Consider the following 85,935-nt stretch of genomic DNA (forward strand, 5'->3'; position numbering starts at 1 on the left):
TCAGGGAGAGGGAGTGCTTGCCCACGCGCAGGGAGAGCGTCGTGGAGAGCTTGCGGGTGCCGGGGAGCGTGACCACGTACGAGCCCGGTTCGGGGGACTCCCAGTCGAGTTCGGCGTCGGCCAGGAACCGCTCGATCACCGTGTCAGGGGTCTCACCAGCAACAACGTCACCCATGGTGCGAGGGTACGCGACGGCGGTGGTCGTGCATCGCCGCGGTGTACACATCAGCGGTGGCGGATGCCGCCGTGCCCCAGCCGAAGGACTCCGCGTGCCGGGCGGCCGCCGCGCCCATGCGGTCGACCAGGTGGGGGTTGTCGGCGAAGTCGCCCAGCACGCGCGCGTAGTGGGCCGGTTCGTGGTCGGGGACCAGGAAGCCGGTGACGCCGTCGCGCACGGCGACCGGCAGGCCGCCCACCGCCGCGGCGAGGACCGGTGTGCCCGCCGCCTGCGCCTCGATGGCGACGAGCCCGAACGACTCGCTGTAGGAGGGCATGACGAGCAGCGAGGCCGCGCGGAACCAGTCCGCGAGCTGGTCCTGGCCGACGGGGGGCTGGAAGCGCACCACGTCCGCGATGCCCAGGCGGGCCGCCAGCTTCTGCAGCCCCTCGGGTTTGGCGAGGCCGCTGCCGCTCGGGCCGCCGACGACCGGGACGACGACGCGGCGGCGCAGCTCGGGGCGTTCGTCGAGGAGGACGGCCACCGCGCGAAGCAGTACGTCCGGGGCCTTCAGGGGCTGGATGCGGCCCGCGAAGAGCGGCACGAGGGCGTCCTGCGGCAGGCCCAGGCGGTGGCGGGCGGCGGCGCGGCCGTCGGCGGGGCGGAAGCGGTCGAGGTTGACGCCGGGGTGGACGACGGCGACCTTCCCGGGGTCGGCGTCGTAGTGCCGTACGAGTTCGTCGGCCTCTTCGGAGGTGTTGGCGATGAGCCGGTCGGCGGCGCGCACGATCTGAGTCTCGCCGATGACGCGGGCGGCGGGCTCGGGGGTGTCCCCGGCGGCGAGCGCCGCGTTCTTGACCTTGGCCATGGTGTGCATGGCGTGCACGAGGGGGGTGCCCCAGCGCTCGGCGGCGAGCCAGCCCACGTGGCCGCTGAGCCAGTAGTGCGAGTGCACGAGGTCGTAGTGGCCGGGGCGGTGGCCCGCCCAGGCGAGCATGACGCCGTGCGTGAAGGCGCACAGCTGGGCGGGGAGCTCCTCCTTGGCCAGGCCCTCGTAGGGGCCCGCGTCCACGTGGCGCACGAGGACGCCGGGGGCGAGCTCGACGACGGGCGGCAGCGCTCCCGTGGTGGCGCGGGTGAAGATCTCGACCTCGATGTTGATCTCGGCGAGACGCTTGGCGAGCTCCACGATGTAGACGTTCATGCCGCCCGCGTCGCCGGTGCCGGGCTGGTGCAGCGGCGACGTGTGCACGCTGAGCATGGCGATGCGGCGGGGGCGGCGGGGCGTGCCGGGAAGGCGCAGTCGGGCGGGCGCCGACGGGGCCGCTGGGAAGCGACGCCCGAGCCTGGTCACGTAGTGGCTCACGTGGCGGTCCTCCTTGGCCTTGGCAGCGGCGTCCTGGACCTCGTACGGCGGGCACGGCGAAACGGAGGGCGTACGAGGTCCTCTGAGGACGGCAACACCGGAACTTCCGCCTCCATTTCCTCTTTGCCAAAGCATTACCTTGGGGGTTTCCACCGTAGCCCTTGCATACGCTTGCCCCATGTCCCCCCGCGCACCCCGTTCCCCCAGCTCCGCGGCTCGCCCCGTCGGAACCGTGACGCGCGGGACGACCAACCCCAACCGCCTGCGCCGCATGGACCGCTGGATCGCCGCCGCCCACGGCGCCGCGCTCCGCCGCGCCGCCGACCCGCTCGCCGTCGACCTCGGCTACGGCGCCGCCCCCTGGACCGCCGTCGAGCTGCTCCTGCGGCTGCGCACCGCCGCCCCGCACGCGCGCGTGGTCGGCATCGAGATCGACCCCGCACGGGTCGCGGCGGCACGCCCGTACGAACGGGAGGGGCTCTCCTTCCGACACGGCGGCTTCGAGGTGCCGCTGCCCGCGCGCCCGGCCCTCATCCGCGCCGCGAACGTGCTGCGCCAGTACGACGAGGGCGAGGTCGCCGCCGTCTGGGAGCGGCTGTGCGCGCGGCTCGCCCCCGGCGGGCTGCTCGTCGAGGGGACCTGCGACGAGATCGGGCGGCGGCACGTCTGGGTCGCGCTCGGCCCCGAAGGCCCGCGCACGGTGACCTTCGCGGCCCGGCTCGCCTCCCTGGAGCGCCCCTCCGACCTGGCCGAGCGGCTGCCCAAGGCGCTGATCCACCGGAACGTGCCGGGCGAGCCGGTGCACGCCTTCCTGCGCGACTTCGACCGGGCGTGGGCGGCGGCCGCCCCGTACGCCTCGTACGGGGTGCGGCAGCGGTGGATCCGGTCGGTGCGCGACCTGCGGGCGGACTGGCCGGTCGTGGACCGCGCCGCGCGGTGGCGGCAGGGCGAAGTGACGGTGCGCTGGGAGGCGCTCGCGCCCCGCGGGACGTGAGGCGCGTCCGGGGCGTACGACTCGCGCGGCGTGCGGCGCCCAGGGCGCATGGCCCGCGCTCCGGAGCGACCGCGCGCCCGGGCGGCGCGCGGCCCGCGCCCCGGGGTGGCCCAACGCATCGGGTGGCGCCGCCCGTTCACCGCGAGTGAACGTTCGACACAAGGGAACGATCACCGCGTGCCGATCGTCACACGAGGCAGGAGGGGAACGGGAGTTGCCGCACACCCCTGTCGCAATGGGCGCGGACATGGCACCATCCCGAGGACCCTGCGGGGTTACTGACGGTAAATCAGCTTTGACCGGTCGGTCGGCCGCTGGATCGACCGGCGCCTTGACCGATGCGTTGACCGATGGATCTGCTGTGGGGGTGGAGCGTGTCCGGCACGCGGTATTCGACGGCGACAGCCGTGGCTCTGGTCTGCGCGGCGGTGGTGCTCGGCGCCCCCGGCGCGGCGTTCGCGAGCCCCGCCGACCCCACCCCGCCCGGCCCGCCGACACCCGCCGGGGACACGCCCCTTGAGCAGGTCCGCAAGAAGATCGACCGGCTCTACCGCGAAGCGGGCACGGCCACGGACGCGTACAACGCGGCGGAGGAGAAGGCCGACCGGCAGTCCAAGGAGATCGTCCGGCTCGCCCGCGACATCGACAAGGGCCAGAAGAAGCTGGACAGACTCAAGGCCCAGGCGGGCGCCGCCGCCCGCGCGCAGTACCGCGGCGGCGGCATCCCCGACCAGGCCCGGCTGCTCCTGAGCGACAGCCCCGAGCGGTTCCTGGACGGCGCGGGCCGCCTGCGCCAGGGCCAGCACGGCACGAAGTCGCTGCTCACGGAGATGGGCCGGACCCAGGCCGATCTGAAGACGTACGCCAAGGACGCCTCCGCCCAGTGGCGCAAGCTGGAGGCGGGCCGCAAGGCCAAGGCCGCGGCGAAGCGGAAGATCAAGGAGAGGATCGCCGCCGCCGAGAAGCTGGAGTCGCGCCTGGCGAAGAAGGAGCGCGAGCGGCTGCGCGAGCTGGAGGAGGCGGCCGCGCTCAAGCAGCAGTCGGCGTGGGTCGACACCGGGATACTGAAGGACCTCAAGGGCGACGCGACCGCGCGCGGCAGGAAGGCCGTCGCCTTCGCCACGGCCCAGATCGGCAAGCCGTACGTCTGGGGTGCCGAGGGCCCGAAGTCGTACGACTGCTCGGGGCTCACGTCCCAGGCCTGGGCGGCCGCGGGCCGCGGCATCCCGCGCACCTCGCAGGAGCAGTGGAAGCGCCTGCCCCACGTCGACGTGAAGAACATGCGCCCCGGCGACCTGATCATCTACCACAAGGACGCCAGCCACGTCGGGATGTACGTGGGCGACGGAGCCATCGTGCACGCGCCCCGGCCGGGGCGGACCGTGACGATCGCGGGAGCGGGCTCGATGGAGATCCTCGGGGTCGTCCGCCCGGACAGCTGACCGGGCCGGAGGCCCGCCCCGCAGCCGCCCTGCCGGAGGCACCCCGGCAGCAGGCCCGGCCGGGACGCCCGGCCGACAGCCCTCGCCAGGGGCGCCCCGGCCACAGGCGCCCGGCCGGAGGGAGCCCTCCGGCAGCGGAGTCTGAGCCATTCAGCGGTGCCCGGCCGGGCCATTCGGCGGCAACCGGGAGGGGTCCCGCCGCACACCGCGTACGGTGTGCCGCGCACGCCTGTGACCCAGCGCACGAGGTACCGCCCCGCTCAACCCCGCGGGCGTGATGTTCGTCATCCCAGTCGAACCGGGTTCGTGCCCCATTGCGGTCCAGGGCGCGGCATATGCCGTGTGCCGGGTGCCGCGCCGCATTCCCCCGTGCCCTCGGCTACCGCTATGGTCCCCGTCTGGTGTGGGGCGTGCGACCGTCGCCCCACCGTGCCCTCGGGGGGAGGGAAGGAACTCAACGCATGCCCGTACCCATACCGCGGCAGAGAGCGATCCCGGCCGGGGCAGGCGCTCAGGCACCGGCGGTGCCGACGCCCGACGCGTCCCCGGACGGCTCCGGCCGCGCCGGCGGCACGGGCGGCTCCGGCACCTCCGCGGGCCCCGGGCTCACCCTGCTGCTCGTCGAGGACGACCCGGGCGGCTCACTGAGCCTGCCCGAGCTGGTGGACTCCACGGGCAGGCCCATCCGCATCCGCACCGCCCGCAACCTCACCGAGGTCGCGCGGCTGCTCACGGACGACGTGCACTGCATCCTGCTCGACCTCGCCCTGCCCGGCGGCCCCGCGCCGAACGGCGGCACGGGCGGCACCCCGGCGTCCGGCACCCAGGGCCCCGGCGGGCCGGGCGCCGCGCACGACACCGCGCACGGGGCGGGCCGGGCGCCCGCCGACGCCGACGAGCTGACCACGCTGCGGCACGTGCTCCGCCTCGCTCCCGGGCACGCCGTCCTCGCCCTGACCACGTCGGGCGACGCCGAGCGCGGCGCGCGGGCGGTGCGGGTCGGCGCCCAGGACTATCTGTTCCGCGACGAGCTGGACGGCCGGCTCCTGAGCCGCGCGATCCAGTACGCGGTGGAGCGCAAGCGCGCGGACGCCGCGCAGCGGCAGCTCACCGAGTCCCGGCTGCGCGCCCAGGAGAACGCCCGCCTGGAGCGGGGCCTGCTGCCGACGCCGCTGCTCGAAGGGTCACCGCTGCGGTTCGCTTCGCGCTACCGTCCGGGCCGGTCCCGCGCCCTGCTCGGCGGCGACTTCTACGACACGGTGCGCACCCCCGACGGCTCGGTGCACGTGATGATCGGCGACGTCTGCGGCCACGGCCCGGACGAGGCGGCGCTCGGCGTGGAGCTGCGCATAGCCTGGCGGGCGCTGACGTTCGCGGGCCTGGTCGGCGACGAGCTGCTGTCCACGTTGCAGAAGGTCCTGGAGCACGAGCGGGCGAACGAGGAGATCTTCGCGACGCTGTGCACGGTCGACATCGCGCCGGACGGCCGCCGGGCGGGCCTGTGCCTGGCCGGTCACCCGGCGCCGCTGGTCGCCCGCCCCGGCCTGCCGGCCGAGCTGCTGCCGTACGACAACGGCGGCCCGGCGCTCGGGCTGCTGCCGCGTGCCCGCTGGCCGCGCCAGCAGGTGCAGCTCGGCGGGACCTGGAGCCTGATGCTCTACACGGACGGCCTGATCGAGGGCCGGGTCGGCCGGGGCAACCAGCGGCTCGGCCAGGACGGGATGGTGGAGATGGTGCGCCGCAAGCTCGCGGCGGGCCTGCGCGGCGACGCGCTCCTGGAGGCGGCCGTGACCGAGGTGCGGGAGCTCAACGGCGGCGAGCTGACGGACGACGTGGCGGTACTGCTCCTGGACCGCGAACCGGCCCACGAGCGCTAGGCGCCACGGTCCGCGGGACGCGAGCGCTGAGCACCACGGTCCGCGGGACCATCGCTGGGCGCCACCGCGGGGCGGGGCGTCACCGTCCGCCGTTGTACGGGCCGTACGGACCGTCGCTGCTGGAGCCGCGGCGGCCGCCGCCCCCGCCCATGACCTGACGGAGCGCGGGGCGTACGTCGACCATGTACACGATCGTGGCGACGAGGCCGATGATCGGCAGGAACGACAGGACGTTGAAGATCAGGTTCACCACGAAGGCGAGCCCGAGGATGATCAGCCAGAACGGCTTGGTCTTCTTGTCGGCCGCCCGATAGGCGTCCTCCCGCCGGACGGCGGCGTCGATGAGCGCGAATCCGCTGAACACGATCAGGGCCAGCGACAGCAGCCACATGAAGTTCGCGAACCCTTGCATCAGCACAACGTCCACCACCAGTCTCGGCGAATTCGACACGACTCCCGTGCCGTCCGTACGACGTCACGGTACCGCTACCCGCACAACGGACCGGGCACTCCGGGAGTGCCCGGCCGTGTGGGCGGGCGCCGGGCCGAGCGGTCCTACTCGGCGGGCGGCGCGGTCTTCTTCGCGGCCGTCTTCTTGGTGGCCGTCTTCTTCGCTGCGGGCTTGCGGGCCGCGGTGCCCTCGCCCTTCTCCGCGGCGGAGGCGTCCGTGCCGGAGTCCTCCGTGGCGGAGGCGGCGACGCCCTCGCCCGTCTTCGCCTCGGCCCCCTCCGAACCCTCCGAACCCTCCGACGCCGCAGGCGCGTCGGGCTCGACGGTGTCGGCGAGCTCCACGAGCTCGTCGGCGGCCTCGCCGCGCAGGTTCCGCACGGTCTGCTCGCCGTGCTCGGCGACCTTCTCGTACGTCTCGCGCGCCTGGACCGCGTACTCGACGGCGACGCCGACGCCGCGCAGGGCGAAGTCCTGGGCGTTCTCACCGATGCGCTTCAGGTCCGTGTCCAGGACGCCGAAGAGCTCGCCGACCTTGGTCTGGATGGCCTCGCGGGCCTCCTTGGCGCGGGCGGCCGCCCGGTCCTGGACGTCCTTGGGGTTGGTGTTGCGCACCGCCTCCAGGCGGGCGGGGGCCTCGGCGGCGAGCTGCTCGATGGCGCCAGGCACCTTCTTCGCCTGCTGGAGCGCGAGTTCGGCGCCGCCGACGACGAAGTAGAGGGGGGTCGGGTTGGTGACGGCCTTGCGCACCTCGTCGGTGATGGGCATGACGATGGTCCTCCCGGATCGGCTTCAGCTGGGGGGCTGTTCACCCGCGGGCCGACGGCCCTCGGGGTTGGCATCGCTACCGCCGGCCGTGCGGGGTCCGTCAGCGGTGGGGGCCGGTGCGCCGTCCCGGGCGCCGTCCTGGGCGCTCCCGGGATCCGCACCGTTCGAGTACGAGGACGCGTACGCGTCCGTGGCCGAGGGCTCCGACGTCTCCGAGGGCGCGGTCACGAAGCCGTTCTCCTTGCGGAACGACTCGTAGATCTGCAGGAGCACCTGCTTCTGCCGCTCGTTGATGGACGGGTCGGCGAGGATGACGGCGCGCGTCTCCAGCTCGTCCCGCTCCTTCTCGTCGAGGATCCCGGCCCGGACGTAGAGCGTCTCGGCGGAGATCCGCAGCGCCTTCGCGACCTGCTGGAGCACCTCGGCACTCGGCTTGCGCAGCCCGCGCTCGATCTGGCTCAGATACGGATTGGACACCCCGGCGGCATCGGCGAGCTGACGCAACGACAGCTGCGCGTTGCGCCGCTGCTCGCGCAGGTACTCACCGAGATTGCCGACGTTGAGCGATGCCATGTTCCCGATGGTGCCCCGCCTTGCTAACTATTGCAAGCGCCTGCTTGCAAAAGTGCGCCACGCCACGTGGAGCGCGGGCGCGGAGCCGGGCACGTTAATGGCTGGCCGCGCGGGCCGGGCGCGGCCTAGGGTGCCGATCATGGCCTGTCGCATCTCTGAACTGATCGTTCCCGCCCTGGAGCCGCGGCGTCTCGCGGCGTTCTGGTGCGAGGTGCTGGACTTCGTCGAGCTCGACACCGACGACGGCGCGGTGGAGATCGGACCGCGCGAAGGGTTCGGCGGACTCCAGCCGACCCTGGTCTTCGTGCCCACCGACGAGCCCAAGACGGATCAGCTGCGGCTGCACTTCGACGTCAACGCCACCGACCGCGACCAGGACGCCGAGCTCGAACGCCTCCTGAAGCTCGGGGCGCGTCCGGCCGACATCGGCCAGAGCGGCGGAGAGCAGTGGCACGTCCTGCTCGACCCAGAGGGCAACGAGTTCTGCCTCCTGCGGGCCCGGCTGAGCTGAGCGCCCCCGCGCCCGTCACGCGGCCGTGCGCCGGGGCGCGTACGCCCACCTCGGTACGGAGAACTGGGCCACCGGCCCCACCGCGACGGCGTACAGGACCGTGCCGACGCCCACCGTGCCGCCGAGGAGCCAGCCGGCGGCGAGGACGGCGAGTTCGATGCCGGTGCGGACGGTGCGCAGGGAGCGGCCGGTCGCGGCGGTCAGGCCGGTCATCAGGCCGTCGCGGGGGCCGGGGCCGAAGCGGGCGCCCACGTAGACGGCGATCGAGAAGCCGTTCAGGAGGATGCCCGCCGTCAGCAGGGCGATCCGCGCCGGGAGCCCCGCGGGCTCCGGGACGAGCCAGAGGCCCGCGTCCGCCACGGCGCCCACCAGGGCGATGTTGGCGAAGGTGCCGAAGGCCGGCCGCTGCCGCAGCGGGATCCACAGGGCGAGGACGGCCGCGCCCACCAGCGTGGTCAGCGCCCCGAAGCTGAGCGGGGTGTGGCGCTCCAGGCCCTGGTTGAGGACGGCCCACGGGTTGACGCCCAGGGCGGCCCGGACCGTGAGGGCGATGCTGAAGCCGTACAGGGCGAGCCCGGTGAGGAGTTGGGGGATCCGGCGCAGGGGGCGCTCGGCGAACGGCAGATAGGTGAGGGGTGGTGTCCGTCGGGCCGGGCTCCGCTGCCGCCCGTCTTCGCGCGCCGCCCCCGGCCCCGCGCCCCGCCCCTTCCGTTGCTGCCCCGCCCCCGGCCCCGCGCCCCGTCCCTTCCGTTGATGCCCCGCCTTGAGTCCCACGCCCCGCTCCTCCCTTTCGTCTGCCGCCCGGTGGGTGGTTCCGCCGCCGCGGCCGGGTTTCCCACCCGCCCAGGGCCCCGAGCGCGGCGCCCCACAGGCCCTTGCCAATGGCCAGAGTCTGTACAGTCATTGGCCCTGAAAGCATGGCCAATCTCCAGGGAGTGGTATGGCCGAGCGGAACCTGGGCGGGCAGCAGCTCGCCGCGCTGCTGCCCGGCGCGGCGGACGCCCGGCCCGCCTACCGGCACCTCGCCCAGGCCATCGGCGACCTGGTGCTCGACGGGCGGGTCGCGCTGCGGGTGCGGCTGCCCGCGGAACGGGAGCTGGCCCTGGCGCTCGGCGTCAGCAGGCCCACCGTCACCGCCGCCTACGACCTGCTGCGCGAGAGCGGCTACGCGCACAGCCGCCGGGGCTCCGGCACCTGGACCGCGCTGCCCGAGGGCCGCACGCCCAGCGGGGTCACCCGCGTCCTCGCACCGCCGGACGCCGCCATCGACCTGGCCAGGGCCGCGCCGGGACTGCCCGAGCACGCCGTGGCCGACGCGCTCGCCGCGGCCGCGGCCCGGATCGCCGCGCACACGCGGACCCCGGGCTACCACCCGTACGGGCTGCCGGAGTTGCGCGCCGCCGTCGCCGAGCGGTTCACCCGGCGCGGCCTGGCCACCGTGCCGGAGCAGATCCTGGTGACCTCCGGCGCCCAGCACGCGCTCACGCTGGTCCTCGGGCTCCTGTCGAGCCCGGGCGACCGGGTCCTCGTCGAGAGCCCCTCGTACCCGAACGCCCTGGAGGCGCTGCGCCGCGCCCGGCTGCGGCCGGTGTCCGTCCCCATGGCCGACGACGGCTGGGACGCGGAGCTCGTCGAGTCGACGCTGCGCCAGGCCGTGCCCCAACTCGCCTACCTCATCCCCGACTTCCACAACCCGACCGGGCTGCTCATGCCCGACGGCACCCGGGCCCGGGTGCTGCGCGCCGCGCACCGCTGCGGCACCTGGCTCGTCGTCGACGAGACCCTCGCGGACCTCGCCCTGGACGTCCCGGCCCCGCACCCCACCGCCACGCACGCCGCACCCGGGGCGGCCGCGCAGGTCATCACCGTCGGCTCGATGAGCAAGAGCCACTGGGGCGGCCTGCGCGTCGGCTGGCTGCGCGCGCCCGCGCGGCTCGTGACCGAGCTGGCCGCCCAGCGCGTCGCGGGCGACCTGGGCGGCCCGGTCGTGGACCAGTTCCTCGCCCTGCACTTCCTGGAGCGGGCGGACACCTCGGTGCCGGAACGGATCGCGCGCCTGCGCGAGCAGCGGGACGCGCTCACCGGGGCGCTCGCCGCGCGCCTGCCCGGCTGGACCTGGCGGCAGCCGCCCGGCGGGCTCTCGCTCTGGGCGGACCTGGGCGCGCCCGTCGCCGCCGCGCTCGCCGAACGGGCCCTGGACTACGGCGTGCGCATCGAGGGCGGTGCCTGCTTCGCCGCCGACCCGGGCGTGTTCGAGCAGCGGCTGCGCATCCCGTTCACCACCGGCCCGGACACGCTGCGCGAGGCCGTGCGCCGACTGGCCGCCGCGCTCGCCGACGACCGGCCGCTGCCGTCGGCCGCGCACCGGCCGCGCTGGGTCGTCTGAGGCGGGACCCCGACGCCCACGCCGGGCCCCCGACGTCCACCCCGGGGCCACGGCGTCCGCCTCGGTCCCACAGCGTCCACGCCGGGCCCACGTCGCCCGCGTATCATCCGGACACCTATTCGATCTTCCGGTGGCCGGGGGGCCGCCGTGAACCAATGGGGGGAACCATGCGCCACCGAGCGCTCACCGCGGCGGGCCTGTGCGCCGCCGTCGTCCTGGGAGCCGTCGGCCTGGCGCCGACCGCGAGCGCGGCCGGGCCGCGGCAGGCGCCCGGCGCCGCCCGGCCCGCCGTCGACGGACCGGACTTCAACGGGGACGGCTACCCGGACCTGGCCGTCGGCGCGCACACCGCGACCGTCGACGGGGTGCGGCGGGCGGGCGCCGTCACCGTCGCCTACGGCTCCGCGCACGGGCTGACGTACGAGACCGCGCACGTCATCGGCCAGGGCACGCCGGGCGTCCCGGGCGATCCCGTGCCGGACGCGCGCTGGCGCGAGGCCAGCTCCTACGGCGACCTCGACGGCGACGGGTACGACGACCTGGTCGTGCACTGGCTCCAGCGGAACACCGTGCTGTGGGGCGGCAAGGACGGCATCACCGGCGCGGGCACCGCCCTGCCGCCCGGCGACTACCGGGCCGATTCGCCCAAGCTGCTCGGCGGCGGCGCGGGCGTGGGCGACGTCAACGGCGACGGCGTCGACGACTTCGTCAGCCGCGGCCACGACGGCCTCTCGTACGGCGTGTCCGTGCTGCTCGGCCCGCTGAACCGGGACACGGGCAAGCCCGCGGGCGTCTGGCACCGCGACTCCGCGAAGGCCGACAAGCTCGTCATCGGCACCGTCTACGTGGGCGACCTGACCGGCGACGGCATCGACGACGTCGTGGCCGGCGGCGGAGTCGTCCTCGGCAGCGGCAAGCCGGGCGGCGTCGTCCTCAAGGGCTCCAAGGACGGCCTGGTCAAGGGCAGCGCGTTCAAGGCCCCGTACCGGCACGGCACCGTCCTGCCGTCCGCCTTCGGGGATCTGAACAAGGACGGCTACCAGGACCTGGTCACCGGCCACCCGGACCAGAACGAGGTGTACGTGACGTACGGCGGCCCCGACGGTACGGGGATGAAGTCCCGCTCGTACTCCCAGGCGAGCGCGGGGGTGCCGGGCGTGGACGAGGCGGGCGACCGGTTCGGCTCCGCGGTGGCGATCGGCGACACCGACGCGGACGGGTACGCGGACCTCGTCGTCGGGGCCTCGTACGAGACGGGCTCCGACCCGGTGGCGACGGCGGGGGCGGGCGCGGTGACCGTGCTGCGCGGCGGCCCGTCCGGCATCACCACCGAGGGCGCGCGGACGCTCACGCAGAACTCCAAGGGCGTGCCCGGCACGTCGGAGGCCGACGACCACTTCGGCGCGGCGGTGGCCGTGACCGGAGCGGGCGGCCGCCCCGAGGTCTTCGTGGGCGGCAACGGCGAGGACGGCTTCAAGGGCCGCGTCTGGCGGCTGCCGACGGGGCCCGGCGGCGTCACCGGCACCGGCGCCACCGGCTTCGGGCTCGACGCCCTGGGCGGTCCGGCGGGCGGGGGCAACTTCGGGTACCGGATGGTCGGTTGATCCGGCACCCGGGGGCTCAGCGGTTGGCGACCCGGTTGAAGGAGGCCTTGGCCCACACGTAGCCGAGCACGGTCAGGGCGGTCAGCCAGGCCAGGGAGATCCAGCCGTCGTTGCCGATCCCGGTGCCCAGGAGCAGACCGCGGACCGTCTCGGTGATCGGTGTGAAGGGCTGGTACTCCGCGAACCAGCGGATCCCGGCGGGCATCGAGTCCGGCGGGACCACCGCCGAGCCCAGGAAGGGCAGGAACGCCAGCGGCAGCGGCGCGTTGGAGGCCGTCTCCACGCTCTCGGAGCCGAGGCCGATCGCCGCCGAGAGCCAGGCGAGCGCGAACGCCAGGAACAGCAGCAGGCCGAGGACCGCCGCCCACTCCAGGACGTGGGCGTTGGAGCGGAAGCCGACCGCGAGGGCGACGCACACGATGAGCAGGAGGCTGACCGCGGTCTGCACCACGTTGCCGAGGACGTGTCCGACGAGGACCGAGGCCCGGGAGATCGACATCGTCCGGAAGCGGTTGATGATGCCCTCGGTCATGTCGGTGCACACCGAGACGGCCGTGGCGATCGAGCTGGTGGCGATGGCCATCAGCAGGATGCCGGGGGTGATGTAGTTGGTGTACGCGTCCCGGCCGCCCCCGCCGCCGACTCCGGGTACGTCGATGCCGTCGCCCAGCGGGGCGCCGAAGACGTAGACGAACATCAGCAGCATCAGGACCGGCAGGACCACGACCGACAGGGTCAGCGAGGGATACCGCCGGGCGTGCTTGAGGTTGCGGCGCAGCATCGTCATCGAGTCGCGCAGCGCGTAGGTGGTGGTGCTCATCGCTGAGCCTCCTTCACGGCGGTGCCCGCGGCGACGGTCCTGCGGTCCTGGCCGGTCAGGGACAGGAAGACGTCGTCCAGGTCGGGGGTGTGCACGGTGAGCGCCTCCGCCTGGATGCCGGAGCCCTCCAGGACGTCGAGGACGGCGCGCAGGACGGGGATGCTGCCGTCGCTGGGGACCTGGAGCGTGAGCTCGTCGTCGTCGCGCGTGACGGTGGACAGGGCGAGGCGGTCGGTGGCGGCGTTCAGATGGTGGATGTCGTTGAAGCGCAGGCGGATGTGGCCGCCGGGGATGCGGCGCTTGAGCTCTTCGGCGGTGCCCTCGGCGACGATCTTCCCGCCGTCGAGCACCGCGATGCGGTCGGCCAGTTGGTCGGCCTCTTCCAGGTACTGCGTCGTCAGGAAGATGGTGGTGCCGCCCGCGACCAGGTCGCGGATCAGGTCCCACATGGTGCGGCGGCTGCGCGGGTCGAGGCCGGTCGTGGGCTCGTCGAGGAAGATCACGCTCGGGCGGCCGACCAGGGTCATCGCCAGGTCCAGTTTGCGGCGCATGCCGCCGGAGAAGGTCGAGGCGGGCTTGCGCGCCACGTCGGCGATCTCGAAGCGCTCCAGGAGTTCGGCGGTACGGCGGCTGCCCTCGGCCCGGTCGAGGTGCAGCAGGTCCGCGATGAGGAGCATGTTCTCCTCGGCGGTCAGCAGGCCGTCCACCGCGGCGAACTGCCCCGTCACGCCGATGGACCTGCGGACCGCGTCCGCGTGGCGGACCAGGTCGTGGCCCGCGATCTGGGCCGTGCCCCCGTCGTGGGCGATCAGGGTGGAGAGGATCTGCACGGTGGTCGTCTTGCCCGCACCGTTCGGACCGAGCAGCGCGAAGGTCGTGCCGGGCGCGACGCTCAGGTCGATCCCGTCGAGCACGACCTTCTCGCCGTACGCCTTGCGCAGCCCTTGTGCGGCGATCGCTTTCGGCGGAGCGGTCAAACCGGTGGTGGCAGTCATCGTGCCGCCTCCTTGCTTCGTTCTTGCTTCGTTTCTTCCGTGGCTGGTGCGAGCCGGTGCCTCGGGCACCCCGGGGCCGGGGCGCGTCAGGCGGAGGCGGAGCGGACCACGATGTCGCCGTAGCCGGTGCGGGCGGAGATCTCGACGGTCTCGGCGCCCGGGGCGGGGCCCGCGGCGGAGCCGAGCGCGTTGCGCACCGCGCCGAACTGGGAGTTGGCCTCCAGCCAGGCGACGCTGGAGTCGCGGATGCCGACCTCCAGGTCGCCGATGGCGGCCTCCATGGTGACGCGGCCGCGGGCGACGTCGGCGAGCTTGATGCTGCCGTTGTCGGCCTTCGCGTCGACGGCGGCGTGCGCGACGCCCACGTAGATGTTGCCGTTGGCGGTGGTGGCGCGCAGGTCGCCGGTGATCTCGCCGATGCTGGTGTCGTTCTTGTGGTTCCTGACGGTGGCGGTGCCGGTGATGTCGCCGAGGTCGACCTGGCCCGCCGCCTCGACCTCGACGTCGCCGGTGGCCCGCGAGAGGCGGACCGCGCCGAAGCCGGTCTTGAGGAAGGCGGCGCCGGTCTCCGCGACGGAGATGTCACCGGCGGACGACTCGAAGCGGCAGTCCCCGAGGCGGCCCTCGGTCCAGAAGGAGCCGGCGGCGGTCACGCCCCGGACGTCCGAGCCGGACGGCAGCTCCACGGTGACCTCCACCGAGCCGCTCTTGCCGAACACGGACCGCTGCTTGGGGCCCTTGACGACCAGGCGGCCGTCGACGCACGAGACCTCGACCTGCTGGGCGGCCTTCACGTCGGCGCTCTCGCTGTCGTCGGTGGGCGCCACCGTGACGACGGTGTCGAGGCGCTTGGTGGCGGTGAAGCGGGCGGTGCCCATGTCGAACTCGACGAGGGCGGAGAGCGGTTCGGGGGTGTCGAAGGTAGGCATGGCCGTCCTGTTCCGATCGTGGGGTCCGGCGCCGCCGGGAGGCGGGCGGAGGTCTTGAGGTGTCCCTGCGGTGCGTCACTCCTGCGGGCCGTCGGGGCGAGGCCCCGGAGCCCTGAACTTCATGACGCCAGCATGGCATCATGATGGCGCCAATGCAAGCCTTCTTGGCGCAATGGTGGTGCCACGGGGCGTGAAGCGGGGCGCACGGCGCGTTGCCCCACCCTGCCGCATGCCATCTGAGCTGGGGTTATTCGTACGGGGGCATGTCGGAGCGGTGTGCGCCACGGGCGCCAGCCAGGCGGGGAACACTGCCCTTAGGGGCATCGCGGGAGGGACGATAGGGGCGCTTGGTGCCGCCCGTGCGCCACGGAGGCGCCGGTCACGGCACCTCGGGTGCCGCTCGGGGGTACGGCGGGTGCCGCTCAGGGGCGCGGCGGGTGCCGCTCGGGGGTACGGCCAGGCGCAGCTCGGCGGTGCGGCAGGCGGCCAGGGGCCGCGGGCCGTCAGTCGGCCCGGGCCGCCGGGGCCCGCAGCCCCGCCAGCGTCGTCGCCACCGTGCGCCGCAGCGCCTCCGTACCGGCACCGGCGCGCGAGCGCAGGTTCACGCCGTACGCGAGCAGGACCAGCGTCTCGGCGGTGGCATCGAGGTCGACGCCCGGCGCCAGACCGCCCTCGGCGCGGGCCGCTGCCAGGGCGGCCGCCATCGCGTCCCGCAGCCGCCGGTGGTGCTCGTCCAGGACGGCGCGGACGTCGGGGTCCTCGGCCTCGCCGCCCGCGTAGGCGTTGACGAGCATGCAGCCCCAGCCCGCGTACTCGCCGCGGCAGCGCTGCTCGATCAGGCCGTCGAAGGCCTCCTGGATCGCGGGCAGGCCGCGCCCGTCGCCCGCGAGGCGCTCGCACGCCGGGCGCGCGCGCTCGCGCACGTAGCGGCGCAGCGCGGCCAGGTAGAGCTGGCGCTTGCCGCCGAAGGTGGCGTACAGGCTGGAGCGGTTGAGCCCCGTCTCGGCGGTGACGGTCTGGATGGAGACGGTGGCGGCGCCGAGCCGCCAGAAGAGGCGCTCGACGCGCTCCAGGGCCGCGTCGGGGTCGAAGTGCTTGACGTCGGGCACCGCGCCCCTCCCCTGTCGATTCCTGAACTGGCCGTTCCAAGTTAGCCCTTGACGCCCGTACGGGGCCACCACCATCCTGAAACGGTCGTTCCAAGATAAGCGCGGCGGCCCCCCGCCCCCGCGCCGGGACGGCGAGCACGCGGCATCGACGACCACGCGGCACCCAAGAGAAGGACGGCCCCGCATGAGCCTGCGCGACGAACTCCGCTTCCTCCACGACAACCGCCACCTCAAGCTGTCCGCCGACACCATGGCGACCATGGACCGCAACGCCGAGGCGCTCGCCGGGTCCGGCATCACGGACCGGGCGGTCGGCGTCGGGGCACGGGCCCCGCTCTTCACCCTCAAGTCGGCGACGGGCACGGAGGTTTCGCTGGCCGCCCTGCTCGCCGAGGGGCCGGTCGTGCTCACCTTCTACCGGGGCGCCTGGTGCCCGTTCTGCAACCTGGCGCTGCGCGCGCTCCAGGAGCACCACGCCGCGGTCACCGCCCGCGGGGCCCGGCTCGTCGCCGTCTCGCCGCAGGTCCCCGACGAGTCGCTGACCCTGACGGAGAAGCAGGGCCTCGCCTTCGACGTGCTCAGCGACCTCGGCTCGGACGTCGCGAAGAGCTACGGCATCGCCTTCGACCTGGGCGAGGAGCTGGGCGCGCTCTACGACGGCCTCGGCTTCGAGCTCCAGCGCGTCAACGGCGGGCACGGCCGCACCCTGCCCCTGCCCGCGACGTACGTCATCGACTCCGCGGGCGTCGTCCGCTGGGCGTTCGTGGCGACCGACTACGCGCTGCGGGCCGAGCCCGCCGACGTGCTCGCGGCACTCGACGCCCTCGGCTCCGACGCCCCCGGCTCCGACACCCCCGGCCCCGACGCCTGAGCCGCCGCGCGCAGCGCCCGCCGGGCGGCCGTCACCGCCGGACGGCCGCCACCTCCGCGGCGTACGACGGTGAAGATCCGGCGCGCGCCCAGGCCGGGCGGCAGGTCCATCAGCGCGACCGTCGGCGTGGCGGGCACCGCCGAGAAGGGCCCCGCGCCCCACACCAGGTCCGGCAGGAACGCGGCGGCATGGCCCCGCTCGGCGAGGCGCAGATGGACCAGCAGGTCGGCGGACTCGTACCGCACGTCGGGCTCGAACCCGGCCTCGCGGCACACCGTCGTCGCCCACCGCCGCGCGGCCGTGCCCTCGGGCTCCATGACCCAGGGGTGGCCGGACAGGGACCGCGGGTCCAGGTCACCGGACGCCCCCGGCACCGCGAGCCGCAGCGGGTCCCGGCACAGCTCCCGCCGCTCCAGCACGTCGGAGCGCGGGCCCGCGCCGCCCGGGTACTCCTCCGCGACGACCAGGTCGAAGTCCCGGGCGAGGAGCGCCGGAAGGGCCGCCTCCGGCTCCAGCTGCGTGACGTGCACGCGCAGCCGGGGGTGGGCCGCGCGCAGCGAGGTGAGGGCGGCGGGGACGAGCGCCAGGGCCGCGGTCTGGAAGGCGGCGACGCGCAGCGTGCCGGTGAGTTCGGCGAGCGAGGCGGCGATGTCCGCCTCGGCGCGCTCCATGCGCTCCAGGAGCGCCTCGGTGTGGGCGACGAGGATCTCGGCCTGCGCGGTGAGCCGCACCCGCCGCCCGACGGGTTCGAGGAGCGGGACGCCCGCCTCCGCCTCCAGCTGGGCGAGTTGCTGCGAGACGGTGGAGGGGCTGTACGAGAGCGCGGCGGCGACGGCGGCGAGCGTGCCGCGGTGCTTCAGCTCGCGCAGCAGCCGCAGCCGGCGGAGGTCGTACACGCGGCCCCCTTCGACCGGTCCCTGGCGAACGTTCGGCCTTCCTGATGAATATAGGTCGGAAAGATCCGCTGGACCGAAAGATCGGCCGGACCGCAAGGTGGGGCACATGACCGAGACCTCCGCTTCCGCCCGTACGACGCCGTGGTTCGCGCACCCCGCCGCCCGCGCCTGGGCCTGCGCACCCGCCCCGGCCGGCGTCCGGGACTTCCACGCGTCGCTGCCCGGGTACGCGCCCACGCCCCTGACGGAACTCCCCTCCCTGGCAGCCGAGCTGGGCGTCGGGCGGGTCTTCGTCAAGGACGAGTCGGCGCGGCTCGGGCTGCCCGCGTTCAAGGTGCTCGGCACGTCGTGGGCCGTGCACCGGCTGCTCGCGGGCCGTCCGGCCGGGGAGCGCGTGGAGTTCGTGACGGCGACCGACGGCAACCACGGCCGCGCGGTGGCCCGCGAGGCACGGCGGCTCGGCCACGGCGCCCACGTCTTCGTGTCGCAGGGGGTGCACCCCGGGGCGGCCGCCGCGATCGAGCGGGAGGGGGCGCGGGTCACACGGGTCGCCGGGGACTACGACCGGGCGGTCCGCGAGGCCGCGGCGGCGGCGCGCACCACCGCGCACGCGGTGCTCGTCCAGGACACCGCCTGGCCCGGCTACGAGGAGGTGCCCGCGCTGATCGTCGAGGGGTACGCCACGCTGTTCGCGGAGGTCGACGAGCAGCTCGCGGCGGCCGGGGCCGGGGCGCCCGGCCTGGTCGTGGTGCCCGTCGGCGTGGGCTCCCTGGCGCAGGCCGCCGTCACGCACTACCGCGGCCGCCCCGCCCCCGGAACCGGTCCCGGAACCGCCCCCGCGCTGCTCGCCGTCGAGCCGACCGCGGCGGCACCCGCCCTCGCGAGCCTCACGCACGGCGAGCCCGTCACCGTGCCCACCCGCACGACGGCCATGGCGGGCCTGAACTGCGGCACCCTCTCCAGCCTCGCCTGGCCGTACCTGCGCGACGGCCTCGACGCGGCCACCGCCGTACCGGACACGGCGGCCGCGACGGCCCTGCGCGACCTGTCCGCGCTCGGCGTCCCCTCCGGCCCGTGCGGCGCCGCCCCCCTCGCGGCCGCCCGGGCAGCCCTGACGGACGCCGACCGCAGGGCGGCCCTGGCGGCGACACCGACGACGACGGTGGTGCTCCTCAGCACGGAGGGCCGGGAGGCCAACCCGCACGGCTGAATTCCAGCAGGCGGCCCGCCAGCCTCTCCACTCGTGCGTGCCACGCCGCACGTGCTGCCGTCGGGTCCCCGGATCCGCGGTGCGTCAGGAGGAGCCGGGCTCCGTATCCCGTGCCCGGGGCGAGGCGGATGCGCACCTCGCCGCCCCCGGCCACCTCGTACGCCACCAGCTCCGGCACCCGTACCTCCGTGACCACCCCGGCCAGGACGCCGTCGGCGACGAGCCCCTCCGGTGCCTCGGAGCCCTTGAGGACCTCGTCGCCCTCGGTGAACGCGGCCCAGACGGCGTCGGCGGGCCGTACCAGCTGGCGTTCGAAGCGGACGGTGCCGTCGGCGGTGATCTCGCCGCCGCCGAGGTCGAACTGTTCCAGGTACGCCTCGTGCAGCTCGCCCGTGTCGCGGGGCCTGGCCGGTTCGGCGACGCCGTCCAGGAGTTCGCCGAGCGCGCTGACGCACAGGTGCCACCCGGCGCCGAAGCTCGGGGCGCCGAACCGGTCGTCGAAGGTGTGCACGAGCGTGAGCAGCGAGCCTCCGGTCTCCGGGTCCGGCGCGACCTCCCAGCGCAGCTGGTCGTCGCCCCAGGTGCACGCGTACAGGCGGGGCGCCTCGACGTCGGTCGGCTCGCGCCCGCCCGCCTCGGACGGGAACCAGTGCTTCAGGAGCTCGGGCCGGGTGAGGGCGGCCCAGACCCGCTCGGGCGGGTGGCCGATGCGCCGCTCCATGCGCAGCGCGTGCCGCCCGCCGGGGGCCGTGGTCAAGGTGTCGGCACGGGGGTTCATGACGGTACGTCCTCCATCGCGGGGCCGAAGGCGGGCAGGGCGACTCCTTGTCCCGTAGTGAATAGAACCATCTATCCAGTGCCGGAACAGGAAGGGACACCCCGGCCTCCTAGGCCGCCCGCCACGGCAACTCCCTGCTGTGCACCACCTCAAGGCTCGACACCGCCCGGGTCAGGACCACGTACAGCCGGTGCCGTCCGCGCTCCTCCGCCTCCGCGATCGCGGCCGGTTCGACCGCCACCACGTGGTCGTACTCCAGGCCCTTGGCCACCGACGCGGGCACGACCGTGACGCGGGCGCCCAGCTCGTCCGGGCCCGCCGTGCCGATGCCCGCCCCGGCGAGCGCGGCGCGCAGCGCGTCCGTGGCGGCGTCGGCCGCGATGACGCCGATGGAGCCCTCGCGGACGAGCGCGCCGCGGACCGCCGCGACGGCACCGGTCAGCACGTCCGGGACCCGCCGGACCGCGAGGTCGCCGTCGCGGCGCAGGGAACGCGCGGGCGGCACGTCGACGTCGAGCCCGGCGAGCAGGTCGTTGGCGAGCGTGACGATGGCCCGCGGGACGCGGAAGCCGGTGGTGAGCGGCGTGACCGGGGTGTCCGGCTTGCCGAGGTGGGCGAGGAGTTCGGGCCAGGCGCGGGCGGCCCACGGCGTGGTGCCCTGCGCGAGGTCGCCGAGGACGGTGACGGAGCCGAAGCCGACGCGGCGCGCGATGGCGCGGCACTCCATCGGCGAGAGGTCCTGCGCCTCGTCGACGACGATGTGGCCGTAGCCCTCGGGCCGTTCCACGAGGCCCGCGAGTTCGTCGAGGAGGACGAGGTCGGCGGCCGACCACCGCGCGGACCTGTACGAGCGCGGGGGCCCGGCCCAGGCGATCGCCCGCTGCTCCGCGTCCGTGAGGAGGCCGTCGGCGGCCCGTGCCAAGGCGTCCGCGTCCCCGAGGAGTTCGTACAGGACCTCCTCGGGGCGGGCCTTCGGCCAGGCCGCGTCGACGAAGGCGGAGACGGGCCGCGCCCGGGAGACCTTCTGCACCCAGGTGTTGTTCATCGGGCCCGCGCGGCGCTCGGCCTGGTCCTGGATGTGGCGGACGGCGCGGCTGCGGACGCGCTCGCGGCCGGTGTCGTAGGGCGGCTCCTCCGCGCGGACGTCCGCGACGATCCGCTCCAGGTCGGCGGCGGGGATCCGCCAGCGGTACGAGCCGTCCGGCAGCGCGAGGTCGGCGGCGACGGGGCGCACGCGCGCGTAGAGGGCGCGGCGCAGGACCTCCGCCATCCGGGCGTCGTGCTTGACGGCCGCGGCCCGCTCGTCGTCGTACGCCGTGACGGGCTGCCGGGCGATCTCGTCCTGGACGGTGGACTGGCGCACCCCGGTCTCGCCGAGGGAGGGCAGGACCTCGGCGATGTAGCGCAGGAAGGTGCGGTTGGGGCCGAGGATCAGCAGGCCGGAGCGGCGGACGCGCTGCGGGTGGGTGTAGAGGAGGTAGGCCGCGCGGTGCAGGCCGACGGCGGTCTTGCCGGTGCCGGGGGCGCCCTGGACGCACACGGAGGCGGTGAGCGCGGCCCGGACGAGGTCGTCCTGCTCGGGCTGGATGGTGGCGGCGATGTCGCGCATGGGGCCGACCCGGGGCCGCTCGATCTCCCCGGCGACGATGCGGCTCGGCGCGGCCGCCTCGCCGGACGTCAGGTGCTCGTCCTCCAGGCCGGTGAGGTCGGCGGAGTCGCCCTTGCTGCCGGGTGCCCAGCCGAAGCGGCGGCGGACGGCCACGCCCTGCGGGTCGCGGGCGCCCGCCTGGTAGAAGGCGCGCGACACGGGCGCCCGCCAGTCGACGACCAGCGGCGGCGCGGCCGGGTCCTCGGTGACGCGCAGCCGTCCGATGTGGTAGCGCTGGCCGCGGTGGCCGCCCGCGTCCGCCGTCTCGGTGTCGAAGTCGAGCCGCCCGAAGTACAGGGGTCCCTGCGGGAGTTCGCGCATCTCCTTGGCCTTGCTGCGCAGCTGGTAGCCGAGCACTTCGGCGTCGGCGCCGGAGGCGGAGGCGTTCTCGCCGCTGATCACCTGTTCCTGGGCCCCGTCCACCATCGCGGCGAGGGCGGCGCGGCAGGTGTCGTGGTAGCGGCGCTCCCGTGCGAGCTCTTCGTCGAGTGGTGTCATGCCGACGAGCGTAGCAAGAAAACGTTACTGAGTTACATTTTTTACTGAGGCTCACTTGGCGCTACGCTGGAGCCATGACCGGTACGACGGACACGCCCCCGCACACCGCCCCGGCCCCCGTCGGCCTGCGGCAGCTCAAGAAGCGGCGCACGCAGCAGACGATCTCCGACACGGCGGTCGCGCTCTTCCTGGAGCGCGGCTTCGACAAGGTGTCGGTCGCGGAGGTGGCGGCCGCCGCGGAGGTCTCCAAACCCACGCTGTTCCGGTACTTCCCGGCCAAGGAGGACCTGGTCCTGCACCGGTTCGCCGACCACGAGGACGAGGCGGCCCGCGTGGTCACGGCCCGCGGCGACCGCTCCCCGCTGACGGCCCTGCGCGACCACTTCCACGCGGGGCTCGACCGCCACGACCCGGTCACCGGCCTCTGCGACCACCCCGACGTGCTCGCCTTCCACCGGCTGCTCTACGGCACCCCGTCCCTGATGGGCCGCCTGTACGCCTACCAGGACCGGGCCGAACGCGCCCTCGCCCGCGCCCTCGCCGCCCCCGCCGCCGAAGCCTCCCTCGACGCCCGCCTGGCCGCGGCGCAGATCCTGGCCGTGCAGCGGGTGCTCGCGCTGGAGAACTGGCGGGGGATCGCGGCGGGGGAGCGCGCGGCCGTCCTCCTGCCGCGGGCGCGCACGGCCGCGGGGCAGGCCTTCGCCCACCTCGCCACGGGACTGCCGCACTACGCCTGAGCGCCGGGGCGGACAGGCCCTAGGGCAGCGGACCCGCCACGCGCCACAGGGCGTCGAAGAGCAGCCCCCGGTGCCGGATCCGCTCGCGGGCGGCGGTGCCCTCGTCGGCGTGCCAGCAGGTGAGGCAGCCGCTCCCGTCGAAGAGCTGCTCCCGCCCGATCAGGCAGAAGCCGGGGAACGGCGTGAGGTGCAGGGCGCGGAACTCCTCGTCGAGGCGGGCCCGTTCGCCCCGCGCGAGCGACCGCCGCAGCGCCGCGACGTCCTGGGCGTGCCCGCGCACCCGCCGCAGCAGCTCCCGCCGCACGGCCGCCCCGTCCCCGGCCGCGCCCGGCACGGCAACCGGCCGGGTGAAGTCCGGCACGATGACCCGCAGCGTGACGTGCGCCCGCGCCGCCGGGCCGGGCCCGCCCAGACAGCCCGTCAGCGCCCGCACCACGTCCTCGCCGGTGAACGCGACGGCGTCGATACGGGGATCCCGGTCGAGGGCCGCAGCGATGCGGTGCTCCAGCACGGACGCGGCCGCCGTCGACGCGCACTGCCGCGCCGGTGGCCGCAGTGATTCCTTCACGTCACGTCCCTCGCCGCACAGCGCGTCTCCCACCACACCCAGGAGGGTCGCCGCCCGGACCGGCGGCCAGCGACATGATGCCCGCCCCGGGGGACGCCCAGGAAGACGCCGCGCCCCCCGGATCTACCGCGGCCCGCGCTCCTCCTCGGCCCAGGACCAGCGCGCGAGGGCGTCCATCGTGTCGGCGTACGACGGCACGGACTTGAGGTCCAGGGCGTGCCGGGCGGCGCCGAGCGCGGAGTGCGCCCGCCCGGCCGCACGCTCCAGGGCACCCTCCGCCCGCTCCTCCGCCTCCAGCATCAGGGCCGCCCGGATGACGTCGGTGAAGACGGACTGGGCCCGCTTGAAGTCGAGCAGCCGCGGCAGGTCCCGCCACCACCCGGACCGGCTCCCGGCCCTGGCCGCCGACACCGCCTCGCACCAGCGCCGCACGACCTGCCGCTCCTGGTGCGGGGCGTACCGCATGAGGTGCAGATGCGTGGCCAGGTCGTACAGGGGGTCGCCGACCATCGCGAGCTCCCAGTCGATCGTCCAGAGCTGGCCGCAGCGGTCCAGGACGAAGTTCTCCCCGTGCAGATCGCCGTGGAGCAGACAGAAAGGGCGGCGCGTCAGCCCCGACACCCGCTCGCGCAGCACGGCGAAGGAGTCCCTGCCGATCCCGAACTCCTTGAAGAGCGGGCCGAACCGGTCCTCGTTCTTCAGGTAGACGTACTCCTCGGCGAAGAAGACGAGACGCTCGACGAAGCCGTTGGTGTCCCCGTCCCGCGGCCGGTCCGCGGCGGCGCAGCGCCGCCCGGCCGCCACGTCGTCGGGCCCCACGCCCGCCAGCTCGCCGAACAGGGCGACGATCTGGTCGATCACCCCGGCCGGGATGTCGGCACCGCGGCCCGTGCCGGGGCCGGGCTCGTACTCCGCGCCGGACTCGGCCTCCGAGCGCGCGCAGGAGCCCAGCGTGCGCCCCTCGATAAAGCGCTGGAGCCGGAACCCGTCCTTCTGGATCACCTCCGGAACGCGCGTGACGCGCCCGGCGAGCGCGACGAGCAGTTCCTCCTCCGACCAGAAGCAGCGGCGGTCGAACCACAGCAGGCCCGGACGCGGCTCCCGGCACTTCCAGCGCCAGGTCACCCCGGACTCGTCCGGCAGCGGGAAGACGTACGTCTCGTGGTGATAGCCCCTGAGCGGCCCTTCGAGCGCGGCCATGCCGCCGCTCGCCAGGGCGGCGCGGGCCCGGGCCGCGGAGGTCGACGCAGAGGGCATGGCACGTTTCTCCCAGCCTGGGAAACCGGTTCTTCCCGACGGGAAAACCGGTCCGTTGGAGACGAATGAGAGGAGCGGAGCAAAAGTACCCCCTGAGCCTCGGCCTCCGACGCCTCAACTCCACAGAGTTGAAACGTTTTAGCGCTGAGCCGGGGTGAACGGCCGCGCGTCAGGTCGACGGGACGGGAATACCGGGGCGAAAAGGGCGAACAAACCTGCGGAGGGCCGTGTGTGCGGGACACCAACTGCCGCACCCGTACCGCACAGTTGGTCACCCCGCGGCCCCGATCGACCGCACCACCGAGAGCACCGGCTCCAGCGAGGTGACGATGCGGTCGGCGCCGACCCCGCGCAGGAGGCCCTCCTTGCGGGCGTCGCGCGCGTACCCGAGGAAGTGCACCCCCGCGGCCCTGGCGGCGAGGAAGTCCGACGGGGTGTCGCCGATCATGAGCGTGCCCGCCGGGTCGGCGCCCATCGCGCTCAGGGCCCGCCGCACGCAGTGCGGGTCCGGTTTGAGCAGCCGCAGGTCCTGGGTGCGGCCGTATATGTGCGGCGCGAAGCAGTCGAGCAGACCGCGCCCGTCGAGGTAACGGATGGCGGCCCGGGGCGAGTTGTTCGTGGTGATGGCGAGCCGGACGCCGACGGCCGACCAGGTGCGGATCAGCGCGTCGGCGTACGGCGTCGGCCAGGCCGAGCCGACCGCCGTCAGCTCCTCGTGCGTGAGCCGCTCCTCCAGCTCGACGACGAGGTCGCTGCCGGGCCTGCGGCGGTCGACGGCACGCAGCACGACCTGCGGATCGGGGTCGTCGCGCACCCCGTTGGTGAGCAGGCCGTGCAGCCCCCGCCCCTCCAGCCAGCGGACCTGCTCACGGGCCACCCCGACCGCCGAGTGCCGGGCGAACAGGCGGCAGATGGGGCCGTCGAAGTCGAAGAGCACGAAACGGGCGAGCTCGATCAGCTTCCGCAGGCCCTCGGTCGGATCAGTCGCTTCAGAAGTCACCTAAGAGAGTGTTAGGTCCGACGTGATCGTTTCCCAGAGTGCGTCGAACCACTTCTGAGATTCCCCCACGAAGCCGGAGTCGCGCGGGTTGGCGCCGTCGGTGAAGGAGAACAGCGGCGTCTTGAGGCCGCCCGCGTCCCACATCTCCACCGTCTCGCCGCCGTCCACGTCCAGCTCCACCCGCTCGCGCTCCAGCGTGTAGTACGCGAGGAGCGCCTCGTGCCCGTTGAGTACGTAGAGCTTCACCGGCGAGGTGAACGGCAGGGCCCGGAAGGCGACGCGGACGTCGATGCCGTGCGGCTCGTTGCGCAGCGTGAGGAGGTTGTGGCGCAGGACCTGCCCCTGCGCGTTGCGCTGCGCGAGCCAGCGCTGGTGCAGCCGCTCCCGGCTCTCGCGCTCCGCCTGCACCGGCACCGGGAAGGCCAGCTCGATGTCGCTGCTCGGCAGCAGGATGCGCACGTCGATGGAGCTCGGGCGCAGCAGGCCCGCGTGGATCTGCCGGATCGGCTCGGTGAGGGCGTTCATCAGGGTCTCCGCCGTGAACGAGACCGCGTCCACGCGCACGTGCGGCTGTTTGAACGCCTCCACCAGGCGCGGGGCCAGCCCGACCATGGACGGCTGCGGCTCCGGCGTCGCGGAGACGGCCGGCTCGGCCGGGGCCGCGACCCGGGGCGGGCTGCCCTTGGTGACGTGATTGATCAGACCGTCGCGGTGCAGGCCGTGCAGGGCCTGGCGTACGGTGCCGCGTTCCACGCCGAACTCCTCGGCGAGCCGGGCCTGGGTGGGCAGGCGGTCGCCGGGTTTGAGGGTGCCGGTGCGGATGCGGTCACGCAGGGCGTCGGCGATGTCCTGGGGCGAGGGCTTGCTCCTGCCGGTCAAAGCACCGTTCTCCTTGGTCACGACCAGACGATACAACTACCCACCATCTTTGGGGAGTTGGGCGCAAAGTTGTTTATGAATGCCTACCAAGTGGGGACAACTTCAATGAGTTGGTTGCCAACTCTTTCGAGATGGCAGAAGGGGGAACCACCATGCCCGCCATAGCTCTCCTCGCAGCCGTGTTCGCCGTCGTCGTCGAGCAGCTCGTGCAGTGGAAGTACGGAACCCTCGGCATCGTCGGGCTGCTCCTGCTGACCGTGGGCGTCAAGGCGCGGAACACCACGTGCAGCTCCCTGGGCGCGCTCGTCCTCGCCCTGCTGGTGACCGGGCCCGCCCTGTAGGCGGGGCTAGGGACCTGGGTTCAGCCTCAGGTCCCTGCTGATCGTGTTCCACAGGGCGTCGAACCACAGGTGGGACTGTTCCACGAAGGTGGTGTCCCGCAGCCCGTCCCCCTGCTGGAAGGGGAAGAGCATCGACTGCGTGCCCTGCGCGTCCCACATCTCCAGATACTCCTGGCCGATCTCCTCACCGCGCTTGGTGAGGGTGTAGTACGCGAACAGCGCCTCGGAGCCGTTGAGCAGATAGAGCTTCACCGGCGGGGTGAACGGCAGGGCCCGGAACTCCACTTGTACGTCGATGCCGTGCGTGCCGCGCAGGGTGAGCAGGTTGTGGCGCAGGACCTGCCCCTGCGCGTTGCGCTGGTCGAGCCAGCGGCGGTGCACGGGGCCGTCCGAGTCCCCGCCCCCCACCGGCGCCGGGAAGGCGAGGTCGATGTCGCGGCTCGGCAGCAGCACGCGGACGCGGATCTTGGCCGGTTTCAGCCGTCCGGCGTGGATCTGCCGGAGCGGTTCGCCGATCGCCATCGTCAGCGAGATGGACGTCAGACACAGCGCGTCGATCTCCACGTGCGGCGCCTGGAACGCGGCGGCTATGCGCGGCGCGAGCCCGACCATCGTGGGCTGCGGGCGCACCGCGTCGCGGCTCGGCGCGGCCGGGGTCGCGACCGTGGCGGGGCTGCCCTTGGACACATTGGCCAGCAGCTGTTCGCCCTGCAGGATGCGGAGGGCCTGGCGCACCGCGCCGCGCTCCACGCCGAACTCGGACGCGAGCTCCGCCTGGGTGGGCATCCGCTGGCCCGGCCGCAGCAGGCCCGACCTGATCCGGGACCGCAGCTCGTCCGCCACGTCCCGGTGCGAGCGGTGCGGCGGCATGCCCGGCCTTTTCCGATCGTTGACGGAGGCTTGGTCCGTGCTCACAACCAAACCGTACAACTTCCCGCCATCTTTGGGGAGTTGTACGGTAGGTGGTTATAGGACGCGCCAGGGCGGAGATAAGTCCAGTGGAGTTGGTAGCCAACTCGGGCGAACATGGTCGGAACCGTGGAAGGGTTGGCTGCCAGCTCCGCTCCCAGGTCGGGCTGACCGGGCTCTCATCCGGAGGGGAGCCGGGAGTTCGGTCAGCCGTTGAGCGGGGCGGGGGTGCCCCAGGCCGTGGGGGCGGCGGCACATGGGGCCCGCCGCCCCCACGGCAACCCGGCCCCCACGGGGCCTGACGCCCCTTCGCCCCTGCCCACCCGCCGCTCCCCGGCCTTGCCGGGGCCCCGCCGCTGCCGCGGCGGTCTCTCCCCCACCCGCCCACCCGGCGCTCCCCGGCCTTGCGGGGCAGAACCCCGACGCGTGGCGCTGCGGCTCCGTTTCCTCCCACCCGCCCACCCGTCACACCGCGGCTTCGTCAGCCCGGCCCCGACGCGTGGCGCTGCGGCCCGGCGGTCGCCGCCACCGCTACCGCGGCGGTTTCCTCCCACCCGCCCACCCATTGCTCCAGCGCTTCGCCGGGCGGGCCCCTACCCGGGGGCGGTACAGCCAGGTGGGGGCGGGTGGGTGGGACCACCCCGGCGCGGGACGCCACGCGGGCATGGGCGCCCCCGCCCCCCGCTGTGGGCAATCGTCCCGCAGGGCGAGTGGGGCATCCCCTGCTCGAGCGAAGCCGAGAGCTTGGGGACGGGTGGGCACAGCGCCAAGGTGCCGCGCGACGGTTGAACCAGGCCCCCGCCCCGGGCAAGGCACCGCGCAGCCGTCACACCAGGCCCCAGCCCGGGCAAGGCACCGCCCAGGCAGGCACCGTCACACCAGGCCCCGCCCCGGCCAAGGCACCGCCCACGCACGCCCCGGCACGGGCAGGCCAGGGCCAGGCACCGGCAGGGCGAGACACCGGCAGGGCCAGGGCCAGGCAAGGCTGCGGCCCCTAGAAGGCCGCCCTGATCTCGCCCACCGGCACCCCGCCGCCGTGCAGAGGGGCCTCCGCAAGGCGGGCCAGGACGGGGGCCTCGACGCCCGCCAGGGCGAGGGCACGGGCGAGGACCGGCCCCAGCACCCTCGTACCGCCGTCGTCGATCTTGAAGGCCAGCGCCCGCCCGTCCGCGAGGGCCACGGCCTGCACCGCCTCGGCGCCCATCTTGGACAGCGTCCCGGGCACCTCCCGCATGAGCCACGTGTCCGGCCGCCGCGTCCCGGCCACGTACTCCGGGTGCGCCCGCATCGCGTCGGCCACGCGCCGCTCGGCCGTACCGGGCGCGGCCAGGACGAAGTGCCGGTAGGCGCGGGCGAGCCCCGTCAGGGAGATCGCCATCAGCGGCGCCCCGCACCCGTCCGTGCCGACGGCCGCGACCCGCTCCCCCGCCGCCTCCTCGATCACGTCGTGCGTGAGGCGCTGGAGCGGATGCGCGGGGTCCAGATAGGTCTCCCTGTCCCAGCCGTTCAGGTCGCACACCGCGAGCATCGCCGTGTGCTTGCCGGAACAGTTCATGGTGACCCGGTCCCGCACGGCCCCCGCCGCCAGGTACGTCTCGGCCTCGACGGGGTCGAGCGGCAGGTCGGGCGGGCACTGGAGCGCGGCGGCGGTCAGCCCGTGCTCGGCGAGCATCTTCCGCACCAGATCCCGGTGGAACGTTTCGCCGGAGTGGCTGGCGGCCGCGAGCGCGAGCCGCTCCCCCGCCAGGTCGAGCCCGGCCCGCAGCACCGCCGCGGCCTGCATCGGCTTGTTCGTGGAGCGCGGGAACACGGGCGCCGCGACGTCCCCGAGCGCCAGCTCGACCTCGCCGTCCGCCCCGAGCAGCACGAGGCTGCCCCGATGGCGGCCCTCGACGAAGCCGGAACGTACGACTTCGGCGAGGACCGGCGGTATGACGGGGGTGGCGGCGGACGTCGGGGTCATCTTCGGCTCCGTGGTGCGGGTGGTGCGACGGACCAGCCGCGCCCGGCGGGGCCCGGGGCCGCGGACACGGCCGGGATCAGGGGGATCGCCGGTCGCTCCGGGCCGCCGGAGCCGAAGGGGTCAGGCGAGCAGGTCGTCTACTTGTGCTTCGCCTTCACGGTACCTGCGGGCGATCTCCGCACTGCAATCGTCGGTGGTCCGCTGCATCTCCTGGCGCCGCCGCGACACCTGCTGCTCGTACCGCACGAGCCGGCCCATGGCCGTGTGCAGCTCGTCGTCCGTGCGGGCGGCGAGGTCGGAGAGCGCGACCTCGGCGAGCATGTCGGCGGCGAGCCGCCGGTACTCCTCGCTGTGCGGCGTCCCGAGCGTCACGTGCCGGGCCGAGGCGCGGCGGCGGGCCGGGCCGTCCGTGAGGATCTCCGGGAGCCGGTCCACGACGAGGCCCGCCGTCCCGTCGCCGCCCGGAACTCCGGGGACACCGTCCTGGGTCGCTCCCGCGCGCGTCCGCGCACGGCGCGCGGTCTCGGCGCGCAGGATGTCGATGCGCCCCTGGAGCAGCCGTCGTACGTAGCTCAGATCGGCCTCGTCCTGCTGTGCGGCCCGGCGCAGCTCGCGCAGCTCCGGCAGGCGCAGCGCGGCCAGGTCGTGGGCGGGCGCCTCGGGCAGGACGGGGCTGTCGGTGCGCTGCACGGGCGGGCGCGGCACGGGTGCCCCGCCGAAGCCCCCGCCCGTGGCGCTGGCCTGCCTCGCCCTGGGTGCGCTGGGCGTACTGGGTGTGCTCATGTGGCTCTACCGTCCCCTCAGCCGGCGCGGTACACCGCGTGTGAGCATGGTGCCACCCCGCGTGGCCACTCTGTGACCGAGTGCCCCCAATCGGCCCCGGATGGGGGGTTCCGGACCGGCGCACGGACGGCGCGCACGGGCAGGGCATGATGGCCGCATGCGTGCGGTGGTGCAGAGGGTGGACGGCGCGAGCGTCGTCGTGGACGGCGAGACGGTCGGCGAGATCACGGGCGAGGGCCTGTGCGTGCTCGTCGGGGTCACGCATGACGACACCGAGGAGAAGGCCGCGCAGCTGGCCCGCAAACTGTGGTCGCTGCGCATGCTCCACGGCGAGAAGTCCTGCTCGGACGTCGACGCGCCGCTCCTGGTGATCAGCCAGTTCACCCTGTACGGCGACGCCCGCAAGGGCCGCAGGCCCACGTGGAACGCGGCCGCGCCCGGGGACGTGGCGGAGCCCCTGGTCGACGAGGTCGTCGCCCGGCTGCGGGCCCTGGGCGCGACCGTCGCCACGGGCCGCTTCGGCGCCTCCATGCGCGTGGGTCTGACGAACGACGGGCCGTTCACGGTGCTGCTGGAGATGTGAGCCGCCGCTCCCCCGCGGTGCGCCCCGGCCCCGGGCCGGAGGGCTACGGCTCGACCACGGTCTCCTGGGCCGCGGCGGTGGTGCCCGCCATCAGCTCCGCGTCCACGGGCACGTTCCGCTTCACCAGGGCCAGGGCGATCGGGCCCAGCTCGTGGTGGCGTACGGACGTGGTGATGAACCCGAGCTTGCGGCCGTCGGGGCCGTCCGCGGCGAGGTGGAGGGGCGTGCCGTGCGTCGGCAGGTGCACCTCGCTGCCGTCCAGGTGCAGGAAGACCAGGCGGCGCGGCGGCTTGCCCAGGTTCTGCACGCGGGCGACGGTCTCCTGCCCCCGGTAGCAGCCCTTCTGGAGGTGCACGGCGGTGCCGATCCAGCCCAGCTCGTGCGGGATGGTGCGGTGGTCGGTCTCGAAGGCGAGCCGGGGCAGGTGGTGCTCGACCCGCAGCGCCTCGTGGGCGAGGAGCCCGGCGGCGGGGCCGTGGGTCTCGGCGAAGGCGGGCAGGTCGGCGCGCGGCAGGAAGACGTCGCGGCCGTGGGCGGTCTCGCGTACGGCGACGCCGTCGGGCAGGGCGGCGATCGACCCGGCGGGCAGGTGCACGACGGCGAAGTCCTCGGTGCGGTCGGCGACTTCGACGCGGTAGAAGAACTTCATGCTCTCCAGGTACGCGATGAGCGCGTCCTGGGTGCCGGGCTCGACGTGCGCCCACATCGTCTCGCCGTCGTCGACGAGGTAGAGGGCGTGCTCGATGTGCCCGTTGGCGGAGAGGATCAGCGCCTCGGTGGCCCGGCCCGCCGGGAGGTCGCTGACGTGCTGGGTGAGGAGCAGGTGCAGCCAGCTCAGCCGGTCGGTGCCGGTCACGGTGACCACGCCGCGGTGCGAGAGGTCGACGAATCCGGTGCCGTCGGCGAGGGCGCGCTGCTCACGGAACAGGTCGCCGTAGTGGGCGGCGACGCCTTCGTCCACGCCCTCGGCGGGGACGGCGCCGGGCAGGGACAGCAGGGGGCTCTTCATGTTCACAAAGACTACGACTCGCGGAGCCCCGTGTTTATTTCTCCCCCGGGCCCTTGCCACCGGTCTTCGCCGTGGCCGCGCCCGTGGCCGCGACGGGGTCCTCGGGGTCCTCGGCGGGGCCGGCCGTCGCGCACGTACCGCACCGGCCGAAGATCGCGAAGTGCTTCAGGTCCGTTTCGAAGCCGAACGTCGCGCGCAGCTTCTCGGTGAAGTCCGCGGCGACGTCGAGGTCGGCCTCGATGACCGTCGTGCAGTCCCGGCACACCAGGTGGATGTGGTCGTGGCGGTCCGCGAGGTGGTAGGTGGGCGCGCCGTGCCCGAGGTGGGCGTGGGAGACGAGCCCCAGCTCCTCCAGGAGCTCCAGGGTGCGGTAGACGGTGGAGATGTTGATCCCCGACGCCGTCCTGCGGACCTCGCAGAGGATGTCGTCGGGGGTCGCGTGCTCAAGGGCGTCGACGGCCTCCAGGACGAGCTGGCGCTGCGGCGTCAGGCGGTATCCGCGCTGCCGCAGGTCGCTCTTCCAGTCCGTCGCCGTGCCGTCCGGGTCGGTGGTCACCACACCCCTGAGTGTAGGGACTACTTGAAGAAGGCGATGCCGTCGTCGGGCAGGTCGCCCAGGTTGCGGGCCATCTCGGCGACCTCTTCGGGGGAGACGACCTTCTTGAGCTGGGCCGACATATAGGGGCGCAGCGGCACCTCGGGGGTCTGCTTCTCGCCGACCCACATCAGGTCGCTCTTCACATAGCCGTACAGGCGCTTGCCGCCGCTGTACGGGCCGGAGGCCGCGGTGCGGGCGACGGCGTCGGTGGCCAGGTCGATCTGCGGCTTCTGGTCGGCGAGCTCGCCGTACCAGACCTCGACGACGCCGTCCTGGCGGACCATGACGACCTCGACCTTGCGGGGGCCTTTGCCGCCTTCGGCGGAGACGCGCCAGAAGCCGGACTCGGACTCCAGGGGCTCGGTCTTCTTGCCCTCGGCGTCGAGCACCCACGTGTGCGAGTGGTACTCGAGGAAGTCCCGCCCGTCGTGCGTGAAGGTGACCTCCTGGCCGAAGTTCGCCTTGGCGGAGCCGGGGAAGTCGGTGACGCCCGCGCCTTCCCAGGTGCCGAGGAGCCAGACGAGGGGGACGAGGTCGGGGTGCAGGTCGGACGGAATCTGGATCATGGGTTGCTCAGGAGTCTCTCGTGGGGGTCCCGGACGGGGGTCAGCGCTGGCCCTGGTACAGCTTCTTCACTGCCAGACCGGTGAAGGCGAGAACGCCGACGCAGACCAGGACAAGGAGTGCGGAGAAGAAGGCCTCAAGCACGGGGTGCTCCTCGGTGAGCTGTGGTGAGCGGTAACAGAGCCAGGCTCCACTGTAGTGGGGACGCGCGGCCGCTTCTCGGCGAGGTCCGCCGTACGCTGGACGTATGTACGCGCGTCGGCGTCATGTGTACTTCGCCATGATGGGCACGTGCCTCGCCCTGTTCGTCCTGGCCTGGGGCGTCGTGCGGCTCTGGTCGGTCCCGGTCGCGGTCGGGATGTGCGTGGTGGCGATGGTGATCCCCCCGCTCGCGGCCATGGTCGCGAACCGCCGGGGCCCCGACGACCGCTGGTGGGACGACCCGTCCGGGGACCCCAAGTCGGACGAGTGGTGGGACGAGCTCGACGGCAGACGTAGACCCTGACGGGCGCACACGACGCGGACGGGCCGGAAGCCGCCGCAAGCGGCACATTCCAGCCCGTCGAGGGGGTACCCCCTGCTCCTTAAGAGCTTGGGGGAGTTTGAGGACGAGGCGCGAAGCGCCGATGAACCCCCGCACGGCTGAGGGCCGCACCCCCTGGCGTCCAACCCCTGGGTGCGGCCCCCGGCCGGGAACGGGCTCAGACGGCGATGGCCACCTCGGCGAGCCCGCCCTTCTGGGCGACGACCGTGCGGTCGGCACTGCCGCCGGGCACCAGGGCCCGTACCGTCCACGTGCCCTCGGCGGCGTAGAAGCGGAACTGACCGGTCGCCGAGGTCGGCACCTCGGCGGTGAACTCGCCGGTCGAGTCCAGCAGCCGGACGTAGCCGGTCACCGGCTCGCCGTCGCGGGTCACCTGGCCCTGGATGGTGGTCTCACCGGACTTCGCCGTCGAGGCGTCGGGGCCGCCGGCCTTGGCTCCACACATGACGTACTCCTAGGAATGAAGGGGGAAGGGGCGGCGGACTACTTGTTGGCGCCGAGCTCGATCGGCACGCCGACGAGGGAGCCGTACTCGGTCCAGGAGCCGTCGTAGTTCTTGACGTTCTCGACGCCGAGCAGCTCGTGCAGCACGAACCAGGTCAGGGCCGAGCGCTCACCGATGCGGCAGTAGGCGATGGTGTCCGTGGCCAGGTCGACCTGCTCGTCGGCGTAGAGGGCGCGCAGCTCGTCGTCCGACTTGAAGGTGCCGTCGTCGTTGGCGTTCTTCGACCACGGGATGTTGCGGGCGCTGGGCACGTGGCCGGGGCGCTGCGACTGCTCCTGGGGCAGGTGGGCCGGGGCGAGCAGCTTGCCGGAGAACTCGTCGGGCGAGCGCACGTCGACCAGGTTCTGCGAGCCGATCGCGGCGACGACGTCGTCGCGGAAGGCGCGGATCGAGGAGTCCTGGGGCTTGGCCTTGTACGACGTCTCGGCGCGCTGCGGCACCTGGGAGCCGTCGACCAGGTCGCGGGAGTCCAGCTCCCACTTCTTGCGGCCGCCGTCGAGGAGGCGCACGTCCTGGTGGCCGTAGAGCTTGAAGTACCAGAAGGCGTAGGACGCGAACCAGTTGTTGTTGCCGCCGTAGAGCACGACGGTGGAGTCGTTCGCGATGCCCTTGGCGGAGAGGAGCTTCTCGAAGCCCTCCTGGTCGATGAAGTCGCGGCGGACCGGGTCCTGGAGGTCCTTGGTCCAGTCGATCCGGATCGCGTTCTTGATGTGGTTCTTGTCGTACGCCGAGGTGTCCTCGTCCACCTCGACGAGGACGACCTTCGGGTCGTCGATGTGGGCCTCGACCCAGTCGGCGTCTACCAGGACGTCGCTGCGGCTCATGCGTTTCTCCTCCGGAGCAGGTGCGGCGAAGCTGAACGGTGAGGTGCGGGTACGCGAATGCGGGGAGGCACGGGCGCACCGCACGGGATGGCCCTGACGGCGGTCAACGGGCCGGGGGAATACGGGAGTCGGGCATCCCGCTCAGAGAGCGCGACAGAGCATGGCGGCGACGCGGCACAGGTCCACTGCCCGCCGCTTCGTGAGATCCGCCTGTCGGTGCATGGGTCCGATCGTAGGGACGCCGACACGGCCGTGTCACCGCAATGTCGGATGGTGAGACGATTTCGTCCAGCATGTGACCGGAGTGCTGCTTTCCGGCCGTCGGCGGGGGCGCGCCGCCCCGTTCCCGCGGGAGGGGTGCGGGTCCGCCATCTGAAGGGCGGACACCTTCGTCTCGTACTACGGACAGCGCCCGTGGCGAAACCGGCGCGCCGGAGGAATCCGGAGGACGCGGTTCAGGACACCAGGTTCACGTTCTCGCCCTTGACCGCCACGTCCACCCCGTCCGGTGCGGCCTGCACCGTGTCGAGCTGGATGCCGCCCGGCAGGTCCGAGACCTTCTCCTGGAAGTCGGTGACGTCGCGGACCAGGCCCTCGGGCAGCGGCACGCTGACGCCGAGCACGTTCAGCTTGTCCGGGATCTTGTCGGCGTGCACGCGGATGGTGTCGCCCTCGACGCTGACCGTGCTGAGCACGTCCACGGGCTCGGGCAGCTTCGTGCCGCCCTTGCTGACCTCGACCGAGACCTTGATCTTGCCGTCGCCGCCGTCGGAGAGGCCCACGACCTCGCCCTTCGCGCCGAGCGGCAGCTCGACCGGCTCGGCCTTCGCGGCCTTGAGGAGCTCGTCGTAGGAGATCCGGGCGACCCCCGCGGCCCGGTCGGCGGTGGCGGAGCTGTAGTCGCTGGAGAAGTCGACGCCGTGCATGGTGGCGCTGAGGTCGGCGACGCGGATGGTGTCGCCGTCGGACTTGGCGTCGTAGTCCTTCATCGTGATCTCGACGTCGTCGAGCTTGCCGCCGATGACCTGGGTCAGGAACGGGAAGCCCTTGATCGACACGTCCGGCGTGCTGCTGAGCCCCTCCTGCGCCTTGATCTTGTCGGCCGCCTCGCTCTCCGCGTACGAGACCGCGAAGCGGTCGGCCGCGACGAAGAGGCCGCCGAGGACCACGACGACGATCAGGAGTATGCGTATCGCGCGCTTGCTCATGCCTGGATTCCCGTTCCCCCGCCTCAGAGTCAGTTGCCGCGAGCCTAAAGGACAGGTCCCCGGCCCGAGTGGCGGGGCGGGGACCTGTCGAACAGCTGTGACGATCGCCTCGTATCCGTTCGAGACGGCCGGGCGAGGGCCGCGGATCAGCCGATGGCACGCCCCAGGAGGTACACCGCGGGCGCCGCGGCGGCCAGCGGCAGCGCGACCCCCGCGGTGAAGTGGACGAACCGCGACGGGTAGTCGTAGCTGGCCACCCGGTGCCCCACGAGCGCGCAGACACCGGCGGCGAGGCCGAGCAGCGCGCCCTTCGAACCGAAGTCCGTGGGCCCGCCCACCGCGATGCCCGCACCGGCCGCCGCGAGCAGCGCCACGACCACGGACGCCGGGGTGGGCAGCGGCAGCGCGCGGGCGAGCACGGCCGCAGCGACCGCGATGCCGCCGACGGTCGCCGCCTCGTGCACGGCGGCCAGGTGCCCGGCCGCGATGATCGTGAGCGCGCTGGAGGCGACGGTCGCCATCAGGCCGTACATCCGCTCGTCGGCACCGGCGTGGCTGCGCAGCTGGAGCACGAGGACGAGCAGCACCCAGACGCCGAGGGTGCCGAGGATCGCGGCCGGGGCGTTGCCCTCGCCGGTGGCGAGCAGCGCGGCGTCGGCGACGAGCCCGCCGAGGAACGCCAGCGCGATGCCCTGCCGGGCGGGCCACATGCCGTTCAGCCGGAACCATCCGGCGGCGGTCACGGCCTGGAGGAGCACCAGCGGTACGAGCAGCGCGTACTGCCCCATCGCCGCGCCCCCGGCAAGGAGCAGCCCGAGCACCGCCGTGAGCGCGGCGGGCTGCATCCCCGGCTCGATGATCGGCGACCGCCCCTCGGCCCGCGCCCGCTGGGCATCGGTGACCCGAGCGTTCCCGGTAACGGTGGCGGGCCCGTAGGAGGGCCCGGCCTCGGGCCCGGCCTCGGGCTCCGCCGCTTCCTCTGTGAGCGGTTGGTACCCGCCCACCCCTTCTGTGGGCGGCTGGTCCGCCCAGGGGGCGAGTGGGGTCTCCCCTGCTCGAGCGGAGCCGAGAGCTTGGGGATGGGCGGGCACAGCGTGGGCGCCCTGATCCGGGTACGAGGGCTGGGCGTAGGCGGCCTCGGGAGCCGGGGCCCACTGGTCGGCGGACTGCTGCGGCAGGTACGCGGTCTCGGTCACGTCGGCGACAGGCATCGGCACGGGCTGGACCTGCGTCTCCCAGGTCTGCCCCTGCCACTGCTGGGTGTAGTCCTGGTGGTGGTCCTGCTGCCCCGCGTAAGGGTCCTGGTACCCCCACTGCTGCTGGTACTGGCCATCGCCGTGCGGCGACTGCGGCTGCGGCTGCGCCACCTGCTGCTGGTACGGGTCATAGGGGTCGTACCCCTGCTGCCCCGGCTGCGCCTGGTACGGGTCGTACCCCTGGTGCGGCTGGTCGCTCAACGTCATCCTCCTGCGAACGGCGGGAGCACCTCGACCGTGCCGCCCTCGGCCAGACGTACCGTCTCATGGGCGCGCGTGCCCACGGGGTCGCCGTCGATGAGGAACGAGCAGCGGAGCAGGACGCGCTCCAGTTCCCCGGGGTGTCGCGCGCGGGCCGCGCTCAGCGCGTCGGCCAGCGTGGCCTCCGCGTACGGCTCCTCGGCAAGGCCCGCGGCCGCCTTCGCCGCGGCCCAGTACCGGATCGTTCCAGCTGCCATGGTGCCCCTCCTGCCACTCGTCACTCGGCGGTTGCCGACGTCCATGATGCCGTGGCCCAGTCGGCCACCCGCCCCAGGAGCGCGTCGTCCGCCGCGTGCTCCGCGTGGCCCATGCCCGCTTCCAGCCACAGCTCGGCCGCGCCGGCAGCGGCGGCGGCCAGCATCCGCGGATGGTCGACGGGGAAGTACGGGTCCCGGTCGCCGTGGACGATCAGGAGCGGGGTCGGCGCGAGCAGCGGCACGGCCTCCGTCGGCGACAGGGGCACCGGGTCCCATTCGCGCGGATGGATGCGGGTGCGCAGGCCGACGCGGCTCACGGCCCGGCCCGCGGGCCGGGTGACCAGCCAGTGCAGCCGCCGCATGGGCGCCGTGCCCCGGTAGAACCAACGGGCCGGAGCACTGACCGCCACGACGGCGTCAACCCGCGCTTCCGTGCGCCCCCCGTGCAACGCCGCGTGGCGCAGGACCACGGAGCCGCCCATGGAGAAACCGACGGTCACCACGCGCGTGTGCCCGAGCGAGCGCGCCCAGGCGACGGCCGCCGCCACGTCGAGCACCTCGCGGTCGCCGACCGTGGACCGTCCCGCGGAGGCCCCGTGCCCCCGGAAGGAGAACGTGACCACGGCCGCACGCTGCGCGAACACCCGCGCCGCCCGCCGCACGTGCGGCCGCTCCCGGTCCCCCGTGAAGCCATGCGCGACCACGATCGCGGGCCCGCCGACCGGGCCGGGACCCGGGTCGTACGCGGCATCGAGACGTACCCCGTCCGCCGTACGGAGCGTGGTACGCAGCGTTGCGCTCCGCTGAACGCGAGTGATCGGGGGCACAGAAGATCGCGCCGTCTGACCTGCCGGACCGGAACTCATGTGGGCTATTCTGCTGCGCAGAGGATCCGGGCAACGCAGCCCCCGGGTCCTTTCGTGCTTTCCGGGCCGGTCGCACGGGCCGCGCGGAACGCCGTCGGTAAACGTAGCCTCAAGACCGGCGAGCACGGACGCCTCCCCGGGCGCGGGAGGTGTAGCAACGTACGAAGCAGTGCCCCCACGTCCTCGCACGGGACCCGAGGAGGAACCGACGTAATGGGCGAGCGAAACGTGCACGGCGACCGGCAGGTCCGGCCGGCCCCCCAGGCAGGAGAGGGGTCCCCCCTGTTCGAGCGCAGCCGAGAACTCGGGGGCGGGTCGCGATGAGTTCTCTGCTGCTCCTGACCAACGCCCTCCAGCCGTCGACGGAGGTGCTCCCCGCCCTCGGTCTGCTCCTGCACAACGTGCGGGTGGCCCCCGCCGAGGGCCCGGCCCTCGTGGACACCCCCGGCGCCGACGTCATCCTCGTCGACGGGCGCCGCGACCTGCCACAGGTCCGCAGTCTGTGTCAGCTCCTGCGCTCCACCGGACCCGGCTGTCCGCTGCTCCTCGTCGTGACGGAGGGCGGCCTCGCCGCCGTCACCGCGGACTGGGGCATCGACGACGTCCTCCTGGACACCGCGGGCCCGGCCGAGGTCGAGGCGCGCCTGCGCCTGGCCATGGGCCGCAAGGAGATCACCGCCGACGACTCCCCCATGGAGATCCGCAACGGCGACCTGTCCGTGGACGAGGCGACGTACAGCGCGAAGCTGAAGGGCCGGGTCCTCGACCTGACCTTCAAGGAGTTCGAGCTGATCAAGTACCTCGCGCAGCACCCCGGCCGGGTCTTCACCCGCGCCCAGCTGCTCCAGGAGGTCTGGGGCTACGACTACTTCGGCGGCACCCGCACGGTCGACGTGCACGTACGCCGGCTGCGGGCGAAGCTCGGCGTCGAGCACGAGTCGCTCATCGGCACCGTGCGCAACGTGGGCTACCGATTCGTCGTCCCGGAGAAGCCGGAGCGGGCGGAGAAGGCCGAGAAGACCGAGAGCAAGCGGACGCCCCCTTCGTCCGCTTCGTCACGGCAGCCGTCCGCGGCCGTGTCCCGGACGCCCGAGGAAGCGGCCGCACGCCCTGCTCAGGGCTGACTCCATCCGCGTAGACTGCGCGCGTGGCCAAGGTGACGCGGGACGATGTGGCGCGACTGGCGGGTACTTCGACCGCGGTCGTGAGCTACGTCATCAACAACGGACCCCGGCCGGTCGCCCCGGCCACGCGCGAGCGTGTCCTCGCCGCGATCAAGGAGCTGGGCTACCGCCCGGACCGGGTCGCCCAGGCCATGGCGTCCCGCCGCACGGACCTCATAGGCATGATCGTGCCGGACGCGCGCCAGCCGTTCTTCGCGGAGATGACGCACGCGGTGGAGCAGGCGGCGTCCGAGCGCGGAAAGATGGTCCTGGTCGGCAACTCCGACTACGTGGAAGAGCGCGAGACCCACTATCTGCGGGCCTTCCTCGGCATGCGGGTCTCCGGTCTGATCCTGGTCAGCCACGGTCTGACGGACCAGGCGGCGGCCGAGATCGACGCGTGGGACGCGCGCGTGGTCCTGCTGCACGAGCGGCCCGAGGCCATCGACGACGTGGCCGTGGTCACGGATGACGTGGGCGGTGCCCAGCTCGCCACCCGGCACCTCCTGGAGCACGGACACGAGTACGTGGCCTGCGTGGGCGGCACGGCGGCGACGCCCACGGTCGGCGACCCGGTCTCCGACCACGTCGAGGGCTGGCGACGGGCGATGCGCGAGGCGGGCCGGCCGACCGAGGGCCGCCTCTTCGAAGCGCCGTACAACCGCTACGACGCGTACCAGCTGGCGCTTGGCTTCCTGGGCGGTCCCGACCGCCCCACCGCGATCTTCTGCTCCACCGACGACCAGGCCATCGGCGTCCTGCGGGCCGCGCGCGAGCTGCGGATCGACGTACCCGGAGAGCTGGCCGTCGCCGGATTCGACGACGTGAAGGAGGCGGCGCTCACCGATCCGCCCCTCACGACGGTCGCCTCCGACCGTCCCGCGATGGCCCGCGCGGCCGTCGATCTGGTCCTCGACGACGGGCTGCGGGTCGCGGGATCGCGGCGGGAGCGGCTGAAGGTCTTCCCGTCGCGCCTGGTGGTGCGCCGCTCCTGCGGCTGCGACGGCTGACCGGAGCCCGGCCGCGGCCACGGGTGGGTGGCCGGTCAGGGGAGCGGGCGCCGGGATCGCGGGTCAGACCAGCCAGAGCTGGCGGACCGACTTGCCGTCACGGGACTTGAGCAGGACCTCATTGCCGCCTGCCGACTCCCGCTCCACGAGATCAAGGAGCGCCACGGCTCGGCGGATGGTCTCGGTGATCGAGATGCCCTTCTGCTCCTTGTACCAGCGGAGCTTGGCCGCTGTCTCCGCGTTGATGTTCACGCTGAGGCGGGTGATTTGAGTGTCTGCCCCCGTGGTGGGCGTCTCGGTCGTGTTTTCAGCAGGCATGCCAGTTCCCCTCAGAACCTCAGTAGGCAGATGTCACGGAGCTCCGGACACGCGGACGCCGGGCAGCTCCGTCCAGGGCCTTCCCTGAATGCTCCCCGAGCGATCGCAAGCATCCGGCGCAACCCCGGTGCCGCAGATGTGGGCGCTCCCTCTCACGGGTCTGCGCCGGCGCATCCCCCTGCGCCAGAAACCCAGGTCAGCGCGCGCCGACACCGGCGGATCCGCCGGTGCACGAGCCGGGTCTCATGAGGTCGGTAACCGACCGGTCAAACGACCCATGGCTTGCTCCTCCCAGCCGTGCTCGTCGGAACGTGTGCAATCCATGGTGCCCTCCCGCACACCTCGTGTCAAGCAAATCCGTACCCGATGCGCGTTGAGTACACTCCTAGCGTGTATCAAATCCACATCAGATGTGCTTCGAATGTTGAAAAAGATCACATGCAGTGTGGTAACCTCGCTCAGGTGAAGCTTGGGGGTCCTGAGCTGTGGCACGGCCCCCTCGCCCACAGGGCGATCACCGGAGGGGGCACCACGGGATGAATGAGCCGACACCTGCGCACGGGGCGCGCAGGCAGGCCCGGCAAGCGACCGTGCAGTTCTGCTGCGCGACGAAGGTGGGCCACCTTACGCCCTACCGCGAATGGCACAACGAGCAGCAGCTCACCGAGGTGCCCGAACTCCCCATGCCCTTCGGGGAGTTCATCGAGGCCGACGACGAAGACCCCGGCCTCGCGGGCGAAGTGCTCCTACGCGAGGATGAACCGCCCCTGCCGGACGGCGAGATCTGCCGCATCGGCCCTCCCCTCCCGGTGGAACCCTGCTGTGCCGGGGAGCAGGGGTGCCCCGTACACGAGTAACGAGACGGCGGGCGGTGCCGGCGGTGGACCCCGCCGCCGGCGCCGCTGCCGACCTGGAGGACGAGCAACCGTTGACGGACGCACCGACGTGGCGGCCGGGACCGCCGCTCCCCCGCACCCCGGAGTCACCGCCGGAGCCGCCTTCCCGCGCCCCCGAGTTACCGCCGGAGCCGCTCCCCCGCACACCGGAGGCGGGAGGGTGCCGTGACGACCGGACCCGGTGACGACCTGACCGAGACCGAGCCGCCCTCCCCGGACGGGCTCGACCTCGGCTTCCTGCGCGACCACGTCCAGCCCGGCGGCACCGGCACCGCCCCCGCCCCCGAAGCCGCGCCGCCCGCCCTCGTCGAGGACCTGCCGCCCTCCCCGGCCGGCCTCGACACCGAGCACTGGCTCAAGATCAGCAAACAGCGGCACATGAACGAGACCCGGCGCGTGCTCGCCCTGGGGCTCTTCTGGCTCGTCTGCGTCCTGGCGGTGGTCCCCAGCCTCGCCCTGGTCTTCGGCCACTGGACGCACTTCAAGGCCGACAACTACCGCGAGATGAGCCTCGTCTTCACCCCCGTGGTGGCCCTGGCCAGCGCGGCCTTCGGCTTCTTCTTCGCGAGCGACGAGCGCAACCGCGACCTGTGACGCCCGGCCCGCGCCCCCATCGGGCGCGCGGCCTTTATGTCGGGCAAACGGGGTTCTGCCGGGCTTCTCAGGACGTGCTCAGAGGGCTCTCATCTACGGCCGTGATGCTCAGGTGCATGACCGAGAGCTTCCGCCACAGCGGCGAGTACCACCAGGAGCAGGCCTCCCCTGGGCACCACGGCGGTACGCAGGGCGCGTACCCGCCCCCGCCCGCCTACGAGCCGGAGCCCGCCGGGCCGCCCGCGGCCGCGCACCGGCGCCGCGCCAAGGGGCCCGCCGCCCTGCTCGCCGCGGTCGCCCTCGCCGCCGCGGCCGTCGGCGGCGGCACCGCCTACGCCGTCCAGACCCTCACCGGCGACAACGGCGGCACCGGCGCGAAGAACATCAACGGCACCAGCGTCTCCGCGGGCAGCAAGGGCAGCGTCTCCGGCGTCGCCGCCGCCGTGACGCCGAGCACCGTCGAGATCAACGCCAGCGGCAACGCGGGCAAGTCCACCGGCTCCGGCGTGATCATCACCTCCGACGGCGAGATCATCACCAACAACCACGTCGTCTCCGGCGCCACCTCGATCACCGTGCGGACCAGCGACGGCAAGACGTACCGGGCCAAGACGGTGGGCACCGACAGCAAGAAGGACCTCGCGCTCATCAAGCTGGAGGGCGCCTCGGGCCTGAAGGCCGCGAGCCTCGGCGACTCCGACAAGGTGCAGGTCGGCGACGAGGTCGTCGCGATCGGCTCGCCCGAGGGGCTGACCGGGACCGTCACCAGCGGCATCGTCTCCGCGCTCGACCGGGACGTGACCGTGTCCGCGGACCCCGGCAAGGGCGGCGGCCAGGAGCAGCAGGGGCCCGGCGAGGGCTGGCCCTTCGAGTTCGGCGGCCAGGAGTTCAACGGCGACACGGGGTCGTCGAAGACGACGTACAAGGCGCTGCAGACCGACGCCTCGCTCAACCCCGGGAACTCGGGGGGTGCCCTCATCGACATGAACGGGAACATCATCGGGATCAACTCCGCGATGTACGCGCCCAGTTCGGGCAGCGGTGGGGCCGGTGGTTCCGGTGGCTCCGGCAGCGTCGGGCTCGGCTTCGCCATTCCCGTCAACACGGTGAAGGCGGACCTGGCGAAGCTGCGGTCCGGGGCGGACGGCTGAGCCCTCGCGGGCAGCGCCCCTGACCCGCCCCTTCCCGAACAAGGGGGCTCCGCCCCCTTGGACCCCCGACAACGGCGCTGTATTCCAGCCCCTCCGGCGTTTGAGGAGCGGGGGTCTGGGGGCGGAGCCCCCAGGAAGCGGGAAGGGGCGGGTCCGGGGCGCTGCCCGCGCGGGCCGTGCGACGCTGATACCGGCCCCGACCGCCCCGTACACCCCGAGGAAGACGAACACCCATGAGCCCCGCCGAAGGCGACCCGCAGCGGATCCTGATCGTGGACGACGAGCCCGCCGTACGCGAGGCGCTCCAGCGCAGCCTCGCCTTCGAGGGCTACGGCACCGAGGTCGCCGTGGACGGAGCCGACGCCCTGGAGAAGGCGGCCGCGTACCGCCCCGACCTCGTCGTGCTCGACATCCAGATGCCCCGCATGGACGGCCTGACGGCCGCCCGCAGGCTCCGCGCCACCGGCTCCACCACGCCGATCCTGATGCTCACCGCCCGCGACACGGTCGGCGACCGCGTCTCCGGCCTGGACGCCGGGGCGGACGACTACCTGGTCAAGCCCTTCGAGCTGGACGAGCTCTTCGCCCGCATCCGCGCCCTGCTGCGGCGCAGCTCGTACGCGGCCGCGGCCGGGCAGGCGACGGAGAGCGACGTCCTCTCCTTCGCCGATCTGCGGATGGACCTCGCCACGCGCGAGGTGACGCGCGGCGCGCGCACCGTGGAGCTGACCCGCACGGAGTTCACGCTCCTGGAGATGTTCCTCGCGCACCCCCGCCAGGTGCTCACCCGGGAGCAGATCCTGAAGGCGGTGTGGGGCTTCGACTTCGAGCCGTCGTCCAACTCCCTCGACGTGTACGTCATGTACCTGCGCCGCAAGACCGAGGGCGGCGGCGAGCCGCGCCTGGTGCACACGGTGCGGGGCGTGGGGTACGTACTGCGCGCGGACGGCGCGGGGACCGGCGGCCGCGAGTGAGGGGCCTGGCGAGGCGGCTGAAGGCGCTGCCGCTGCGCTCGCGGCTCGCGCTGCTCGTGACGGCGGCGGTGGCGCTCGCGGTCGCCGCGGCGGCGGTGGCGTGCTGGTTCGTCGTGCGCAACGTGCTGGTCAGCTCGCTGGACGACGCGTTGAGCGAGCGCCGCAGCACCTCGCTCGACGACTCGGTGCGCTCCCTGATCGACAACAACACCGGACGGTGCGGGCGGGCGACCATCGGACGGCCCAACTCTCCGGACCTGTACCAGCAGATCATCCAGGTCGTCGACCAGGACGGCAACGGCTGCATCGTCCTGGGCCGGCCGAGCATCACGCTGGAGCTCAAGAAGTCGGACACCCAGGTCGCGCTGCGCGAGCGTGACGAGTCCTTCCACGACGCCACCACCTCGGACGGCAAGAAGTACCGCGTCTACACCTACCCGATGCCCGGACAGCCCCTGGCGGTCTCCATCGCCCGCCCCCTCAACGAGGTCCAGGACACCCTGAGCAACCTCGTGCTCGTGCTGTCCCTGGTGGCGGGCGTGGGCGTCGTCGGTGCGGGTGCCGCGGGGCTGTGGGTCGCGCGTACCGGCCTGCGTCCGGTGGACGAGCTGACGGCCGCCGTGGAGCACGTGGCCCGTACCGAGGACCTGGGTCTGCGCATCCCGACGGACGGGGCCAGCGACGACGAGATCGCCCGGCTCTCCCGGTCGTTCAACGCGATGACGTCGGCCCTCGCGTCCTCCCGCGACCTCCAGCAGCAGCTGATCGCCGACGCGGGGCACGAGCTGCGCACGCCGCTCACGTCGCTGCGTACGAACATCGAGCTCCTGGCCCGCAGCGAGGAGACCGGCCGCGCCATCCCGCCCGACGACCGCAAGGCGCTGCTCGCGTCGGTGACGGCGCAGATGACGGAGCTCGCCTCGCTCATCGGCGACCTCCAGGAGCTGTCGCGCCCGGACGCGGCGGGCGAGAGCAAGGTGCAGGTCGTCGCCCTGCACGAGGTCGTGGACACGGCGTTGCGGCGGGCCCGGCTGCGCGGCCCGGAGCTGGCCTTCGAGGCGGACCTCACGCCGTGGTACGTCCGCGCGGAGCCGCCCGCCCTGGAGCGGGCCATCGTGAACGTCCTGGACAACGCGGTGAAGTTCGGCCCCGCGGGCACGGCCATCGAGGTCGCCCTGAAGCAGGGCGTCCTGACCGTGCGGGACCACGGCCCCGGCATTCCGCCGGACGAACTGCCCTACGTCTTCGACCGCTTCTGGCGCTCCCCCACCGCCCGCAGCCTGCCCGGCTCCGGCCTCGGCCTGTCCATCGTGGCCCGCACGGTCCGCCAGGCGGGCGGCGAGGTGACCCTGGGCCCGGCGCCCACCACGGGCACGGTGGCGACCATCACGCTCCCCGGCGCGCCCACGCCCCCGCCTGCCGCGCCCTGACGCCCGCACGGACATTCTGACGAGACGCTACGTCTTGCCCTAGCGCCGCGCGGGCGTTAGGGTGGGATCGTTGTCGAGACGGGACGTATCGTCTTAGTTCTTGCTCGGCCCTCGATCTGTCGTCCACGAAAGAAGCCTCATTTGTTCCGTGCACCCGCAGGACCCGCCGCCCGCACCGCCGCCTCGCAGCTCACGCTCACCGACGTCACCAAGCGCCATGCGGACCACGTGGTGCTCGACCGCGTCTCCTTCAGCGTCCGGCCGGGCGAGAAGGCCGGGGTCATCGGGGACAACGGCTCCGGCAAGTCCACCCTCCTCCGGCTGCTCGCCGGAGTCGAACGGCCGGACAACGGCACGGTGACCGTTCTCGCGCCGGGCGGCGTCGGTCACCTCGCGCAGACCCTCGACCTGCCGGGCTCGGCCCGCGTCGGCGACGCCGTCGACCTCGCCCTGGCCGAACTGCGCTCCCTGGAGCGGCGCATCGAGGCCGCCGGGGCCCGGCTCGACGAGCGCGCACCGTCCTCGTACGAGGAGTACGCAGCGCTCGTCGAGGAGTTCGAGGCCCGCGGCGGCCACGGCGCGGACCGGCGCGTCGACGTCACCCTGCGGCACCTGGGCGAGCACACCGCCCTGGACCGCGCGCGGCGGCTCGGCACGCTCTCCGGCGGGCAGCGCTCCCGTCTCGCCCTGGCCGCCACGCTCGCCGCGGCACCCGAGCTGCTGCTGCTCGACGAGCCCACCAACGACCTCGACGACGAGGCCGTCGCCTGGCTGGAGGAGCGGCTGCGCGCCCACCGGGGCACGCTCGTCGCCGTCACCCACGACCGGACGTTCCTCGACCGCGTCACCGACACCATCCTGGAGGTCGACCATGAGACACGTTCCGTACGCCGCTACGGCAACGGCTACGCGGGCCATCTGACCGCCAAGGCCGCCGAACGGGCCCGGCAGGAGCGGGAGTACGAGGAGTGGCGCGCGGAGGTGGCCCGCCAGTCGCGCCTCGCCGACTCCCACATCGGGCGGCTCGACGCGATCCCGCGCAAGGCACCGGCGGCGTTCAGCGGCGCGGGGGCCTTCCGCGCCCGGTCGCGGGCGCACGGCGCGATGAGCCGCATCCGCGACGCGCGCGAACGCCTCGCGCGGCTCGCCGCGCACCCCGCGCCCCGCCCGGCCGAGCCCCTGCGGTTCACGGCGGCCATCGCCGGGGCCGCGGACCGCGCCGTCGAGCTCGCCGACGTACGCGTGCCGGGGCGGCTCGCGCTCGGCTCCCTGCACGTCCCCGCGGGCGGGCGCCTGCTGGTCACCGGGCCCAACGGCGCGGGCAAGTCCACGCTCCTGCGCGTGCTCGCGGGCGACCTCGAGCCCGAGCCGGGCGCCACGGTGCGCAGGCCCGCGCGGGCCGGGCTGCTGCGACAGGTCGAGGAGCCGCTGGCCCGGCTCGGCGAGACCCGCTCGGTGCTCGACGCGTTCGGCGCCGGCCGCGCCGACGAACTGCTCGCGCTCGGCCTCTTCCGGGAGCGGGACCTGGCCCAGCCCGTGCGCGACCTGTCCACCGGGCAGCGGCGGCGGCTCGAACTGGCCCGCCTGGTCAGCGAGCCGTACGACCTGCTGCTGCTCGACGAGCCGACGAACCACCTGGCCCCGGCCCTGGTGGAGGAGCTGGAGGCGGCGCTCGCGGCGTACCCGGGCACGGTGGTCGTGGTCAGCCACGACCGCAAGCTCCGGGCGGCCTTCCCGGGGCCCGCGCTCACCCTGGGCCGAGCCACCGCCCAGCCCTCGCACCAGGGCTAACCGAAGCCGATGCCGTAGCCCTCCACCTCCGCCCTGATCCCGTCCCGGCGCACCGTCACGTCGCGCAGCCCCACCGCCCCCTGCCCCGGCAGCTCCGGCAGCTGGAAGGCGAGCGACAGACGGTCGACGAGGACGGGCCGGGTGAGGCCGTCGAGGCCCTTGAGGAGGGCGGGGTCGAGGCCGAGGCGCCGGAGCAGCTCGGGGTGCTCCATGGCCACGTCCAGGAGGTTCAGGCGCATCACGTCGTCGACGAACCGCGGCGACCCGGTCAGGTCGTTCAGCTTGGCGTCGCTGCGCAGCGCCTCGCGCACCACCGCGTCGGGAAGCCCGAGGCGGTGGGCGATCGTGGGCACCGCGAGGAGCGCCTTGGCCCGGCCCGACTCGTCGGCCACCCGGGCCGCGGACTTCCGGCTCAGATGCAGCCCCTCGGAGGGCCGCGCCCCGGGCCGGTACGTCGCCAGGTCGCCGATGTCGAGCCGCATCCGGTCGATGTCCGTGGCCACGCCGCGCACCCCGACGCGCTCGATGTGGGCGTCGGCGCGCACCTTCACGTCGTGCCCGGCGACGGGCAGGGTGCCGCGCGCGAGGACCTGGTCGCGGCCGTGCCCGGTGAACGTGACCTGCGAGGCGCCGAGTTCACGGTTCATGTCGTCGAAGGAGAGCAGCACCTCGCCGTGCATCTTGTCGATGACGGCACCGGTGAGGGAGGTGGGCCCGTCGCCCTTGAGGGTCACGTCCGTCGCGGTCGCGGAGACCTTCGCGAGCGAGACGCGGTCGGCGGCGACGTCGGGGACGGTGACCTCGACCTGGTCGAGGCGCTGGTCGAGGACCTGGGTGAGGAAGGGGAAGCCCTCGATGTCGACCTCGGGCGCCGCGCTGAGGTTGAGCTGGTCCTTCAGCTTGTCCGCGGCCTCGTGTTCGGCGTACAGCAGCGCCCAGCGGTCGGCGAGGACGAGGAAGGCGGCGCCGACGGCGAGCGCGACGAGGGTCTTGGCGAGGAACGGAAGCCCGGCGAACCGGTTGCGACGGCGACGGCTGCCGCGCCGGTGGTTGGGGGGCGACCAGGGCTCGTCCTCGGCGGGTCCGCCGTCCTCCGCGAGGAAGTCGTCCAGCGGATGCGGCGCGAGCTCGGCCAGCTCGTCGTACGGATTCGGCCGGGACGCGGCCTCGGATATGGGGGGTTGGGGGGAATTGCTATCGGTTGTTGTGACCATGCGGTGGGGGGAACGCATCGCTCGATCTCACCATACGTTCACACCCCACCCCAAGCTTTGCTCCGGAGAGCTACTTCACAGCCGCTATCGCGCGGGCGCTACTTCACGACCGTGATCCGGTCCGCCTTCGGCGGCGCGATCGGCTTGGCCGCCGAGGAGTTCGCGGCGAAGTAGTCGTTGAGCGCCTTCAGGTCGTCCGCGCCGACCAGCGGCTTCGTGCCCTTGCCCAGCTCGGCGAAGCCGTCGCCGCCGCCCGCGAGGAAGGAGTTCAGGGCGACGCGGTAGGTGGCGCTCGCGTCCAGCGGCGCGCCGTTCAGTTTCACCGAGCCGGTGACGATCCGGTCCGCGCCCGTCTTCGTCATGTCCAGCGTGTACGTGAGCCCCTCGGAGATCTGGAGGATCTTCGGGGAGGCCTCGTTCGGGCCGCTGACCTGCTGGCGCAGGGCGGTCAGGAGCTGCGCGCCGGTGAGGTCGACGAGGTTCACGGTGTTGGCGAAGGGCTGCACGGTGAACGCCTCGCCGTACGTCACGACGCCGTCGCCCTCACTGCCGCTCGCCTTGTGGACGAGGTCGGAGCGGATGCCGCCCGGGTTCATCAGGGCCACGGCGGCCTTCGGGTCCAGGGACCTGGCGTGCGCGAGCTGCGCGTCGGCGATGAGGTCGCCGAGCGGCGACTCGGGCGTACCGGCGCCGCGGCCGGGGATGTCGCCGGAGATGTAGCCCACGGGCCTGTTGGCGATGGGCGCGGCCAGCTCGTTCCAGCGGTCGATCAGGCGCGTCATGTCGGCGGCCTTGGGCTGCGTGCGGCTGACCACGTGGTTGGCGGACTTCACGCCGGTGCGCACGATGTCCTTGGTCTTGCGGTCGTACGTCAGCGTGGTGTCGGTGTAGAGCTTGCCGTACGAGGACGCCGACGTGACCATGCGCGGCTTGCCCGCCGGGTCGGGGATGGTGCAGACGTACGCCTGGTGCGTGTGGCCGGTGACGAACGCGTCGACCTTGGGCGAGGCGTTCTTGGCGATCGCGGCGATCGGGCCTGAGATGCCGTCGCCCGGGCCCGGCGAGTCGCAGTCGTAGTTGTAGGCCTGGCTGGCCGGGGAGCCGCCCTCGTGGATGAGCGTGACGATCGACTTCACGCCCTGCTTGTCGAGGACCTTCGCGTACTTGTTGATCGTCTCGACCTCGTCGTGGAACTTCAGGCCCTTGATGCCGTCGGCCGAGACGATGTCGGGGGTGCCCTCCAGGGTCAGACCGATGAAGCCGATCTTCACGCCCTTGTGCTTCCACACGAAGTAGGGCTTGAGGAGGGACTTGCCGGTCTTCTCCTTCGTCACGTTCGCCGTGAGGTAGGGGAAGTCGGCGCCCTTGAACTTCTTGGCCCTGCCGCGCTCGTCCTTCTCGTAGCAGCCGTCCTTGGGGTGACAGCCGCCGTTCTGGATGCGGGCCAGTTCCTCGGCGCCCTCGTCGAACTCGTGGTTGCCGACGCTGGAGACGTCGAGGTCCATCTTGTTCAGGGCCTCGACGCTGGGCTCGTCGTGGAAGAGCCCGGAGAGCAGCGGGCTCGCGCCTATGAGGTCACCGGCCGCCGCGGTGATCGAGTACGGGTGGCCCTCGCGGGCCGTGCGCAGGGAGGTCGCCAGATACTCGGCGCCGCCCGCGTCGATCTTCTTCTCCGTGCCGTCCGGCTGCTTCTCGGTGACCTGGCCCGAGGAGCCGGCGGGCGCCTGGAGGTTGCCGTGGAAGTCGTTGAAGGAGAGCAGCTGCACATCGACCGTGCGCTTCGGGCCGTGGTGACCCGCGGCCGCCATCCGGTCCTGACCCTGCTCCTGGCCCGCGGCGGCGGGCAGCGCGGCGGCGAGCGCGCCGACGGTGGCGAGGCCCGCCGTGAGGGCGAGCACCCGGGCGGTTCTGCGCCGTTGCCTGCGTGGCTGGGATGTGGCTGACACGTGTTCCCCTGGGGTGGTGTGGACGACTGGGGCCGTGCGGAAGCCTATGGTCAACGCGCGTAGCGCAACAGAGTCCCGGTGGTTACAGCCTGATAGCCATTCACCGTCGCCCAGGCGCTGTCGTGCCGCCGCTGCCCTTCGACTTACCCTCGGACCCATGACAGACGAGACGCCCGCCAGGACCCCCGCCACCCTCCGCCAGATCGACGCGTACGACGTGCTCACGGACGATCAGGCCGCCGCCGTGCTCGCGCTCCTCGCGGACGCCGCGCGCACCGACGGGCAGCAGGCCGTGTCCGAGCAGGGGCGGCTGCAGCTGCGCGGGGGTGCCCGGGAGGGCGTGCGGCACCTGCTCCTGACGGTCGACGGCGAACTCGTGGGCTACGCACAGCTGGAGGACACCGACCCGGTGGAGGCCCCGGCCGCCGAGCTCGTGGTGCACCCGGCGCGGCGCGGCCACGGGCACGGGCGGGCGCTGGGCACCGCGCTGCTCGCGGAGTCCGGCAGGCGGCTGCGGGTGTGGGCGCACGGCGGGCACTCCGCGGCCCGGCACCTCGCGCAGGTGCTCGGCCTGACCCTGTTCCGCGAGCTGCGCCAGATGCGGCGCTCCCTCGACGGCCTGGACCTCGCCGAGCCGACGCTGCCCGAGGGCGTGCGCGTGCGGACCTTCGTCCCCGGTACGGACGACGCGGCGTGGCTCGCGGTGAACGCGGAGGCCTTCGCGCACCACCCGGAGCAGGGCTCCCTGACGCAGCGGGACCTCGACGACCGCAAGGCGGAGCCGTGGTTCGACCCGGCCGGGTTCTTCCTCGCCGAGCGCGTCACGGACGCCGGTGCCGGTGCGGACGCCGGGGCCCATGCCGGTGCGGACGCCGGTGCCGGTGCCGAACTGATCGGCTTCCACTGGACGAAGACCCACGCGGCGGAGCGGCTCGGCGAGGTCTACGTCCTCGGGGTGCGGCCGGGCGCCCAGGGCGGCGGCCTCGGCAAGGCCCTCACCACCATCGGCCTGCGCCACCTGGCCGTCGCGGGCCTGCCCACGGCGATGCTCTACGTGGACGCCGACAACAAGGCGGCGGTGAACGTCTACGAGCGCCTCGGCTTCAGCACCCACGAGACGGACCTGATGTACCGCACGGAGTCGTAGCCCCGGCCGCGCGCAACACCGCGGCGGTCGGCGTCACTTGGCGGCCCCTGCGGCGGCGGACGCCCTGACCGCGGGCGCCGTGTGGACGCCTGGGAGTCCCCATGCGCACTCCCAGGCGTCATGTCGGCGTAACCAATGATTCAGACAGGCTTGCGACGCTCAGGCAATGCAGCCCCCCACCGCGCCCGAACCGGCGCAGGACCGCGCGCGCCACAACGGCCGGGTCCGTCCCGCGCCCGCGCTCTCCGGCGCGCCCACCGGGGGTGTCGCGCGGAAGAATAAGACCATGAGCGAGCCCACCGCGCAGACCGAAGTCACGAGCCCCGACGCCGACGGCGTCCGGCACGCCCAGCCCTCCGTCGGCGCCCTCGCCGCGCACCGGCCGCACACGGTCGCGGCCGCCGTCTCCGACCTCGATCCGGACCTCGACGCCGACCTGGACGCGTACGACGAGGACGCCCAGGCGGGCCACGGCGGCGCCGCCCTGCCGCAGGGCCGCTTCCTGGACCGGGAGCGCAGCTGGCTCGCCTTCAACGAACGCGTCCTGGAGCTCGCCGAGGACCCCACCACGCCGCTCCTGGAGCGGGCGAACTTCCTGGCGATCTTCGCCTCGAACCTGGACGAGTTCTTCATGGTGCGGGTCGCGGGCCTCAAGCGCCGCATCGCGACCGGCGTCGCCACCCGTTCGGCCTCCGGCCTCCAGCCCCGCGAGGTCCTGGAGCTGATCTGGAACCGCTCCCGCGAGCTCATGGCCCGGCACGCCGCCTGCTACCAGGAAGAGGTCGCCCCCGCCCTCGCCGACGAGGGCATCCACGTGGTGCGCTGGCACGAGCTCACCGACAAGGAGCAGTCCCGGCTCTACACGCTGTTCATGCAGCGCATCTTCCCGGTGCTCACCCCCCTGGCCGTGGACCCCGCGCACCCCTTCCCGTACATCTCGGGCCTGTCCCTGAACCTCGCCGTGGTCATCGAGAACCCGGTCAGCGGCCACGAGCACTTCGCCCGCGTCAAGGTCCCGCCGCTCCTGTCCCGCTTCCTGGAGGCCTCCCCGCAGCGGTACGTCCCCATCGAGGACGTCATCGCCGCGCCCAAGCACCTCCAGGAGCTGTTCCCGGGGATGAACATCCGGGAGCACCACATGTTCCGGCTCACCCGGAACGAGGACCTGGAGGTGGAGGAGGACGACGCGGAGAACCTGCTCCAGGCCCTGGAGAAGGAGCTCATGCGGCGCCGCTTCGGGCCGCCGGTGCGCCTGGAGGTGGAGGAGTCCATCGACAAGGACGTCCTCGACCTGCTCGTGCGCGAGCTGAAGATCAGCGAGGCCGAGGTGTATCCGCTGCCGGGCCCGCTCGACCTCACCGGCCTGTTCGCCATCGCGGGCCTGGACCGGCCCGAGCTGAAGTACCCCAAGTTCGTCGCGGGCACCCACCGGGACCTCGCCGAGGTCGAGTCGGCGTCCGCGCCCGACATCTTCGCCGCGCTGCGCGGCGGCCACGACGTGCTCCTGCACCACCCCTACGACTCGTTCTCCACGTCCGTGCAGGCCTTCCTGGAACAGGCCGCCGCCGACGAGAACGTGCTCGCCATCAAGCAGACCCTGTACCGCACCTCCGGCGACTCGCCGATAGTGGACGCGCTCATCGACGCCGCCGAGTCCGGCAAGCAGGTCCTCGTCCTGGTCGAGATCAAGGCCCGCTTCGACGAGCAGGCCAACATCAAGTGGGCCCGCAAGCTGGAGGAGGCGGGCTGCCACGTCGTCTACGGCCTGGTCGGCCTGAAGACCCACTGCAAGCTGTCGCTCGTCGTCCGCCAGGAGGGCGACCAGCTGGTGCGCTACTCGCACGTGGGCACCGGCAACTACCACCCCAAGACCGCCCGTCTGTACGAGGACCTGGGCCTGCTCACGGCCAACCAGGAAGTCGGCGCGGACCTCTCGGACCTGTTCAACCGGCTCTCGGGCTACTCGCGCCGCGAGACCTACCGCCGCCTTCTCGTGGCCCCGCGCTCGCTGCGCGACGGCCTGATCACCCGCATCAACCGCGAGGTCCAGCACCACCGCGCGGGCCGCCCCGCCTACGTCCGCATCAAGGTCAACTCGATCGTCGACGAGGCCGTCATCGACGCGCTGTACCGCGCCTCGCAGGCGGGCGTCACCGTCGACGTGTGGGTGCGCGGCATCTGTGCGGTGCGGCCGGGCGTCGCGGGGCTTTCCGAGAACATACGCGTGCGCTCCGTGCTCGGCCGCTTCCTGGAGCACTCCCGGGTCTTCGCCTTCGGCAACGGCGGCGAACCGGAGGTGTGGTTCGGCAGCGCCGACATGATGCACCGCAATCTCGACCGCCGCATCGAGGCGATGGTGAGGGTCATGGCCCCGGCCCACCGGGCCACCCTCAACCGGCTGCTCGAAACCGGCATGTCGGACACCACGGCCTCGTGGCACCTGGGGGCGGACGGCAACTGGACGCGGCACGCCACGGATCCGGAAGGCCAGCCCCTGCGGAACGTACAGGAGATGCTCATAGACGCCCGGAGGCGCCGGCGTGGCACAGCAACACCATGAGATGACGGCGGGCGAGGCCCTGTCGGTCTACCTGCAGGACCAGGCGACCGAGTTCCTCCGCTCGCTGCGGCTGCACCGCGAGTCCTCCACGGACGCACAGGGGGCCGAGGAGTCGCTCGCCGCGGCCCGCTCGCTCCGGGGCGCCGCGCGCCGCGTCGGCGCCACGCTGCACACGTTCCGGCCCCTCCTGGACCAGGAGTGGACGGAAGCGCTCCGGCCGGAGCTGGCCTGGCTCTCGGGCACGCTGGCGCGCGAGCACGCCTACGCGGCCCGCCTGGACCGGCTCCTGGGCGCGCTCCACCGCCTGTCGACCCCGGCCCCGGCCGTGCCCGCCGCCCCGGCCGCGGGCACCCGCCCGGCCGGACGAGCGGGGGATCCCCCGTTCCAGCGGAGCCGAGAGCTCGGGGACGGGTGGGCCCAGCCCCCGGCGCCCCGCACCGGCGAGGCGCGGGCCAGACAGGGCACCAGGAAGCCCGCGGGCCAGCTGGCCGTGGGCGCCGCCAAGGCCGCCGCCCTCCTGGAGCGGCAGCTGACCCTGGCCCGCACCCGGGCCCACTCCGCCGCGCTCCAGGCCTTCGGCTCGTCCCGCTTCCACGCCGTCGCCGACAGCGTCGCCGTCATGGCCAGCGACGTGCCCCTGCGCCCGGCCCCGGACACGGATCTGAAGCCCCTGGCCGCCCTGGCCGAGGGCCACCTCATGGAGGCGGTGGCCGCGCTGCCGCTGCTGCGCGCGGGCCACCCGTACAACGCCGAGGCCCTCGTCCACGGCCTGGCCGCGGACACGGCCCCGGAGGCCCAGGACGCCCCCTGGCTGAAGGTCCGCTCCCTGCTGCGACTGCACCGCTACGCCCAGGAGGTCCTCCTCGGCGACGCCCCGCCGGACGCCCGGCTCACCGCGGCGGGCGCGGCCCTGAACCGCCACCGCGAGGCGGCCGAGGCCGCCGCCGCGGCGGCCTCGGCGGCGCGCACCCCCCGCATCGCCCCGGCCACGGCGTACGCGCTCGGCGTCCTGCACGCCGACCAGCGCCACGAGGTGGAGGCGGCGAGGTTCGCGTTCCAGCAGGCGTGGCTGCGGGAGGCGGTCACGGCACCGTGACGACCTGAGGGAGGGCGCCCCGTGACAGCACTGCCGACGCCGGAGCCGATCAGGGCGGCGGGCTGCGTCCTGTGGCGCCGCCGCACCGTCCCGGAGGGCCTGGAGATCTGCCTGGTCCACCGGCCCAAGTACGACGACTGGTCCCATCCGAAGGGCAAGCTCAAGCCCGGCGAGACCCCGCTCGCCTGCGCCCTGCGCGAGGTCGAGGAGGAGACGGGCCACCGCTGCGTGCCCGGCCCGCCGCTGCCCTCGGCCCACTACACCGTGGGCGGCCGCCCCAAGTGCGTCGACTACTGGTCCGCCGAGGCCGCTGACGGCCATTTCCGGCCCGGCCGCGAGGTCGACCGCATCCGCTGGCTGGTGCCGCACGAGGCCCGCGCCCGCCTCACCCAGCTCCGCGACCGCGAGCTCCTCGACGCCTTCCTGGCGGCCCCGTACACCCCCGGGGCGCCCTGACCCCGCAGCCACCTGCGGCTCCGTCCTCAGCAGGGGCACGCACTACCCCGCGTGCGCCGACACATGCGCGCCTGGCAAATCTTTCACGCGCCTGTCGATGTAATCAGCCCGTGACCTCACCACAAAGTCCGCGTAGGTTCACCGCTCGTTCACTTACGCCCATCGGCGGCTTCACCTGTTCTGCCTAATTTCGGCCTTACGCGAAGCGCGGCGAGATCGCCAGACCGCCTCCGCTCCGCGCGCTCGAACCACCGGCCACCATGGCCACCCGAACCACTTCGCACGCCGCCACGACAGGCCAGCCACACGGCCGGCGGCTCCCGGAAGGAACTCCCGAAAGTGAAGCTTCAGCGCATGAACCGGCGGGCCCTCACCCTCGGTGCTCTCGCCGTCTCCGGCGCCCTGGCCCTCACGGCGTGCGGCTCGGACGACGACGGCAGCAGCAACGGCGGCAAGAAGACCACCGCCAACAGCAACATCGACTGCGAGGGCGCCAAGGGCCAGCTCATGGCCTCCGGCTCGTCCGCGCAGAAGGGCGCGATCGACGCCTGGGTCAAGCAGTACCGCGCGGCCTGCAAGGACGTGCAGCTGCAGTACAAGCCCGACGGCTCCGGCGCCGGCATCACCTCCTTCCTCCAGGGCCAGACCGCCTTCGCGGGCTCCGACTCGGCCCTGAAGCCCGAGGAGATCGCCAAGTCGAAGAAGGTCTGCAAGGACAGCCAGGCCATCGACCTGCCGCTGGTCGGCGGCCCGATCGCGATCGGCTACAACGTCCCGGGCGTCGACAGCCTGACCCTGGACGCCAAGACCGTCGCCGACATCTTCAACGACAAGATCAAGACCTGGGACGACGCGGCGATCAAGAAGCTCAACCCGGACGCCAAGCTCCCCGGCACCAAGATCCAGGCCTTCCACCGCTCCGACGAGTCCGGCACCACGGACAACTTCACCAAGTACCTGAAGGGCGCCGCGCCCTCCGCCTGGCCGCACGAGCCCGCGAAGATCTGGGCGGCCAAGGGCGGCCAGTCCGCGAGCGGCTCCTCCGGCGTCGCCCAGCAGGTGAAGCAGACCGAGGGCGCCATCTCCTACATGGAGCTGTCGTACGCCAAGGAAGGCATCAAGACCGTCGACATCAAGACGGACGCCAAGGAGCCGGTCAAGGCCACCGTCGACAACGCCTCCAAGGCCATCTCCGAGGCCAAGGTCGTCGGCAAGGGCAAGGACCTGGCCATGGAGCTGAACTACAAGCCCACGGCCGAGGGCGCGTACCCGATCATCCTGGTCACGTACGAGATCGTCTGCGAGAAGAACAACAACAAGGACACCCTCGCCACCACGAAGTCCTTCCTGAACTACATCGCCAGCGAGGACGGCCAGTCCGTGCTCAAGGACGAGTCCTACGCGCCGATGCCGACCGAGATCATCACCAAGGTCCGCGAGACCGTCAAGGGCCTGAGCTGAACCTGCGCGCGGCCCGCCTGACCGGCGGGCCGCGCCGTCCGGTGCACCGCCGCCTGGAGCCGACCGCGCCCGCCGCACGGCCGGCTCCGCAGACCGGAGAACCCCATGGACATACCCACCGACACGCCTCCCCCGCCCTCGCACGTCGAGGACACCAAGCCGACGACCACCGAGCAGAAGCGCGCCGCACGCGGCGCCACCCGCCCCGGTGACCGGATCTTCCTCGCCCTCTCGCGGGGCTCCGGCATCGCGCTGCTGCTGATCATGGCCGCCGTCGCGGCCTTCCTCGCCTACCGCGCGTCCATCGCGCTCGCGGACAACGAGGGCAACTTCCTCACCACCTTCGAGTGGGACCCCGCGGGCTCCCTGCACGACGGCAAGCCCTACTTCGGCATCGCCGTCCTGGTCTTCGGCACCATCGTGAGCTCGATCATCGCGCTCGTCATCGCCGTGCCCGTGGCCATCGGCATCGCGCTGTTCATCTCGCACTACGCGCCGCGCAGGCTGGCCGCCCCCATCGCCTTCGTGATCGACCTGCTGGCCGCCGTGCCCTCGATCGTGTACGGCCTGTGGGGCGCCCTCGTGGTCGCCCCGAACCTCACCGGCCTCTACAGCTGGCTCGACGACTACTTCGGCTGGACCGGCATCTTCGAGTACGAGGGCGGCGCCCCGCGCTCCCTCATGACCGTCGGCATCCTGCTCGCGATCATGATCCTGCCGATCATCACCAACGTGAGCCGCGAGGTCTTCCTCCAGGTCCCGAAGATGCACGAGGAGGCCGCCCTGGCCCTCGGCGCCACGCGCTGGGAGGTCATCCGCATGTCGGTGCTCCCCTTCGGCCGCTCCGGCATCATCTCCGCCTCGATGCTGGGCCTCGGCCGCGCGCTCGGCGAGACGATCGCCGTGGCCACCGTGCTCTCCCCGACCTTCGTGATCCAGGCGTCCGTACTCGACTACGGCGGCGGCACGTTCGCGCAGAACATCGCCAGCAAGTTCAGCGAGGCCAGCGAGTACGGCCGCGACGCCCTCATCGCCTCCGGTCTCGTCCTCTTCGTCATCACTCTCCTTGTCAACGGCGCGGCCCGGCTGATCATCGCCCGCCGCAAGGAGTACTCGGGGGCCAACGCATGAGCACCACGACCGTCACGCCCGCCCCCGCCGGCCTGAAGTCCGCGCGCCTGCCCCGCTGGACGCCCTACGTCGTCGCGGCCGGCTCGCTCGCCGTGGCGAGCGCCGTCGGCCTCGCGGCGGACCTGAGCTCCCGCGTCCAGTGGGGCCTGATCGCGGCGCTGCTGTTCGTCGGCGTCTCCTACGCCCTCGCGGCCCGTGTGGAAGGCGCCCGCCAGGCCAAGGACCGCCTCGCCACCTCGGTGGTGTGGGTCATGTTCCTGCTGGCCGTCGTGCCGCTGGCCTCGCTCATCTACGAGACCGTCCAGCGCGGCACCGAGGTCTTCAACGGCTACTTCCTGACCCACTCGATGGGCGTCGTCGCCGACGACGAGCCCGGCGGCGGCATCTACCACGCCCTCATCGGCACCCTGGAGCAGGTCGGGCTCGCCTGCCTGATCGCCGTGCCGATCGGTCTGCTCACCGCGATCTACCTCGTCGAGTACGGGCGGGGCAAGCTCGCCAAGGCCGTCACCTTCTTCGTCGACGTGATGACGGGCATCCCGTCCATCGTCGCGGGTCTGTTCGTCCTCAGCTTCTGGATCCTGATCCTGGGCTTCGACTTCTCCGGCTGGGCCGGCGCCATGGCGCTGTCGATCCTGATGATGCCGGTGGTCGTGCGCTCCACCGAGGAGATGCTGAAGCTCGTCCCGAACGAGCTGCGCGAGGCGTCGCTCGCCCTCGGCGTACCGAAGTGGCGCACCATCCTGAAGGTGGTCCTGCCGACCGCGATCGGCGGCATCACGACCGGCGTCATGCTGGCGGTGGCCCGCATCGCGGGCGAGACCGCCCCCGTGCTGCTGCTCGTGTGGACGAACCCCTTCATCAACACGAACCCGTTCGACGGCCCCCAGGGCTCGCTGCCGCTGTACATCTACCAGCAGTACGCGTCCGGCACCAACGCCGGTTACGACCGTGCCTGGGCGGCGGCCCTCGCCCTGATCGCCTTCATCATGATCCTCAATCTCGTGGCCCGCGGCATCGCCCGCTGGAAGGCCCCGAAGACCGGTCGCTGACGCGGCCACAAGCGACCACCCGCAGTGCCCCTCTCGAAAGCAGTGATCCCCATGGCCAAGCGAATCGACGTCTCGGGCCTCAACGCCTTCTACGGCTCGCACAAGGCGATCGAAGACATCTCCATGACCGTCGAGCCCCGCTCGGTGACGGCCTTCATCGGCCCCTCCGGCTGCGGCAAGTCCACGTTCCTGCGCACCCTGAACCGCATGCACGAGGTCACGCCCGGCGGCCGCGTGGAGGGCAAGGTCCTCCTGGACGGCGACGACCTGTACGGCTCGGGCGTCGACCCCGTGAACGTCCGCCGCACCATCGGCATGGTCTTCCAGCGCCCGAACCCGTTCCCCACGATGTCGATCTACGACAACGTGGCGGCGGGCCTGAAGCTCAACGGCTCGTACAAGAAGTCCGAGCTGAACGACGTCGTCGAGAAGTCCCTCAAGGGCGCCAACCTCTGGAACGAGGTCAAGGACCGCCTGAACAAGCCCGGCTCCGGCCTCTCCGGCGGCCAGCAGCAGCGCCTGTGCATCGCCCGCGCGATCGCGGTGGAGCCGCAGGTCCTGCTCATGGACGAGCCCTGCTCGGCCCTCGACCCGATCTCCACCCTCGCCATCGAGGACCTGATCGGCGAGCTGAAGGAACGCTTCACGATCGTCATCGTGACGCACAACATGCAGCAGGCGGCCCGCGTCTCGGACCGCACGGCGTTCTTCAACCTCGCGGCGGTCGGCCAGCCCGGCAAGCTCGTCGAGATCGACGACACCGAGCGGATCTTCTCCAACCCGTCCGTCCAGGCCACCGAGGACTACATCTCCGGCCGCTTCGGCTAGGCCGCCCCGACTCCCCGCGGTGCTGCATGGCGGTGCCACCGCGGGGAACGCAAAAGGGCCCGCCCCTGGCTCCCGGGGGCGGGCCCGCGTGCATACGGCTGCTGGAGTTACAGGAACGCCAGATTCACGATCCAGAAGCTGACCGCGGCGACGATCGCGGCGGCGGGCATCGTGATGAACCAGCCGAGGATGATGTTCTTGGCGACGCCCCAGCGCACGGCGTTGACACGCTTCGTGGCACCCACACCCATGATCGCCGAGGTGATCACATGCGTCGTGGAGATCGGCGCGTGGAACATGAACGCGGTGGTGAACATGATCCCCGCGCCCGTGGTCTCCGCGGCGAACCCCTGCGGCGGGTCCAGCTCGATGATCTTCCGCCCGAGCGTCCGCATGATCCGCCAGCCACCGGCGTACGTGCCGAGCGACAGCATCACCGCGCAGGAGATCTTCACCCAGACCGGAATCGGGTCGCCCGGGTTCTCGACGTCGGCGATGACGAGCGCCATCACCACGATGCCCATGGTCTTCTGCGCGTCCTGCAGGCCGTGCCCGAGCGCCATGCCGGCGGCCGACACGGTCTGGGCGATCCGGAAGCCCCGCTTGGCCTTGTGCGGATTGGCCTTGCGGAACATCCACATGATCGCGCACATGACGAGGTAGCCCGCCACGAGACCGACGATCGGCGACAGGAACATCGGGATGACGATCTTCTCGACGACGCCGGACCAGATGACCCCGATGCCCCCGGCGAGCGCGGCACCCACGAGACCGCCGAAGAGCGCGTGCGAGGAGGACGAGGGGAGACCGAAGTACCAGGTGACGAGGTTCCACACGATCGCGCCGACCAGACCGGCGAAGAGGATCCACATCCCCTTGGTGCCGTGCGGCGTCTCGATCAGCCCCTCGCTGACCGTCTTGGCGATCCCGCTGCCCAGGAAGGCTCCGGCCAGGTTCATCACCGCGGCCATGGCGAGCGCCGCGCGAGGTGTCAGGGCACGGGTGGAGACGGAGGTGGCGATGGCGTTCGCGGAGTCGTGAAAGCCGTTCGTATACGTGAAGCCGAGCGCGACACCGATGGTCACGATCAGAGCGAAGGTGTCCATGAAGGTACTCAGGACTCCTTGACCGCGATGGTCTCCACGGTGTTCGCCACGTGCTCGAACGCGTCGGCGGCCTCTTCGAGGACGTCCACGATCTGCTTGAGCTTCAGCACCTCGATGGCGTCGTACTTGCCGTTGAAGAGGTGGGCGAGCAGCTTGCGGTGGATCTGGTCGGCCTGGTTCTCCAGGCGGTTGACCTCGATCCAGTATTCGGTGAGGTTGTCCATGGTGCGCAGGTGCGGCATGGCCTCGGCCGTCAGCTCGGCGGCCCGGGCGAGGACCTCGATCTGCTGCTCGACGCCCTTGGGGAGCTCCTCGACCTGGTACAGGACGACCAGGTCGACGGCCTCCTCCATGAAGTCCATGATGTCGTCGAGCGAGGACGCGAGGGAGTAGATGTCCTCGCGGTCGAACGGCGTGATGAACGAGGAGTTCAGCTGGTGGAAGATCGCATGCGTCGCGTCGTCCCCCGCGTGTTCCGCGGCCCGCATACGCTCTGCGATCTCGGCTCGGGCCGAGGCGTCGGCCCCGAGCAGTTCCATCAGGAGCTTCGAGCCCGTGACGATGTTGTCCGCGGATGCGGCGAACATGTCGTAGAAGCTCGTCTCCCTGGGGGTCAGACGAAATCGCACGTGGGGTCCTCGGGGTGCTTTGGATGCGGTCAGGCTGATGCTAGGCGCATCATCTGGCCACGGCTAACCGGCCATACCCCAGTGTCGCCCATCAGGCACAGTGATCAGCACACCACCCGAGAAATCAAGTACCCTATACCCAGTAGGGGTATGCACAGGAGGACGCGATGACGACCACAGAGGCGGCCGCGGCGGCCACGACCACCGACGCGCCCTCCGGCTCCGCGCAGACGGCGGACCACGCGGGGCACCAGACGCACGGGTACCACAAGCAGAAGGACGAGCACCTCAAGCGGCTGCGCCGCATCGAGGGGCAGATCCGCGGCCTGCAGCGCATGGTCGAGGAGGACGTCTACTGCATCGACATACTCACCCAGGTCTCGGCCGGCACGAAGGCCCTCCAGTCCTTCGCCCTGCAGCTGCTCGAGGAGCACCTGCGGCACTGCGTCGCGGACGCGGCCGTCAAGGGCGGCGACGAGATCGACGCGAAGGTCGAGGAGGCCACGAAGGCCATCGCCCGCATGCTCCGCACCTGACGCCGTCCGGCGCGCCGAACGGGGGCCCCGGCCCGCGTCGGGCCCGGCCCGCGGAGCCGGGCCGGGCCGGAGGAGCCCCCGTCGCCGCGGCGGCGGGGAAGCCCCCGCGCGAGCGGGCGGGGAGCTACGTCCCCCGGGCCGGGGACGGCCCGTCGTCCTGCTGGGCGTCGGAGACTCGAAGCACCTCGTCGATCCGGTCCGCACTGAGCCGCTCACCATGTGCGGCGGACGCCGCGATGATCAGTTCGCCGCACAGCTCGATCTCGGCGAGGGCAACGTGGTCCTGAACCGCCGTGCCGCGCACCAGAGCCACGTTCACCACCTCTTCCTGACCACGGTTGTGCCGGTACCGGCTTCCTAGAGTAGGGAGCGGCCTACGTACCGCGCATGGCACGGACGGACCATATTGCGACTATCGGCCATCGATATGCGGCCACCGCCCGGCACCCCGCCGGGGCCCGCGCCGGGACCCCGCCAGGGCCCGCGCGCGGCCGCTACCGCTCGGCGATCTTCCCGGCGTAGATGTCCTTCTCCGGCGGCAGCCGCACCCGCACCGGCGCCCCGAACCCGTACAGCGACGTCGTCGAGGCGACCTCCGCGTTGGCCACCTGGAAGCGGTGGCGCAGCTTGCGCAGCCGCCCCTGCTCGTCGAGGTAGGCGTCGAACGGAACTCCGCCCTTGCTGAACCCTTTCGCCACCGCCGCCCGCAGCGCGTCCCGGTACGGCGCGGACGCCCCGGGCACCGCGCCCGCCAGCTCGGCCACGCCCCGGTAGTGCCGCACCGCGACGTCGTCGACGCGCGTCTCGCGCACGTACGTCACCTGGCGCGCCCCGCGCAGCAGTTCGGCGGCGACGAGCGGATCGGTGGCGCCGCCGGTGACGAGGTTGCCGTCGGACAGGGAGGCCGTGTCGACGCGCACCCACTTGTCGGCGGGCACCCCGGCACCGCGGTTCTTCATGTAGAGGTCCCCGCCCGTCATCAGCTCCGTGACCGGCGGCCTGCGCCGGCCGCGGTCCGCCGGGTCCTGCGGCAGCACGACCTCGAACCGCCCCTGCCGCCGCCGGTAGTCGTACGTCCCCTGGCCCCGGACGGTCACCCGGGTGCCGCCGCTGGCCATCTCCATGGACGTGCGCGCCCGGGAGCTGCCCGCGCGCACCAGCGCGTCGGCGGCGTCCCGCACCTCCTTGGCGGGGTCGTCGCTGGCCGCGGCACCGCCGCCCGAACAGCCCGTGGCGAGCGTCATGAGACCCACCGCCGCCGCGACGGCCGCCGTGCCCGTGTGCCTGTGCTGCTGCCCCATCGCCCTGCCGACCCCCAAGCCTTTCCACGCGTCGGCGGTCGCCGTGCGACGGCCACCGGGTCGAGCCCCCTGTGTTCCCCATAACGACCGGTACGGGGTGTTGTCACGCGCGAGCGCGTTCACTCTTCCGGCGTACCGTAGGGGCCGTGCCCGAGTCGCATTCCCCCGAGCCGACGCACCGTACGACCACGGTCGAGAACGGACGCTTCTGTGCCGCCCGGTGCAGCTGTGGCTGGCGGGGCCCCGCGCGCCGCGCCCGCAGCAAGGCCCGTGCCGACGCCGCCGCCCACAGCGAGACCCTCTGAACGCCCGGTCCCGTACCGCCCTTTCGCCGGAACCCCCCGGCCCCCGCTGTCGTCTCGTTGTGCGGGAAAGCAACGGGAGGGCTCATGGAACGGCTGGCACGGCGTACGTTCATAGGGACGGCGGCCGCCGCCGTCGCGGCGGCCGGTACGGCCGCCTGCAGCGGCGGGAGCGGCGGCACGGGCGGGGCGAGCGGCAGCGCGTCGGCGAGCGGCACGGCGGGGTCCGCGACGGCTTCCACGGCCACCACGCCGATCAGGACGGCCGCCGCGTCCGCGGCCGCCAACCTCACCGCGCTCGCCCGTGACCTGGACGGCTCCCTGGTCCGTCCGAACGAGGCGCACTGGGCCACGGCCCGCCAGCTGTACAACACCCGCTTCGACAGCCTGAAGCCGACGGCCGTCGCGTACGTCGCGCACCCCGACGACATCCGCACCGCCCTGGCCTACGCCCGCGCCCACGACGTCCCCGTGGCGGTCCGCAACGGCGGCCATTCGTACGCGGGCTGGTCCTCCGGCACCGGCCGGCTGATCCTCGACGTGTCGCGCCTCAACCGCACCCGCGTCTCGGGCTCCACCGCCACCATCGGCGGCGGCGCGAAGCTCATCGACGTCTACCGCGCCCTCGCCGCGAAGGGCGTCACCATCCCCGCGGGCTCCTGCCCGACGGTCGGCATCAGCGGTCTGACCCTCGGCGGCGGGCACGGCGTCGTCTCCCGCGCCTACGGCCTGACCTGCGACAGCCTCACCTCCGCGACGCTCGTCACCGCCGCCGGGAAGCTGATCAGGGCCGACAAGTCCGAGCACAAGGACCTGTTCTGGGCGCTGCGCGGCGCGGGCAACGGCCAGTTCGGCGTCGTCACCGAGCTGACGTTCCGCACCCACCCGGCCCCGCAGGCGGTCTCCGCGTACCTCACCTGGCCGTGGGCGAAGGCCGCCGCCGTGGTGAAGGCCTGGCAGGAGTGGGGCCCTGCGCAGCCGGACGAGATCTGGTCGTCGCTGCACCTCGCGGCCGTGCCCGGCGGGACCCCCACCGTCTCCGTCGCGGCCTTCTCGCTCGGCACGTACGGCGGACTGCAGAACGCCGTCGACCGCCTCGCCGACAAGGTGGGCGCCCCGGCCCGCAGCGTCTCCCTGAAGCGCCGCGGCTACGAGGAGGCCATGGAGGTGTACGCGGGCTGCTCGTCGTTCGCGACGGACGCCCAGTGCCATCTGCCGGGCACCACTCCGGGCCGCACCCCGACGGGCGCGCTCGGCCGGGAGACGTACGCGGCCCGCTCGGACTTCTTCGACCGCTCGCTCTCCGCCGCCGGGATCCGCGCGCTGCTCGGCCAGATGGAGCACGTGCGCGGCGAGCGCGGCACCGCGGGCAGCATCGCCCTGACCGCGCTCGGCGGCGCCATCAACCGCGTGGACCCGACGGCCACGGCGTTCGTGCACCGCCGCTCCCGGATGCTCGCCCAGTACATCGCCTCCTGGCGCGCGGGCACCTCCGGCACGGGCGCCCAGGGCTGGCTCAAGGGGGCCCACGGCGCGATGCGGCGCCACGCCTCGGGCGCGGCGTACCAGAACTACACGGACGCGACCCTCACCAACTGGCGCGAGGCGTACTACGGCCAGGCGGCGCCCCGGCTGAAGAAGGTCAAGAAGGCCTACGACCCGACGCGCTTCTTCAGCTTCCCGCAGGCCCTGTAGCCGCTGGCGGCCCGGGTAGCGCCGTAGGCCCTCGCGGGGCCCGCGCCGGGCCACTCCGACGGCCCCGGCCTGCACCCGTTCGGCCCCGCCCGGGCCGCCCCCGGGTGGCCCGGCCGACGCGGGACCGCTGGCCTGGGGGCATGACACGTACCCGGATACGCATGGCCGTGGCGGGCGCGCTCTCGGGCGGCACCGGCGTGTGGCTGCTGCGCCGCCGCGGGGGACGGGCGGGGCGCGCCCGGCTCGTGGCGCCCGGCGCCTCTACGCGGCGAGGCCCTTCTCGTCGGATCCCGCGGCCTCCTGCTCCGGCAGGGTGGCGACCGGCCGGGCGCCGCGGTGCGGGGCCCACACCAGACGGGCGGCCCTCCCGGAGCGCCCGATCGCCTTGGTGACGGGCGTGAGCAGCGCCATCGCGAGCGGCGAGAGCAGCAGCGTCACGGCCGTGCCGAGGGCGAAGCCGCCGATCACGTCGGTGGGGTAGTGCACGCCCATGAAGACGCGGCAGAAGCCCTCCAGGGCGGCCAGGGCGATCCCGGCGATGCCGAACTTGCGGTGGGCGACGAAGAGGCCGACGCCGATGGCCATGGCGAGCGTCGCGTGGTCGCTCACGAACGAGTAGTCGTTCTTGCCGTCGACCAGGACTTCCAGGCCCTGGTGGTCCCTGAAGGGGCGCGGGCGCTCCACGAAGTTCCGTATCGGCACGTTCACGAGGACGGCGATGGCGGCGGCGAGCGGGGCCCAGACGACGGCGGCGACGGAGCCGGCCGCGTCGTCGAGCGCGCCGCGCTTGCGGGCGCCCCACCAGCACCAGAGGACGAGCAGCACCAGGGCGGCGAGCAGCCCGTACTCGCCGATGAACTCCATGGCGCGGGCGACGAAGCCCGGGGAGTCCTTCGCCAGGCCGTTGATGTCGTAGAGCAGGCTGACGTCGGGGTTCGACCCGGATGTATCGAGTCCAGCCATGATGCTGCGGCCCCTTGTCCTCTGTCTCACGGGCGCGCCGCCTGACGCGCCCTCCATCAACCCCCGTGGCCAGTGCGTGCTGTACCAGTCAAGGGAACGCACAGTCCCCTTATCTACGTTCCACTCTCCACCGAATGATCACTCAGACGTTATCGAAGAGAGACTCATCGCCGCAGCTCAGGGGGGTGTTTCAGCGGAACGTTCCAGCCAGCTCGGGCGGCGCGTGCGCCCGGCGCACGCCTCCGCTCCGGCCGCCGGTCAGACGTCCGTGCCCTCCGGCTGCGGGGCGTCCGACGGCACGGAAGGCGCCGTTGAACTCTCTTCCGAGGGCTCTTCGGAGGGCCTGCGGGAGGGCGGGGAACTCGGCTCACCGGCCGGTTCCCGGTCCTTCTTCGGCTTCTCTTCCCGCTCCTCGGGCGACTCACTGGGCACTGCTTTTGCGCCATCTTCGGTCACTCGGGTGGCTCCGAAGTAGTCAGGAGTGTCCACGGGATCGAAGCGGATCTTCGCGCCGGGCCGCGGCGCGTCGATCATGTAGCCGCCGCCCACATAGATACCGACGTGCCGGATGGCCCGCGAGTTGCTCAGGTCGTCGGAGAAGAACACCAGGTCCCCGGGGAGCAGCTCGTCCCGCTTGGGGTGCGGCCCGGCGTTGTACTGGTCGTTGGCCACGCGCGGCAGCGGGATGCCGACGCTGCGGTACGCGGCGAGGGTGAGCCCCGAGCAGTCGAACCGGCCGCCCTGGTCGGCGGTTCCGTTGCCGCCCCACAGATACAGGGTGCCGAGCTTCTTCTGCGCGTAGTAGATGGCCCCGGCCGCCTGCCGCGACGGATTCACGCGCCCCACGGGCCTGGCGAAACTCTTCTCCAGGGTCGTGATGATCTTGACGTAGTTCTGCGTCTCGCGGTACGGCGGCACGCCGCCGTACTTGATCACGGCGTACGCGCCCGCGTTGTACGCGGCGAGCATGTTCCTCGTCGGGTCGCCGGGCGCGTCCTTCACGTACTTGGCGAGCTTGCAGTCGTACGACGCGGCCGACGGGATGGCGTCCTTCGGGTCCCACACGTCCCGGTCCCCGTCGCCGTCGCCGTCGATCCCGTGCGTGGCCCAGGTCCCCGGGATGAACTGCGCTATGCCCTGCGCCCTGGCCGGGCTCTTCGCGCTCGGGTTGAACCCGCTCTCCTGGTACAGCTGGGCGGCGAGCAGGGCCGGGTTGATGGCCTTGCACAGATTGCCCCACTTCTGCACGAGCGGCTGGTACGTGGTGGGCACCGCGCCCTTGGCGAGGCCGACGCTGCCCCGCGTCCCGCCGCCCCCGGCGACCGAGCCCGCGGCGACGAAGGTCCCGACGACGAGCAGCCCGATGAACCCCATCGAGCCACTGAACGCGACGGACGCGAGCAGCCATGTCTTACGCACCGTCAACCACCCCTCGCCCACCGGGAGTCCGCCGGGGTCAGTGTAGATGCGGGACCCCCGCCCCGGGTGGATCATCTTCCGTTCGACGGCGGATAATCGGATCCGCACGCCCGCCCCGAAGGAGGCCGCGCCCCGTGACCGACGCCCGTCCGGACCTGCCCGCCGACCTGGAGTGGATCCGCGCCGCCCCGGAGGGCGACCGGGGCCCCGGCCCCTGGATCGAGTACGCCTTCGGCCCCGACGACGCGGTGCACCTGCGCGAGACCGGCGCCCCGGACCGGGTCGTCACGACGACCCGGGCGAAGTGGGAGGCCTTCGTCCTGGGCGTGCGCGCGGGCGAATTCGACCACTTTGCGGAAGGGCACTGACATGACGGCGCACCAGCACGGCCCCCTACCGACGCACCAGCACGCCCCTCTGCCGGCGCGGCTGCGCCCGGCCGAGCCCGGCGACCACGCGGCGATCGTCGCGGCCGTCCGCACCTGGTGGACCGACCGCAGCCCCGCCGAGATGCGGGAACTGTCCCTGCTCCTTCCGAAGTTGTTCCTCCAGTTCTTCGCCCGTACGAGCCTCGTCCGGGAGGACGCCGACGGCGTACGGGCCTTCCTGGTCGGCTTCCACCCGGCCGACCACCCGGACGAGGCGTACATCCACTTCGTGGGCGTCGATCCCGCGCTGCGCGGACAGGGCGCGGGCCGCGAGCTGTACGAGGCCTTCTTCCGGGAGGCCGCCGCCGCGGGGCGCACCCGGGTGCGGTCGGTGACGTCCCCGACGAACACGCGCTCCATCGCCTTCCACCGCGCCCTCGGCTTCCGCCTCCAGGACGGCGACGGCGTGGGCCCGGACGGCGTCCCCGTGCACAAGGACTACGACGGCCCGGGCCTCGACCGGGTCTGCTTCCTGCGAACGCTGACCGTGACGGACGATTGACGGAGCGCCAACTTTGGCGGACTGTAGGGGGGTTGGGCGCGGGGGAGGCGCCCGGCGCGCTGCGCACCGCGTTCTACGGCTGGGGGGAGCCGACCATGGAACCCAACGACCCCAGAGACAGGCCCGTCCCGGAGGACAGGCCACCGACGGGGAGCACACCCACGCCCGAGGCCCGGCGCACGGCTGGGGCCGCGCCCGGGGCCGGGCCTGAGGACCGCCCCGAAGACGGGCCGAGGCCTGCCGCCGGGGCCGCACCCGGAGGGACCGGGGCCGCACCTGAGGGCGGATCGGCTGGGCAGGGCGGGCCCGCGCCCACGGACAGGGCCGCGCCTGCGGACAGGGCCGTGCCCGAGGACAGGCCGGTGCCTGGCGGGGGGCCTGCGGCCCAGGCGCCCGCGCCCGCGTACGGATCGGCCGCTCAGGGCAGCCCCACGCCCGAAGGCGGACCGCCGCCCGACGGGAGACCCGCGCCCCAGGCGCCCGCGCCCGCGTACGGACCGGCCGCTCAGGGCACGCCCACGCCCGAAGGCAGCCCCACGCCCGAAGCCGGGTCCCGCCCCGCGAGCACGCCCGAGGCGCCCCAGGCCGGGCCCGGCCCCGCAGGCACCCCGCCCCCCGGCGGCAGCGCCCCGGAAGGCTTCGGTCCGCCCCCGCCCACCGCGCCGCCCCACGGCACGCCCGCCCCGCCGCCCGGGCCCGCGTACGGCCCACCGTCCCAGGCACCCGCGTACGGCGGCTACGGCGCCCCCGGGTACGGCCCGCCCCCCGGCGGCCCCGCGCCGTCCGCCTACGGTCCGCCGGAGCTCCTGGAGCCCCCGGCCGCCGCGCCCGCTCCCCCGCCCGCGCCGCCCGAGCCCCTGCGCCCCGTCGCCGCCGCCCTGCTCAACCTCACCGGGCTCGGACTCGGCTACGTCCTCGTCCGGGCCTGGCTGCCCGCCGTCCTGTGCTGGGCGGCGACCGCCGGGCTGCTCCTGATCGCCCTGCCCGCCGACGTCGACGGCGTCCCCGGCGGCCTGCTCGTCGGCTACCTCGCCCTCCTCGTGCTCGCCGCCGCCGACGCGGCCCGCCGCGCCCGCCGCACCGCCCTCGCCTGGCGGCTGCGCGCACCGCTCGCCGCCGCGCTCGGCGTCGTCCTGCTCGCCGTCCCCGCCGCGAGCGCCTTCGCCTACGAGGCCGCCCGGGACGAGGCCGTCGAGGACATGCTCCTGGAGCGGCTCGACGAGGCCGACCGGCTCGTCGCGGACCAGGACGGACAGGACTTCGCCGGCTCCGAGCGCGCCTACCGCTCCGCCCTGGACACCTACCGCGACCTCGTCCGCGACCACGGCGGCTCCCGCGCCGCCGACCGCGTGCCCGACCGCCTCGACGCGTACTACAAGGCCGTCGCCCGGCCCTACGCCGACGGCCGGTACTGCCAGGCCATCGCGCCCCTCACCTATCTGCGCACCCTGCCCGACCGCATCGGCGAGAACCGCCTGGGCCGCCTCGCCACCTGGCCCGACGACCGGCTCGCGACCTCCCTGTACGAGTGCGGGTCCGCGGCCGTCGACCGGGGCGACGGCACCCACCTCCAGGAGCTCCTGACGACCTTCCCCGACTCCGACGCCGCCCGTAAGGTCGTCCCCGCCCTCGGCGCCGCCATCGACGACCGCACCGCCGACCTCAAGGGCCCCGACCCCTGCTCCGCCACCGAGAAGCTGACCCGCGTCCGCGCCGTCGCCGCCTCCCTGCCCGGCGGCAAGGGCGGCTCCCTGACCGCCCGGGCCGAGCGCGCCGTCCAGTCCGGCGAGTACGCCTGCGGCGTGGACGAGTTCAAGGACGGCCAGTTCACCGAGGCCGCCAAGCGGATGCGCGACTACGCCGACACGTACAAGGCCAGCGGCAAGCGCGAGCGCGCCCGCACCATCGCCATCGCCGCCGAAGTCGCCGCCGAGCGCCCACAGGCCGGCCGCAAGCTGCCCGCCCAGCGCGGCCCCGGCTCGGGCCAGGAGTTCGTCGTCAAGAACGACGGGGCGAGCGCCGTCGAGGTCCTCTTCACCGGCCCGGCCACCGGCACCGTCAAACTCGGCGCCTGCGCGGGCTGCACCCCGTACGCCAGCAGGGCCGAGGGCAAGAGCAAGGCCTGCAAGGCGAGCCGGAGCTATCCCCAGAAGACCCTGCGCCTGCCGCCCGGCGAGTACCACTTCCTCTACAAGCGCGGCACCGGCGGCACCGGCCTGGTCCGCGACCACAGCGACGGCACCACGGTCCAGGGCGGCTACCGCTACACCGACTGCACCTACGTCGTCAGCGGCGGCCTCGGCGGCATCGGGGGCCTCTCCCCCCGGACGTGACCCCCGCATCCCCCTCCCCGCCATCTCACCTGACGGACGGTCTGAGGGCGTGGCCCGGCCTCGTTCTGAGGTGACGTCAGTGGCCACGCCGGACCTTCGTTGCCCGGCGTCACCCCTCGTGATACATAGAGTGACCATACGTTTGAAGTCGGCCAACGAATGACGCCAAGGCTGCACACGCCGGGCGGATTGTCGGCGAGAATGAGCTCCGTCCTCTGCACTCCGGTAGGCAGAGGTGGGCAGAGGCGCAGGAACAACCCACTAGGGGCGGTGAGTTACACATGCTTATGGCAGCCGAGAAGGGCGACATCACCACCATCATCGGTGGGATCGCCCCCGACTGGGGTCCCTTCGGGAGCTTGGGCAACGAAGCACGCGTGATGATCGAGGTCGTGATGGCCGTCGCGATCCTGCTGTGCCTCGGCATCGCGATCTGGGGCGCGGCGAAACAACGCATCGGCGCGACGGCGCTGCGCGACACGTTCAGCGCCGAGCAGGGCAAGGGCCTGATCATCGCGGGCCTGACCGGTGTCTTCATCATCGGCTCGCTCGGCACGCTTTTCACCATCGTGTACGGCATGGCGGTCTGACCCCCGCCCCGCGCACCCTCTTCCCCCGTCCCCCTTCTCTCCCCCGTCCGTCGTGCCCACCGGCTGAGGTTGCAACTCCCTGATGTCGAGTCACCACACCGCGCCCGCGCGGGAACCAGCACGGCTACCGTCATATCCGGTGCACCAGGCGGACGTGGTGGTCAAGGATGAGCTTGAGGGGGCGTACGCGGCATGAGCGATGACGATGACCTCTTCGGCGGTACCGGCGAGACGCGCACGCGGCTCCCGGAGCGCGAGGACGGCTACGGCGGCGCCCGCAGATCCGGCCGCCCCGGCGGCCGCTCCTCCTCCCGCAGCCTCGTCACCGTCATCGGCGTGGTCGTCCTCCTCATCGCCGCCATCGCCTTCGCGAACCGCGACGACTCGTCGTCCGACGGCGACGGCGGCGGCGCCCACGACAAGGGCGCCAAGACCTCCCCCACGGCCCCCACCGGCGAAAAGCCGGTGACCGGCAAGAACGGGAGCATCCCGACGGGCTACGCGAAGACGGAACAGGGCGCGCAGAGCGCGGCCGCGAACTACGCGGTGGCCCTCGGCTCCGCCGAGATGTTCGACAAGTCGAAGCGGGACGGCATCCTCAAGGCCATCATGGCCCCCTCCAGCGTGACCAAGTTCGAGGCCGTGCTGGACAAGGCGTACAGCGCGGACTTCTTCAAGAACGTGGGGCTCAACGCCAACGGGTCCACGCCGAGCGGCTACCAGTTCGTCTCCCGCACGAGCCCCATCGGCACGAAGGTCACCGACTTCGCCGACGGCAGGGCCACCGTGGCCGCCTGGTGCGGAGGCCTCCTCGGCCTCGCGGGCGAGCGGTCCACCAAGCCGGTCACCAACAGCTGGTTCACGATCACCATGAAGCTGGCCTGGATCGACGGCGACTGGAAGATCACCACGCACACCCAGAAGGACGGTCCCGCCCCGGTCCCGGGCGACGACCGCGCGTCCGGCTCAGAAGAGATCGCAGACGCCGTGGAAGGGTACGGAGGGTTCACGTATGCGCGGTAGTCGCCCCGTACTGAAGCTCACCGCCGCCCTCGCGGCCATCCAGACAGCGGTGCTCCTCCTCGCGACGCGCGCCGCCGCCGCACCCGACGACGACCCGTGCGCGCTCATCCACGGCCCCGCCAAGAAGTACTGCGAACAGGGCGAAGGCGGTGGCGGGGGCGGGGGCGGGCGTAAGACGCCCGACAACGGGGCGCTCTCCGAGCTCGACCCGCTCAGCTCGCTCGCCCGCGGCTTCGGCGACGCCGCCTCCTGGATCGTCAACAAGCTCACCGAGTACGTGAACGACACCGCCGCCGTGGACTTCACCAACGAGAAGTTCCTCCAGCAGTACGCCGTGGTGTTCGCCGCGTCGACGATCCTGACGCTGATCGTGTGGCTGCTCGCGGTCACCAAGCGGGCCGTGCGCGGCGTACCGCTGCTCACCGCGCTCTCGGAGGCGATCGGCTTCCTCTGGCTGACGGTGCTCGCGTCCGCGTTCACCCCGCTGATCCTGTCCACCGTCGTCTCCGCGACGGACGGCGTCTCCGAGGTGCTCGCCAAGTCGGTGGGCGGCGACACCGACCGGTTCTTCGGCACGTTCTCGCAGGCCCTCGACAAGGGCACCGACATCGGCGGCGGCCCGATCATGCTGATCGTCGTGTCCGCCGTGTCGATCGCCGCCGCCGGCATCCTCTGTCTGGAGCTGGTGATCCGCGCCGCGATGCTCTACGTCGGCGCGCTGCTCGGCACCGTCGTGTACTCGGGCCTCGTCGACAAGAACACCTGGGGCCGCATCCGCCGCTGGGCCGGTCTGATGGTCGCGATCATCCTGGTGAAGCCCATCATCGTGATCGTGCTCGGCGTCGCCGGGGCGCTCCAGGGCGAGGACGGCCCCGACTCGCTGTCCGCCGTCGTCTCCGGCCTCTCGGTGATCCTCCTCGCCATCTTCGCCAGCGCCTCCATCTACCGGTTCATCCCCGGCTTCGGCGACGACATCATGGCCACCCGCAACAACCGCCTGATGCGCGGCGCCGAGAACCGCGCCGCCACCGCCCTCAACTCGCCCGCCGCCTGGGTCGCCCAGGGCATCCGCACCCACAGCGCACGCCCCGGCGGCAAGGCGGGCGGCGGCCAGGGCGGCGGCGGCGACACCCCGCCCCAGACCGCCGCGGCCAACGCCGTCGGCAGCGGCCTGTCCTCGCACGCCCACCGCCAGGCGGGCCCCGCCCAGAACGGCGGCGGAACTGTCCCCTCCGCCGCACCCCCACCCCGTACGAGCCCGTCGAACACCCCGCACGCGGGCAACCGCGGCGGTACGAACAGCACTGGAGGTGAAGGGCGTTGACGACCCAGTCCCATGTGTCCCCACCGGTCACGCCCCGCCGCACCTATCTGATCGGCCGGGCCCGGCCGAACGCCATCATCGGCCGCAACCGCGAGACCGGCGAGATCGCGCTGATCATCGCCGGCGCGTTCCTCGGCATGATGTGCGGCATCCTCATCCCGTTCCTGGCCCTGCGCATCGTGCTGCTCATGGGCTTCCCGCTGATCGCCATCGCAGCGGTGTACATCCCGTACAAGGGACGCACGTTCTACAAGTGGTTCGAGATCAACCGGAGCTTCAAGCGGTCGCTGCGGCGCGGCACCACCTACCGGTCCTCGGCCGCCGAGTCGGGCATCCGGCTCGACGGCCGCGAGGTGGAGATCGGCCCGCCGCCCGGCATCGGCCGCATCAGCTGGCTCGCCGCGCCCTTCGGGCCCGACGAGATCGCCGTCCTGCTCCACGCCGACCGGCGCACCGTCACCGCCGCCATCGAGATCGAGGGCCCCGGCGTCGGCCTGCGCGACAGCGAGGACCAGGAGGCCCTCGTCGACCGGTTCGGCACCCTGCTCAAGCACGTCGCCAACGGCGACGGCTTCGTGACGCGCCTGCAGATGCTGGCCCGCACGCTGCCCGCCGACCCCGACGCGCACGCCAAGGACGTCGCCGCGCGCGGCGACGACCGCGCGCTGCCCTGGCTCCAGCACAGCTACGACGAGCTCCAGTCGATGGTCTCCACCAGCAGCGAGCAGCACCGCGCCTACCTCGTCGCCTGCATGCACTACTCCCGCGACCTGGCCGCCGAGGCACAGGCCATGGCCCGCGCCGCCCGCCCGCACGGCGGCAGGAAGCTCGACCGCGACGCCGGTCTCGCCGTCGTCATGGCCCGCGAGCTCACCGACATCTGCTCGCGCCTCCAGGAGGCCGACATCCGCGTGCGCCAGCCGCTCGGCCAGGGCCGCCTCGCCTCGCTCGTCCACTCCATGTACGACCCGGACCACCCCATCGACCACATCCAGGCGATGACGAAACGTAATGCCTGGCCCGCCGAGCTGGACGCGATGGAGCCCACCTACCTCCAGGCCAAGACCCGCGAGTCGTCCACCCGCGCCCCCTGGTGCCACTCCACGGCCTGGGTCAAGGAGTGGCCGATGACGCCCGTCGGCGTCAACTTCCTCGCGCCGCTGCTCGTCCACACCCCGGACGTGATCCGCACCGTCGCCGTCACCATGGACCTGGAGCCCACCGAGGTCGCCATCGAGCGCATGCTCACGGAGAAGACCAACGACGAGGCCGAGGCCAGCCGCCAGGCCAAGATGAACCGCACCGTCGACCCCCGCGACATCGCCTCGCACTCCCGCCTCGACCAGCGCGGCGAGGACCTGGCGAGCGGCGCGGCGGGGGTCAACCTCGTCGGCTACATCACCGTCTCGTCGCGCTCCCCCGAAGCCCTCGCCCGCGACAAGCGGACGATAAGGGCGTCGGCCGGAAAGTCGTATCTGAAACTGGAGTGGTGCGACCGCGAGCACCACCGGGCCTTCGTGAACACGCTGCCGTTCGCGACCGGCATCCGGCGATGAACCACAACGGTAGGGGTGTGAAGGTGCGATGCGGGATCCGCTGACCGTCCTCACGGACGCGTTCACGTCGTTCCTGTTCGGGAAGGTCGAGACCACCCGCCTCCCGGTGCGCACGTCGACGGGCCAGGCCCAGGCGGTCTATCTGCCGACGGCCGCACCCGGCCTCGGCGACTCCGGCGTGATCATCGGGCGCGAGGTGTACTCCGGCAAGGGCTACATCTACGACCCGTTCCAGCTGTACGGCCAGCAGCTCCCGGCCCCCCACTGGCTGGTCCTCGGTGAGTCCGGCAACGGCAAGTCCGCCCTGGAGAAGACGTACGTCCTGCGCCAGCTCCGCTTCAAGGACCGCCAGGTCGTCGTCCTGGACGCCCAGGGCGAGGACGGCGTCGGCGAGTGGAACCTCATCGCCCAGGAGCTGGGGATAACCCCCATCCGGCTCGACCCGACGGCCGCCCTCGACATGGGCATCCGCCTCAACCCGCTCGACCCGGCGATCACCACGACCGGCCAGCTCGCGCTGCTGCGGACCATCATCGAGGTGGCCATGGGCCACGGCCTCGACGAGCGCTCCGGCTTCGCGCTCAAGGTCGCGCACGCCTACGTCAACGAGACCATCCTCGACCGCCAGCCCGTCCTCACCGACATCGTCGAGCAGCTGCGCCACCCCGAACCGGAGTCCGCCGAGGCCATGAACGTGGCCATAGACGACGTCCGGGCCTGGGGCCTGGACGTGGCCCTGGTCCTCGACCGCCTGGTGGACGGCGACCTGCGCGGCATGTTCGACGGCCCCACGACCGTCGGCATCGACCTCGACGCGCCGCTCATCGTCTTCGACCTCTCCCACATCGACCGCAACTCCATCGCCATGCCCATCCTCATGGCCATCGTCGGCGTGTGGCTGGAGCACACCTGGATCCGCCCCGACCGGAAGAAGCGCATCTTCCTCGTCGAGGAGGCCTGGCACATCATCAACTCGCCCTTCGTGGCCCAGCTCTTCCAGCGCCTGCTGAAGTTCGGCCGCCGCCTCGGCCTGTCCTTCGTCGCGGTCGTCCACCACCTCTCGGACGTCGTCGACGGCGCGGCCGCCAAGGAGGCCGCCGCCATCCTGAAGATGGCGTCCACGCGCACGGTCTACGCCCAGAAGGCGGACGAGGCACGCGCCACGGGCCGCGTCATCGGCCTGCCCCGGTGGGCGGTTGAGATCATCCCCACCCTGACGCCCGGCATCGCGGTCTGGGACGTCAACGGCAATGTCCAGGTGGTCAAACACCTGATCACGGAGACGGAGCGCCCCCTGGTCTTCACCGACCGCGCCATGACGGAGTCCGCGAGCGACCTGCTCGCGACCGACGACGTCCTCGCGGCCGCCGAACGGGAGGCGGAGGAAAGGGCGGCGTACATGGAACAGCAGATGGGCGAGGGCCCCGCCGGGTCCTCCCGGTCGACGGTGGCGTGACATGGCGCAGGACCGCTACCGGGACCGCCGCCAGGACCAGCCCGGCCGCGAGCGCGGCGTCCCGGACGCCCTGCTCGTGGGCGTCCTGGCCTTCGTGGTCGGCATGGTCTTCCTCATGTGGTCGGCGACCGGCATCGCCGGCTGGTGGGCCCACGGCGCGTGGCCCGACCACGTCACGTTCAACAACACGCCGCCCGCCGTACGCCACCTCGTCCAGGAACCCCACGACGTCGCGGGAGCCTGGCCGGGAACGCCCCGCGACCAGCTCTCCGGCTACGGCCTCTTCTGGGGCTTCCTCATCGGCCAGGTGATGGTCCTCATCGTCCTCACGATCTTCGTGATGGGCACCCTGACCCGCTTCCGCGCGGTCCGCAAGGCAGCCCGCCACGCGGAAACCACCACCTCCGATACCGCTGTGGGCAATCGTCCCGCAGGGCGGGACGGGTGGGCACAGCCCCCAGCGCCGAGCAACCGTGACGCAGAGCCGCGCACCGGCGCCCCGGAGCAACCGCTCGAAGCAGAGCCCGAGCCGCGGCCCGCCCCGGAACCCGCCCCGGCCCCCGCCCTGGCCAAGCGCCCCCCCACCGTCCCCACCCCCCGCACCCCCCTGGTGCTCGGCACCCCCGAGACCCGCCGCCCCCTCGCCGCCGAGGCCATCGCCGACGCCGAGTCCGCGACCCTGGTCATCACCTCCGACCCCACCCTGTGGGAGGAGACGAAGGACGCCCGCGCCAAACTGGGCCCCGTCCTCGTCTACGACCCCGTACACCTCTGCGACACCCCGGCCCGCCTCCACTGGTCCCCCACCACCGGCTGCGAGGACAAGGCCACGGCGACGCACCGCGCCCGCGCCCTGCTCGCCCCCATAAGACCCACCGCCAAGCTGGACACGGCCGTGGCGGACACCGCCGAGCTCCTGCTGCGCAGCTTCCTGCACGCCGCCGCCGTGGACGGCCGCTCCGTGAAGCACGTCCACCGCTGGGCCCAGGGCACCCAGGTCCAGGACGCGGTCCGTGTCCTGCGCACCCACCCCAAGGCCGCCCCGGGCGCCGCGGGCGAGCTGGAGTCCGCGCTCACCGCGTACGCGGAGCGCCGCGACATGGCCCAGGAGCTGACGTCCCGCGCCCTGTCCTGCCTGTTCACGCTGAACGTACGGGAGTCCTGCACGCCGAACCGCGCGGACTCCCTCAGCCTGGAGTCCCTCGTCGACGAGGGCGGCACCCTCTTCGTGGTGGGCGAGGCGATCGAGGACCCCAAGGCGAACCCGGGCGCGATGCCGCTGCTCACGGCGCTCGCCTCCAGCATGGTCGAGCGCGGCCGCCGCCTCGCCGACCGCTCCCCCGCCGGACGGCTCGACCCGCCCCTGACCCTCGTACTCGACGACGTCGCGGCCGTCGCCCCGCTCCCCCAGCTGCCGGAGCTCCTCGCCGCCGGAGCCGACCAGGGCATGCCGACGCTCGCCCTGCTCCGCTCCCGCGAACAGGGCCGCGCCCGCTGGCCCCACGACGAACTGATCGGCTAGCGCCCGGGGGCCGGGGCCAGCACCATCTCGTACTCGAGCGCCGACGGATCCCCCGGCACCGACGCCGACAGGCCGCTGCGCACGAAGCCGAACCGCCGGTAGAACGCCTCGGCCCGCTCGTTGTCCTCGTGCACGAAGAGCCGGATCCGCTCGACCCCGGCCCCGTCCGCCGCCCGCGCCCACTCCACCGCCGCCTCGAACAGCGCCTCGGTCAGGCCCGTGCCCCGGTGCTCGGGGCGCACGTACACCCCCACCAGATGCGCCTGCCGCACCTCCACACCGGCCCCGAGCACGCTCTGTGTGCCCGGCTCCTCGACGAGCACGGTCACCGAGCCCGCCCAGCCGCCGTCCGGGCCCTCCGCGACGAACTGCCGGATCGGCCCGCCCGGCGCCGCGTTCGTCGTCCGGTCCTGCCAGTACTCGTCCGGCTGGGCGACGGCCTTCTCGTACGTCTCCAGGAAGGCGACCGGGGCCGCCGGATCCCGCAGGGCGAGCAGCCGCAGCGCCCGGACCTGTCGCCATTCGTCGCCACGCACGGGGCGTATGAGGTGCTCCATGTCCCGATCCTAGGCAACACCCCGGCCCGAAGCCGCCTGGTTTTCCGCCCGCCGTCGTACCCCGGTACTACGCCCCGCCCGAGCTCAGGACCCCGGTCCGACGCGCCGCGGCCCGCCCCGCCGCGACCATCGACCCATGATTCGCGCACAGGGACTCACCAAACGCTACGGCCGCGGCGCCCGCACCAAGACCGCCGTCGACGACCTCAGCTTCGAGGTCCACCCCGGCACCGTCACCGGCTTCCTCGGCCCGAACGGCGCGGGCAAGTCCACCACCATGCGGATGCTCCTCGGCCTCGACGCCCCGACGAGCGGCCGCTGCACCGTCGGCGGCCGCGCCTACGCCACCCACAGCGCGCCCCTGACCGAGGTCGGCGCGCTCCTGGAGGCCCGCTCCCTGCACCCCGGCCGCTCCGCGTACCACCATCTGACGGCCCTCGCCCACACCCACGGAATCCCCCGCTCCCGCGTCGAGCACGTCCTCGCCGCCACCGGCCTCACCGACGTCGCAGGCCGGCGCGTGAAGGGCTTCTCCCTCGGCATGGGCCAGCGCCTCGGCATCGCGGCGGCGCTCCTCGGCGACCCCGCGACGCTCGTCCTGGACGAGCCGGTCAACGGCCTCGACCCCGACGGCGTCCTGTGGATCCGCAACCTCCTCAAGGCGCAGGCCGCCGAGGGCCGCACGGTCCTCGTCTCCTCGCACCTCATGAGCGAGATGGCCGTGACCGCCGACCACCTGATCATCATCGGCCGGGGCCGGCTGCTCGCGGACACGACGGTCGAGAAGTTCGTCCGCGAGTCCGGCACCGGCTCCGTGAAGGTCGTGTCCCCCGCGGCGGCCCGCCTCGCCGCGCTCCTCGCGGGCCCCGGCGTCACCGTCGACGGCGACACCACCGGCCCCCTTGATGCCCCCGGCGCCCTGGAGGTCCGCGGCACCGACGCCGAACACATCGGCCGCACCGCCGCCGCCCACGCCATCCCCCTCTTCGAACTCACCCCGCACACCGCCTCCCTGGAGCAGGCCTTCATGGACCTCACCCACGACTCCGTCGAGTACGTGACTCCGGACGTCGCGCCCCTGGAAGGAGCCGCGGCATGACCACGACCACCCCCACCCCCTCCTACCGGGTCACCCCGGCCCGCGTCCTGCGCTCCGAGTGGCACAAGCTGTGGACGCTGCGCACCACCTGGATCACCGTGCTCGCGGCGAGCGCCCTGGTCCTCGCGGTCGGCATCACCATGGGCAGCACGTACGACGGCGACGACTCCGACGTCGACACCATCGTCTTCACCCTCTTCGGCACCCAGCTCTCCCAGATCTGCCTCGCCGTCCTCGGCATCCTGGTCACCGCGGGCGAGTACTCGACGGGCATGATCCGCGCCTCCCTGACCGCCGTCCCGCGCCGCCGACCGGTCCTGTGGTCGAAGGCCGCGGTCTTCACGGCGGTGGCGTTCACCCTGTCCTTCGTCACCAACGTCATCACCTTCCTCACCGCCCAGATCTGGCTCGCGGACACCGACAAGAAGCTGACGCTGACCGACTCCGGCGTCCTCGGCGCCCTCACGGGCAACGCGGCGGGCGTCACCCTCCTCAGCCTGATCGCCCTGGGGCTCGGGGCGCTGCTTCGCTCGGTGCCCGGCGGCATCGGCGCGTTCGTCGGCTCCGTGCTCGTCCTGCCGGAGATCGTCGGGACGCTGCCGTTCGGCGGCGTCGACGCGGTGGTGCGCTGCTTCCCCGCGCAGGCCGCCTCGTCGCTCGGCTCCCTCACCCGCGTGGACGACACGATCGCCCCAGGACCCGCCCTGTTCACCCTGGTCCTGTGGGCCCTCGCGGTCCTGACCGCGGCCTCGTACCTCCTCAAACGCCGCGACGTCTGACCCGCACCGCCCCCACGCATGGAACTCCTGTACGAGGATGAGCTCGTGGCCCACGACCCGCACCCCCTCACCCAGTACGTCCAGCGCCTGGTCCAGCGGGTGCGCGCCGTCGACGAGCGCCGCCCGCTGCTCTGGGACCTCCTGGTCACCGGCTTCTTCGTGACGGCCGGCGTCATCGACTTCGCCGGTGGCGGCTGGCGCAACGTCGCGCCCGACCAGGACGTTCCCGGCCCGCTCGTCCTCGCGATGAGCCTCGGTCTGACGCTGCCGCTGCTGTGGCGGCGCCGCCACCCGATGGGGACCCTCGCCGTCATGGTGGCGTTCGGCACGGTCAGCTCGGGCACCGGCGCGATGCTCCAGGCCGCCCTCGTCCAGCTCATCGTCCTGTTCAGCGTGGCGCTGCGGCTGCCCCTGCGGACGCTGGGGTGGGCGGGCGCGATGATGCTGGTGCCGCTGCTCGTGGGGACCGTCCGCTATCCGAGGGGCAGTTGGGACCAGCAGATCGTGCCACAGGTGTGGGCGTACGCGATCGTCGCGCTCCTCGGCATCGCCGTCCGCTCGCGCCAGGACCACACCCAGGCCCTCGTCGAGCGCGCCCGCCGCCTGGAGGTCGAACGCGACCAGCAGGCCCAGCTCGCCGCGGCCGCCGAACGCACCCGCATCGCCCGCGAGATGCACGACATCATCGGCCACAACCTGTCCGTGATCACGGGCCTCGCCGACGGCGGCAAGTACGCGGCCGCGAAGTCCCCCGAGCACGCCGCGCAGGCCCTCGACGCCATCGGCTCCACCAGCCGTCAGGCCCTCGCCGAACTGCGGCGCCTCCTGGACGTCCTGCGCGACGACGCCCCGGAGGCCGCGGCCCTGGCCCCGCAGCCCGCGCTCGCCGATCTGACGCGGCTCATCGACGGCGTCAGGTCCGCGGGCCTGCCCGTCCGCACCACGGTCCACGGCCGTCCCGACGCCCTGCCCCAGGGCCAGGAACTCACGGTGTACCGCGTGGTGCAGGAGGCCCTGACGAACACCCTCAAGCACGGCGGCCCGGGCGCGACGGCGGCCGTCCGGATCACGTACGCCGACGACGGGGTGACGGTCACCGTCACGGACACGGGCACCGCGGCCCGCACGGCAGCGGCCCCCGACGGCCGCGGCCTCACCGGCATGCGGGAGCGAACGGCCCTGTACGCGGGCACACTTGAGGCCGGTCCGCGCCCTCGCCCCGCCACCGGCTGGGAGGTCCGCCTCCACCTGCCGCGCACGACGGCCGACGACTCCGCGTCGTCCGCTGTCTCCGCCTCCGCCTCTGCCTCCGCTGTCTCCGCTCTTGTCGCTTCCCCGAAGGAATCCGCTCAGTGACCAGCGTCCTCATAGTCGACGATCAGCCCCTGCAACGCTTCGGCTTCCGCATGCTTCTGGAGAGCCAGGACGACATGACGGTGGCGGGTGAGGGCGGTAGCGGAGCCGACGCGGTCCGCATGGCCGCCGGCATCCGCCCGGACGTCATCCTGATGGACGTCCGCATGCCCGACATGGACGGCATCGAGGCCACCCGCCGCATCGTCGCGTCCGGTTCGGCGTCCCGCGTCCTCATCCTCACGACGTTCGACCTGGACGAGTACGCGTACGCGGGGCTGCGCGCGGGGGCCTCGGGCTTCCTCATCAAGGACGCGCTGCCGGAGGAGCTCCTGTCCGGCATCCGCGCGGTGGCCACGGGCGACGCGGTGGTGGCCCCGAGGCTGACCCGGCGCCTCCTCGACGCGTTCGCGGACCAGCTGCCGAGCGGCGGGGCCTCCACGGGCCCGGCCGACCCGGCCAAGCATCCGCTGCTGGCCTCGCTGACCGACCGCGAACTCCAGATCCTCACGGTCATCGGGCAGGGCTGGACGAACACGGAGATCGCCGCGCGGCTGCATCTGGCCGAATCGACGGTGAAGACGCATGTGGGCCGCATCCTCGCGAAGACGGGTGCACGGGACCGGGTGCAGGCGGTGATTCTGGCGTACGACACGAAATTGGTCCGCCCCGCCTGACCGGACCGCCGCCCGGCCTGACCGATCCGCCCGGCGTGAAAGGCAGCTGGGTAAAGGACCGACCCTAAACGCAGAAAACCCCCGTGCCATCCGGCACGGGGGTTTCCCATCACAATTTGTTCGGCGGCGTCCTACTCTCCCACAGGGTCCCCCCTGCAGTACCATCGGCGCTGTAAGGCTTAGCTTCCGGGTTCGGAATGTAACCGGGCGTTTCCCTCACGCTATGACCACCGAAACACTATGAAACTGTGAACTACCGCACCACACCATGCAGATGTGGGGTTGTTCGTGGTTTCAGAACCAACACAGTGAACGCGAGCAACTGAGGACAAGCCCTCGGCCTATTAGTACCAGTCAACTCCACCCGTTACCAGGCTTCCATATCTGGCCTATCAACCCAGTCGTCTACTGGGAGCCTTACCCTCTCAAGGAGGTGGGAATACTCATCTCGAAGCAGGCTTCCCGCTTAGATGCTTTCAGCGGTTATCCCTCCCGAACGTAGCCAACCAGCCATGCCCTTGGCAGAACAACTGGCACACCAGAGGTTCGTCCGTCCCGGTCCTCTCGTACTAGGGACAGCCCTTCTCAATATTCCTACGCGCACAGCGGATAGGGACCGAACTGTCTCACGACGTTCTAAACCCAGCTCGCGTACCGCTTTAATGGGCGAACAGCCCAACCCTTGGGACCGACTCCAGCCCCAGGATGCGACGAGCCGACATCGAGGTGCCAAACCATCCCGTCGATATGGACTCTTGGGGAAGATCAGCCTGTTATCCCCGGGGTACCTTTTATCCGTTGAGCGACGGCGCTTCCACAAGCCACCGCCGGATCACTAGTCCCGACTTTCGTCCCTGCTCGACCCGTCAGTCTCACAGTCAAGCTCCCTTGTGCACTTACACTCAACACCTGATTACCAACCAGGCTGAGGGAACCTTTGGGCGCCTCCGTTACCCTTTGGGAGGCAACCGCCCCAGTTAAACTACCCATCAGACACTGTCCCTGATCCGGATCACGGACCCAGGTTAGACATCCAGCACGACCAGAGTGGTATTTCAACGGCGACTCCCCCGATACTGGCGTACCGGGTTCACAGTCTCCCACCTATCCTACACAAGCCGAACCGAACACCAATATCAAACTGTAGTAAAGGTCCCGGGGTCTTTCCGTCCTGCTGCGCGAAACGAGCATCTTTACTCGTAGTGCAATTTCACCGGGCCTATGGTTGAGACAGTCGAGAAGTCGTTACGCCATTCGTGCAGGTCGGAACTTACCCGACAAGGAATTTCGCTACCTTAGGATGGTTATAGTTACCACCGCCGTTTACTGGCGCTTAAGTTCTCAGCTTCGCCACCCCGAAGAGTGACTAACCGGTCCCCTTAACGTTCCAGCACCGGGCAGGCGTCAGTCCGTATACATCGCCTTACGGCTTCGCACGGACCTGTGTTTTTAGTAAACAGTCGCTTCTCGCTGGTCTCTGCGGCCACCCCCAGCTCAGGATGTAAAACCCATCACCAGGCGTGGCCCCCCTTCTCCCGAAGTTACGGGGGCATTTTGCCGAGTTCCTTAACCATAGTTCACCCGAACGCCTCGGTATTCTCTACCTGACCACCTGAGTCGGTTTAGGGTACGGGCCGCCATGAAACTCGCTAGAGGCTTTTCTCGACAGCATAGGATCATCCACTTCACCACAATCGGCTCGGCATCAGGTCTCAGCCTTAATGTGTGACGGATTTGCCTATCACACGGCCTACACCCTTACCCCGGGACAACCACCGCCCGGGCTGGACTACCTTCCTGCGTCACCCCATCGCTTACCTACTACCACCTTGGATC

Annotated in this window: 83 protein-coding genes and 2 rRNA genes (2 of these 85 running past the window's edge); 44 read left to right on the forward strand and 41 right to left on the reverse strand. The window is 72.7% G+C overall.

Annotated features, from left to right (window positions below; genetic code table 11):
• Both C9F11_RS19125 and mshA read right to left on the reverse strand, forming a co-directional pair.
• Positions 1-175, reverse strand: the 5' end (the start) of a protein-coding gene (locus C9F11_RS19125) for a YbjN domain-containing protein (protein ID WP_171075784.1). It extends 332 nt beyond the left edge of the window; 175 of the gene's 507 nt are visible here — the first part of the coding sequence; the start codon lies at positions 173-175; its stop codon lies beyond the left edge, outside the window.
• Positions 168-1,523, reverse strand: a complete 1,356-nt coding sequence (gene mshA / locus C9F11_RS19130) for a D-inositol-3-phosphate glycosyltransferase (RefSeq protein WP_138960440.1) — start codon at positions 1,521-1,523, stop codon at positions 168-170. The genes C9F11_RS19125 and mshA overlap by 8 nt, the downstream gene beginning before the upstream one ends.
• 178 nt (positions 1,524-1,701) lie before the next feature.
• On the opposite strand from mshA, the gene C9F11_RS19135 reads away from it, so the two are divergent.
• The 3 genes from C9F11_RS19135 to C9F11_RS19145 all read left to right on the forward strand — a co-directional run bounded on the left by C9F11_RS19135 (position 1,702) and on the right by C9F11_RS19145 (position 5,836).
• The gene (locus tag C9F11_RS19135; RefSeq protein WP_138960441.1) at positions 1,702-2,517 is read left to right on the forward strand and encodes a class I SAM-dependent methyltransferase; all 816 of its coding nucleotides are present in this window, start codon (positions 1,702-1,704) and stop codon (positions 2,515-2,517) included.
• A 350-nt stretch (positions 2,518-2,867) separates the two neighbouring features.
• Positions 2,868-3,959, forward strand: a complete 1,092-nt coding sequence (locus tag C9F11_RS19140) for a C40 family peptidase (protein WP_138960442.1) — start codon at positions 2,868-2,870, stop codon at positions 3,957-3,959.
• A gap of 461 nt (positions 3,960-4,420) precedes the next feature.
• Positions 4,421-5,836 carry a fused response regulator/phosphatase gene (locus C9F11_RS19145; RefSeq protein ID WP_171075785.1) on the forward strand — a complete coding sequence of 472 codons (1,416 nt, stop codon included), beginning with the start codon at positions 4,421-4,423 and terminating at the stop codon, positions 5,834-5,836.
• A gap of 79 nt (positions 5,837-5,915) precedes the next feature.
• On the opposite strand, the gene C9F11_RS19150 is transcribed toward C9F11_RS19145, so the two are convergent.
• The 3 genes from C9F11_RS19150 to C9F11_RS19160 all read right to left on the reverse strand — a co-directional run bounded on the left by C9F11_RS19150 (position 5,916) and on the right by C9F11_RS19160 (position 7,624).
• The gene (locus C9F11_RS19150) at positions 5,916-6,248 is read right to left on the reverse strand and encodes a DUF2516 family protein (RefSeq protein ID WP_171075786.1); all 333 of its coding nucleotides are present in this window, start codon (positions 6,246-6,248) and stop codon (positions 5,916-5,918) included.
• Positions 6,249-6,391: 143 nt separating this feature from the next.
• Positions 6,392-7,051 (reverse strand): hypothetical protein, encoded by a 660-nt coding sequence (locus C9F11_RS19155; RefSeq protein WP_138960445.1) that lies wholly within the window; start codon positions 7,049-7,051, stop codon positions 6,392-6,394.
• A 24-nt stretch (positions 7,052-7,075) separates the two neighbouring features.
• Entirely contained in the window at positions 7,076-7,624 is a 549-nt protein-coding gene (locus C9F11_RS19160; protein WP_138960446.1) for a helix-turn-helix transcriptional regulator, read from the reverse strand.
• Positions 7,625-7,763: 139 nt separating this feature from the next.
• Between C9F11_RS19160 and C9F11_RS19165 the strand changes: the two genes are divergently transcribed.
• Positions 7,764-8,135 carry a VOC family protein gene (locus C9F11_RS19165; RefSeq protein ID WP_138960447.1) on the forward strand — a complete coding sequence of 124 codons (372 nt, stop codon included), beginning with the start codon at positions 7,764-7,766 and terminating at the stop codon, positions 8,133-8,135.
• Between the two features lie 15 nt (positions 8,136-8,150).
• Here C9F11_RS19165 and C9F11_RS19170 read toward each other — a convergent pair whose 3' ends face one another.
• Positions 8,151-8,759, reverse strand: a complete 609-nt coding sequence (locus tag C9F11_RS19170) for a hypothetical protein (RefSeq protein WP_138966699.1) — start codon at positions 8,757-8,759, stop codon at positions 8,151-8,153.
• A gap of 316 nt (positions 8,760-9,075) precedes the next feature.
• Between C9F11_RS19170 and C9F11_RS19175 the strand changes: the two genes are divergently transcribed.
• A complete protein-coding gene (locus C9F11_RS19175) occupies positions 9,076-10,521 on the forward strand; it encodes a PLP-dependent aminotransferase family protein (RefSeq protein WP_138960448.1) in 1,446 nt (481 codons plus the stop codon).
• A 167-nt stretch (positions 10,522-10,688) separates the two neighbouring features.
• Positions 10,689-12,125, forward strand: a complete 1,437-nt coding sequence (locus C9F11_RS19180; protein ID WP_171075787.1) for an FG-GAP-like repeat-containing protein — start codon at positions 10,689-10,691, stop codon at positions 12,123-12,125.
• Between the two features lie 16 nt (positions 12,126-12,141).
• Here the strand turns inward: C9F11_RS19180 and C9F11_RS19185 are convergent, their stop codons facing one another.
• From C9F11_RS19185 to C9F11_RS19200, 4 genes are all read right to left on the reverse strand, one after another.
• Entirely contained in the window at positions 12,142-12,945 is an 804-nt protein-coding gene (locus C9F11_RS19185) for an ABC transporter permease (RefSeq protein WP_138960450.1), read from the reverse strand.
• Positions 12,942-13,940: an ATP-binding cassette domain-containing protein gene (locus C9F11_RS19190; protein ID WP_138960451.1), complete on the reverse strand. Its 999-nt coding sequence runs from the start codon at positions 13,938-13,940 to the stop codon at positions 12,942-12,944. Before C9F11_RS19190 ends, C9F11_RS19185 begins: the two co-directional genes overlap by 4 nt.
• 86 nt (positions 13,941-14,026) lie before the next feature.
• Positions 14,027-14,869 carry a DUF4097 family beta strand repeat-containing protein gene (locus C9F11_RS19195; protein ID WP_138960452.1) on the reverse strand — a complete coding sequence of 281 codons (843 nt, stop codon included), beginning with the start codon at positions 14,867-14,869 and terminating at the stop codon, positions 14,027-14,029.
• A 503-nt stretch (positions 14,870-15,372) separates the two neighbouring features.
• Positions 15,373-15,978 carry a TetR/AcrR family transcriptional regulator gene (locus C9F11_RS19200; protein ID WP_138960453.1) on the reverse strand — a complete coding sequence of 202 codons (606 nt, stop codon included), beginning with the start codon at positions 15,976-15,978 and terminating at the stop codon, positions 15,373-15,375.
• Between the two features lie 184 nt (positions 15,979-16,162).
• Between C9F11_RS19200 and C9F11_RS19205 the strand changes: the two genes are divergently transcribed.
• On the forward strand, positions 16,163-16,849 hold the full coding sequence (locus C9F11_RS19205; RefSeq protein ID WP_138960454.1) for a peroxiredoxin-like family protein: 687 nt from the start codon (positions 16,163-16,165) through the stop codon (positions 16,847-16,849).
• On the opposite strand, the gene C9F11_RS19210 is transcribed toward C9F11_RS19205, so the two are convergent.
• Positions 16,753-17,745: a LysR family transcriptional regulator gene (locus tag C9F11_RS19210; protein ID WP_138960455.1), complete on the reverse strand. Its 993-nt coding sequence runs from the start codon at positions 17,743-17,745 to the stop codon at positions 16,753-16,755. The two genes, C9F11_RS19205 and C9F11_RS19210, sit on opposite strands and share 97 nt — an antisense overlap.
• A 106-nt stretch (positions 17,746-17,851) precedes the next feature.
• Between C9F11_RS19210 and C9F11_RS19215 the strand changes: the two genes are divergently transcribed.
• Positions 17,852-18,955, forward strand: a complete 1,104-nt coding sequence (locus C9F11_RS19215; protein ID WP_138960456.1) for a pyridoxal-phosphate dependent enzyme — start codon at positions 17,852-17,854, stop codon at positions 18,953-18,955.
• On the opposite strand, the gene C9F11_RS19220 is transcribed toward C9F11_RS19215, so the two are convergent.
• Positions 18,918-19,733 (reverse strand): toxin-antitoxin system toxin subunit, encoded by an 816-nt coding sequence (locus tag C9F11_RS19220; RefSeq protein ID WP_138960457.1) that lies wholly within the window; start codon positions 19,731-19,733, stop codon positions 18,918-18,920. The genes C9F11_RS19215 and C9F11_RS19220 overlap by 38 nt on opposite strands.
• Positions 19,734-19,842: 109 nt before the next feature.
• Positions 19,843-21,879, reverse strand: a complete 2,037-nt coding sequence (locus C9F11_RS19225; protein ID WP_138960458.1) for an AAA family ATPase — start codon at positions 21,877-21,879, stop codon at positions 19,843-19,845.
• A gap of 74 nt (positions 21,880-21,953) precedes the next feature.
• On the opposite strand from C9F11_RS19225, the gene C9F11_RS19230 reads away from it, so the two are divergent.
• Positions 21,954-22,616, forward strand: coding sequence for a TetR/AcrR family transcriptional regulator (locus tag C9F11_RS19230; protein WP_138960459.1), 663 nt, complete (start codon positions 21,954-21,956; stop codon positions 22,614-22,616).
• Positions 22,617-22,635: 19 nt separating this feature from the next.
• Here C9F11_RS19230 and C9F11_RS19235 read toward each other — a convergent pair whose 3' ends face one another.
• The 4 genes from C9F11_RS19235 to C9F11_RS19250 all read right to left on the reverse strand — a co-directional run bounded on the left by C9F11_RS19235 (position 22,636) and on the right by C9F11_RS19250 (position 26,347).
• Complete coding sequence (locus tag C9F11_RS19235; protein ID WP_138960460.1) at positions 22,636-23,184, reverse strand: hypothetical protein; 549 nt, start codon at positions 23,182-23,184, stop codon at positions 22,636-22,638.
• Positions 23,185-23,307: 123 nt separating this feature from the next.
• Positions 23,308-24,441 carry a phosphotransferase gene (locus C9F11_RS19240; RefSeq protein ID WP_138960461.1) on the reverse strand — a complete coding sequence of 378 codons (1,134 nt, stop codon included), beginning with the start codon at positions 24,439-24,441 and terminating at the stop codon, positions 23,308-23,310.
• Positions 24,442-24,712: 271 nt separating this feature from the next.
• Positions 24,713-25,441 (reverse strand): HAD-IA family hydrolase, encoded by a 729-nt coding sequence (locus C9F11_RS19245; RefSeq protein WP_249401790.1) that lies wholly within the window; start codon positions 25,439-25,441, stop codon positions 24,713-24,715.
• Entirely contained in the window at positions 25,442-26,347 is a 906-nt protein-coding gene (locus tag C9F11_RS19250) for a GntR family transcriptional regulator (RefSeq protein WP_138966703.1), read from the reverse strand.
• 125 nt (positions 26,348-26,472) lie between these two features.
• Between C9F11_RS19250 and C9F11_RS19255 the strand changes: the two genes are divergently transcribed.
• Positions 26,473-26,661 carry a hypothetical protein gene (locus C9F11_RS19255; protein ID WP_138960462.1) on the forward strand — a complete coding sequence of 63 codons (189 nt, stop codon included), beginning with the start codon at positions 26,473-26,475 and terminating at the stop codon, positions 26,659-26,661.
• Between the two features lie 6 nt (positions 26,662-26,667).
• Here the strand turns inward: C9F11_RS19255 and C9F11_RS19260 are convergent, their stop codons facing one another.
• From C9F11_RS19260 to C9F11_RS19270, 3 genes are all read right to left on the reverse strand, one after another.
• Positions 26,668-27,531 (reverse strand): GntR family transcriptional regulator, encoded by an 864-nt coding sequence (locus C9F11_RS19260; RefSeq protein ID WP_138966705.1) that lies wholly within the window; start codon positions 27,529-27,531, stop codon positions 26,668-26,670.
• Positions 27,532-28,564: 1,033 nt separating this feature from the next.
• A complete protein-coding gene (locus tag C9F11_RS19265; protein WP_138960463.1) occupies positions 28,565-29,533 on the reverse strand; it encodes an asparaginase in 969 nt (322 codons plus the stop codon).
• A gap of 120 nt (positions 29,534-29,653) precedes the next feature.
• Entirely contained in the window at positions 29,654-30,238 is a 585-nt protein-coding gene (locus tag C9F11_RS19270) for an ABC transporter substrate-binding protein (RefSeq protein ID WP_138966708.1), read from the reverse strand.
• A 235-nt stretch (positions 30,239-30,473) separates the two neighbouring features.
• On the opposite strand from C9F11_RS19270, the gene dtd reads away from it, so the two are divergent.
• Positions 30,474-30,899 (forward strand): D-aminoacyl-tRNA deacylase, encoded by a 426-nt coding sequence (dtd, locus tag C9F11_RS19275; protein ID WP_138960464.1) that lies wholly within the window; start codon positions 30,474-30,476, stop codon positions 30,897-30,899.
• Positions 30,900-30,942: 43 nt separating this feature from the next.
• On the opposite strand, the gene C9F11_RS19280 is transcribed toward dtd, so the two are convergent.
• Genes C9F11_RS19280 through C9F11_RS19290 form a run of 3 tightly spaced genes read right to left on the reverse strand, consistent with a single transcriptional unit; the run spans position 30,943 to position 33,072 of the window.
• Complete coding sequence (locus C9F11_RS19280) at positions 30,943-31,908, reverse strand: folate-binding protein YgfZ (protein ID WP_138960465.1); 966 nt, start codon at positions 31,906-31,908, stop codon at positions 30,943-30,945.
• A gap of 34 nt (positions 31,909-31,942) precedes the next feature.
• Complete coding sequence (locus C9F11_RS19285; protein WP_249401791.1) at positions 31,943-32,467, reverse strand: transcriptional repressor; 525 nt, start codon at positions 32,465-32,467, stop codon at positions 31,943-31,945.
• A 17-nt stretch (positions 32,468-32,484) separates the two neighbouring features.
• On the reverse strand, positions 32,485-33,072 hold the full coding sequence (locus tag C9F11_RS19290) for an FABP family protein (RefSeq protein ID WP_138960466.1): 588 nt from the start codon (positions 33,070-33,072) through the stop codon (positions 32,485-32,487).
• Between the two features lie 245 nt (positions 33,073-33,317).
• Here C9F11_RS19290 and C9F11_RS19300 point away from each other — a divergent pair, with 245 nt between their 5' ends.
• On the forward strand, positions 33,318-33,575 hold the full coding sequence (locus C9F11_RS19300) for a DUF3099 domain-containing protein (protein ID WP_138960467.1): 258 nt from the start codon (positions 33,318-33,320) through the stop codon (positions 33,573-33,575).
• 196 nt (positions 33,576-33,771) lie between these two features.
• Here the strand turns inward: C9F11_RS19300 and C9F11_RS19305 are convergent, their stop codons facing one another.
• From C9F11_RS19305 to C9F11_RS19330, 6 genes are all read right to left on the reverse strand, one after another.
• Positions 33,772-34,059: a DUF1416 domain-containing protein gene (locus C9F11_RS19305; protein WP_138960468.1), complete on the reverse strand. Its 288-nt coding sequence runs from the start codon at positions 34,057-34,059 to the stop codon at positions 33,772-33,774.
• A 38-nt stretch (positions 34,060-34,097) separates the two neighbouring features.
• Positions 34,098-34,943 (reverse strand): sulfurtransferase, encoded by an 846-nt coding sequence (locus tag C9F11_RS19310; protein ID WP_138960469.1) that lies wholly within the window; start codon positions 34,941-34,943, stop codon positions 34,098-34,100.
• Between the two features lie 455 nt (positions 34,944-35,398).
• On the reverse strand, positions 35,399-36,151 hold the full coding sequence (locus C9F11_RS19315; RefSeq protein WP_138960470.1) for a DUF2993 domain-containing protein: 753 nt from the start codon (positions 36,149-36,151) through the stop codon (positions 35,399-35,401).
• Positions 36,152-36,297: 146 nt separating this feature from the next.
• The gene (locus C9F11_RS19320) at positions 36,298-37,614 is read right to left on the reverse strand and encodes a hypothetical protein (protein ID WP_171075788.1); all 1,317 of its coding nucleotides are present in this window, start codon (positions 37,612-37,614) and stop codon (positions 36,298-36,300) included.
• Positions 37,611-37,865 carry a MoaD/ThiS family protein gene (locus C9F11_RS19325; RefSeq protein ID WP_138960471.1) on the reverse strand — a complete coding sequence of 85 codons (255 nt, stop codon included), beginning with the start codon at positions 37,863-37,865 and terminating at the stop codon, positions 37,611-37,613. The genes C9F11_RS19320 and C9F11_RS19325 overlap by 4 nt, the downstream gene beginning before the upstream one ends.
• A 20-nt stretch (positions 37,866-37,885) precedes the next feature.
• Positions 37,886-38,731, reverse strand: a complete 846-nt coding sequence (locus C9F11_RS19330) for an alpha/beta fold hydrolase (RefSeq protein ID WP_138960472.1) — start codon at positions 38,729-38,731, stop codon at positions 37,886-37,888.
• A gap of 320 nt (positions 38,732-39,051) precedes the next feature.
• Here C9F11_RS19330 and C9F11_RS19335 point away from each other — a divergent pair, with 320 nt between their 5' ends.
• Together C9F11_RS19335 and C9F11_RS19340 are read left to right on the forward strand one after the other, a co-directional pair.
• The gene (locus C9F11_RS19335) at positions 39,052-39,855 is read left to right on the forward strand and encodes a response regulator transcription factor (protein WP_138960473.1); all 804 of its coding nucleotides are present in this window, start codon (positions 39,052-39,054) and stop codon (positions 39,853-39,855) included.
• Between the two features lie 23 nt (positions 39,856-39,878).
• Positions 39,879-40,904: a LacI family DNA-binding transcriptional regulator gene (locus C9F11_RS19340; protein WP_138960474.1), complete on the forward strand. Its 1,026-nt coding sequence runs from the start codon at positions 39,879-39,881 to the stop codon at positions 40,902-40,904.
• 63 nt (positions 40,905-40,967) lie between these two features.
• Here the strand turns inward: C9F11_RS19340 and C9F11_RS19345 are convergent, their stop codons facing one another.
• The gene (locus C9F11_RS19345; protein WP_138960475.1) at positions 40,968-41,222 is read right to left on the reverse strand and encodes a CopG family transcriptional regulator; all 255 of its coding nucleotides are present in this window, start codon (positions 41,220-41,222) and stop codon (positions 40,968-40,970) included.
• Between the two features lie 536 nt (positions 41,223-41,758).
• On the opposite strand from C9F11_RS19345, the gene C9F11_RS19350 reads away from it, so the two are divergent.
• The 6 genes from C9F11_RS19350 to abc-f all read left to right on the forward strand — a co-directional run bounded on the left by C9F11_RS19350 (position 41,759) and on the right by abc-f (position 48,058).
• Positions 41,759-42,079, forward strand: a complete 321-nt coding sequence (locus C9F11_RS19350) for a hypothetical protein (RefSeq protein ID WP_138960476.1) — start codon at positions 41,759-41,761, stop codon at positions 42,077-42,079.
• A gap of 204 nt (positions 42,080-42,283) precedes the next feature.
• A complete protein-coding gene (locus tag C9F11_RS19355; protein ID WP_138960477.1) occupies positions 42,284-42,712 on the forward strand; it encodes a hypothetical protein in 429 nt (142 codons plus the stop codon).
• A 116-nt stretch (positions 42,713-42,828) separates the two neighbouring features.
• Entirely contained in the window at positions 42,829-43,863 is a 1,035-nt protein-coding gene (locus C9F11_RS19360; RefSeq protein WP_138960478.1) for a trypsin-like peptidase domain-containing protein, read from the forward strand.
• Between the two features lie 233 nt (positions 43,864-44,096).
• Positions 44,097-44,837: a response regulator transcription factor gene (locus C9F11_RS19370; RefSeq protein WP_138960480.1), complete on the forward strand. Its 741-nt coding sequence runs from the start codon at positions 44,097-44,099 to the stop codon at positions 44,835-44,837.
• On the forward strand, positions 44,834-46,267 hold the full coding sequence (locus tag C9F11_RS19375) for a HAMP domain-containing sensor histidine kinase (protein WP_138960481.1): 1,434 nt from the start codon (positions 44,834-44,836) through the stop codon (positions 46,265-46,267). The genes C9F11_RS19370 and C9F11_RS19375 overlap by 4 nt, the downstream gene beginning before the upstream one ends.
• 141 nt (positions 46,268-46,408) lie before the next feature.
• Positions 46,409-48,058 (forward strand): ribosomal protection-like ABC-F family protein, encoded by a 1,650-nt coding sequence (gene abc-f, locus C9F11_RS19380; protein ID WP_138960482.1) that lies wholly within the window; start codon positions 46,409-46,411, stop codon positions 48,056-48,058.
• Here the strand turns inward: abc-f and C9F11_RS19385 are convergent.
• Positions 48,055-49,272 (reverse strand): DUF2993 domain-containing protein, encoded by a 1,218-nt coding sequence (locus C9F11_RS19385; protein ID WP_249401792.1) that lies wholly within the window; start codon positions 49,270-49,272, stop codon positions 48,055-48,057. The genes abc-f and C9F11_RS19385 overlap by 4 nt on opposite strands.
• A 98-nt stretch (positions 49,273-49,370) precedes the next feature.
• Entirely contained in the window at positions 49,371-51,218 is a 1,848-nt protein-coding gene (locus tag C9F11_RS19390; RefSeq protein WP_138960484.1) for a bifunctional metallophosphatase/5'-nucleotidase, read from the reverse strand.
• A 157-nt stretch (positions 51,219-51,375) separates the two neighbouring features.
• Between C9F11_RS19390 and mshD the strand changes: the two genes are divergently transcribed.
• From mshD to pstB, 8 genes are all read left to right on the forward strand, one after another.
• Complete coding sequence (gene mshD / locus C9F11_RS19395; protein ID WP_138960485.1) at positions 51,376-52,365, forward strand: mycothiol synthase; 990 nt, start codon at positions 51,376-51,378, stop codon at positions 52,363-52,365.
• 286 nt (positions 52,366-52,651) lie between these two features.
• Entirely contained in the window at positions 52,652-54,925 is a 2,274-nt protein-coding gene (locus C9F11_RS19400) for an RNA degradosome polyphosphate kinase (RefSeq protein WP_138960486.1), read from the forward strand.
• A 1-nt stretch (position 54,926) separates the two neighbouring features.
• Positions 54,927-56,021 (forward strand): CHAD domain-containing protein, encoded by a 1,095-nt coding sequence (locus C9F11_RS19405; RefSeq protein ID WP_138966712.1) that lies wholly within the window; start codon positions 54,927-54,929, stop codon positions 56,019-56,021.
• A 30-nt stretch (positions 56,022-56,051) separates the two neighbouring features.
• Entirely contained in the window at positions 56,052-56,477 is a 426-nt protein-coding gene (locus tag C9F11_RS19410) for an NUDIX hydrolase (protein WP_138966714.1), read from the forward strand.
• A gap of 339 nt (positions 56,478-56,816) precedes the next feature.
• Positions 56,817-57,938 carry a phosphate ABC transporter substrate-binding protein PstS gene (pstS, locus tag C9F11_RS19415; protein WP_171075789.1) on the forward strand — a complete coding sequence of 374 codons (1,122 nt, stop codon included), beginning with the start codon at positions 56,817-56,819 and terminating at the stop codon, positions 57,936-57,938.
• 105 nt (positions 57,939-58,043) lie between these two features.
• Positions 58,044-59,069 (forward strand): phosphate ABC transporter permease subunit PstC, encoded by a 1,026-nt coding sequence (gene pstC, locus C9F11_RS19420; RefSeq protein ID WP_138960487.1) that lies wholly within the window; start codon positions 58,044-58,046, stop codon positions 59,067-59,069.
• Positions 59,066-60,121 carry a phosphate ABC transporter permease PstA gene (gene pstA / locus C9F11_RS19425; RefSeq protein ID WP_138960488.1) on the forward strand — a complete coding sequence of 352 codons (1,056 nt, stop codon included), beginning with the start codon at positions 59,066-59,068 and terminating at the stop codon, positions 60,119-60,121. The genes pstC and pstA overlap by 4 nt, the downstream gene beginning before the upstream one ends.
• 51 nt (positions 60,122-60,172) lie before the next feature.
• Entirely contained in the window at positions 60,173-60,949 is a 777-nt protein-coding gene (gene pstB, locus C9F11_RS19430; RefSeq protein ID WP_138960489.1) for a phosphate ABC transporter ATP-binding protein PstB, read from the forward strand.
• Positions 60,950-61,056: 107 nt separating this feature from the next.
• Here pstB and C9F11_RS19435 read toward each other — a convergent pair whose 3' ends face one another.
• Positions 61,057-62,055, reverse strand: coding sequence for an inorganic phosphate transporter (locus C9F11_RS19435; RefSeq protein WP_138960490.1), 999 nt, complete (start codon positions 62,053-62,055; stop codon positions 61,057-61,059).
• An 8-nt stretch (positions 62,056-62,063) separates the two neighbouring features.
• Positions 62,064-62,684, reverse strand: a complete 621-nt coding sequence (locus C9F11_RS19440; RefSeq protein ID WP_016644813.1) for a DUF47 family protein — start codon at positions 62,682-62,684, stop codon at positions 62,064-62,066.
• Between the two features lie 167 nt (positions 62,685-62,851).
• Between C9F11_RS19440 and C9F11_RS19445 the strand changes: the two genes are divergently transcribed.
• Complete coding sequence (locus C9F11_RS19445; protein ID WP_138960491.1) at positions 62,852-63,220, forward strand: metal-sensitive transcriptional regulator; 369 nt, start codon at positions 62,852-62,854, stop codon at positions 63,218-63,220.
• Between the two features lie 124 nt (positions 63,221-63,344).
• Here the strand turns inward: C9F11_RS19445 and C9F11_RS19450 are convergent, their stop codons facing one another.
• Both C9F11_RS19450 and C9F11_RS19455 read right to left on the reverse strand, forming a co-directional pair.
• Positions 63,345-63,542 carry a hypothetical protein gene (locus tag C9F11_RS19450; protein WP_249401793.1) on the reverse strand — a complete coding sequence of 66 codons (198 nt, stop codon included), beginning with the start codon at positions 63,540-63,542 and terminating at the stop codon, positions 63,345-63,347.
• Between the two features lie 172 nt (positions 63,543-63,714).
• Positions 63,715-64,521, reverse strand: coding sequence for a hypothetical protein (locus C9F11_RS19455; RefSeq protein WP_138960492.1), 807 nt, complete (start codon positions 64,519-64,521; stop codon positions 63,715-63,717).
• A gap of 146 nt (positions 64,522-64,667) precedes the next feature.
• Between C9F11_RS19455 and C9F11_RS47425 the strand changes: the two genes are divergently transcribed.
• Entirely contained in the window at positions 64,668-64,826 is a 159-nt protein-coding gene (locus tag C9F11_RS47425; RefSeq protein ID WP_171075790.1) for a hypothetical protein, read from the forward strand.
• Between the two features lie 93 nt (positions 64,827-64,919).
• The gene (locus tag C9F11_RS19460) at positions 64,920-66,518 is read left to right on the forward strand and encodes an FAD-binding oxidoreductase (protein ID WP_138966721.1); all 1,599 of its coding nucleotides are present in this window, start codon (positions 64,920-64,922) and stop codon (positions 66,516-66,518) included.
• 261 nt (positions 66,519-66,779) lie between these two features.
• Here C9F11_RS19460 and C9F11_RS19465 read toward each other — a convergent pair whose 3' ends face one another.
• Together C9F11_RS19465 and C9F11_RS19470 are read right to left on the reverse strand one after the other, a co-directional pair.
• Positions 66,780-67,481, reverse strand: a complete 702-nt coding sequence (locus C9F11_RS19465; protein WP_138960493.1) for a phosphatase PAP2 family protein — start codon at positions 67,479-67,481, stop codon at positions 66,780-66,782.
• 258 nt (positions 67,482-67,739) lie between these two features.
• On the reverse strand, positions 67,740-68,900 hold the full coding sequence (locus C9F11_RS19470) for a bifunctional lytic transglycosylase/C40 family peptidase (protein WP_138960494.1): 1,161 nt from the start codon (positions 68,898-68,900) through the stop codon (positions 67,740-67,742).
• A 134-nt stretch (positions 68,901-69,034) separates the two neighbouring features.
• Between C9F11_RS19470 and C9F11_RS48665 the strand changes: the two genes are divergently transcribed.
• From C9F11_RS48665 to C9F11_RS19515, 9 genes are all read left to right on the forward strand, one after another.
• Complete coding sequence (locus C9F11_RS48665) at positions 69,035-69,268, forward strand: DUF397 domain-containing protein (RefSeq protein ID WP_249401794.1); 234 nt, start codon at positions 69,035-69,037, stop codon at positions 69,266-69,268.
• A 1-nt stretch (position 69,269) separates the two neighbouring features.
• On the forward strand, positions 69,270-69,830 hold the full coding sequence (locus tag C9F11_RS19480) for a GNAT family N-acetyltransferase (protein WP_171075792.1): 561 nt from the start codon (positions 69,270-69,272) through the stop codon (positions 69,828-69,830).
• 362 nt (positions 69,831-70,192) lie between these two features.
• Positions 70,193-72,163, forward strand: coding sequence for a hypothetical protein (locus tag C9F11_RS19485; protein ID WP_249401795.1), 1,971 nt, complete (start codon positions 70,193-70,195; stop codon positions 72,161-72,163).
• A 281-nt stretch (positions 72,164-72,444) separates the two neighbouring features.
• On the forward strand, positions 72,445-72,753 hold the full coding sequence (locus C9F11_RS19490) for a hypothetical protein (protein ID WP_030689133.1): 309 nt from the start codon (positions 72,445-72,447) through the stop codon (positions 72,751-72,753).
• A 192-nt stretch (positions 72,754-72,945) separates the two neighbouring features.
• Positions 72,946-73,776 (forward strand): hypothetical protein, encoded by an 831-nt coding sequence (locus C9F11_RS19495; RefSeq protein ID WP_138960496.1) that lies wholly within the window; start codon positions 72,946-72,948, stop codon positions 73,774-73,776.
• On the forward strand, positions 73,766-75,100 hold the full coding sequence (locus tag C9F11_RS19500; protein ID WP_138960497.1) for a hypothetical protein: 1,335 nt from the start codon (positions 73,766-73,768) through the stop codon (positions 75,098-75,100). Before C9F11_RS19495 ends, C9F11_RS19500 begins: the two co-directional genes overlap by 11 nt.
• Entirely contained in the window at positions 75,097-76,656 is a 1,560-nt protein-coding gene (locus C9F11_RS19505; RefSeq protein ID WP_171075793.1) for an SCO6880 family protein, read from the forward strand. The genes C9F11_RS19500 and C9F11_RS19505 overlap by 4 nt, the downstream gene beginning before the upstream one ends.
• A gap of 28 nt (positions 76,657-76,684) precedes the next feature.
• Positions 76,685-78,112: an ATP-binding protein gene (locus tag C9F11_RS19510; protein ID WP_138960498.1), complete on the forward strand. Its 1,428-nt coding sequence runs from the start codon at positions 76,685-76,687 to the stop codon at positions 78,110-78,112.
• Between the two features lies 1 nt (position 78,113).
• Positions 78,114-79,634: a type IV secretory system conjugative DNA transfer family protein gene (locus C9F11_RS19515; protein WP_171075794.1), complete on the forward strand. Its 1,521-nt coding sequence runs from the start codon at positions 78,114-78,116 to the stop codon at positions 79,632-79,634.
• On the opposite strand, the gene C9F11_RS19520 is transcribed toward C9F11_RS19515, so the two are convergent.
• On the reverse strand, positions 79,631-80,191 hold the full coding sequence (locus C9F11_RS19520) for a GNAT family N-acetyltransferase (RefSeq protein WP_138960499.1): 561 nt from the start codon (positions 80,189-80,191) through the stop codon (positions 79,631-79,633). The genes C9F11_RS19515 and C9F11_RS19520 overlap by 4 nt on opposite strands.
• A gap of 136 nt (positions 80,192-80,327) precedes the next feature.
• Between C9F11_RS19520 and C9F11_RS19525 the strand changes: the two genes are divergently transcribed.
• Genes C9F11_RS19525 through C9F11_RS19540 form a run of 4 tightly spaced genes read left to right on the forward strand, consistent with a single transcriptional unit; the run spans position 80,328 to position 84,099 of the window.
• Positions 80,328-81,290, forward strand: a complete 963-nt coding sequence (locus C9F11_RS19525; RefSeq protein WP_138960500.1) for an ATP-binding cassette domain-containing protein — start codon at positions 80,328-80,330, stop codon at positions 81,288-81,290.
• Complete coding sequence (locus tag C9F11_RS19530; protein ID WP_138960501.1) at positions 81,287-82,069, forward strand: ABC transporter permease; 783 nt, start codon at positions 81,287-81,289, stop codon at positions 82,067-82,069. The genes C9F11_RS19525 and C9F11_RS19530 overlap by 4 nt, the downstream gene beginning before the upstream one ends.
• An 18-nt stretch (positions 82,070-82,087) precedes the next feature.
• Positions 82,088-83,425 carry a histidine kinase gene (locus tag C9F11_RS19535; RefSeq protein WP_138960502.1) on the forward strand — a complete coding sequence of 446 codons (1,338 nt, stop codon included), beginning with the start codon at positions 82,088-82,090 and terminating at the stop codon, positions 83,423-83,425.
• Entirely contained in the window at positions 83,422-84,099 is a 678-nt protein-coding gene (locus tag C9F11_RS19540) for a response regulator transcription factor (RefSeq protein ID WP_138960503.1), read from the forward strand. The genes C9F11_RS19535 and C9F11_RS19540 overlap by 4 nt, the downstream gene beginning before the upstream one ends.
• A gap of 118 nt (positions 84,100-84,217) precedes the next feature.
• On the opposite strand, the gene rrf is transcribed toward C9F11_RS19540, so the two are convergent.
• Positions 84,218-84,334, reverse strand: a 5S ribosomal RNA gene (gene rrf, locus C9F11_RS19545).
• An 89-nt stretch (positions 84,335-84,423) separates the two neighbouring features.
• Positions 84,424-85,935, reverse strand: a 23S ribosomal RNA gene (locus C9F11_RS19550); it runs 1,612 nt beyond the window's last position.

It is taken from the genome of Streptomyces sp. YIM 121038 (genome assembly GCF_006088715.1).
Classification (GTDB): Bacteria; Actinomycetota; Actinomycetes; order Streptomycetales; family Streptomycetaceae; genus Streptomyces.

What these genes read in the sequence shown, in the direction of transcription:
- C9F11_RS19150 (WP_171075786.1), bottom strand. Translation starts at nt 6,248, where the DNA reads ATGCAAGGGTTCGCGAACTTCATGTGGCTGCTGTCGCTGGCCCTGATC.
- C9F11_RS19445 (WP_138960491.1), top strand. Translation starts at nt 62,852, where the DNA reads ATGACGACCACAGAGGCGGCCGCGGCGGCCACGACCACCGACGCGCCC.
- C9F11_RS19240 (WP_138960461.1), bottom strand. Translation starts at nt 24,441, where the DNA reads ATGCCCTCTGCGTCGACCTCCGCGGCCCGGGCCCGCGCCGCCCTGGCG.
- C9F11_RS19530 (WP_138960501.1), top strand. Translation starts at nt 81,287, where the DNA reads ATGACCACGACCACCCCCACCCCCTCCTACCGGGTCACCCCGGCCCGC.
- C9F11_RS19165 (WP_138960447.1), top strand. Translation starts at nt 7,764, where the DNA reads ATGGCCTGTCGCATCTCTGAACTGATCGTTCCCGCCCTGGAGCCGCGG.
- C9F11_RS19325 (WP_138960471.1), bottom strand. Translation starts at nt 37,865, where the DNA reads ATGGCAGCTGGAACGATCCGGTACTGGGCCGCGGCGAAGGCGGCCGCG.
- C9F11_RS19315 (WP_138960470.1), bottom strand. Translation starts at nt 36,151, where the DNA reads ATGAGCAAGCGCGCGATACGCATACTCCTGATCGTCGTCGTGGTCCTC.
- C9F11_RS19360 (WP_138960478.1), top strand. Translation starts at nt 42,829, where the DNA reads ATGACCGAGAGCTTCCGCCACAGCGGCGAGTACCACCAGGAGCAGGCC.
- C9F11_RS19220 (WP_138960457.1), bottom strand. Translation starts at nt 19,733, where the DNA reads ATGAACCCCCGTGCCGACACCTTGACCACGGCCCCCGGCGGGCGGCAC.
- C9F11_RS19300 (WP_138960467.1), top strand. Translation starts at nt 33,318, where the DNA reads ATGTACGCGCGTCGGCGTCATGTGTACTTCGCCATGATGGGCACGTGC.
- C9F11_RS19350 (WP_138960476.1), top strand. Translation starts at nt 41,759, where the DNA reads ATGAATGAGCCGACACCTGCGCACGGGGCGCGCAGGCAGGCCCGGCAA.
- C9F11_RS19175 (WP_138960448.1), top strand. Translation starts at nt 9,076, where the DNA reads ATGGCCGAGCGGAACCTGGGCGGGCAGCAGCTCGCCGCGCTGCTGCCC.
- C9F11_RS19225 (WP_138960458.1), bottom strand. Translation starts at nt 21,879, where the DNA reads ATGACACCACTCGACGAAGAGCTCGCACGGGAGCGCCGCTACCACGAC.
- C9F11_RS19290 (WP_138960466.1), bottom strand. Translation starts at nt 33,072, where the DNA reads ATGATCCAGATTCCGTCCGACCTGCACCCCGACCTCGTCCCCCTCGTC.
- C9F11_RS19335 (WP_138960473.1), top strand. Translation starts at nt 39,052, where the DNA reads ATGAGTTCTCTGCTGCTCCTGACCAACGCCCTCCAGCCGTCGACGGAG.
- C9F11_RS19330 (WP_138960472.1), bottom strand. Translation starts at nt 38,731, where the DNA reads ATGAGTTCCGGTCCGGCAGGTCAGACGGCGCGATCTTCTGTGCCCCCG.
- C9F11_RS19195 (WP_138960452.1), bottom strand. Translation starts at nt 14,869, where the DNA reads ATGCCTACCTTCGACACCCCCGAACCGCTCTCCGCCCTCGTCGAGTTC.
- pstA (WP_138960488.1), top strand. Translation starts at nt 59,066, where the DNA reads ATGAGCACCACGACCGTCACGCCCGCCCCCGCCGGCCTGAAGTCCGCG.
- C9F11_RS19265 (WP_138960463.1), bottom strand. Translation starts at nt 29,533, where the DNA reads ATGACCCCGACGTCCGCCGCCACCCCCGTCATACCGCCGGTCCTCGCC.
- pstC (WP_138960487.1), top strand. Translation starts at nt 58,044, where the DNA reads ATGGACATACCCACCGACACGCCTCCCCCGCCCTCGCACGTCGAGGAC.
- C9F11_RS19135 (WP_138960441.1), top strand. Translation starts at nt 1,702, where the DNA reads ATGTCCCCCCGCGCACCCCGTTCCCCCAGCTCCGCGGCTCGCCCCGTC.
- C9F11_RS19155 (WP_138960445.1), bottom strand. Translation starts at nt 7,051, where the DNA reads ATGCCCATCACCGACGAGGTGCGCAAGGCCGTCACCAACCCGACCCCC.
- C9F11_RS19215 (WP_138960456.1), top strand. Translation starts at nt 17,852, where the DNA reads ATGACCGAGACCTCCGCTTCCGCCCGTACGACGCCGTGGTTCGCGCAC.
- C9F11_RS19145 (WP_171075785.1), top strand. Translation starts at nt 4,421, where the DNA reads ATGCCCGTACCCATACCGCGGCAGAGAGCGATCCCGGCCGGGGCAGGC.
- C9F11_RS19490 (WP_030689133.1), top strand. Translation starts at nt 72,445, where the DNA reads ATGCTTATGGCAGCCGAGAAGGGCGACATCACCACCATCATCGGTGGG.
- C9F11_RS19180 (WP_171075787.1), top strand. Translation starts at nt 10,689, where the DNA reads ATGCGCCACCGAGCGCTCACCGCGGCGGGCCTGTGCGCCGCCGTCGTC.
- C9F11_RS19495 (WP_138960496.1), top strand. Translation starts at nt 72,946, where the DNA reads ATGAGCGATGACGATGACCTCTTCGGCGGTACCGGCGAGACGCGCACG.
- C9F11_RS19515 (WP_171075794.1), top strand. Translation starts at nt 78,114, where the DNA reads ATGGCGCAGGACCGCTACCGGGACCGCCGCCAGGACCAGCCCGGCCGC.
- C9F11_RS19310 (WP_138960469.1), bottom strand. Translation starts at nt 34,943, where the DNA reads ATGAGCCGCAGCGACGTCCTGGTAGACGCCGACTGGGTCGAGGCCCAC.
- C9F11_RS19230 (WP_138960459.1), top strand. Translation starts at nt 21,954, where the DNA reads ATGACCGGTACGACGGACACGCCCCCGCACACCGCCCCGGCCCCCGTC.
- C9F11_RS19435 (WP_138960490.1), bottom strand. Translation starts at nt 62,055, where the DNA reads ATGGACACCTTCGCTCTGATCGTGACCATCGGTGTCGCGCTCGGCTTC.
- mshD (WP_138960485.1), top strand. Translation starts at nt 51,376, where the DNA reads ATGACAGACGAGACGCCCGCCAGGACCCCCGCCACCCTCCGCCAGATC.
- C9F11_RS19465 (WP_138960493.1), bottom strand. Translation starts at nt 67,481, where the DNA reads ATGGCTGGACTCGATACATCCGGGTCGAACCCCGACGTCAGCCTGCTC.
- dtd (WP_138960464.1), top strand. Translation starts at nt 30,474, where the DNA reads ATGCGTGCGGTGGTGCAGAGGGTGGACGGCGCGAGCGTCGTCGTGGAC.
- C9F11_RS19455 (WP_138960492.1), bottom strand. Translation starts at nt 64,521, where the DNA reads ATGGGGCAGCAGCACAGGCACACGGGCACGGCGGCCGTCGCGGCGGCG.
- C9F11_RS19190 (WP_138960451.1), bottom strand. Translation starts at nt 13,940, where the DNA reads ATGACTGCCACCACCGGTTTGACCGCTCCGCCGAAAGCGATCGCCGCA.
- C9F11_RS19205 (WP_138960454.1), top strand. Translation starts at nt 16,163, where the DNA reads ATGAGCCTGCGCGACGAACTCCGCTTCCTCCACGACAACCGCCACCTC.
- C9F11_RS19305 (WP_138960468.1), bottom strand. Translation starts at nt 34,059, where the DNA reads ATGTGTGGAGCCAAGGCCGGCGGCCCCGACGCCTCGACGGCGAAGTCC.
- C9F11_RS19500 (WP_138960497.1), top strand. Translation starts at nt 73,766, where the DNA reads ATGCGCGGTAGTCGCCCCGTACTGAAGCTCACCGCCGCCCTCGCGGCC.
- C9F11_RS19385 (WP_249401792.1), bottom strand. Translation starts at nt 49,272, where the DNA reads ATGGTCACAACAACCGATAGCAATTCCCCCCAACCCCCCATATCCGAG.
- C9F11_RS19160 (WP_138960446.1), bottom strand. Translation starts at nt 7,624, where the DNA reads ATGGCATCGCTCAACGTCGGCAATCTCGGTGAGTACCTGCGCGAGCAG.
- C9F11_RS19480 (WP_171075792.1), top strand. Translation starts at nt 69,270, where the DNA reads ATGACGGCGCACCAGCACGGCCCCCTACCGACGCACCAGCACGCCCCT.
- C9F11_RS19320 (WP_171075788.1), bottom strand. Translation starts at nt 37,614, where the DNA reads ATGACGTTGAGCGACCAGCCGCACCAGGGGTACGACCCGTACCAGGCG.
- C9F11_RS19370 (WP_138960480.1), top strand. Translation starts at nt 44,097, where the DNA reads ATGAGCCCCGCCGAAGGCGACCCGCAGCGGATCCTGATCGTGGACGAC.
- C9F11_RS19185 (WP_138960450.1), bottom strand. Translation starts at nt 12,945, where the DNA reads ATGAGCACCACCACCTACGCGCTGCGCGACTCGATGACGATGCTGCGC.
- pstB (WP_138960489.1), top strand. Translation starts at nt 60,173, where the DNA reads ATGGCCAAGCGAATCGACGTCTCGGGCCTCAACGCCTTCTACGGCTCG.
- C9F11_RS19280 (WP_138960465.1), bottom strand. Translation starts at nt 31,908, where the DNA reads ATGAAGAGCCCCCTGCTGTCCCTGCCCGGCGCCGTCCCCGCCGAGGGC.
- C9F11_RS19140 (WP_138960442.1), top strand. Translation starts at nt 2,868, where the DNA reads ATGGATCTGCTGTGGGGGTGGAGCGTGTCCGGCACGCGGTATTCGACG.
- C9F11_RS19535 (WP_138960502.1), top strand. Translation starts at nt 82,088, where the DNA reads ATGGAACTCCTGTACGAGGATGAGCTCGTGGCCCACGACCCGCACCCC.
- C9F11_RS19260 (WP_138966705.1), bottom strand. Translation starts at nt 27,531, where the DNA reads ATGCCGCCGCACCGCTCGCACCGGGACGTGGCGGACGAGCTGCGGTCC.
- C9F11_RS19405 (WP_138966712.1), top strand. Translation starts at nt 54,927, where the DNA reads ATGACGGCGGGCGAGGCCCTGTCGGTCTACCTGCAGGACCAGGCGACC.
- C9F11_RS19525 (WP_138960500.1), top strand. Translation starts at nt 80,328, where the DNA reads ATGATTCGCGCACAGGGACTCACCAAACGCTACGGCCGCGGCGCCCGC.
- C9F11_RS19255 (WP_138960462.1), top strand. Translation starts at nt 26,473, where the DNA reads ATGCCCGCCATAGCTCTCCTCGCAGCCGTGTTCGCCGTCGTCGTCGAG.
- C9F11_RS19400 (WP_138960486.1), top strand. Translation starts at nt 52,652, where the DNA reads ATGAGCGAGCCCACCGCGCAGACCGAAGTCACGAGCCCCGACGCCGAC.
- C9F11_RS19510 (WP_138960498.1), top strand. Translation starts at nt 76,685, where the DNA reads ATGCGGGATCCGCTGACCGTCCTCACGGACGCGTTCACGTCGTTCCTG.
- C9F11_RS19345 (WP_138960475.1), bottom strand. Translation starts at nt 41,222, where the DNA reads ATGCCTGCTGAAAACACGACCGAGACGCCCACCACGGGGGCAGACACT.
- C9F11_RS19520 (WP_138960499.1), bottom strand. Translation starts at nt 80,191, where the DNA reads ATGGAGCACCTCATACGCCCCGTGCGTGGCGACGAATGGCGACAGGTC.